The 113,078-nt window shown below is 72.3% G+C and carries 100 protein-coding genes and 8 pseudogenes (2 of these 108 running past the window's edge); 61 read left to right on the top strand and 47 right to left on the bottom strand.

Annotated elements, in window-relative coordinates:
* From BKA00_RS13085 to BKA00_RS13055, 7 genes are all read right to left on the bottom strand, one after another.
* On the bottom strand, positions 1-1,091 hold the 5' portion of the coding sequence (locus BKA00_RS13085) for an aldehyde dehydrogenase family protein (protein ID WP_185025155.1). It extends 346 nt beyond the left edge of the window; the window shows 1,091 of its 1,437 coding nt (coding positions 1-1,091); it begins with the start codon at positions 1,089-1,091; its stop codon lies off the left edge, out of view.
* Positions 1,088-2,164 (bottom strand): zinc-binding dehydrogenase, encoded by a 1,077-nt coding sequence (locus tag BKA00_RS13080; RefSeq protein WP_185025154.1) that lies wholly within the window; start codon positions 2,162-2,164, stop codon positions 1,088-1,090. The genes BKA00_RS13085 and BKA00_RS13080 overlap by 4 nt, the downstream gene beginning before the upstream one ends.
* 132 nt (positions 2,165-2,296) lie before the next feature.
* Entirely contained in the window at positions 2,297-3,835 is a 1,539-nt protein-coding gene (locus BKA00_RS13075; protein WP_185025153.1) for an AMP-binding protein, read from the bottom strand.
* Between the two features lie 18 nt (positions 3,836-3,853).
* Entirely contained in the window at positions 3,854-4,981 is a 1,128-nt protein-coding gene (locus BKA00_RS13070) for a thiolase C-terminal domain-containing protein (protein WP_185025152.1), read from the bottom strand.
* A complete protein-coding gene (locus BKA00_RS13065; protein ID WP_185025151.1) occupies positions 4,981-5,400 on the bottom strand; it encodes a Zn-ribbon domain-containing OB-fold protein in 420 nt (139 codons plus the stop codon). Before BKA00_RS13065 ends, BKA00_RS13070 begins: the two co-directional genes overlap by 1 nt.
* On the bottom strand, positions 5,397-6,257 hold the full coding sequence (locus tag BKA00_RS13060; protein WP_185025150.1) for a MaoC family dehydratase: 861 nt from the start codon (positions 6,255-6,257) through the stop codon (positions 5,397-5,399). The genes BKA00_RS13065 and BKA00_RS13060 overlap by 4 nt, the downstream gene beginning before the upstream one ends.
* A gap of 4 nt (positions 6,258-6,261) precedes the next feature.
* The gene (locus tag BKA00_RS13055; protein ID WP_185025149.1) at positions 6,262-7,179 is read right to left on the bottom strand and encodes an SDR family NAD(P)-dependent oxidoreductase; all 918 of its coding nucleotides are present in this window, start codon (positions 7,177-7,179) and stop codon (positions 6,262-6,264) included.
* On the opposite strand from BKA00_RS13055, the pseudogene BKA00_RS13050 reads away from it, so the two are divergent.
* Positions 7,109-8,089, top strand: a pseudogene (locus tag BKA00_RS13050) (LysR family transcriptional regulator); the annotation flags it as partial. The gene BKA00_RS13055 and the pseudogene BKA00_RS13050 overlap by 71 nt on opposite strands.
* Here the strand turns inward: BKA00_RS13050 and BKA00_RS38880 are convergent.
* The 4 genes from BKA00_RS38880 to BKA00_RS13030 all read right to left on the bottom strand — a co-directional run bounded on the left by BKA00_RS38880 (position 8,055) and on the right by BKA00_RS13030 (position 12,046).
* Positions 8,055-9,038, bottom strand: coding sequence for a LysR family transcriptional regulator (locus BKA00_RS38880; RefSeq protein ID WP_244994172.1), 984 nt, complete (start codon positions 9,036-9,038; stop codon positions 8,055-8,057). The pseudogene BKA00_RS13050 and the gene BKA00_RS38880 sit on opposite strands and share 35 nt — an antisense overlap.
* A gap of 21 nt (positions 9,039-9,059) precedes the next feature.
* A complete protein-coding gene (locus tag BKA00_RS13040; RefSeq protein WP_185025147.1) occupies positions 9,060-10,205 on the bottom strand; it encodes an acyl-CoA dehydrogenase family protein in 1,146 nt (381 codons plus the stop codon).
* A 29-nt stretch (positions 10,206-10,234) separates the two neighbouring features.
* A complete protein-coding gene (locus tag BKA00_RS13035) occupies positions 10,235-11,029 on the bottom strand; it encodes an enoyl-CoA hydratase/isomerase family protein (RefSeq protein ID WP_185025146.1) in 795 nt (264 codons plus the stop codon).
* Between the two features lie 69 nt (positions 11,030-11,098).
* Positions 11,099-12,046: an LLM class flavin-dependent oxidoreductase gene (locus BKA00_RS13030; protein WP_185025145.1), complete on the bottom strand. Its 948-nt coding sequence runs from the start codon at positions 12,044-12,046 to the stop codon at positions 11,099-11,101.
* A 125-nt stretch (positions 12,047-12,171) separates the two neighbouring features.
* Between BKA00_RS13030 and BKA00_RS13025 the strand changes: the two genes are divergently transcribed.
* The 7 genes from BKA00_RS13025 (at position 12,172) to BKA00_RS12995 (ending at position 19,752) form a co-directional block, all read left to right on the top strand.
* On the top strand, positions 12,172-13,005 hold the full coding sequence (locus BKA00_RS13025; protein ID WP_185025144.1) for an ABC transporter ATP-binding protein: 834 nt from the start codon (positions 12,172-12,174) through the stop codon (positions 13,003-13,005).
* Complete coding sequence (locus BKA00_RS40410) at positions 13,002-13,874, top strand: ABC transporter permease (protein ID WP_185025143.1); 873 nt, start codon at positions 13,002-13,004, stop codon at positions 13,872-13,874. Before BKA00_RS13025 ends, BKA00_RS40410 begins: the two co-directional genes overlap by 4 nt.
* 114 nt (positions 13,875-13,988) lie before the next feature.
* Positions 13,989-15,224, top strand: coding sequence for an acyl-CoA dehydrogenase family protein (locus BKA00_RS13015; RefSeq protein ID WP_185025142.1), 1,236 nt, complete (start codon positions 13,989-13,991; stop codon positions 15,222-15,224).
* 3 nt (positions 15,225-15,227) lie between these two features.
* Entirely contained in the window at positions 15,228-16,415 is a 1,188-nt protein-coding gene (locus BKA00_RS13010; RefSeq protein WP_185025141.1) for a thiolase family protein, read from the top strand.
* 31 nt (positions 16,416-16,446) lie between these two features.
* Positions 16,447-17,226: an SDR family NAD(P)-dependent oxidoreductase gene (locus tag BKA00_RS13005; protein ID WP_185025140.1), complete on the top strand. Its 780-nt coding sequence runs from the start codon at positions 16,447-16,449 to the stop codon at positions 17,224-17,226.
* Positions 17,227-17,270: 44 nt separating this feature from the next.
* A complete protein-coding gene (locus BKA00_RS13000) occupies positions 17,271-18,581 on the top strand; it encodes an acyl-CoA dehydrogenase family protein (RefSeq protein WP_221493137.1) in 1,311 nt (436 codons plus the stop codon).
* Position 18,582: 1 nt separating this feature from the next.
* Positions 18,583-19,752 carry an acyl-CoA dehydrogenase family protein gene (locus BKA00_RS12995; RefSeq protein WP_230299016.1) on the top strand — a complete coding sequence of 390 codons (1,170 nt, stop codon included), beginning with the start codon at positions 18,583-18,585 and terminating at the stop codon, positions 19,750-19,752.
* A gap of 92 nt (positions 19,753-19,844) precedes the next feature.
* Here BKA00_RS12995 and BKA00_RS12990 read toward each other — a convergent pair whose 3' ends face one another.
* The 5 genes from BKA00_RS12990 to BKA00_RS12970 form a co-directional block, all read right to left on the bottom strand.
* On the bottom strand, positions 19,845-20,594 hold the full coding sequence (locus BKA00_RS12990) for an IclR family transcriptional regulator (RefSeq protein ID WP_185025139.1): 750 nt from the start codon (positions 20,592-20,594) through the stop codon (positions 19,845-19,847).
* A 77-nt stretch (positions 20,595-20,671) separates the two neighbouring features.
* Positions 20,672-21,697, bottom strand: coding sequence for an acyl-CoA dehydrogenase family protein (locus BKA00_RS12985; RefSeq protein WP_185025138.1), 1,026 nt, complete (start codon positions 21,695-21,697; stop codon positions 20,672-20,674).
* Between the two features lie 11 nt (positions 21,698-21,708).
* Positions 21,709-22,923, bottom strand: a complete 1,215-nt coding sequence (locus BKA00_RS12980; protein ID WP_185025137.1) for an acyl-CoA dehydrogenase family protein — start codon at positions 22,921-22,923, stop codon at positions 21,709-21,711.
* Positions 22,920-24,872, bottom strand: coding sequence for an acetate--CoA ligase family protein (locus BKA00_RS12975; RefSeq protein ID WP_185025136.1), 1,953 nt, complete (start codon positions 24,870-24,872; stop codon positions 22,920-22,922). The genes BKA00_RS12980 and BKA00_RS12975 overlap by 4 nt, the downstream gene beginning before the upstream one ends.
* Before the next feature lie 8 nt (positions 24,873-24,880).
* Positions 24,881-25,687: an enoyl-CoA hydratase/isomerase family protein gene (locus tag BKA00_RS12970; protein WP_185025135.1), complete on the bottom strand. Its 807-nt coding sequence runs from the start codon at positions 25,685-25,687 to the stop codon at positions 24,881-24,883.
* 142 nt (positions 25,688-25,829) lie between these two features.
* On the opposite strand from BKA00_RS12970, the gene BKA00_RS12965 reads away from it, so the two are divergent.
* On the top strand, positions 25,830-26,714 hold the full coding sequence (locus BKA00_RS12965; protein ID WP_185025134.1) for a LysR family transcriptional regulator: 885 nt from the start codon (positions 25,830-25,832) through the stop codon (positions 26,712-26,714).
* Here BKA00_RS12965 and BKA00_RS12960 read toward each other — a convergent pair.
* Positions 26,649-27,533, bottom strand: coding sequence for a LysR family transcriptional regulator (locus BKA00_RS12960; protein WP_185025133.1), 885 nt, complete (start codon positions 27,531-27,533; stop codon positions 26,649-26,651). The two genes, BKA00_RS12965 and BKA00_RS12960, sit on opposite strands and share 66 nt — an antisense overlap.
* Positions 27,534-27,555: 22 nt before the next feature.
* A complete protein-coding gene (locus BKA00_RS12955) occupies positions 27,556-28,371 on the bottom strand; it encodes a crotonase/enoyl-CoA hydratase family protein (protein WP_185025132.1) in 816 nt (271 codons plus the stop codon).
* Positions 28,372-28,532: 161 nt separating this feature from the next.
* On the opposite strand from BKA00_RS12955, the gene BKA00_RS12950 reads away from it, so the two are divergent.
* From BKA00_RS12950 to BKA00_RS12940, 3 genes are all read left to right on the top strand, one after another.
* On the top strand, positions 28,533-29,606 hold the full coding sequence (locus tag BKA00_RS12950; protein ID WP_185025131.1) for an ABC transporter substrate-binding protein: 1,074 nt from the start codon (positions 28,533-28,535) through the stop codon (positions 29,604-29,606).
* Between the two features lie 240 nt (positions 29,607-29,846).
* Positions 29,847-30,236, top strand: coding sequence for a CoA transferase (locus BKA00_RS12945; protein ID WP_185025130.1), 390 nt, complete (start codon positions 29,847-29,849; stop codon positions 30,234-30,236).
* A 2-nt stretch (positions 30,237-30,238) separates the two neighbouring features.
* Positions 30,239-30,823 carry an LLM class flavin-dependent oxidoreductase gene (locus BKA00_RS12940; protein WP_185025129.1) on the top strand — a complete coding sequence of 195 codons (585 nt, stop codon included), beginning with the start codon at positions 30,239-30,241 and terminating at the stop codon, positions 30,821-30,823.
* A 95-nt stretch (positions 30,824-30,918) separates the two neighbouring features.
* Here the strand turns inward: BKA00_RS12940 and BKA00_RS12935 are convergent, their stop codons facing one another.
* The gene (locus tag BKA00_RS12935) at positions 30,919-31,161 is read right to left on the bottom strand and encodes a tyrosine-type recombinase/integrase (protein ID WP_185025128.1); all 243 of its coding nucleotides are present in this window, start codon (positions 31,159-31,161) and stop codon (positions 30,919-30,921) included.
* A 37-nt stretch (positions 31,162-31,198) separates the two neighbouring features.
* Here BKA00_RS12935 and BKA00_RS12930 point away from each other — a divergent pair.
* Together BKA00_RS12930 and BKA00_RS12925 are read left to right on the top strand one after the other, a co-directional pair.
* Positions 31,199-31,369: pseudogene (locus tag BKA00_RS12930) on the top strand (IS481 family transposase); the annotation flags it as partial.
* A 348-nt stretch (positions 31,370-31,717) separates the two neighbouring features.
* On the top strand, positions 31,718-33,784 hold the full coding sequence (locus BKA00_RS12925) for a SpoIIE family protein phosphatase (RefSeq protein ID WP_185025127.1): 2,067 nt from the start codon (positions 31,718-31,720) through the stop codon (positions 33,782-33,784).
* A 253-nt stretch (positions 33,785-34,037) separates the two neighbouring features.
* On the opposite strand, the gene BKA00_RS38870 is transcribed toward BKA00_RS12925, so the two are convergent.
* Positions 34,038-34,418 carry a hypothetical protein gene (locus BKA00_RS38870; protein WP_230299015.1) on the bottom strand — a complete coding sequence of 127 codons (381 nt, stop codon included), beginning with the start codon at positions 34,416-34,418 and terminating at the stop codon, positions 34,038-34,040.
* Here BKA00_RS38870 and BKA00_RS12915 point away from each other — a divergent pair.
* Complete coding sequence (locus tag BKA00_RS12915) at positions 34,411-35,199, top strand: hypothetical protein (RefSeq protein WP_230299014.1); 789 nt, start codon at positions 34,411-34,413, stop codon at positions 35,197-35,199. The genes BKA00_RS38870 and BKA00_RS12915 overlap by 8 nt on opposite strands.
* 52 nt (positions 35,200-35,251) lie before the next feature.
* Here BKA00_RS12915 and BKA00_RS12910 read toward each other — a convergent pair whose 3' ends face one another.
* The 4 genes and pseudogenes from BKA00_RS12910 to BKA00_RS12895 all read right to left on the bottom strand — a co-directional run bounded on the left by BKA00_RS12910 (position 35,252) and on the right by BKA00_RS12895 (position 38,695).
* The gene (locus tag BKA00_RS12910) at positions 35,252-35,563 is read right to left on the bottom strand and encodes a HAMP domain-containing histidine kinase (RefSeq protein WP_185025125.1); all 312 of its coding nucleotides are present in this window, start codon (positions 35,561-35,563) and stop codon (positions 35,252-35,254) included.
* A gap of 41 nt (positions 35,564-35,604) precedes the next feature.
* Positions 35,605-36,237 carry a TetR/AcrR family transcriptional regulator gene (locus tag BKA00_RS12905; protein ID WP_185025124.1) on the bottom strand — a complete coding sequence of 211 codons (633 nt, stop codon included), beginning with the start codon at positions 36,235-36,237 and terminating at the stop codon, positions 35,605-35,607.
* 168 nt (positions 36,238-36,405) lie between these two features.
* Positions 36,406-36,996 (bottom strand): annotated as a pseudogene (locus BKA00_RS12900) (transposase); the annotation flags it as partial.
* A gap of 175 nt (positions 36,997-37,171) precedes the next feature.
* Complete coding sequence (locus BKA00_RS12895) at positions 37,172-38,695, bottom strand: MFS transporter (protein ID WP_185025123.1); 1,524 nt, start codon at positions 38,693-38,695, stop codon at positions 37,172-37,174.
* Between the two features lie 112 nt (positions 38,696-38,807).
* On the opposite strand from BKA00_RS12895, the gene BKA00_RS12890 reads away from it, so the two are divergent.
* Together BKA00_RS12890 and BKA00_RS12885 are read left to right on the top strand one after the other, a co-directional pair.
* Positions 38,808-39,593 (top strand): TetR/AcrR family transcriptional regulator, encoded by a 786-nt coding sequence (locus BKA00_RS12890; protein ID WP_185025122.1) that lies wholly within the window; start codon positions 38,808-38,810, stop codon positions 39,591-39,593.
* Between the two features lie 984 nt (positions 39,594-40,577).
* Positions 40,578-41,174, top strand: a complete 597-nt coding sequence (locus BKA00_RS12885; RefSeq protein WP_221493135.1) for a muconolactone Delta-isomerase family protein — start codon at positions 40,578-40,580, stop codon at positions 41,172-41,174.
* Positions 41,175-41,642: 468 nt separating this feature from the next.
* On the opposite strand, the gene BKA00_RS12880 is transcribed toward BKA00_RS12885, so the two are convergent.
* Positions 41,643-42,485, bottom strand: a complete 843-nt coding sequence (locus BKA00_RS12880) for an enoyl-CoA hydratase/isomerase family protein (protein WP_185025121.1) — start codon at positions 42,483-42,485, stop codon at positions 41,643-41,645.
* A gap of 290 nt (positions 42,486-42,775) precedes the next feature.
* On the opposite strand from BKA00_RS12880, the gene BKA00_RS12875 reads away from it, so the two are divergent.
* Both BKA00_RS12875 and BKA00_RS12870 read left to right on the top strand, forming a co-directional pair.
* Positions 42,776-43,006 (top strand): hypothetical protein, encoded by a 231-nt coding sequence (locus BKA00_RS12875; protein ID WP_185025120.1) that lies wholly within the window; start codon positions 42,776-42,778, stop codon positions 43,004-43,006.
* Between the two features lie 27 nt (positions 43,007-43,033).
* Entirely contained in the window at positions 43,034-43,795 is a 762-nt protein-coding gene (locus BKA00_RS12870; RefSeq protein ID WP_185025119.1) for an SDR family oxidoreductase, read from the top strand.
* Positions 43,796-43,992: 197 nt separating this feature from the next.
* Here BKA00_RS12870 and BKA00_RS40820 read toward each other — a convergent pair.
* Positions 43,993-44,112: pseudogene (locus BKA00_RS40820) on the bottom strand (IS3 family transposase); the annotation flags it as partial.
* On the opposite strand from BKA00_RS40820, the gene BKA00_RS12860 reads away from it, so the two are divergent.
* Positions 44,056-44,556, top strand: coding sequence for a MerR family transcriptional regulator (locus tag BKA00_RS12860; protein WP_185034123.1), 501 nt, complete (start codon positions 44,056-44,058; stop codon positions 44,554-44,556). The pseudogene BKA00_RS40820 and the gene BKA00_RS12860 sit on opposite strands and share 57 nt — an antisense overlap.
* Here BKA00_RS12860 and BKA00_RS12855 read toward each other — a convergent pair.
* Both BKA00_RS12855 and BKA00_RS12850 read right to left on the bottom strand, forming a co-directional pair.
* On the bottom strand, positions 44,514-45,125 hold the full coding sequence (locus tag BKA00_RS12855; RefSeq protein ID WP_221493134.1) for a VOC family protein: 612 nt from the start codon (positions 45,123-45,125) through the stop codon (positions 44,514-44,516). The genes BKA00_RS12860 and BKA00_RS12855 overlap by 43 nt on opposite strands.
* A gap of 324 nt (positions 45,126-45,449) precedes the next feature.
* The gene (locus BKA00_RS12850) at positions 45,450-46,610 is read right to left on the bottom strand and encodes a pyridoxal phosphate-dependent aminotransferase (protein WP_185025117.1); all 1,161 of its coding nucleotides are present in this window, start codon (positions 46,608-46,610) and stop codon (positions 45,450-45,452) included.
* 57 nt (positions 46,611-46,667) lie between these two features.
* On the opposite strand from BKA00_RS12850, the gene BKA00_RS12845 reads away from it, so the two are divergent.
* From BKA00_RS12845 to BKA00_RS12800, 10 genes are all read left to right on the top strand, one after another.
* On the top strand, positions 46,668-47,213 hold the full coding sequence (locus BKA00_RS12845; RefSeq protein ID WP_185025116.1) for a helix-turn-helix domain-containing protein: 546 nt from the start codon (positions 46,668-46,670) through the stop codon (positions 47,211-47,213).
* A 62-nt stretch (positions 47,214-47,275) separates the two neighbouring features.
* On the top strand, positions 47,276-47,881 hold the full coding sequence (locus tag BKA00_RS12840; RefSeq protein ID WP_221493133.1) for an HD domain-containing protein: 606 nt from the start codon (positions 47,276-47,278) through the stop codon (positions 47,879-47,881).
* Between the two features lie 810 nt (positions 47,882-48,691).
* Complete coding sequence (locus BKA00_RS12835) at positions 48,692-49,513, top strand: alpha/beta fold hydrolase (RefSeq protein ID WP_185025115.1); 822 nt, start codon at positions 48,692-48,694, stop codon at positions 49,511-49,513.
* Between the two features lie 121 nt (positions 49,514-49,634).
* The gene (locus BKA00_RS12830) at positions 49,635-50,477 is read left to right on the top strand and encodes an alpha/beta hydrolase (protein WP_185025114.1); all 843 of its coding nucleotides are present in this window, start codon (positions 49,635-49,637) and stop codon (positions 50,475-50,477) included.
* Between the two features lie 136 nt (positions 50,478-50,613).
* Entirely contained in the window at positions 50,614-50,901 is a 288-nt protein-coding gene (locus BKA00_RS12825; RefSeq protein WP_185025113.1) for a hypothetical protein, read from the top strand.
* Positions 50,891-51,166 (top strand): anti-sigma factor antagonist, encoded by a 276-nt coding sequence (locus BKA00_RS12820; RefSeq protein ID WP_185034118.1) that lies wholly within the window; start codon positions 50,891-50,893, stop codon positions 51,164-51,166. The genes BKA00_RS12825 and BKA00_RS12820 overlap by 11 nt, the downstream gene beginning before the upstream one ends.
* Positions 51,167-51,507: 341 nt before the next feature.
* On the top strand, positions 51,508-52,251 hold the full coding sequence (locus tag BKA00_RS12815) for a DUF2382 domain-containing protein (RefSeq protein ID WP_230298994.1): 744 nt from the start codon (positions 51,508-51,510) through the stop codon (positions 52,249-52,251).
* An 864-nt stretch (positions 52,252-53,115) separates the two neighbouring features.
* Positions 53,116-54,108, top strand: coding sequence for a PI-PLC domain-containing protein (locus BKA00_RS12810; protein ID WP_185025111.1), 993 nt, complete (start codon positions 53,116-53,118; stop codon positions 54,106-54,108).
* Positions 54,105-54,542, top strand: coding sequence for a hypothetical protein (locus tag BKA00_RS12805; RefSeq protein WP_185025110.1), 438 nt, complete (start codon positions 54,105-54,107; stop codon positions 54,540-54,542). The genes BKA00_RS12810 and BKA00_RS12805 overlap by 4 nt, the downstream gene beginning before the upstream one ends.
* Positions 54,543-54,777: 235 nt before the next feature.
* Positions 54,778-55,302, top strand: a complete 525-nt coding sequence (locus BKA00_RS12800) for a hypothetical protein (protein ID WP_185025109.1) — start codon at positions 54,778-54,780, stop codon at positions 55,300-55,302.
* Positions 55,303-55,751: 449 nt separating this feature from the next.
* Here BKA00_RS12800 and BKA00_RS12795 read toward each other — a convergent pair whose 3' ends face one another.
* Together BKA00_RS12795 and BKA00_RS12790 are read right to left on the bottom strand one after the other, a co-directional pair.
* Complete coding sequence (locus BKA00_RS12795; protein WP_185025108.1) at positions 55,752-56,303, bottom strand: carboxymuconolactone decarboxylase family protein; 552 nt, start codon at positions 56,301-56,303, stop codon at positions 55,752-55,754.
* A complete protein-coding gene (locus tag BKA00_RS12790) occupies positions 56,300-57,082 on the bottom strand; it encodes an IclR family transcriptional regulator (protein WP_185025107.1) in 783 nt (260 codons plus the stop codon). Before BKA00_RS12790 ends, BKA00_RS12795 begins: the two co-directional genes overlap by 4 nt.
* 114 nt (positions 57,083-57,196) lie before the next feature.
* Between BKA00_RS12790 and BKA00_RS12785 the strand changes: the two genes are divergently transcribed.
* The 10 genes from BKA00_RS12785 (at position 57,197) to BKA00_RS12740 (ending at position 66,044) form a co-directional block, all read left to right on the top strand.
* The gene (locus tag BKA00_RS12785) at positions 57,197-57,985 is read left to right on the top strand and encodes an SDR family NAD(P)-dependent oxidoreductase (RefSeq protein WP_221493132.1); all 789 of its coding nucleotides are present in this window, start codon (positions 57,197-57,199) and stop codon (positions 57,983-57,985) included.
* An 18-nt stretch (positions 57,986-58,003) separates the two neighbouring features.
* Complete coding sequence (locus tag BKA00_RS12780) at positions 58,004-58,786, top strand: SDR family NAD(P)-dependent oxidoreductase (RefSeq protein WP_185025106.1); 783 nt, start codon at positions 58,004-58,006, stop codon at positions 58,784-58,786.
* A 31-nt stretch (positions 58,787-58,817) separates the two neighbouring features.
* A complete protein-coding gene (locus BKA00_RS12775) occupies positions 58,818-59,627 on the top strand; it encodes an ABC transporter ATP-binding protein (RefSeq protein WP_185025105.1) in 810 nt (269 codons plus the stop codon).
* Positions 59,624-60,382 carry an ABC transporter permease gene (locus tag BKA00_RS38865; protein ID WP_185025104.1) on the top strand — a complete coding sequence of 253 codons (759 nt, stop codon included), beginning with the start codon at positions 59,624-59,626 and terminating at the stop codon, positions 60,380-60,382. The genes BKA00_RS12775 and BKA00_RS38865 overlap by 4 nt, the downstream gene beginning before the upstream one ends.
* A complete protein-coding gene (locus BKA00_RS12765) occupies positions 60,379-61,359 on the top strand; it encodes an ABC transporter substrate-binding protein (protein ID WP_185025103.1) in 981 nt (326 codons plus the stop codon). Before BKA00_RS38865 ends, BKA00_RS12765 begins: the two co-directional genes overlap by 4 nt.
* Position 61,360: 1 nt before the next feature.
* Positions 61,361-62,179 (top strand): ABC transporter permease, encoded by an 819-nt coding sequence (locus tag BKA00_RS12760; RefSeq protein ID WP_185025102.1) that lies wholly within the window; start codon positions 61,361-61,363, stop codon positions 62,177-62,179.
* A 36-nt stretch (positions 62,180-62,215) separates the two neighbouring features.
* The gene (locus BKA00_RS12755) at positions 62,216-63,085 is read left to right on the top strand and encodes a fumarylacetoacetate hydrolase family protein (RefSeq protein WP_185025101.1); all 870 of its coding nucleotides are present in this window, start codon (positions 62,216-62,218) and stop codon (positions 63,083-63,085) included.
* On the top strand, positions 63,082-63,948 hold the full coding sequence (locus BKA00_RS12750) for a fumarylacetoacetate hydrolase family protein (protein WP_185025100.1): 867 nt from the start codon (positions 63,082-63,084) through the stop codon (positions 63,946-63,948). Before BKA00_RS12755 ends, BKA00_RS12750 begins: the two co-directional genes overlap by 4 nt.
* A complete protein-coding gene (locus tag BKA00_RS12745; RefSeq protein ID WP_221493131.1) occupies positions 63,945-64,724 on the top strand; it encodes an alpha/beta hydrolase in 780 nt (259 codons plus the stop codon). Before BKA00_RS12750 ends, BKA00_RS12745 begins: the two co-directional genes overlap by 4 nt.
* A 69-nt stretch (positions 64,725-64,793) precedes the next feature.
* Positions 64,794-66,044 carry an amidohydrolase family protein gene (locus BKA00_RS12740; RefSeq protein ID WP_185025099.1) on the top strand — a complete coding sequence of 417 codons (1,251 nt, stop codon included), beginning with the start codon at positions 64,794-64,796 and terminating at the stop codon, positions 66,042-66,044.
* Between the two features lie 7 nt (positions 66,045-66,051).
* On the opposite strand, the gene BKA00_RS40405 is transcribed toward BKA00_RS12740, so the two are convergent.
* From BKA00_RS40405 to BKA00_RS12720, 5 genes are all read right to left on the bottom strand, one after another.
* Complete coding sequence (locus BKA00_RS40405) at positions 66,052-66,867, bottom strand: IclR family transcriptional regulator (RefSeq protein ID WP_221493130.1); 816 nt, start codon at positions 66,865-66,867, stop codon at positions 66,052-66,054.
* A 43-nt stretch (positions 66,868-66,910) separates the two neighbouring features.
* Complete coding sequence (locus BKA00_RS39810; protein WP_268248234.1) at positions 66,911-67,036, bottom strand: hypothetical protein; 126 nt, start codon at positions 67,034-67,036, stop codon at positions 66,911-66,913.
* An 899-nt stretch (positions 67,037-67,935) separates the two neighbouring features.
* A complete protein-coding gene (locus BKA00_RS12730; protein WP_185025098.1) occupies positions 67,936-68,226 on the bottom strand; it encodes a hypothetical protein in 291 nt (96 codons plus the stop codon).
* Between the two features lie 390 nt (positions 68,227-68,616).
* Entirely contained in the window at positions 68,617-70,041 is a 1,425-nt protein-coding gene (locus BKA00_RS12725; protein ID WP_185025097.1) for a NucA/NucB deoxyribonuclease domain-containing protein, read from the bottom strand.
* Between the two features lie 81 nt (positions 70,042-70,122).
* Complete coding sequence (locus BKA00_RS12720) at positions 70,123-70,974, bottom strand: hypothetical protein (RefSeq protein WP_185025096.1); 852 nt, start codon at positions 70,972-70,974, stop codon at positions 70,123-70,125.
* A gap of 436 nt (positions 70,975-71,410) precedes the next feature.
* Here BKA00_RS12720 and BKA00_RS12715 point away from each other — a divergent pair, with 436 nt between their 5' ends.
* The gene (locus tag BKA00_RS12715; protein ID WP_185025095.1) at positions 71,411-71,779 is read left to right on the top strand and encodes a hypothetical protein; all 369 of its coding nucleotides are present in this window, start codon (positions 71,411-71,413) and stop codon (positions 71,777-71,779) included.
* 161 nt (positions 71,780-71,940) lie between these two features.
* On the opposite strand, the pseudogene BKA00_RS12710 reads toward BKA00_RS12715, so the two are convergent.
* Positions 71,941-72,388 (bottom strand): annotated as a pseudogene (locus BKA00_RS12710) (leucine zipper domain-containing protein); the annotation flags it as partial.
* Between the two features lie 274 nt (positions 72,389-72,662).
* A complete protein-coding gene (locus tag BKA00_RS12705; protein WP_185025093.1) occupies positions 72,663-74,102 on the bottom strand; it encodes an MFS transporter in 1,440 nt (479 codons plus the stop codon).
* Between the two features lie 117 nt (positions 74,103-74,219).
* Between BKA00_RS12705 and BKA00_RS12700 the strand changes: the two genes are divergently transcribed.
* Complete coding sequence (locus tag BKA00_RS12700; RefSeq protein ID WP_221493129.1) at positions 74,220-74,831, top strand: TetR/AcrR family transcriptional regulator; 612 nt, start codon at positions 74,220-74,222, stop codon at positions 74,829-74,831.
* Between the two features lie 145 nt (positions 74,832-74,976).
* Here the strand turns inward: BKA00_RS12700 and BKA00_RS38860 are convergent.
* A pseudogene (locus BKA00_RS38860) lies at positions 74,977-75,182 on the bottom strand (peptide chain release factor 3); the annotation flags it as partial.
* A gap of 474 nt (positions 75,183-75,656) precedes the next feature.
* Here BKA00_RS38860 and BKA00_RS12695 point away from each other — a divergent pair.
* Positions 75,657-76,373 carry a spermidine synthase family protein gene (locus BKA00_RS12695; protein WP_185025092.1) on the top strand — a complete coding sequence of 239 codons (717 nt, stop codon included), beginning with the start codon at positions 75,657-75,659 and terminating at the stop codon, positions 76,371-76,373.
* A 59-nt stretch (positions 76,374-76,432) separates the two neighbouring features.
* Positions 76,433-76,666, top strand: a pseudogene (locus BKA00_RS38855) (hypothetical protein); the annotation flags it as partial.
* Here BKA00_RS38855 and BKA00_RS12690 read toward each other — a convergent pair.
* Entirely contained in the window at positions 76,566-77,867 is a 1,302-nt protein-coding gene (locus BKA00_RS12690; RefSeq protein WP_185025091.1) for an HD-GYP domain-containing protein, read from the bottom strand. The pseudogene BKA00_RS38855 and the gene BKA00_RS12690 sit on opposite strands and share 101 nt — an antisense overlap.
* 332 nt (positions 77,868-78,199) lie before the next feature.
* Here BKA00_RS12690 and BKA00_RS12685 point away from each other — a divergent pair, with 332 nt between their 5' ends.
* Together BKA00_RS12685 and BKA00_RS12680 are read left to right on the top strand one after the other, a co-directional pair.
* On the top strand, positions 78,200-78,598 hold the full coding sequence (locus tag BKA00_RS12685; protein ID WP_185025090.1) for a MerR family transcriptional regulator: 399 nt from the start codon (positions 78,200-78,202) through the stop codon (positions 78,596-78,598).
* A 626-nt stretch (positions 78,599-79,224) separates the two neighbouring features.
* Positions 79,225-79,596 carry a DUF1622 domain-containing protein gene (locus tag BKA00_RS12680; RefSeq protein WP_185025089.1) on the top strand — a complete coding sequence of 124 codons (372 nt, stop codon included), beginning with the start codon at positions 79,225-79,227 and terminating at the stop codon, positions 79,594-79,596.
* A 685-nt stretch (positions 79,597-80,281) separates the two neighbouring features.
* On the opposite strand, the gene BKA00_RS12675 is transcribed toward BKA00_RS12680, so the two are convergent.
* Complete coding sequence (locus BKA00_RS12675; RefSeq protein ID WP_185025088.1) at positions 80,282-80,476, bottom strand: hypothetical protein; 195 nt, start codon at positions 80,474-80,476, stop codon at positions 80,282-80,284.
* Positions 80,477-80,753: 277 nt separating this feature from the next.
* Complete coding sequence (locus tag BKA00_RS12670; RefSeq protein ID WP_230298996.1) at positions 80,754-81,566, bottom strand: transporter substrate-binding domain-containing protein; 813 nt, start codon at positions 81,564-81,566, stop codon at positions 80,754-80,756.
* Positions 81,567-81,744: 178 nt separating this feature from the next.
* On the opposite strand from BKA00_RS12670, the gene BKA00_RS12665 reads away from it, so the two are divergent.
* On the top strand, positions 81,745-82,020 hold the full coding sequence (locus tag BKA00_RS12665) for a hypothetical protein (RefSeq protein ID WP_185025086.1): 276 nt from the start codon (positions 81,745-81,747) through the stop codon (positions 82,018-82,020).
* A gap of 3 nt (positions 82,021-82,023) precedes the next feature.
* Here the strand turns inward: BKA00_RS12665 and BKA00_RS12660 are convergent, their stop codons facing one another.
* A complete protein-coding gene (locus BKA00_RS12660) occupies positions 82,024-82,287 on the bottom strand; it encodes a hypothetical protein (RefSeq protein ID WP_185025085.1) in 264 nt (87 codons plus the stop codon).
* Between the two features lie 114 nt (positions 82,288-82,401).
* The gene (locus tag BKA00_RS12655) at positions 82,402-82,983 is read right to left on the bottom strand and encodes a TetR/AcrR family transcriptional regulator (RefSeq protein ID WP_221493128.1); all 582 of its coding nucleotides are present in this window, start codon (positions 82,981-82,983) and stop codon (positions 82,402-82,404) included.
* Positions 82,984-83,149: 166 nt separating this feature from the next.
* Between BKA00_RS12655 and BKA00_RS12650 the strand changes: the two genes are divergently transcribed.
* Positions 83,150-84,076 (top strand): NADP-dependent oxidoreductase, encoded by a 927-nt coding sequence (locus BKA00_RS12650; protein ID WP_185034107.1) that lies wholly within the window; start codon positions 83,150-83,152, stop codon positions 84,074-84,076.
* Between the two features lie 189 nt (positions 84,077-84,265).
* Here BKA00_RS12650 and BKA00_RS38265 read toward each other — a convergent pair whose 3' ends face one another.
* Positions 84,266-84,721 (bottom strand): hypothetical protein, encoded by a 456-nt coding sequence (locus BKA00_RS38265; protein WP_221493127.1) that lies wholly within the window; start codon positions 84,719-84,721, stop codon positions 84,266-84,268.
* A gap of 67 nt (positions 84,722-84,788) precedes the next feature.
* Between BKA00_RS38265 and BKA00_RS12640 the strand changes: the two genes are divergently transcribed.
* From BKA00_RS12640 to BKA00_RS12580, 13 genes and pseudogenes are all read left to right on the top strand, one after another.
* Entirely contained in the window at positions 84,789-85,415 is a 627-nt protein-coding gene (locus tag BKA00_RS12640; protein ID WP_185025084.1) for a hypothetical protein, read from the top strand.
* 156 nt (positions 85,416-85,571) lie between these two features.
* Positions 85,572-86,102 carry a Fic family protein gene (locus BKA00_RS12635; RefSeq protein WP_185025083.1) on the top strand — a complete coding sequence of 177 codons (531 nt, stop codon included), beginning with the start codon at positions 85,572-85,574 and terminating at the stop codon, positions 86,100-86,102.
* A gap of 105 nt (positions 86,103-86,207) precedes the next feature.
* Positions 86,208-86,356 (top strand): annotated as a pseudogene (locus BKA00_RS38850) (IS30 family transposase); the annotation flags it as partial.
* An 82-nt stretch (positions 86,357-86,438) separates the two neighbouring features.
* On the top strand, positions 86,439-87,566 hold the full coding sequence (locus tag BKA00_RS12625; RefSeq protein ID WP_185025082.1) for a hypothetical protein: 1,128 nt from the start codon (positions 86,439-86,441) through the stop codon (positions 87,564-87,566).
* Between the two features lie 434 nt (positions 87,567-88,000).
* The gene (locus tag BKA00_RS12620; protein WP_230298997.1) at positions 88,001-88,345 is read left to right on the top strand and encodes a PadR family transcriptional regulator; all 345 of its coding nucleotides are present in this window, start codon (positions 88,001-88,003) and stop codon (positions 88,343-88,345) included.
* Positions 88,342-89,217 carry a hypothetical protein gene (locus BKA00_RS12615; protein ID WP_185025081.1) on the top strand — a complete coding sequence of 292 codons (876 nt, stop codon included), beginning with the start codon at positions 88,342-88,344 and terminating at the stop codon, positions 89,215-89,217. The genes BKA00_RS12620 and BKA00_RS12615 overlap by 4 nt, the downstream gene beginning before the upstream one ends.
* A 931-nt stretch (positions 89,218-90,148) precedes the next feature.
* A complete protein-coding gene (locus BKA00_RS12610) occupies positions 90,149-92,464 on the top strand; it encodes a hypothetical protein (protein ID WP_185025080.1) in 2,316 nt (771 codons plus the stop codon).
* Positions 92,461-101,856, top strand: a complete 9,396-nt coding sequence (locus tag BKA00_RS12605) for a DUF6603 domain-containing protein (protein ID WP_185025079.1) — start codon at positions 92,461-92,463, stop codon at positions 101,854-101,856. The genes BKA00_RS12610 and BKA00_RS12605 overlap by 4 nt, the downstream gene beginning before the upstream one ends.
* The gene (locus tag BKA00_RS12600) at positions 101,853-103,064 is read left to right on the top strand and encodes a hypothetical protein (protein WP_185025078.1); all 1,212 of its coding nucleotides are present in this window, start codon (positions 101,853-101,855) and stop codon (positions 103,062-103,064) included. The genes BKA00_RS12605 and BKA00_RS12600 overlap by 4 nt, the downstream gene beginning before the upstream one ends.
* Positions 103,061-103,825, top strand: coding sequence for a hypothetical protein (locus BKA00_RS12595; RefSeq protein WP_185025077.1), 765 nt, complete (start codon positions 103,061-103,063; stop codon positions 103,823-103,825). The genes BKA00_RS12600 and BKA00_RS12595 overlap by 4 nt, the downstream gene beginning before the upstream one ends.
* Positions 103,822-109,086, top strand: coding sequence for an RICIN domain-containing protein (locus BKA00_RS12590; RefSeq protein WP_185025076.1), 5,265 nt, complete (start codon positions 103,822-103,824; stop codon positions 109,084-109,086). The genes BKA00_RS12595 and BKA00_RS12590 overlap by 4 nt, the downstream gene beginning before the upstream one ends.
* The gene (locus BKA00_RS12585) at positions 109,083-109,736 is read left to right on the top strand and encodes a hypothetical protein (RefSeq protein WP_185025075.1); all 654 of its coding nucleotides are present in this window, start codon (positions 109,083-109,085) and stop codon (positions 109,734-109,736) included. The genes BKA00_RS12590 and BKA00_RS12585 overlap by 4 nt, the downstream gene beginning before the upstream one ends.
* Positions 109,733-110,617, top strand: a complete 885-nt coding sequence (locus BKA00_RS12580; RefSeq protein WP_185025074.1) for an ATP-grasp domain-containing protein — start codon at positions 109,733-109,735, stop codon at positions 110,615-110,617. The genes BKA00_RS12585 and BKA00_RS12580 overlap by 4 nt, the downstream gene beginning before the upstream one ends.
* A gap of 392 nt (positions 110,618-111,009) precedes the next feature.
* Here the strand turns inward: BKA00_RS12580 and hydA are convergent, their stop codons facing one another.
* The 3 genes in view from hydA to BKA00_RS12565 are tightly spaced (at most 10 nt apart) and all read right to left on the bottom strand, a layout consistent with a single transcriptional unit that may run on beyond the window.
* A complete protein-coding gene (gene hydA / locus BKA00_RS12575; protein WP_185025073.1) occupies positions 111,010-112,380 on the bottom strand; it encodes a dihydropyrimidinase in 1,371 nt (456 codons plus the stop codon).
* Positions 112,377-112,760, bottom strand: coding sequence for an allophanate hydrolase-related protein (locus tag BKA00_RS12570; RefSeq protein WP_185025072.1), 384 nt, complete (start codon positions 112,758-112,760; stop codon positions 112,377-112,379). The genes hydA and BKA00_RS12570 overlap by 4 nt, the downstream gene beginning before the upstream one ends.
* 10 nt (positions 112,761-112,770) lie before the next feature.
* A protein-coding gene (locus tag BKA00_RS12565) for an ATP-binding cassette domain-containing protein (protein WP_185025071.1) crosses the window boundary here: on the bottom strand, positions 112,771-113,078 show its final stretch. The gene runs 478 nt beyond the window's last position; only the last 308 of its 786 coding nucleotides appear in the window; its start codon lies beyond the right edge, outside the window — the gene reads right to left on this strand; it ends in the stop codon at positions 112,771-112,773.

Raw genomic sequence — 113,078 nt, 5'->3', positions numbered from 1 at the left:
TGGAAGTAGCCGTGGGCTGGGACGTTCGCGGCGGTGTGCGCCGTTCCGCCTTCGGCGCGGGCACTGGCCACCAGCGCGGCGACGCGGTCGCGCTGCGCCGCGCTGATCAGGGGCACGGTGGTCGTCGCGGGGTCTCGCGGGTCGCCGTGCACGAGGCCGTCCAGCGCGGTGCACAGGCGGCCGACCAGCTCGTCGTGCACCGCGGCGTCGGCGATGACGCGGGCGGGCGTCACGCAGATCTGCCCGGAGTGGACCGTCCATGCCCGGGTCGCGCCGGCGACGACGGCGTCGAGGTCCGCATCGGCGCGGACGACGAGGGCGCCCTTGCCGCCGAGTTCGAGGAGGAGCCGCTTCATGCCCGGTGCCGCCGACCGGTAGATCTCGGTGCCGACGACCGTGCTGCCGGTGAAGCTGATCGCGCCGACCTCGGGGTGGCCGACCAGTGCGGCGCCGGGCTCGGCGCCCGCGCCCGTCACCAGGTTGACCGCGCCCGCCGGTGCGCCCTCCGCCCGCAGGGCCTCGTTGAGCGCCTCGGTGAGCGCGATGACGAGCAGCGGGTCCTGCGGGGCGGGCTTCATCACCACGGTGTTGCCCGCGAACAGGGCGGGGGCGATCTTCCCCACCATCGCGAGCAGCGGGAAGTTGTAGGGGCTGATGCAGCCGACCACGCCGACCGGGGTGCGCGTGACCGTTCCGGCGAGGCCCGACGCCACGGGTTCCGCCGGGACGGTGAGCAGGTCGGCGGGCAGGGTCGACCAGTGCCGGAGCCGGGCCAGCGCCGCGTCCACCTGGGTCTGCTCGGCGACGGCGCGGCGGGCGCCCGTGTCGGCGATGGCCAGGTCGACGAGTTCGGCGCGGCGGGCTTCGAGCAGTTCGCCGGCGCGGCCGAGCACGCGGCGGCGGGTCTCGACCGGGGTCGCCGCCCAGGCGTCGCGCGCGTCGGCGGCGGCGGCCACGGCGGCGTCGGCCGTGGTGCGGTCGCCGTCGGCGACCTCGGCGATGACCTGCTCGGTGTAGGGGTCGGTGATCTCGTACGTCGCCGGGGTGCTCAGCTCGTCGCCGGCGATGAGGTGGTGGGCGGTCGTGGTCACGAGGTGCTCCTGAAGCGGAGGAAGCCGCGGTCGATGCGGCCGTTGCGGAGGTCGTCGACGAGTTGTTCCGCGTCCTCCAGGGGCACGACCGCCGAGACGAGCGGGGTCAGGTCGAGTTCACCACGCAGGACGCGCTCGGCGAGCTCGGGCAGTTTCCGGTGCGGGTCGACCGAGCCCAGGCGGCAACCGAGCAGGGACTTGTCGTGGAACAGTTCGCGCACCACGAGGTCGATGGACGCGCCGGTCGGCGGCAGCCCGAGGATGACGGCCCGTCCGCCCCAGGCGAGGGCCTTGACGGAGGCTTCGAGGAGTCCGGTGTGGCCGGCGCACTCGAACGCGGCGTCCACGCCGCCGGGCACCAGCGCCTGGACGGCCGGGACGATCTGGGCCGGATCACTCGGGACGATGAAGTCGGTGGCCCCGCAGGTGCGGGCGATCTGCTCCTTCGCCGGGTTGCGGTCGACGACCACGATGCGGTCCGCGCCGGCCGCCCTGGCGGCGAGGACGGCGTTCAGCCCGATCCCGCCGGCGCCGGTCACGAGCACGGTCTCGCCGGCGCGGAGCCGGGCGCGGTCCTCCACTGCGCCGAACGCGGTGACCGTGGCGCATCCGAGCATGGCGGCGACCGGGTCGGAGATCTCGGAGGGGATCGGGATGACCTGCTCCTGAGCCACCACGATCCGCTCGGCGAAGGCGCCGAGCTTGACGAACTGGTGCACGATGTCGCCGCCGCGGGAGAACGGGCTGTCGACGATCTGGCCGGATGCGGGGCACAGGGTCGGACGGCCTTCGCGGCAGTGGCGGCACTCGCCGCATCGGCGCAGGACGGTGAGCACGACCCGCTGCCCCACGGGCACGTCGGTGCCGGGGCCCGCCGCGGTGACCGCGCCGACGGCCTCGTGGCCGAGGACGGCGGGCGTGGGCTGGGGGATGCGGCCTTCCATCGGGCTGATGTCGCTGTGGCACAGGCCGGCCATGGCGATGTCGACGGCGACTTCGCCCGGGCCCGGCGGGCGGACGTCGATCGTCGAGTCGACGTGGAGACCTGTTCCGTCCCAGACCAGCGCGCGCACCGGCACCCTCCCTCTCTTGGTTCTATTCATTCCAATCTGCTTTTGCTGAATGGAATCTATCGTCGTGCAACGGATGGCCACAAGGCGGGCCCCGGTGTCGCGTCCCAGGTGGGTTCGTCTGCGTCCGGCCGGTCACCGCGCCGGAGCCGCGACGCTTTCCCTTACCTCGCGGCGCAGCAGCTTCCCCGCCGCCGACCGCGGCAGTTCCTCCGCGAACGCCCAGCTGCGCGGGATCTTGTAGCCGGCGATGCGGGCGCGGAGTTCGGCGTCCAGCGCCGCCGCGACCTCCTCGTCCGTCCCTGGACGGTCGACGACCACGACCGCGTGCACGCTCTCGCCCCATTTCTCGTCCGGCCGGCCGACGACGCAGGCGTCGGTCACGCCTGGGAGTTCCAGCAGCGCGTGCTCGATCTCCGCGGGATAGATGTTCACGCCCCCGCTGATGATCAGGTCGGCGGACCGGTCCGAGAGGTAGAGGTAGCCGTCCTCGTCGAGGCGGCCGAGGTCGCCGAGCGTGACGTGCCCGTCCTGGCGGGACGCGGCCGTCTTCTCGGGGTCGCCGAGGTAGACGAACGACAGCTCCTCGTTCTTGAAGTACACGGTGCCGACCTGGCCGACCGGCACCTCGTTGCGGTCGTCGTCCAGGATCCGCAGGCTGACGTGGGGCAGCGCGCGCCCGACGCTGCCGACGCGGGTGAGCCACTCCTCCGACCTGATCATCGTGGCCGACCCCTCGGTGCCGCCGTACAGCTCGACCAGCACCGGACCGAGCCAGTCGATCATGGCCTGCTTGACGTGCGGGGGGCACGGTGCGGCGGTGTGCACGATGGACCGGATGCTTCCCACCCGCAGCGCGGCGCGCTCGTCCTCGGGCGGGGCGAGGAGCTCCCGCATCATCAGCGGGACGAGGTAGAGCCACGTCACGCCGTGCTCGGCGATCGCTTCGAGCGCCCGCTCGCGGTTCCACCGTTCGAGCAGTACCACCCGGTGGCCGACGTCGAGCGCCTGGTCGGCGTAGGCGAGCGGCGAGGCATGGTACATCGGGGCCAGCCCGAGGAACACGCCGTCCTCGTGGTCCGCGCCGTAGCGGCGGGCCCGGGCCAGGGCCGCACCGGCGGCCTCTTCCGGGCTGATGCCGCGTAGCGGGCGCCGGACGCCCTTGGGGCGGCCGGTGGTGCCGGAGGTGTAGAGCATGCGGTTGCCGGCCCCCCGGTCGCGGGGGATCGCCGCGGACGCGGCGGCGACGGGGCCGGTCAGGCGAGCCGCGCCGCCATCCGGTGCGACCGCGAGGACGACGACCGCCCCGCCCGGCAGCCCGGCCCCGGCGGCGGCGTCCTCGGCCAGCTCGACGAACGGATCGGCGGCGAACAGGACCTTCGCTCCGGAGTCGCGCAGGATGTAGGCGATCTCCGGCGCTGTCAGGTGCCAGTTGACGGGGGTGAGGTAGAGCGGCAGCTGCGTCGCGCCGCGGACCAACGCCATCAGCTGGTAGGAGTTCGGCAGGAGGGAGGCGACGACGTCCCCGGAAGCGAGTCCGCGGTTCCAGAGGAAGTTGCTGATCCGGTTGGCGTCGTCGCGCATCTCGCCGTAGGTGATCTGCCGGCCGTCGGTGTGGATCACGGCGACCCGGGCCGGGTCCTTGTCGGCGTACTCGAAGAAGCTGCGCACCATGGGGCTCCCGTCGTGGTTTCAATTGCGGGCGAGGACGAGGACGGACGAGGCCGTGAACATCCCGCCGTACCCGAGCACGGCGCTCGTGCTCACGCCGGGTACCTGGGCCGCGGCCTCATGGCGCAGCTGCCGGACGGCTTCCTGGATGGCGAACATGCCGTACATCCCAGTATGGGTGTAGGCGAGGCCGCCCCCGTTGGTGTTGAGCGGGAGAGACCCGCCCGGAGAGGTCTCACCGGCGGCGACCATCTCGGCCGCCCCGCCCGCCGGGGCCAGCCCGAGGCACTCCAGCCCGATCAGCGGCAGGTGCGCGAAGGCGTCGTACACCATGACGTGGCCGATCTCGGACCGTCCGATCCGCGCCTGCGCGAAGGCGTCGTCGGCGGCGCGCCGGGCCGCGGAGTCGCCGGCCGGGTCGGGCACCTGGGCCACCAGGAGGGGGTCGGAGTTCTCGCCGGTGCCGAGCACCCTCACCGACCGCCGGAGCTGCTCGGTCGTGGCGTGCCCGGACGCGGTGACGACCAGCCCGCCGCCTCCATCGGTCAGCATGCAGATCATCGGGACGGTGAAGGGCCACGCGAGGACCGGCGCCGCCAGTACTTCGCCGAGGGTCATCAGGTCCCGCCGCCCGGCCCGCGGCACCCGGGACGACCAGCGGCGCTGCGCGACGACGACCTGCGCCAGGGCGGTCTCGTCAAGCCCGTTGCCGTGGAGGTGGCGCAGCGCGGGGAGGGTGAAACGGGTGTACGGCGCCCTGGCCCCGTACGGTTCCTCGAACTGCCCGGTCCACGACTGCGGGTCCCGGGGCCGCGGCACGGTGCCGGTCCGCGACCGGCCGGACTCGCCGTGGGTGACCAGCACCCGGGCGGCGTGCCCCGCCGCGATCGCCGCCGCGGCGTGCCGCACGTGCATCAGGAAGGAGCAGCCGCCGACGTTGGTGGAGTCGACCCAGCGAGGCGTGATGCCGAGCGCGTGGGCGACGCCGTGGGGTGAACAGGCGCCCGCGACACCGTCGATCTGGCCGGGCTCCAGTCCGGCGTCGGCGAGCGCCCGCAGGCCGCCTTCGACGTTCAGCCCCAGTACGGACTGGCCGGGGTTGCGGCCGAGCACGTCGGTCTCCGCCGCGCCGATGATGATCGCGTCCATCACGCTCCCTCCGGCCCGGCCGGTGCGAACACCGGGAGGTTCACGTCGCCGCGCTCGATCCAGCGCAGCTCGACGTCCATGTCGAGGGGGAGTGCCGACGGGTCGGCGGGCACGTCCACGATGCGGGTGGTCAACCGGACGCCTTCCTCAAGCTCCACGATGGCCAGCACAAAGGGGGCCTCGTCGGCGAAGACCGGCTCGGGACGGTGCACCACTACGTATGAGTACAGCCGACCACGTCCGGTGCAGGAGGTCCACGTCAGGTCCGTCGAACCGCAGGCGCAGACCGCTCGCGGGTGCTGCGAACCGGCACCGCAGCCGTCGCAGCGGTGATGGACCAGTTCACGTCGTCGCGTCGCCTCCCAGTAGGGCAGCGTCTCGGGCGTCGGCCGGGGAACCGGCTTGAGCTCGCCGGTCATCCGGACGCCTCCGGACGCAGCACCAGCTCACCGCGATCGACGACGACCCGCTCGCCGACCGACGTCGTGTGCGCCCAGGCGTCCGGCCCGGTCTGCCAGACGCGGAGGGTGAGCTTGTCGCCCGGGACTACCGGTGCCCGGAACCGCCCGGAATACGACGCCACCCGCCCCAGCGGATCGGCCTGCCCGCCCGCGCCCAGCTCCTTGAGCAGGACCCGGGCGGTGATGCCCCAGGTGCACAAACCGTGCAGGATCGGCTGCTCGAATCCGGCGCGCTTCGCGAAGGCGGGGTCGCTGTGCAGGGGGTTGCGGTCGCCGCATAGGCGGTAGAGGAGTGCCTGGCCCCGGTCCGTCGGCGTCTCGACGACGAAGTCGGGTAGGCGGTCCGGCACCGGGTCGGTCTGTGTGCCGCGCTCCGGCTCGCCCCATCCCTGGCCGCGCAGAAAGAGCGACGTCAGTGCGGAGAACGCCTCGGCGCCCGTGGCGCGGTCCGTGCCGGTGGCCTCGATCTCCAGCAGCGCCCCCGAGCCCTTGTCGGCGATGCGCGCCACGGTCGAGACGACCTCGACTTCGCCGCCGACGGGCAGCGGACCAGGGAGGGTGACCCGCTGCGCGCCGTGGACGGTGGCGTGGGCGGGCCAGCCGCCGAGTCGATCGCGCAGCGGTCCGCTGCCGCCCGCGAGCAGGGCGGCGTACGTCGGCAGCATCCGCTGGGCCACGCCCTCGGAGTTCTCGGTGACGAGGTCGAGCTGGTCCGGGGCGGCACCCAGCGCCAGCGAGTACAGGAGCGCGTCGTCCGACGTCCACGCCCGGACGTGCGGCGCCGAGCGGGCGCCCACCGAAGTGCGGTCGAGCATCGGCTCAGCCCCGCATGGAGGCGTTGGGACGGGCCGCCGCCAGCAGGCCGCGCAGCGTCGCGTCGAGTTCGGTGAGGTCCTCGCTCGGCGCGGAGGGGGTGCCGTGCTCCCAGCCCTCGGCCACCGACACGCGCTTGCCGGACGTCAGGAACACCCGGCCGGTCACCCCGTCGGAACGCTTCGACGCGAGCCACTCGACCACCGCGGCGGGGAAGCCGGGGGAGCGGGACGGCTCGTCGGGGTCGCCGCCGAGCCCGGCGGTCATCCGGGTCGCGGCGCCCGGCGAGACGCAGTTCGCGGTGACTCCGTACCGGCCCAGTTCGAGGGACGCGGTGATCGTCATGGCGGCGATGCCGGCCTTGGCGGCCGAGTAGTTGGCCTGGCCCGCGTTGCCGAAGAGGCCGGACACGGAGGTCGTGTTGATGAGGCGGCCCCCGCGCTCGGGATGCTCGCGGTGGCGCTCGCGCCAGTGGTTCGCGGCGTGATGGGTGGCGGCGAAGGTGCCCTTGAGGTGCACCTGGATCACCGAGTCCCACTCGGCCTCCGTCATGCGGACGATCGTCCGGTCGCGCAGCACCCCGGCGTTGTTGACGAGGATGTCGAGGCCGCCGAAGGTGTCGACGGCCAGCCCGACGAGCTGCCCGGCCTCCTTCCAGGACGAGACGTCGTGGCCGCTGGCGACGGCCCGCCCGCCCGCTGCGCGGATCTCGGCGACCACCGCATTGGCGGGCGCCGTGCCGTCGGTCTCGCCGTCGAGGCCGACCCCCAGGTCGTTCACGACGACGGCGGCGCCGGCTCGGGCTAGGCGGCGGGCGTACTCGGCGCCGAGGCCGCGACCGGCGCCGGTCACGATGGCGACCCGGCCGGAGCAGGATCGCCCGGCGGAGGGCGGGGTGTTCTTCAGGTCGTGGTCGGCGCTCATGGCCGCACTCTGTCTCCCGGTGGCGGCCGGTGGCAAAGACCTGATCCCGGTCGTCGCGATCGCCGGAGCCTATGGGTGCTCCGCGGATGCGGCCGGGCGTCTGTACTACCGTGCGGGCGTGGACCTGCGGCTTCTCCGGTTCTTCGTGGCGATCATCGACCACGGCGGTGTCACCCGCGCCGCTGAGGCGCTGTACGTCGCGCAGCCGTCGGTCTCGCAGGCGCTGCGGACGCTTGAGCAGCGCCTCGGGGTCGGCCTCTTCGAGCGCGCCGGGCGGGGCCTGCGGCTCACCGACGCCGGCCGCGATCTGGAGATCCGGGCCCGGTCCGTCCTGGCCGAGGTGGAGGAGGCGCGGACCCGGGTCGAGCGGGTGGCGCGGCTCGATGCCGGACGGCTCACCGTCGTGGCGGCCTCGACCTTGGCGATCCATCCGCTCGGCCCCTGGGTCAGGCGCCTGCTGGACGCCCATCCGGGGCTGCGGGTGCACGTCTCCGAGCCCGGGTCGGTCCCGGCCGTGCTGGCCGAGATCACGGAGGGCGCGGCGGAGATCGGGCTGGTCGAGCTGCCCGTCCACAAAGCGTCCCTGGAGACCGTCGAGCTGGCGCAGGACGAGCTGGTCATCGCGGCTGGCGCCGGCCTGGCCGCAACTCTTCCCGACCCGCTGCCGCGCGCGCTCGTCCGGGACCTGCCGTCGGGTGCGCTCGCGCGGGTGCCCGGCGGCCGGACGGCCAGCGAGCGGACCATGGCCGAGGTGCTGGGGGAGCCGCGGGTGCGCAGTGCGCAGCGCCGGCTGCTGTGGGATCTGGTGGGCCAGGGCGTCCTGGTCACCTTCGTGTCGCGGGCCGTCGCCGAGCGGCTCCTCCCGGACGCCGAACTCAGGTCCCTGGATCCGCCGGTGTTCCGCCGGGTCGGGCTGGTCCGCCGCCCGGAGGCGCCGACCCCGGCGGCGCGGGCGCTGCTGGAGATCGCGTTGCCTCCGCGTACGCGGAGGCCGCGAAGAGCCGCGCCACCGGCGACGCCGTCCGGGGATCCCACGCCAGACCGACCGTGAGACCGGTGACGCCGCGCAACGGGGCAAGTCGCGCTCCGTGCCGTTCCGCCTCCGCCGCCCGCCGCGAACCGAGCAGCGTCGCCGCGATGCCCTCCAGCATCCAGGCGGTGCGCGTCTCCTGCTGCCCGACGACCGCCCGCCCTACGAGGTGGGGGCCGCTCTCCTCGATCACCGCCGCCATGCCGGCGGACAGGGTCGGACGCGGCGGCATCAGGACGAGCGGCACGTCGCGCAGCTCGGTGACACCGATCGGCGGCCCGTGGCCGGCGCCGGCCGGTCCCGCCCCGGGCGGATGGGCGACGTAGACGTCGTACGTCCCGAGCGGCAGCGTCGCGAGCCGGTCGCCGGCGTGTCCGATGTCGAGCGGGAGGCGGGTCGCGACGATCTCCGCCGTGCCGGAGGCGAGCACGTCGACGGCCTCCTGCTCCGAGCCGAGCTCGTGGACGTGCACGACCGTCTCGGGGTTCGCCCGTAGGAACGCAGCCACGACCTCGGCCAGCGGGCCGTTGAGCGCAGGCGGCAGCGCCGCGATGTCCAGCCGCGGCGCGCTGCGGCGCGGTCCGGCGGAGACCGCGGCCTCGGCCTGCCGGGTCTCGCGCAGGATCCGGCGCGCGGGACCGAGCAGGCCGTGACCGGCCGAGGTCAGCGTCATGCCCCGCCCGGTGCGGTGGAACAGGACGGCGCCGAGCTCCTTCTCCAGCGCGTGCACCGCATGGGAGATGGTCGACTGGGTGACGTCGAGGGCCGTCCCCGCGCCGCTGATGCTCTGCGCCTCGGCGACCGCGACGAAGTAGCGGAGCTGCTGCAGCTCGATGACCGGCCTCCGCTCCTACAGTCCCAGCGACTTGGCGATGATGACGCGCTGGACCTCGTTGGTGCCACCGTAGATCCGGGAGATGCGCGAGTCGGTGTACATGCGGGCGATCTCGTACTCCCGCATGAACCCGTACCCGCCGTGCAGTTGCAGGCACCGGTCGATCACCCGGTTCTGCGTCTCGGTGCAGTAGACCTTGACCGTGGAAGCCTCGGCGGCGGTGAGCTCACCGATCTCATGGGCGCGCATGGCCTGGTCGAGCAGGGCGCGCCCGGCGGTCACCTCCACGTGGCAGGACGCGAGCTCGAACTTCGTGTTCTGGAAGGACGACACGGGGCGGCCGAACGCCGTGCGGTCCTTGACGTAGGAGACCGTGATCCGCAGTGCCTTCTCGGCCGAGACCTGGGAGCCGAGGGCGATGCCGAGCCGCTCCTGCACGAGGTTGTGCGCGAGGTAGCGGAAGGCCTGGCCCTCCTCGCCGAGGAGGTGGTCCGCGGGGACGGCGACGTCGTCGAAGAACAGCTCGGCCGTGTCGGTGGCCTTGAGCCCGATCTTCTCCAGGTTGCGCCCCCGGCCGAAGCCCTCGCTGTCGGCGTTGACGACGAGGAGGGAGAGGCCTACCCGCCGGTCGGCGTGCTCGCTGGTGCGGGCCACGACGACCACCAGGTCAGCGTTGATGCCGCCGGTGATGAACGTCTTGCCGCCGGACAGTACCCAATGGCCGCCTTCGAGCCGCGCCGTCGTACGGATGCCGGCCAGGTCGGAGCCGGTGCCCGGCTCGGTCATCGCGATGGCGCCCATCCGGCGTCCCGCGGCCATGTCGGGCAGCCAGCGTCGCTTCTGCTCCTCGGTCCCCTGCCGCAGGATGTAGGGGATGACGAGGTTCATGTGGGTCGCCGCGCCGCCGAGCGAGACGCCCGCCCGGCTGCACTCCTCCGACCACACCGACGAGTAGAGGAAGCCGTCCTCGCCGCCGCCTCCGTACTCCACCGGGACGCGGAGGCCGAGCATGCCGAGGTCCCCCAGCTTCTGGTAGACCTCGTGCGGGACGCACCCGGCCGCCTCCCAGTCGGGGAAGTGGGGGACGACCTCCTTCGCGAGGAAGGCCCGCACCGACTTCCGGAACGCCTCGTGCTCCGCGTGGTAGATCGACGTCTGCATCGCATGTCTCCTTCGTTGCTCGGGACGGGTCAACCGCGCCAGCGGCCGGTGAAGACGGGACGTTCGCCCCGGGCGTGCGCCTCCCGCGCGGTCGGGGAGTCGGTCCCGATGTTGACCACCTGGGCGACGTTCTCGGCCGCGACGGCCTCCCGGAACGACCGCTCGTGGGAGCGGCCGAGCAGTTCCTTGTCGAGCCGGACGGCGACGGGCGGGGCCGCGGCGAGGCGCAGCGCCAGGTCGTCGGTGAACGCGTCGGCCTCGCCGGGCGGGACGAGCCAGGTCACCAGGCCGAGCCGGCGGGCCTCCTCCGCGTCGAGCGTCTCGGCCAGGTAGGCCAGCCGCTTGGCCGCCTGCAGGCCGACGACCCGGGGCAGCAGCCACGACGACCCGGTGTCGAGCGACAGCCCGCGGCGCGCGAAGGCCGTCCCGAACCGGGACCGGGTCGTGGCCACGACGAGGTCGGCCGTCAGCGCGAGGCTCAGGCCGGCGCCCACGGCGGGGCCGTCGACCTTCGCCACGACCGGGAGCGGCAGTTCTTGCAGGGCGACCAGTGGCGCGGTGACGTGGCCGAGGCGGTCCAGGGGGTGCAGGTCGGCGCGCCGCCGCGCCGAGGTGTCGGCGCCCGCGCAGAAGTGGCCGCCCGCTCCGGTGAGCACCAGCACGCGCGCGTCCGACCGGGCGACCGCCTCCATGTGGTCGGCCAGGACGGTCCAGGCGTTCCGGTCCATCGCGTTGCGGACGGCCGGACGGTCGATCGTGATGGTGGCCACGGGCCCCTCGAAGGCGAGTCGGACCTCGTCGCCGGGACTGCTCTCCTGTTTCACGCCGTCATTCAAGGGCGGTGCGGTGCTCGCCGACCAAGACCTGCCGCCGAACCCCGGGGGCGTCCGCGCCTATGCGAGCATCGCGCCGATCCGGTCGATCTGGGGTAGGGCGTCCTCGAAGAGCAGCGACAGGTAGACGCCGTCGACGTGCGCCGAGAGCTCCTCCAGCCGGGCCCGGCACTCGTCCGCACGCCCCACGACGGCGAAGCGGCCGAGCAGGTAGTCCTCGATGTCGGGCCGGTCCGCGAACATCGTCGCGTTCGAGGTCGCGCCGGAGCGGCCGTGCGAGCCGTAGTCGTAGGCCGCGTAGCGCTCGGCCAGCACGCCGGCGTACTCCGCGGGCACGTTCTTGCCCTCGAAGGTCGACGCGAAGGCGAAGTGCGAGGCGCTCACCGCGCGCGGGACGAGGCGCCGCCGCAGTTCGCGCACCTCGTCGTCGTCCCGTCCGATCGCGATCCGCATCGAGGCCCAGATCTCCAGCGGAGCGGCGGCCGCGTCGCGGGACTCCTGCGCGCGCTCGCGGATCGTGCCGAGCGCGGCGGGGTCCCCGCCGACGCCGGCGATGACGCCGTCGGCGACGCGCCCGGCGCTGCGCGCGGTCGCGGGGCCGCTCGCCGCGACGAGCAGGAAGGGGGCGACGCCGGCCGCGCGCGCGGACTCGGCCACCGAGCGTCCGAAGTCTTCGAGGCCGGCCAGGGACGCGGGCCTCAGGCCGAAGGTGCGGACGGCCGAGTCGCCCCGGCCGAACCCCAGTCGGAACCGTCCGGGGTGGGCGGCGGCCAGGGTCCGCACGGCGCTGGCGTGCACCGACCAGTGCCGGGTCACGGGGTTGGTCACGCTGGTGCTGACGACCAGGGAGGACGTCGCGCCGAGCGCGTCTGTGCAGGCGGAGTACAGCTCCCCGTAGTTGGGGGAGTCGCCGATCCCGATGCCCCACAGGCCGGCCGCCTCGCACCGGGCGGCCACCTCCCGGGTCATGCCGGGGGACAGCGGGAGCCAGTTGGCGCACAGGCGCATGGTCGTTCCTCTCCGTCGGGTCGTCGGCCCTTGACATAACCTCGGATCACCCAGATGATTCATACCAGGGTAATCAGATTTCGTTCAATCGAATTCATAGCCGTGACGATGCTGGGAGGGGCCCAATGACTGAGGCCGTGCGCTCCGAGTCGCCCCCGCCGGGCGGCGTCGCGCCGAACGCCGACAAGATCCGCATCGAGGGGCTGTCCTACCGATACCGTCGTCGCGGCAGGGAGGACGTCGCCGCCCTCGACGACGTCGACCTGACCGTCGGCCGCGGCGAGTTCCTCTCGGTCGCCGGACCGTCGGGGTGCGGGAAGTCGACGCTGCTGCGGGTGCTCGCGGGGCTGCAGAAGCCCACCGGCGGAGTCGTCCGGGTCCGCCGTGAACACCAGGACCGCCCGCTCTGCGCCCCGGTGTTCCAGGAGTACTCGATCTTTCCGTGGCGCTCGGTCGAGGCGAACGTGCGCCTGGGGCTCGACGCCGCCGGTGTGGACCGCGCCGAGGCGCGCCGCCGCTCCCAGGAGTGGATCGAGCGGGTCGGCCTCGCCGGGTTCGAGAAGGCGCTTCCGGGCAACCTGTCCGGAGGCATGAAGCAGCGCGTCGCCCTGGCCCGCGCGTTCGTCGTCGAGCCCGAGATCCTGCTGATGGACGAGCCCTTCGCGGCGCTCGACGCGCAACTGCGCAAGGTGCTCCAGGAGGAACTGCTCGCCATCGTCCGCGAGCACAGCCACACGGTCTTCTTCGTCACCCACAACCTCGACGAGGCGATCCTCCTCTCCGACCGGATCGCCCTGATGTCGGCCCGGCCGGGACGTGTCCGCCGCATCGTCGACGTCCCGTTCGCGCGCCCGCGGTCGGCGGCGCTGAGGAAGGACCCGCAGTTCGCTCGGCTGGAGGAGGATCTCTGGGCCGACCTGAAGGACGACGTCGAGGCGACCGAGGGGGCCGTCCAGTGACCGTGCAGACGGACCGGGGCGCCTCGCGGAACGAGGACGGCTGGGTCGAGCGCCGGCCCGATCCCAAGCAGCGGTCGGCGGCCGACCAGGCGCGGCGCGACGGTGCCCTGCGCCTCCTGCTCGGCCTCGTGCTCCCGGTCGGCGTGCTCCTCGCCTGGGAGATCTCGGCCCGATCGGGCTGGATCGACTCCCGCTTCTTCAGCCAGCCGAGCGCGGTGGGGTCGAAGGCGGGGGAGGACCTGCGGAGCGGGCTGCTCTGGTCCGAGCTCAGGATCACCATCGTCCGGCTGGTGACCGGCTACGTCATCGGATCGCTGGCCGGCATCCTCATCGGCCTGCTGATGAGCCAGGTGAAGGTCCTGCGCTGGATGCTGGAGCCCCTGATCCGCGCGCTCTACGTCATCCCCAAGCTGGCGCTGCTGCCGCTGTTCCTGCTCCTGTTCGGGCTCGGCGAGGTGCCGAAGCTGGTCTTCATCTCCCTCGGCACCTTCTACATCGTCGCCTTCACGACGCTGTCGGCCGCGATGATGATCCCCACCGCGTTCCACGAGGTCGCGCGATCCTACGGCCTGTCGCCCGGCCAGCGCTTCCGCTGGATGATCGTCCCGGCGATCACGCCGCAGATCGTCTCCAGCCTCAAGCTCGCCTCGGGCATCTCCATGCTGCTCGTCATCGCCGTCGAGTTCGTCAACGCCCACGAGGGCCTCGGCTACTACACCTGGCACGCCTGGCAGGTCTTCGTCCCCGACCGGATGTACGTCGGCGTCGTGACCATCTCGATCGTCGGCGTCCTGTTCAGCGGACTGGTCGGGCTGCTCGGCTCCCGCCTGTCGCGCTGGGCGGACAGCGAGTACGCCCAGAGCCGCTGACCCGGCCCGCCACCGCAACGCACACATCCCATCCATCACGCAGGACCTGCCCGCGCTCCACGACGAGCGCCGGGACGGTCCCGCACTCCCGCAGACGGGGAAGCAGCACAGCGCATGACCACGACATCCGACCCGCGGCCGGCCGACCCGGCCCCCGCCGGCCAGCAGACCGACCTGTCCGAGCTGCGCGAGATCGCCCGCCAGGTCGCGGAGAAGCGGTACGCCCCCCGCGTCGAGCAGTGGGACCGCGACCGGACCGTCATCACCCATGACGAGCGGCGCTACCTGGGGTCCCTCGGGTGGTTGGGCATCGCCCTGCCCGAGGAGTACGGAGGCGCCGGAGGAACGTTCGCCGAAGCCCTGGCCGTGGTCGAGGAGCTGGCCAAGGTATGGCCGCCGGCGGCCTTCCAGGTCTTCGAGGCCAACGTCGGACCGGCGCAGCACCTGGTGCGGCTCGGCACCGAGGAGCAGAAGCGGCGCTTCCTGCCCGGCGTGATCAGCGGCGACAACGCGATGGCCATCGGCATCTCCGAGCCGGACGCCGGATCGGCCGCCACCGACATGGTCACCCGCGCGGAGATCAAGGGCGACACCGTCGTGGTACGCGGCCTGAAGCGCTGGATCTCCAACGGCGGTGACGCCGACCGCTACCTCGTCTACTGCCGGATGAACGACCTCCCGGGCGCCAAGGGCATCGGGGCCGTGATCGTCGAGGCCGACCGCAAGGGCGTCTCGTTCGGAGCGCGCGAGCGGCTGATGGGCTTCCGGGGCCTGCCGTCCGCGGACGTGATCCTCGACGACGTGGAGGTCCCGGTCGAGAACATCGTCGCCCGGCCCCCCGACGGCTTCCGCGACCTGTTCTCGATGTTCTCCATCGAACGGCTGGGCAACACCACGATGAGCCTCGCGCTGGGGCAGGCCGCCCTGGACAAGACCATCGCCTACGTTCAGGAGCGCGAGCAGTTCGGCCGGCCCATCGCGGAGTTCCAGGCGGTCCAGGTCACCCTCGCGGACATGCTCCTGGAGGTCGAGTCGGTGCGCATGCTCCGCGACCGCGCCGTGGCCGGGCTCGACGCCGGCACCCCGAGCACCCTGCACGTCTCGCTCGCCAAGTGCGCCGCCAACGAGATGGCCAAGCGCGTCACCGACATGGCGATGATGCTGCACGGCGCGAACGGCTACACCGAGGAGTACGGCCTGGAGCGCTTGCACCGGGACGCGCACGGCTGGGCGCTCGCCGGCGGCACCCCCAACATCCAGCGCACCCGTATCGCCGCCGAGCTGCTCGGCCGCTCCTTCGACCAGCGTCCGGCGCGGCGCAAGGCCGCCGCCGGCGGAAGGGAGGCTTGAGCCATGGCCGAGCTTCGTGACGTCGTCATCGTCGACGGGTGCCGCACCCCCATGGGCAAGGGCAAGCCGGGGGGCGCGCTGAGCGGCCTCCACTCCGTCGAGCTGCTCGCCCAGACCCTCGCCCACCTCGTCTCGCGGACGTCCATCGACCCGGGCATCGTCGGCGACGTCATCGTGGGGTGCGTCAGCCAGGCCGGGGAGCAGTCCGCGACACCCGGCCGGATGGCGTGGCTCTCGGCGGGCTTCCCCGTCCACGTCCCGTCCACCACGGTCGAGCGCAAGTGCGGCTCGGGGCAGCAGGCGATCGAGTTCGCCGCGCAGGGCATCGCGACGGGCATGCACGACGTCGTCATCGCCGCGGGGGTCGAGTCGATGAGCCGCGTCCCGATGGGCATCGCCCGCATCGAGCAGGACCCGTGGGGTCCCGGCGTCGCCGGGCGCTTCCGCCTGGTCCCGCAGGGCGTCGCCGCCGAGCGGGTCGCCGAGACCTGGGGCATCACCCGCGAGGAGCAGGACCGGTTCTCCGCCGACTCCCACCGGCGGGCGCAGGCCACCGCCGTGTCCGGCGGCTTCGACGAAGAGATCGTCCCGATCACCCTTCCGGACGGCACCGAGGTGACCGCCGACGAGACCATCCGCCCGACCACCACGGTCGAACGGCTCGCCGGGCTCAAGGCCGTCTTCGAGTCCGAGGACTACGCCGGCCTCCTGCCGGGCCGCACCTGGTCGGTCACCGCCGGGAACAGCTCCCAGCTCACCGACGGAGCGGCGGCCGTGCTGCTGATGAGCGCGGAGAAGGCCGAGCGGCTCGGCCTCACCCCCCGCGCGCGGATCACCGGCTCGTCCGTCGTCGGCGACGACCCCGAGATGATGCTGACCGGCCCCATCCCGGCGACCCGGCGGATCCTGGAGCGCACCGGCCTCCGGCTCGACGACTTCGACGCCTTCGAGGTCAACGAGGCCTTCGCGTCCGTCCCGCTCGCCTGGGCCAAGGAACTCGGGGTCGACCACGCCCGGCTGAACCCGCGCGGCGGCGCGATCGCGCTCGGCCACCCGCTCGGCGCGAGCGGATGCCGCCTCTTCGTCACCCTGCTCAACCACCTGGAGCAGACCGGCGGCACCCGCGGTCTCCAGACCATGTGCGAGGCCGGCGGCCTCGCGAACGCGACCGTCCTCGAACGGATCTCCTGACGGCGCACCGACGACACGAAGGGCACAACGAATGGACATCCGGGGCAAGGCGGCACTCGTCACCGGGGCGGCGTCCGGCCTCGGCCGGGCGACCGCGCGGGAGCTGGTCGCCGCCGGGGCGCACGTCGTCCTCCTCGACCTGGAGAGCAGCGACGGCCGGTGCGTCGCCGAGGAGGTCGGCGCGGGCGCCGCGGGCCGGGTGCGGTTCGCCGCCGCCGACGTGACCGACTCCGACCAGGTCGCCGCGGCCGTCAAGGCCGCGACCGAGCTCGGCGAGCTGCGCGCGCTCGTGCACTGCGCCGGACGGGGCGGGCCCGTCCGGGTGGTCGAGAAGGACGGCACGCCGGGCTCCATGGAACGGTTCCAGGGCGTGGTCCAGACCAACCTGATCGGGACGTTCAACGTGCTGCGCCACGCGGCCGCCGCGATGGTCGCCCTTGACGACCTGCCCGACGGCGAGCGTGGCGCGTGCGTGCTCACCGCCTCGGTCGCGGCGTGGGAGGGGCAGATCGGCCAGCTGCCGTACGCCGCGTCCAAGGCCGGTGTGGTCGGCATGACGCTCGTCGCCGCCCGTGATCTGGCCCGGAACCACGTCCGCGTCAACACGATCGCGCCGGGCCTGTTCGACACCCCGATCCTCTCCCGCGTGCCGGAGCAGGTCCGCGACCGCCTGGCCGCCTCGATCCCGCACCCGGCTCGCCTGGGCGATCCCGAGGACTTCGCGTCCCTGGCCGCCCACATCCTCGCCAACCCCATGCTCAACGGCGAAACGATCCGGCTCGACGGCGCCATCCGGATGGCCCCGCGATGACGTCGGCCGAGCCCTCGCTCCCTCCCTCTGAAAGGCAACCCTCCATGAGCGTCGACACCACGACTCCCGCAGGCGGACCCTCGGCGGGGGACGGCCCGGCAGGGCGGGAGCCGATGTTCGATACGGTCCGCGACGTCTGGGACCCGGCCTTGCTCGACCCGGAGCCGACGTACGACGGCATGTGGGCAGAGCTCACGCCGCACCAGCGCGAGATCCGGGAACGGGCCCGCGAGGTGGCCGTCCGCGAGCTGCGCCCGAGGGCCGCCCACTGGGACGAGACCGAGGAGTTCCCGCGCAGGACGTTCGAAGCCGTCCTTGAAGCCGGGCTCGTCGGCCTCACGATCCCGAAGCGCTACGGCGGCCAGGGCGAGAGCCTGCTCGAAGGATGCATCGTGGTGGAGGAGCTGGCGCGCGCCTGCCTGAGCACCGCGATGTCCGTCCAGCCGTTCCTGAACGGGCCTTGGCGCGCGATCCACGTGCTCGGTACCGAGGAGATGAAGAACCGGCTGCTCCCCGGGGTCGCCGCCGGCACGAACCACTTCGCGATCGCCATGAGCGAGCCGGCCGCCGGCAGCGCCGGCACCGACCTGCGGGCCACCCTGACCCCGGACGGCGACGGATTCCGGCTGACCGGCACCAAGTGCTGGATCACCGGCGGCCACGTCGCGGACACCATCATCGTGTTCGCCCGCCTGGCCGGCACCTCCGGCCCCTACGGCATCGGCGCCGTGGTGCTCACCGGGCGGCCCGACGGGGTGGGCGAGTTCCACATCGACCCGAAGATGGGGATCCGGGGCGTCGCCGAGTGCCTGGTGCACTTCGACGACGTGCGCGTCGACCCGGAGGACGTCCTGGTCATGCCCGAGAAGCACTCCAAGAACGGCACCGGCATCCTGGTCAACCAGTTCAACCCCGAGCGCTGCGGCAACGCCGCCATGTGCACGGGGCTCGGCCAGGCCGCCCTGGACGCGAGCGTCGGCCACCTCAACGCCCGCCGCCAGTTCGACCGCCCGCTCGCGGAGTTCCAGGGCCTCCAGTGGAAGATCGCCGACATGGCGCTGGACGTGCACGTGTCGCGCATGCTGCTGTGGCGGGCCGCCCGCAGCGGGGACGGGGGCTTCCCCGACCAGACGGCGACCCTCATGGCCAAGCTGCACAGCAGCGAGATGGTGCAGCGGGTCACCAACACGGCCATCGGCGTCCACGGCGCGCGCGGCTACTCGCGCCGCTGGCCGGTGGAGCGCTACTTCCGCGACGGGCGCGGCCTCGCCATGGGCGGCGGGACGCCCGAAGTGATGCGCAACGTGCTCGGCGCCCAGGTGCTCGGCGTCAGCGGCAGCCAGCGGAGGAGGTGACGTGGCTCTGCGACCCCAACTGGACCGGACGGTCTACGGTGCCGAGCACCGGGACTTCGCCGACATGGTCGGAGCCTTCCTGCGCGACCAGGTGGCGCCGCGCGTCGCCGAGTTCGAGGCCGCGGGGATGGTGCACCGGGACCTCTACCGGGCCGCCGGGAAGCTCGGCCTGGCCGGCCTCCAGATCCCGGAGGAGTACGGCGGCGGCGGACAGGACGGCTTCCTCTTCAACTGCGTCGTGACCGAGCAGGTCGCCTACGAGCGGGTGACACTCGGCTCCCTGCGCGTGCACACCGACGTCGTCACCCCGTACGTTCTGTCCCTCGCGACCGACGAGCAGAAGCGCCGCTGGCTCCCGGGGATGGCGAGCGGCGAGCTGATGACGTCGATCGCCATGACGGAGCCGGGCACGGGCTCCGACCTGGCCGGCATGCGCGCCACGCTGCGCCGGGACGGAGCCGACTGGATCCTCAACGGGACGAAGACCTTCATCACCGGCGGCGCGCAGTCGGACCTGGTCCTCGTGGTCGCCCGCTCCTCGTCGTCCGGTGACGACCGCCGCGCCGGGCTGACCATCGTCGCGGTCGAGGCGGACATGCCGGGCTTCACCCGCGGCGCCGAACTCGACAAGCTCGGCCTCAGGGCGCAGGACACGACCGAGCTCTTCTTCGACGACGTGCGCATACCCGCGACCAACGTGCTCGGTGAGGAGGGCCAGGCGTTCCGCTACCTGTCCTCCCATCTGGCACAGGAGCGGCTGTCCATCGCGGTCAACTCGCAGGCCCAGGCCGTCGCGGCGCTGGACCTGACCTGCGAGTACGTGCGCGAGCGGGAGGTGTTCGGGCAGCGGCTCGGCGGGTTCCAGAACACCAGGTTCGTCCTCGCCGAGCAGGCGACGCAGATCGCGGCCGGTCAGGCGCTGGTCGACCAGGCCATGGCCCGGCACGAGCGCCGTGAGCTGGCGCCGCCGGCGGCGGCCCAGGCCAAGCTGTTCTGCACCGAGCTGCACGGCCGGGTGGCCGATGCCTGCCTGCAACTGCACGGCGGTTACGGCTACGTCTGGGAGCAGGACATCTGCCGGATGTACGCCGACGCGCGGGTCGCCCGCATCTACGGCGGGACCAGCGAGGTGATGAAGGGCATCATCGCCCGGACGCTCCAGCTGACCTGACCCGGCGAGGACGCCCACGTGAAAGGCCCCTACCGCACCATCCTCAGGGTGCGGCAGGGGTTTCGTGCGTTGCCCGTTCGTATGTCGCCCGGTCAGGCTTCCCGGACGACGGCCGGACGGCCGAGGCGGGTGCTCATGGCCTCCGCCTCCCGCAGCACGCCGGCGACGACCCGGTCGCGGATCTCCTCCGCGCGCGCGGTCGGGATGGACATGCCGAGGGCGCCCACGACGTCTCCGGTGGCGTCGAAGACGGGCGCGGCGCACCCCCACAGGTCGGGCCAGCGCACACCGGGGCCGACCGCGTAGCCGCGCCGCCGGATCTCAGCCAGCATGGCCGCGACCTGCTCGGGGTCGCGTGGATCGCCGTTCTCGGCCTGCTCGGCGAGGGCCCGTTCGACGGACGGCTCGTCGAGCTGTGCCAGCACGGCCTGGCCGGTGGTGACGGCGAGGAGCCGGTATCGCTGGCCGAGGCGCACGTGCGCGCGGACCGGCTTGACCGGCTCGGAGTGGGCCGCGTAGGTCACCGCGCCCTGCTCGTAGACGGCGTAGACCGACGTCTCGTCCAGTTCGGCGGTCAGCCGGTCGGTGTGCTCGCGGGAGATGGCCGAAAGGCCGACCGAGGTGTTGACCGCGCAGCCGAGCCGCCAGACCAGCATCGTCCCGCGCCAGGTCCGGTCGGCCTGCTGCACGACGTAGCCTTCGTCCGCCATCAGGCGCAGGATCCGCAGCAGCGTCGGCGGCGCCAGTTCGGTGCGCTCGCTGAGCACCTTGAGAGTCTCCGGACCGTGGTCGCAGACCGCCTCGAGCACTCGCAGCGTCCGTGCGATCGAACCCTCGGCCACCGCTCGGCCTCCTGTATCCGCGGGACAGTTCTCCAGGAGCCTAGCGCAAATTCTACTCAGTAGAATCGAATTGCAGGTCAGGCGGTGAGTGCGGCCGCGATCTGTGCGCGGTGGTGGCCGGCCGTGCCCAGCAGCAGGGTGCCGACGGTGCAGCGCTTGAAGTAGTGGTGCAGGTCGTGCTCCCAGGTGAAGCCGATGCCGCCGTGCAACTGCAGGGCACCGCCGGCGACCTCCTCGGCGGCCTCCGTCGTCCAGGCCATCGCGGTCGCGGCGACGAGGGCGCGATCGCCTGCGCCCGACTCGAGCGCATCGGCCAGTTCGAGCACCATCGAGCGGATGGACTCGACCTGGATCAGCATGCCCGCGCACCGGTGCTTGACGGCCTGCCGGGCGGCGATCGGCATTCCGAACTGGACCCGCTGGTCGGCGTACTCGACGGTGGTATCGAGCAGCCAGGCCGCCAGTCCCAGCAGCGTCGCGCCGTGCAGGGCCAGCGCGAGCAGCCGCGCCTCCTCGACAACGGACGCCAGGGCGTCGCCACCGGCCGGCAGCAGGGTGGCGGGGGAGCCGTCGCAGACCACCCGGACCAGCGGCTGGGTCCCGTCGAGGTTCTCCAGCGGCTCGACGGTGGCGTCACTCGTCCGCACCAGCGCGAGCCGACGGCCGTCCGGCGCCCGCACGGCCGCCACGACGACGTCGGCGACGTCCCCGTCCGGCACGAAGGGGAGGGTGCCGTGGACCAGGCCGTCACGGATATCGAGCGCGGGCGCGGACCAGGTGCCGTCCTCGGCCAGCAGCCCGTACGTCGCCAGCCCGGTGACCTCGCCGCCGGCCGGCCCGATCAGGGCGCCCGCAACCGAAGCGGCCAGGAACGGCAGGGGGGCGGCGGCCCGGCCCAGCGCCTCGGCGACCAGGCACGCGGTGACCACGTCACCCGCCTCCGCCGGTTCGAGCAGCCCGTTGGCCACCAGCTCGGCCCAGAGCCCCGCGTCGAACTTCCGGGGCCCCGGCGCGTGTCGCATCTGCTCCAGTGGGTCGCGCTTGCGGAGCAGGGCGCTGACGCTCTCGGCGAAGTCGGTCTGCTCGGTGGACGCCAGTCTCATGCGTTCCCTCCTTAGGAGCCGGTGAACTCGCGCCAGGAGACGGTCTTGCTCGGGTCCGCTCCGCGGGGCATGCCAAGGGCACGCTCGGCGATCTGGTCGCGGAGCACCTCTGAGGTGCCGCCGGCGATGGTCTTCGGTTGCACGCGCAGGAAGGCCCACGCGTCGTAGGCGCGGGCGCGGTCGCCGGGGGCGTGCGCGACCGCGCCGAGGCCTGCGCCGCCGAGGATGCCCCGCTGCAGGCGCTTGGTGTGCTCGGCCTGCAGGACCTTGTTGTACGGCGTGCCGTTCGCCACCGGCGGCAGGCCTCCCGCTCGATGCAGGGCGTTGCGCCGGTTGTTCAGCGCGATCGCCTGGGACTCGACGTACAGGCGCACGATCGCGTCGGCCTCCACGGCACCGGCTCCCGGGAGGCGTTCGGTGACGAGCTCGTCCACGGTGCGGCCGACGACGGAGCCGGGGGTGGCGGCGCCCGCCCCCGAGCCGGCCGCGCGCTCCAGCTGGAGCACCGCGCGCACGACCTCCCAGCCCTGGCCGGTCGCACCGAGGCGGTAGCGGTCGGGCACCACGACGTCGTCGAGGACGACCTCGAAGAACTCGGCGTCGCCGGTCATCTGCAGGATCGGCCGGACCTGGACGCCGGGCGTCGAGAGATCCACGAGGAAGCAGGTCAGCCCGGCGTGCTTGGGGACGTCGATGTCGGTGCGGGCGACCGCGAGGCCCCAGCCGGCCCGGTCGGCGCGGCTGGTCCAGATCTTGCGGCCGGTGAGGTGCCACCGGTCCCCGTCGCGGCGGGCGCGGGTGCGGACCGAGGCCAGGTCGGAACCGGCCTCCGGCTCGCTGAAGAGCTGGCACCAGAGAACCTCGTTGCGGGCGATCGGGGGGAGCAGCTCGGCGGCGACGTCGCCGTCCGCGAACTTCAGGATCGCGGGTCCGACCCAGCCGGTGCCGATGGCGCTCTCCACCGTGCCCACCCGCCAGCGGGCGAGGGTGCGGCGGACATCGACCGCCTCGTCGGCGGACAGCGCGCGTCCGCCCAGGTGAACCGGCCACTCCGGGACGAGCCAGCCGTCGGCCGCGACCGTGCGGACGAGAGCGGCGGTCAGGTCGGCGCCGAGCTTGGCAAGGTGGTCGGCCAGGCCGTTCCTGTCGCCGGCGTCGACCAGCTCGGTCCAGCGCGCGGGCAGCACCCGCCGCAGCAGCTCCTCAAGCCGCAGCGCGGCGCTCATCGCACGACCCTGGCGTCGAGGGCGACGATCCGGCTGCCGACCACGCCGAGCGGGTTGCACTCGACGAGCGCGGCACCGGTGCGGTCGGCGAGGTCGGCGAGGGCGAACGCCGCCGCGGCGAGCGCCGCCGCCAGCCCGTCGTACCGTCCCGGCACGCGGTCGAACAGCTCGGCCGCGAGCCGCCGGGCGAGGTGCTCGGCGCCGAGGGCCGCCGGCATGGCGACCGTCCGGTCCAGCAGCTCGACGTGGACGCCCCCGAGGCCCGCCGAGACGACCAGCCCCCACTGGGGGTCGCGCCGGACGCCGGCGAAAAGCTCCATCGACGAGCGGAGCTGGCGGGCCACGATGAGCGGGACGCCGCTCGCGAGGAGCTCGGCGGCGGCTTCGCCGGCGGTGGCCGCCGTGACGTCGAGCCGGACCCCGCCCGCGCGCGCCTTGTGGACGCCGGCGGCGACGTCGGACTTGAGGACGACCGGCCAGCCGAGATCCTCGCCGCGGGCCAGCACCTCGGCGACCGTGGTCGCGGCGCTCCAGTCGGCCACGTCCACCCCGGCGCCGGCGACGAGCCGGAGGCTTTCGGACGCGGTCGGGTCGGAGCCGACGAGGGAACCGGGGCCGTCAGCGGCCGGCCGGAGGGCGGCGACTCCGCTCAATCTGGGCGGCGCGCAGGACGCGAGGACGCGGCACGCCGAGTCGAGATCGGGGAGCACGACCTCGCCGGCCTCGATGCGCGGCCGGACGGTGGCCGGTTCCCGGTCGAGGGTGGCGAGGACCGAAGGCGGTACGGCGCCCGCGTGGGCGCCCGCGGCGGCGGCCTGGTTCTCGCGGCCGATCACGACGACGAGATCGACCTCGCCGCTTTCGCGCAGCGTCGCGCAGACCTTTTCGAGCGTCGCGTCGTCGCCGATCGTCTGCGCGGTCACGTCGATGGGGTTGCGCGGGGAGGCGATTCCCGGCAGGTGCGCCATCAAGCGCTCCTGCAGCCCGGTGCTGAGGACCGGGACGTCGAGGCCGACGCCGCTGAGCAGGTCGGCGGCCACGACGCCGGCCCCGCCGGAGCCCGTCACGATGCCGGTACGCCGTCCGGCCGCACGGCCCATCAGGGACAGGCCCAGCCCGGCGAGCACCAACTCCCGGTCGGAGCCGACGAGCACGGCGCCGTACGCCTCGAACAGCTCGCGGGTCACCGCGGTGTCCGTGCTCACCGCCGCGGTGTGTGAGGCGGCCGCGGTGGACCCGGCCTCGGAGAGGCCGCCGAGCAGGCACACGACCGGCACGCCGCGGGCCGCCGCGTCGGCCAGCAGGGCCTGGAGCGTTCCAGCGTCGCGGACGCCCTCCAGGTAGAGCATCAGGACCCGGGGTGCGGCCGCGGCGAGCACGCCACGGGCCAGTGTGCAGGCGTCCAGATGGGTCTCGTTGCCGCTGCCGATGAAGCCGTCGAGGTGGAAGCCGTACCGGGCGGCGGCCGTGACGACGCGGGCACCGAAGGCGCCGCTCTGGGAGACGAGGAAGGCGCCGCTCCCGCCCCGGCAGTCGACGAGGCTGTCGAAGGCCTGGGCGAAGGTCAGCACCGCGCGGCCAGGCGCGTGGTAGAGCCCGACGGTGTTCGGGCCCAGGACGATGGTGCCCCGGGCGGTGGTCAGCGAGCCGCCGCCGGTCTCCTCGAAGCCGGAGGCGAACACGACGGCGAACTTCGCGCGCCCGTCGATCCGGTCGAGGACCTCCTGTGCGGCCGCGGCCGGCACGCAGAGCAGCGCGACGTCCACGTTCCGTTCGAGGCCGTCCCGGGGGTCGGGCGTCAGCACCTCGCCGCCGAACCGCGCCTGGCGCAGGTGCCGCAGGGTGCGGGCGCCGAGGCCCGTCTCCTTCGACGTCCCGCCGATGACGGCGACGGTGGCGGGCGAGAGCAGGGGACGCAGGTCGGGCACCTGGAGATCGGGTTTGTTCACGTCCGCCCTCACCGCAGCTCGGCCGGGATGCGGGTGTGCTTGGTGGTGCCCCACTCGGGCGCGCGCCTCTCCTTGAACGCCGCGATGCCGCGCAGGGTCTCGCCGCAGGTGCGGATCCAGGTCAGGACGCGGCGCTCGCGGTTGTACGCCGCGACCCGGTCGGTCGACTCCAGGAACTCGTACATGAGCCGCTTGGTCGCGGTCATCGAAACCGGCGCGCAGCGCTCGGCCATGTCGGTCGCGAGGTCCACGGCGACCTTGAGCACGTCCTGCGGCGCGGCGATGTGGGTCGCCAGGCCGCGGCGCTCGAACTCGGTGCCGTCGATCGTCCGGCCGGTCAGCAGCAGGTCCATCGCGACGCCGAAGCCCGCCAGCCGGGGCAGGAGCCAGGTCGAGCCGCGGTCGGGCATGATGCCGACCCGGTTGAACGAGAACGCCAGCCGGGCCGAGGCGGCCACCACGCGGATGTCGGCCTGCATGGCCCAGGTGAGGCTCACGCCGATGGCGTCACCGTTGATGGCCGCGATGATCGGCGTGCTCAGGTTCCACGGCGCCTTCTCCGGCTCGGTCAGGGTCTCGACGCCGTGGGTCTTCTCGTCGCGCCAGTTCATGTCGAGGTCCGCGCCGACGCCGAAATGCTCGCCGCGCCCGCTCACCACGACCACCGCCACCTCCGGGTCGGCGTCGAAGGCGACCAGCGCCTCCTGGAGTTGGAAGGCCATCAGCGGGGTGTAGGAGTTGCGGCGGTCCGGGCGGTCCAGGAAGACCAGGCCGACGCGGCCCTGCCGCTCGACGGTGATATGGCGTTCGGTCATGGATTCTCCGGTGTTCTGCAAGGTCATGGCGCTGTAGGGGTGTCTCGGCTCCTACTGTCGCGCCTCAAAAGGCATATGCGCAAAGACCTGTTGTTCGCAGGTCCCATCGATCCGTCCTATGGCCCGGCTAGGGTGGGCGGCCATGGACCTCCGGACGCTGCGCTACTTCGTCGCGGTTGTCGACGAGGGCGGCATCACCCAGGCGGCACGCGTCTTGTTCGTCAGCCAGCCGTCGCTCTCCCTGGCGATGCGTCGGCTCGAGGACGAGCTCGGCGTCCGGCTCTTCGACCGGTCCGGGCGGCGCGCCCGTCCCACCGCCGACGGCGCGCGGCTGCTCGGCCTGGCGCGCCAGGTGATCACCGAGGCCGACGGAGCCAGGGAACGGGTCCGGCAGGTGGCCGGCCTCGAGGTCGGCCGGCTGGTCGTCGCGACGTCGACGACGCTCGCGGTGCACCCGCTGACCCCGCTCGTCGCGGCGCTCCGCGGGCGGCACCCCGGGCTCGAGATCCACGTCCGGGACGCGGGCACCGCGGCCGGAACCTTCGATCTGGTGCGTTCGGGCGAGGCCGAACTGGGCGTGGGCGACGTCATGCCCCCGGATGCGGGATGGGGCCGGTGCGGTCTCGGGGCCGAGGAGATCGTGCTGGCCGCCAGCCCGGAATTCGCCCCCGGGCTGGCGGAGCCGGTCGCGCGCGCACGGGTCGCGAACCTCGACCTCGGGGTGGTCCCCTCGGACCTCGACTCAGCGAGCGCCACCGCGACGGCCGTGGCGTCGATGGCGGGCCGGGTCCGGGCACAGTGCGCCCACCGGGCGATGCTGTGGGAGCTGGTCAGGGACGGCACGGTCGCGACGTTCGTCGGCCGGGAAACGGCGGAGGCCGTCATGCCCTGGGCGTCGCTCCGCTCGCTCGACCCGCCGCTGTGGCGGGACGGCCACCTGGTCTGGCGCGAGCAGGCGCTGTCACCCGCCGGCGCCGCCCTCGTCGAACTCGCCCGCGGCCGCGACGAACCCCCGGGCGACCGGTGAGAGGCGGGACGGGTCGAAGACCAGCCCGACCGACTGGGTGAACGGCGGGTCCAGCGGCCGCACGTGCGCGCCGGCGGCGGCCGCGTCCACGGCGAGCCGCGGGCCGACGATCGTCGCGCCCACCCCGGCCAGCATCAGCGAGGTGCGGGCCTCGCGCTGGTCGGCGACCGCGGCGGCCGACAGGGGAGTCCGGGCCGTGGCCCGCTCAAGGGCGGAGTTGCGGCCCGCCGCGACGAGCACCGTCGGCACGGCGGACAGCTCCCGCATCGTGACCGCGCCTTCCGGGACGGCTTCGGCGCGCGGCGGGAAGGCGACCTGCCACCCCCACGAGCCGATCGGCAGCACCGTCAGCGCGCGATCCACCGGCGGGGACAGGGGCAGCCGGGTGCAGACGATCTCCGCGGTGCCCCCGGTCAGGACCTGGGCCACCGCGTCCTCGCGGTTGAGGTCTTGCACCCGGACCGCTCGTCCCGGCGCGGCGGCGAGCCACGCCGAGACGAGAGCCGAGAACGGGCCGCTGACCACGGTCGACAGGGCCGCTAGCTCCAGCCGGCCGCCCCGGTCGGCCGCGGCCAGGGTCTCCCCGGCCTGCCCGCAGTCGCGGAGGATCCGGCGCGCCGGCCCGACCAGGGCGTGGCCCGCCGGCGTCGGTGACATCCCGCGACCGACGCGGTGGAACAGCTGCGCCGCGAGTTCCTGCTCCAGAGCGCGGATCGCGGCCGACACCGTCGACTGCCGCACGCCGAGCCGCGCGGCGGCGGCCGTCGCGCTGCCGGTGTCGCGGACGCTCAGGAAGGCCCGCAGCTGGTGGAGCTCCACGGCGGCAGCCTAGTACCGGGGCTCAGCTGCCGGTCCAGTCGGCGGGCCGCTTGTCGGCGAAGGCGCGGGCGCCCTCCTGCGCGTCGTCGGAGGCGAACACCTCGTCGACGTACGGCTGCTGGCGGGCGAAGCGCTCCTCGTGCGGCCAGGCACGGGACTCGACGATGATCCGTTTGCTCGCGGCGACCGCCATCGGCCCGTTACCGGCGATCGTCCGGGCGAGCGCGAGGGCGGCGTCCAGCGCTCCTCCCTCGTCCGCCAGCGTGCCGACCAGGCCGAGGTCGTGCAGCCGCTCGGCGCCCACCGGGTCACCGGTCAGCGCCAGCTGCATGGCGACGACCTCGGGCAGCCGGTCCGGCAGGCGGTGCAGGCCCCCCGCCGCGGCGACTAGGCCGCGCTTCACCTCGGGGATGCCGAACCGCGCGGTCGACGCCGCGACGACCAGGTCGCAGGCGAGCACGAGCTCGAAGCCGCCGGCCAGCGCCCAACCCTCCACCGCGGCGATGAGCGGCTTGCGTGGCGGTGCCGCCGTCACTCCGCCGAAGCCGCGCCCCGGGATGCTCGGCCGCTCGCCGCGCAGGAAGCCCTTGAGGTCCATGCCCGCGCAGAAGCTGCCCCCGCCGCCGGTGATCACAGCGAGGCGCAGGGCCGGGTCGTCGTCGAGCCGGTCGAGGGCGGCCGTGATGAGCCGGGCCATGTTCTGGGTCATCGCGTTCTTCGCCTGCGGCCGGTTGAGGGTGATGACCAGCACGCCCTCCCGGTCCTCGACGAGCACCTCGGGTGCTTCACATTCCTCGGTCCTCGCGGCAGAGGGCGCGGTGTCGCGGGCGTCGCTCACGGGTGTCTCCTCCGAAGTGAGTGCGGCCGAATGTCGGCACGGGCCTTGACAGACCAGTGATCGCGGTCACAGGATTGCACACAGTGGAATAAAGTTCCACTGAAGGAAATGATCGATGAGCAAGGAGATGGGCCACGATGCGTCGAGTTCCTGCGCGTTCGGTGACCACTGCCGCTGCCACGGTGCTGGCGATATCGGGTGCCTTGGCCGCGTGCGGCAACCCCCAGAGCGGCGACGGCGGGGCGGAGAAGAAGTCGGCGGCGCAGATCTGCCCGACCGCCGACACCAAGGGCACGATCAAGATCGGTATGAGCTCCCCGCTCGCCGTGTTCGCGCCGCTCCTGCTCGGCATCCAGACCAAGGCGTTCGAGCAGGCCGGCATCGACGTCGAGATCGAGAAGATCCCGAGCGCCGAATCGCTGCCGCTGGTCGCCCGCGGCCAACTCGACGCGCAGATGACCTCGCTGAGTTCGTCCCACTTCAACACGCTGAACGACGGCGTCAACGTCCGCTGGATCGTTCCGATGGACAAGCAGCAGGAGATTCCGGCCGGCACCCCGGTGCCCGGCTACTGGTCCCGCAAGGACATCGTCGGCAGCGCCGCCTCCCCCGATCTCTCCAAGCTCAAGGGCGCCAACGTCAGCACGCCCACCGGCGGCACCGGCGTGAGCGGCCTGATCCTCGACAACGCCCTGCGCAAGGTGGGACTGGGCGTCAACGACGTCAAGCTCTCCCAGCCGCTGGTCGGCCCCGACGCGCTCAACGCACTCGCGAACGGTGCGGTCAAGGCCGCCTGGATCTCCGCTCCCCTCGAGGTCGAGGCCGCCAAGAACCCCGACCTCGTTCCGATCGCGGGGTACCCGCCGGGCGTGACCGGTACCTCGATCATGGCAGGTCGGACGCTCCTCGACCGTCCCGAGGTCGCCGTCAAGTTCATCCAGGTGCTGAGCAAGGTCACCAAGAAGTACCTCGACGGCGACTACCGCAAGAACGCCGAGACGGTGGACCTGCTCTCGGCCGCCGAGGAGGTCGACAAGGCCACGATCAAGAAGTCGGCCCTCCTGGCCTTCGACCCGTCGTTCTCGATGACGGGAACGGAGAAGTTCGCGGCCGACCTGCAGGCGTTCGCCCTCAAGCGCGGCGAGCTGGAGTACAAGAAGCCGCTCGACTCCGCGGACCTCATCGACACCCGGTTCACCGAAGCCGCGGCGAGCTGCGGCTCCGTCGTCAATTGAGCGAAGGCGTCCCAAGCCTCCTGGACGGTGTCCGTGTCGTCGAGCTGGGCGGCATCGGCCCCGTCCCGCACGCCGGTATGCTGCTCGCCTCCTCGGCGCGGACGTCGTACGGGTCGAGCGATCCGGTGAGCCGGACGCACGGCCTGGGACGCCACCCGCCGGGGGAGGACGGTCATATCCGCCGACCTCAAGTCGCCGGAGGACGTTCGACGGGTCCGCGAGCTGATTGCGGCCGCGGACGTGCTGGTCGAGGGTTTCCGGCCGGGGGTGGCCGACACGGCGATCGTCGACGGAACCAGCAGCCTGATGCAGCTGATCTGGTCACTCCGGGCCGACGGCCGTTGGCAGGAGCAGCGCGCCGCGAACCTGCTCGACGGAGGCACGCCGTACTACCGGACCTACCGCTGTGCCGACGGCGGCTGGATGGCCGTCAGTGCCCTCGAACCGGCCTTCTATCGCGCCATGCTCAAGGGGCTCGGGCTTACGGGTCCGGACGTCCCGAGCTGCGCCGACCCGGCCCAGTGGCCGGCGCTGGAGGCGCTTCTCGCGAGCACCTTCGCGAGCCGTCCGCGCCGCCACTGGGAAGCGGTGTTCGAGGGAAAACCGACGCCTGTGTCACGCCGGTCCTGACGATGGCCGAGACCTCGGCCCACCCCCATATGGCCGCGCGTTCGGTGCTGCGGAACGACCCCGACGGTGTTCTCGCCGCGGCTGTCCCGCGGGAGGTCGGTGCTGAGAGCGGCGGCAGCGGCCTCGGCAAGTCGCTCAAGCTCGTCAACGCCCCGGTGCGACCGCGCATCCCGATGGCCCTTGCGGCCCTGGGACCGAAGAACATCGCCCTGGCCGCAGAGCTGTTCGAGGCGTGGCAGCCGATCTTCTACCACCCCGAGTCCGCGGACGAGGTCTTCGGCGACCCGCTTGCGGAGGGCCGCGCCAAGCGCGACCCACGCCTGCCCGACCTCCGGATCATCGCGGACGCCAAGTTCTCCATTGGCGACGACGAGCACGAACTCGAGACGGCCCGTGCCGAGGTCCGCGCCGCTCTCCCCCTCTACATCGGCGGAATGGGCGCCCGCGGGAAGAACTTCTACCACCACCTGGTCACCGGCCTCGGCTTCGGCGCCGCCGCGAAGGACCTCCGGATGAAAAGCCCTAATATTCTGTCGCCCTCGCGCACGCCTATAGCTTTCGTCGGCTCGCCAAAGCGAAGTGGGTAACTTGTTGTTCGCGGCCGACTTTCGAAATCTACAATAAAGAAAGCCGTCGATCCGAAGTGGGAGCCACTCCAGGGAGCATCCCGTGGTTCCCAGACTTACGCGGACCTGCCCTGACCGAAGACCGTGCTCATGGTCTCGGCGCCCTTGGTGATGACCGGCCTCAGCTGGTGCCGGTAGACCTTCTCGGTCACGGCCGTCCCGGCGTGCCCGACCAGGGCGGCGATCGTCTCCAGCGGCACCCCGCTGTCACTCATGATCGAGACGAACGAGTGGCGGAGCTCGCGAGGAGTCCACTCCTCACCGATCCCGGCCCGCGAGGTGATCAGCCGGAAGCTCAATCCGGGCCAAGAAGACCGGCGCTACCGCCCATAGGCCAACGGCAAGGCCGAACGACTCCACCGCACCCTGGCCGACGGCTGGGCACTGGGCCGCTTCTACAACTCCGAACAAGTCCGCCGCAAAGCCCTCCCAGAATGGCTGCACTTCTACAATCACCACGGGCCAGTTTCACCCGTGACCGCAGCGGACCCACTTGCGACAGGCTAGGGGCGGTAGCGGTTCATCACGCTGAGGCGATGCCCGTCACCGGCCCGAACGCGGCTTCGACGGTGTTATCTGGGCATCGTCCTTGGTGCTCGCGCTCGTCCTCGCCGGCGTCGGCGAGCCGACAGATCTACTCGCGCGGTCCCGCCGGGGGAGGGGTGGGGCAGGCGCCGTCGCCCTTGCCGGGAACGCGACCAGGGCCACGGCCACACACGCCTCACCGCAGAGGAGATCGCGTCCGCGACGTGCCGGCGAGGGTGGCCGGGGCGCGTCGGGGACGGCCACTTCAGGTCGAGGTGGCTACGCTTCAAAACATGCGCTCACAGTAGGTGATGGCCCGGGGGGTGAGAGATGGGCGGTGCGGGCGGGCACGGGATGGGATGGCTCGCGTTGGAGGCCTTCGATCCGGCGCCGGTCGCGGTGGCGTTGACGGTCGGACCGGAACATCGCCTGGTGTACACCAACCTCGCCTACCGGGCGTTCGTGGGGGACCGCCCGCTTGGTGAGCCGATCGGGGATGCGTTCGGCGTCGCGGCCAAGCAGGACTACGGCGGTCTGTTCGATCGTGTCCTGGCCACCGGCGAGCCGATGAGCCTGGTCGAGGCGCCGGTGCGGCCGGCCGCGGCGGGAGCCGGCGAACAGGAGCGGTACTTCTCCTTCAGCCTCTCTCGGTTCACCCATGAGCGGCCGGGGGTTCTGGTGGTCGCGGTCGAGGTCACCGAGCAGGTCGCCGCTGTTCGACGGGCAGACCGGGCGACCGAGGAGCAGAAGCGGTCGCGCCGCCGGTTCGAGAGCCTGGTGTGGATTAACGCGCAGGTCGTATGGGTGACGGACGCCTTCGGCCAGGTGATCGAATCGAGCGGCGGTTGGGAACGGATCACCGGGCAGAGCCGGGAGGAGTTCCTCGGCGAGGGCTGGACGCAGATGCTGCACCCCGACGACCGCGAGCCGACGTTGCGGTCGTGGGACCAGACGCGCCGCCAGGGCCGCCCTTGGCGCCACGTCTACCGGGTCCTTACGCGCGAGGGCGAGTACCGGCATTTCGACGTGCGCTCGGCGCCGGTGGTCGAGGACGGCGTCGTGGTCGAATGGATCGGCACCTGCTTCGACATCGAGCGGGAGTGGCGGGAGCGGCAGCGCCGTGAACTGCTCGACCGTGCCGCGGCGGTGGCCGCGGAGCAGACCGCGCTGGCCGAGATGTTCGCCGCGCTCGCCGAAGTGCTGGTTCCGGCGTTCGCCGACGGATGCGGCGTGTATCTGCTGCCCGATCTTGGTAGCCGTCCCGCCGGCGCCCTGATCATCGCCCAACGCGTCGCCACCGCCGCGGCCGGCGGCCTACGACGCCAACTGCCCGGGGGCGAGGAGCGGTTCGCTGCCGATAGCGGGTTCGCCCGTGCGCTGCAGCGGCGCATTCCCTTGCAGCGCACCTTCCCGCCGGGCCGGCCGCCGGCCGACCTGCTGCCTGCCAGCACCACCGACTGGCTGACCGCGGCCGGCGCCACCAGCGTCGTACTGCTGCCGGTCGTCGTCGACGGCGCCGTCGCGGCTGCGGTCACCGCCGCCCGACGCGGCGACCGCGGTCCGATGAGCCCCGACGACATGGCCCTCATGCGGCAGATCTTCGAGCACACCCATGACGCGCTGAGCGGCGCCGTCCGGTTCCACCGGACCCAGCAGGTCGCGCTGGCCCTGCAGCACGGCCTGCTCGCCGAGCCTCCGCAGCTCGACGACCTGCAGATCGTCGCCCGGTACGTGGCCATTCCCGCTGCGGCCGAGGTGGGAGGCGACTGGTACGACTCGTTCGTGCTTCCCGACGGCGCGACCGCGGTGGCCATCGGCGACGTCGCCGGCCACGATCTGGCGGCCGCCGTCGGCATGAGTCAGCTCCGCAACATGCTGCGTGTGCTGACCGCCGATCGTCTAGCGCCGCCTGGGGAGATCCTGCGCCGGCTGAACGACGCCATGGAGACGCTGGCGCCCGAAGTGACGGCGACGTGTGCCCTGGCCCGCGTCGAGGAGGCCGGGCCCGGCCGGTGGCGGTTCAACTACGCGGTGGCCGGGCACCCGCCGCCGCTCCTGATGACCCCCGGCAGCAGCCGCTTTCTGCGCGGCGGGGCCAACCCTTTGCTGGGCTTGCCCTGGGAGCAGCCCTACCGCAGCTCGACCGCACCGCTCCCACCCGGCTCCACCCTGCTGCTGTACACCGACGGCCTCGTCGAACACCCCGGTGAGCACCTGGACATGGGTTTGGACCGGCTCCGCCGTCGAGCCTCCGCACTCGCACGCCGATCCCTGGACCAGGTGTGCGACGGCCTTCTGGCCGACCTGCCCATCACCGGCACCGATGACATCGCCATGATCGCCGTCCGGACATCCGACGCCCACTCGCGGCGGCGGCCAGCGACGCACCAGCCGTGACCAGCCCGGCGAGTTGGTCGACGCCCGCCGCCCGGATCGGTGGCGATCTACACGCTGCCGATCCGCGCGCTCACGATGATCTGCCCTCAGGACCGGCAGGCGGGGTCACCGTCACCACGGGCCACCTGGAGGCGGCTCTCAGCCCCACCGACGCGCGCGAGTTGGCCGGGGAACTGCTGGGCCGGTCCCGCGGCAACGCCGCTGCGGGGCTTGACCGGTTCGCGGCGGGCTTGAGCACGCGGGCGGCCCGTGGTCATTCGATGTCCAGGCCCTGGGGCACGTCACGCGCGGCCAAGTCCGAGCGCAGGCGCAGGTACTGGACGGCGTGGCGCCAGCGGCCGTGTTCCACTGCGGCGTCCACAGCGGTCTCGGCGGCCAGCTCCGGAAGCACCCGCGTGTACCAGATGGGCTCCTGGGCGCCGGTCAGCCCACCGGCCCAGCCGGCAGGCAGCGGCTGGGGCCAAGGGTGCTCGTCACCGGCGGGCGCCAACAGGCCGGGCCAGCTCGCGCCGCGCCGGAGCGGGCAACGGGTCGAGCGCGCGACGACGCGCAATCGGCGGCGGCGATGCTCGTACCGTCCGAGGATCAAGGTCCGCGGCGCCTGCACGGATCCGGGGACACCACCGATGATCATTCGGTGGTGGTGCGGTGCTTCACCTTCGTTTGCCCTCGCGGTAGCGGCCGGCGGCAGCTTCACCCCTGCGGCTCGGCGGGAAGTGCTGGAAGCGCTCGGCGTCTCTCTCGCGCTGCCGCCTGCTGCGGCGGCGCGTTGCCTGGCCGAGGCCGGGATCTGCTACCTGTTCGCACCCAATGTCCACGCCGGGCTGAGGCACGCCAGTCCCGTCCGCCGCGCCCTGGGCGTCCCCACCGTGATCAACTACATCGCGCCGCTGGTCAACCCGGCCCGGCCCCGGGCCGCCTGCGTCGGATGCTCCAATGCCGATGTCGCGCCCGTGCTCGCCCAAGTGCTCGCCGACCGCGGCTGCTCAGCGCTGGTGGTGCGCGGCCACGACGGTCTCGACGAGATCTCCACCGCCGCACCGACCCACGTGTGGGTCGTGACCGGCAACACCGTCACGCCCACCACCATTGACGCGGCCGAATTCGGCCTTCCCCGATCCGTCCCAGGCGACCTGCGGGGTGGTGACGCCTCCCACAACGCCGTTGTCGCGCGCAGGATCGTCGAAGGCGACACTGGTCCGGTCAGGGATGCCGTACTGATCAACGCGGCCGCCGCGATCGCCGCCTACCGCGGGCTGGACGGCGATGTGCGCGCCCGCATGGCCGCCGGCCTCAGGGAGGCGGCAGCGGCCATCGACTCCGGCGCCGCCAAGAAGACGCTGGACCGGTGGGCTCAGGCAGCCGCCCAGCAGAACGGCCTCACATCTCAGTCCGTTGACCGGGCCATCCCCTGACCGACCCGCCATGCCGGTGCCGGCGGCGGTAGCACTCGCCCGCCGCTGCAGCCTAAGGGCACTCCGACGCGTCCCTTTGGAGCGACCAGAGCAGGGCGATGACCGTCTTCTCCAAGCGCTCGACGCTCTGCAACGCTTCCTTCAACGCCGCGAAAGGGTCGGCGACATCCCTGTTGGTCAGGGCTTCTTCCAACTCCAGTCGTAGCGCGGCAAGCGGTGTGCGCATCTCGTGCGAGGCCTGGACGACGAATCGGCGCTGCCTCTCGGCCGGCGCCTCGCCGTTGAACCGGGCGAGCCGGTCGGCGTCGAAGCTTTTGCGTACCTCGGTCGTGCCGGCCGAAATGAACTCGATGTCCTGGCGCATTTGCGGGTCCTTTCGCTGGTGCGGCGGGCGTACGCCGCGGCCTATGGAGGGCCGGGGGAGTAACCGGGGGTGAAGACGCCGCCGAGGGCGGCGGCGTGCGCGGCCGCGGCGGCTCTCTCGGCGACCTCGTCGTCCACCGGCCCGCGGGCGACGAGCAGGCGGTAGTAGAGGGGGGCGCCGACGGCGCTGATGATCGCGATGCCGTCGGCCCCCGGCGGCAGTTCGCCGCGTCCCACGGCCCGATCGACGATCCGGGACGCGAGGCGGTTGCGCTCGGCGATCACCGTCGCCCAGGCGGTGGACGCCTCGGGGGACCGGACGGCGGCGGCCACGACGCCCTCGACGAGCGCCCGAGCCCTGGGCTGCCGGTACAGGGCGGCGATCTCCAGCGCGAGCGCCCGGAGGTCGTCCCTGAACGAGCCGGTGTCCGGGATCGGGATCTCGGTCTTGCCCAGTTCGCCCAGCAGGTCGACGACGAGTCCCTCGACCGTCCGCCACCGCCGGTACAGCGTGGCCAGATGCACGCCCGAACGCTCGGCCACCTTCTCCAGGGTGAGCCCGGCGTACCCGCCGGCCTCCAGTTCGTCCCGGGCCGCGGCCAACACCGCCGCACGGGTGCGCGCCGTCCGGCCGCCGGGCCGCACGGCCCCCGTCGCGCGCGGCTTCCCGTCCATGCGACGCCCCTCTCTATGGGTTGTGTCACAGGGTAACGCGAAATGCTTCGCATTAACAGTCAGGCGTCAGGTGAGCTGGAGGTGCGCCCGCCTGGTGGCCCTGCTCGGCTGAGTGCCGGGCAGTATCGCCTCGGCGCAAGACGCCGACCCGCCGCCAGATCAACCGGCCCGCCTACTAGGGAGGGTGGTGCGGCCTTGGTCCCGGCGTCGCTCGACGTAGGCGCGGGTTTTCGGGTCGTGGGTCATGCGGCTGAGGACGGCGATGTGCAGGGCTCGGTTCAGACGCCTGTCACCGCCGCGGTTGAGGCGGTGGCGGACGGTGTTCCCAGAGGACGCGGGGATGGGGTTCACCCCGGCCAGGGCGGCGAACGCGGCCTCGGAACGCACCCGGCCGTGATGCGACCAGGCCGTCAGGCAGATGGCGGCGGTCACGGGCCCGATGCCGGTCTTGTCGAGCAACGGCGCGGCCTGGCTGGCCTGGACGAGCCGGGTCATGCGGGCGTTGTTGACGGCGACCTGCTCGTCGAGTTCGAGCACGCGCTTGGCCAGCCGTATGGCCTCGGCGCGGGCGGTGGCAGCGCCCAACTTCTCATCACGAGCACGCCAACGGGCAACCGTGGCGATCTGCGCGCCGGTCACTGCCTTGCGGGCATCGATACCCAGGTCGACGACGCGCAGGAGCGCGATCAGCGCGTTGAGGGTCGCGGTGCGTTCGGCCGTCATGTGGTCGCGGGCGGTGACCAGGACCCGCAGCGACGCGGCCTGGGTCACGCTCTACTGGCTGCGGAACCGGCGGCGTTTTGTCCGGGTGACCGTCGTCGGCGACAGCCCGCGCCGCATCCGCGTTCACCGAGTCAGCGGGCGGGCCACCGCGCCCCGCCGCGTGCGGGACGCCTGGCCTGTGCCGACGAGACACCCACTCCAACGGCCTTGTTCAGTGGGCGGTGGGCTGACCGTCCACGTCGGGGACGGCTTCGGGCAGCGCGGCCTCCGCACTGTGCGAGGGCGGGCGCAGCACTACGAAGGCCAGGACCGCGGCGGCCAGGCCGCCGAACACTCCGGCGATCGAGGTGAACGACATCGCGTCGACGAAGGCGTCCTTCGCGGCGCTGGCCAGGGCGAGGTCCCCCCGGGCGGCGGCGATGGCCAGCGCGTTGCCGATGGAGTCGCGCGCCGGGCCCGTGACGTTCTCAGGCATCGCGTCGGTGTAGGCGGCGGTGAGGACGCTGCCGAGGATGGCCACGCTGAGCGCCTGGCCGACCTGCTGGACGGTGTCGTTGACGGCCGAGCCAACGCCGGCCCGCTCGGGCGGGAGGGCGCCCAGCAGCGTGCCGTAGGCGGCGGGGCCGGCGGTCCCGCTGCCCATGCCCATCACGACAAGCGCGATGACGAGGCGGGGATAACCGTCACCCGGCGACATCATCGCGAGCAGGCCGAACCCTCCGGCCAGGAGCACGAGGCCGGCGGCGAGGGCGACCCGGGCGCCGAGCCTCTTGTCCACCACCACCCCGATGCCGTTGAAGGCCATCACGGCGACGAGCAGCGGGATGAACGCGAGGCCCGTCTTCATCGGGCTGTATCCGAGCACGAACTGCAGGTACTGGGTGAGCGCCAGCATCAGGCCGCCGGAGGAGAACGACAGGAGCACGATCGACAGACTTGCGCCGCTGAAGTTGCGGTCGCGGAACAGCTTCACCGGCAGCATGGGCTCGCTGACGCGCCGCTCCCAGAGGGCGAAGCCCACCAGCGCCAGGACCGAGACCGCGAACCCGATGTGCACCTGCGGAGCGGACCAGCCGTCCCGCGGGATGAAGATGACGCTCCAGACCAGGGCCGTCATGCCGACGGTCGACAGGAGGGCGCCGACGAGGTCGGGCCGGCCGGCCGGGCCGCGCGACTCGGGGATGATCAGCACGGTCGCGATGACGGCGAGAGCGGCGATCGGGATGTTGATCAGGAACACCGATCCCCACCAGAAGTGCTCCAGCAGCAGGCCGCCGACGACGGGGCCGCCGAGCGCCCCGAGCATGAGGACCGAGCTCCAGATGGCGATCGCCTTCTTGCGCTCCTTCTCGTCGAAGACGTTGGTGAGGATCGACAGCGTTCCCGGCATGAGGAACGCGCCGCCCACCCCCATCAGCGCGCGGGCGGCGATGAGCTGGCCGGGCGAGTCGGCGAAGGCGGCGGGCACCGAGGCGCCGCCGAACACCACCAGCCCGATGATCAGGCCGCGGCGGCGGCCGAACCGGTCCGACAGCGCGCCCGCCGTCAGCAGCAGACCCGCGAACACCACGATGTAGGCGTCGAGGATCCACTGGATGTCGGAGTTGCTCGCATGCAGGTCGCGGATCAGCGACGGGATCGCGACGTTGAGGACGGTGTTGTCGACGACGACGACGAGGAGGCTCAGGCAGAGGACGCCGAGGATCCACCACCGGCGGGGATGCGGGGAAGACATGGCTCTCCGTTAGTACAGCGCACGATTTTTCGCACACTGTACTAATAATCGAACGGCGTACGCAAACCGGTACGCTGAACCTCGACGACTCCGCCGCCCCGAAGGACTGCGCATGCCCCGCGACACTGACCCGATCACCGACTCTGTCTGGATGCGTCCGGTCAGGGCCCGGCGGGGCAGGCCGCAGCTGAGCCGCGAGGAGATCGTGACGGCGGCGGTCGAGCTGCTCGACGCCGAGGGCCTGGACGGGCTGAGCATGCGCAGGCTCGGTGCGACGATCGGCGCCGGCGCGACGTCCCTGTACTTCTACGTCGCCAACAAGGACGAGCTGCTCGAGCTCGCCATCGACGAGATCATGGGCGAGGTCGTAGGCCCCGACGCCGCCGAGGTCGGCTGGCGCGTCGCGGCCGGCAGCTACGCTCGCGGGATGCGGTCGATGATCCTCCGCCACCCGTGGGCGATCGGCATCTTCGGCGTCAAGCCCAATATCGGCCCCAACGCGATGAGGGTGAGCGACGGAACGATCGGGGTGCTAACGGCTGCCGGGTTCACGGGTCAGGAGATCTCCTGGGCCAGCTCGCTGCTGATGTCGCACGCCATCGGCACGGCCGTGACCGGGGCGGCCACGCGGACGATGACCGCCGAGACCGGGCAGAACGCGAACTACATGATCGACAAGATGGAGCCCTACATCCAGCGCATCGCCGCCGACCATCCGAACCTCAGCGCCTGGTGGCTGGAGAACAAGGACGTGGATCTCGAGAAAAGCCAGGAAGACGGGTTCGACTTCGGGTTGGAGCGCCTTCTGGACGGCCTGGAGGCGTGGCTCGCCAGGAGGTCAACCCACACTCAAAGATCGATTTCAGCCGAACACCAAGATCTACCGGACACGCCCTAGCGGCTCACGGGCTTCTGAGCGGTGTTGCTGGGCACCGCCGAGCAGCTCGCCGTCCACGCTGCGAATTGGTCGCCTTCGTCGCCGAGCTCCGCGCCCTGGACGAGGGTGCAGTTTCGTGGAGACCGTCGGCGGCGCCGTGCACGTGGTTGCCCCACTGAAATGATGATCTCGCTCCGCGGCCGATTCCGGGCAGCGTCCACGGGCGATGTCCCCCGCAGTTGGATGCCGGGTATGTCGATTGCGGGTGCGTGGTACAGCTCAAGCACCCCACCAGGGTGCATTTCGGTGGACTTGTCCGTCCTTGAGGCGGAGCGGCCGGCGCCACCTGGCCCACCTCGGTGTCCTGATCATTAGATTGCCCGACCGTCAGGTCGTGGCCCGTCACAGTGCTGCCCCGAAGTGACTTCCCCCAGAACGCTTGCGCGGGAGGCGGCTGCGCGGGGGACCAGTGGTCTTCGGGCATGATGCGCAAGTGGCCGGCCGCTTCAGCGACGCCGACCAGCTGATGCGACCACACCACCGCCGTCGGCCTCCTCGCCCCCATCAGGCGCCACGTCAACGATGCCGACGTCGCCGAAGCCCTCGGTGACGCGGCCACCGCCCGATCGCACACGACGAAACTGCGCCGGGCCTAAGCGTCCGAAAGCGTGGATGTGTCGGCGTGGTGGCCAGGTAACGGCGGCCAAGGTGGCCGCGGGCATGATCGAAGACCCACTCCATGGCCTGGCGAGGGCTGGTGGACAGATCCGGCGGCAGGCTACCGACAAAATGCGTCCGCGACCGGCACCACGAAGAGTTCGAGCTTCATGTCCATGACCTGCGCCTCCTGCGCTCGTCAGTGGTGCGACACCGGGGAGTCGCGCGGCCGGCCGCCGGGTCGCGCCAGGGAGTCTCACCGGTCCCCGGGGGCCAGTGAGGGCCACGGTCGCCGGCGGACACCCACGGGCATGATGCTGAATACGCCGACGTCCAAGGAGGCAGATCATGATGCATGAGTACCTGGTCACCATGACCACCCGTGTCCCGGACGGAACCCCGGCGCGCGAGGTGGACGACATCCGGGCGCGCGAAGCCGCCAACACCCGCGTCCTGGCCGCCCAGGGACGGGTGCTGCGCCTGTGGCGGCCGCCGCTGGGGCCGGAAGAGTGGCGCACGATCGGGCTGTTCACCGCCGACGGCCCAGATGACCTCGAGCGGACGCTCGCCGCGATGCCGCTGCGCGTCTGGCGCACCGACCAGGTCACCGCGCTGGACTCCCACCCCAACGACCCGGGGCGCGGCAAGGTCCCGCTCGCAGCGGACGGGGGCGAGTACCTGGTCACGTTCACCGTCGAGGTGCCGGACGCGACGACCCCGCAGGCCCGCGACGAGATGTTCGCCCGCGAGGCCGCCCGCGCGCGTGAACTGGCCGCCGAAGGCCGCCTCCTCCGTCTGTGGAGCCTGCCCGGCGAGGGCCGCAACCTCGGCCTCTTTCAGGCCGCCGACGCCAAGCTGATGCAGGAAATCCTGCGCTCGCTCCCGCTGGCCGCCTGGCTCACCACAGAGACGGTGCCCCTGGCGCGCCACCCCAGCGACCCGTGAGCACCCCGGGCCAGGGCCTTCCCAGGAATGCCGGGTTCCCGCCAGTTTGCGGTCTTGCCTGGCGGCACTCGTTGTTTGCGGCTGGGCCGCGGAGATCTTTTCGTCGACCGTACGGAGCGAGCGCGAGGCCGAGGCCGAACAGCTCCCGGCCGGGACGACCTAGAGCAGCGGAATGCCTACGGCGCTGTTGGGAAGGCAGCCCACGTCCATGCGGCCGTGACCGCGGAGCGGGGTACAGAGGGCTCAGAGGCGCCCGGGCGCGGCGCCCACGCCGCACTCGGGCGACCCACCGAATCGGTCCGTCGTACCCGGCCCCCGTCTGCGGCCGATCTCGTCCGTGAGACATGCCTACGGCCGGGACCGCGATGACGGAGCCGGCCGCGGTACGCGCGGATTCAACGATCGGGACGGCAGCCGATGGCTCATAACGCCCTTCAGGGCGCTGCGCTGGGCGTTCGCGCTCCGGCGTCATGGTCGATCGAGGTTCTGGCGGAGCGTCCCAATCGTCGTACCGAGGTCGGTCTCGATGCCGCCGGGTTGCTGGAGCCCGTTGTCGAACAGTAGTTGGACGAACGGCCGGTTCTCCGGGCGGCCCGCGGTGGCGAAGTACGCTTGCAGGCCGCGCGCCAACTCCTCGTTCGCCGGCAGGGTGGCCGCATCGACCAGTCCTTTGATGCCGGCGACGGCCACCCTGTCGAAGCCCGCGATACGGCGCGCGAACGCGTCGGTGAAAGCCTCGATGTCGGCGTCCGGGACAACTCGATTCACGTAGCCGTACTCGGCCGCCACACCGGCCGGCATGTCATCGCCGCCGAGCAGGATCTCCAGTGCGCGCCCGCGGCCGACCAGGCGCCCCAGCCGCGCCATGGCGCCGCCTCCCGGAACGCTGCCCACGCCGACCTCGAACTGGCCCAGGACAGCGTTCTCGGATGCGAAGCGGATGTCCGTTGAGAGCACGAATTCGCTGCCCGCGCCGCGGGTGCGTCCGCGGATCTCCGAGATGGTGGCCACGGGCAGCTTGCTCAACCGGACGAAGTTGTCCAGGTACGGGTGGAGGCCCGTTGGTCCGGGCGGCATCCCGGCCACACGGGCGGAGTCGGACATGAGGTCCCAGTGCGCGATGAAGTAACCCGGCTTGTCACTGCGGAAGACCACGACCGTGAGTTCCGGCTCATCCTCGATACGCCCGATGAGCTCGCCAAGCTGCTCGATGGTGTCCGGATCCATCAGGTTCACCGGTCCATTGTCGAAAGTCACCCGCCAGTAGGATCGGGTCACCTCACTTACATGGAACTGTTCTGCGGTACTCATGAAACGCTCCTTGTCGATCTCCCGCAGCGGCGGTCGGTCGGCGTCCGGATCGCCGAATGAGGCGCGAGAACGGTCGGTACGGCGCTGGGCTCCCTGGCCTCGACCGGTCATGCGGCATGGTCGTCTGCGGATCGCCTGAGGCCGTTCGCCGGCGCCCCCGTACTCCGGCCGGTCGGAGGGTTCGCCGGAGATGCCCTCGGTGTCGACGCCGAAACACCGGCACAACGGGCATGGTCGAGCGCGATTGTGGACCTGCATCGAGCTACGCCCTACTGCGAGGAGCCCGGCCGATGACCAAACGCATGAGGATCCTGTCGTCCCGCCCGCGCCGATCTCCGACTGCTGGCTTGGGACGAGTCGCCGGCGGGTCCGCCATCAGCGACACGTTCGTCCTTCTCGCCGTCGAGCAGGACGGACTGGCCGCGCAGCGGCGGTCGAAGGGCGGGGGCATCCTGCAGGACCCGCCGAATTCGGGAACGAAGAGAAGGAACGCTGCATGGTCCGGCCGGACCGAGAACTGACCGCATGATCAGCGAACGGGAGGAAACATGACCACCGCAACGTCCGACGCCGCCCAGCGTCCGCCCGAGCTCACCGGGCAGACCGTCGTCGTGATCGGAGGCAGCGGCGGCATCGGGCTCGAGACCGCCCGCCGCGCCCGTGCCGAGGGCGCGGCGGTCATCGTGACCGGTCGCGACCCCGACCGCCTCAAGCGGGCGGCGGCCGACGTGGGCGCGCTGGACAGCGCGGCCTTCGACGCGACCGATCCGGACGCCCTCGCGCGGTTCTTCGGAGCCCTGCCAGAGACGATCGACCACGTGATGGTCACGGCCGGCGGCCCCTACTACGCGCCCCTGGCCGACCTCGACCGCGAGCGGGCGCATCGCGATTTCGACGGACACGTGTGGCTGGCCGTCGCCGTCGCCCAGCATGCCGTCGGCCGGGTGCGCCCCGGCGGCACCCTGCTCTTCATGGGCGGCACCGGCGGCCGAAGCCGAGGGCCCGGCCTGTCGCTCATCGCCGCGGGCACCGCCGCGCTGCCCGCCCTGATCGCCAACCTGGCGGTCGAGGTCGCGCCGATCAGGGTCAACCTCATCGCCGCCGGTTTCGTCGACACCCCGCTGTCCTCCGAGCTGCTCGGCGACGACCTCGAAGCGCGCCGCGACCAGCTCCGCGCGACGCTCCCGATCGAGCGTGTCGTCGGGCCCGCCGACGTCGCCGCCCTCGCCGTGCACCTCATGGCCAACACCGCGCTCACCGGCGCTACGTACGACATCGACGGCGGCCAGCAGCTCATCCACCGAACCTGATCAAGCCAATCACGCCGGTCCCGAAGTTCCCTGCCTCTCCCGGGCGGCCTGCCGGGAGAGTCGGGGGCGTCGGATATCCGGAGAAGCGCAGAAGGCGCAGGTGGTGGGCATGGACCACGCCGCCCAGGTCGCCGACCCGCTCGTGCCTGTCGTCGGCACGGTGGTGCGGACGCGGCCGCCCGCGCGCCCTGGCGTTCCAGCTCGCGCATCAGCTGCCCCACCGTGCAGTGGGCAACCCGGTGGCCGTCGCGGCCCAACTGATGCCAGACCTTGCGGGCCCCGTAGATGCCGTAGTCGGCGGCGTGGAGGCGAGTGATCTCGGCCCTGAGCCACTCGGGGTGGCGCGTCGGCCGGGCGTGGCGCCTTCCACGCTACGAACCTGGGATCGCCGGTACGGCGTGGGCCCAACGGGCGGCGGCCCTGGCGGGCATCGCCGCTATACCCAGGCCGACGTTGTCCGGCTGGAGACCATGCAGCAGATGATCTCCGCAGGAGCGCCCCCGGCGGCCAGCAGTTGGCAATCACCACGGCAGCACGACTCGCCGCGTTGTCCTGGCCGCCGAGGAAACCGGTGCCGCCGCGGTCGCCGACCCGCCACACCGGGGCGATGCCCTCGCCGACGGCTTCGATCACACCGACGATCGGTGCCTCCCACTCGCGTTCGACCAGCTCGAACCGGTCCGGCCACTGACGGTCACGGCACGGTAGGTGGAGGCGGTCACGACGGCAGTTCCGCCCCGGCCTGCTCACGCACCATGTAGTCGGCGTACCAGTCGGGCCAGTCCGGGTCCTCGGCGCCGATGAGCGCCTCGTGCTCACCGTGAGCGGCGGCGGCGCGGCGTAGCGCGGCCGCCAGGTCCGCGGTCGAGGAGTACGCGGTGACCGCCGGGTCCAGCCGGCCCGGGAGCCGGCTGGTGATCTCCTGCAGGACCCAGCCGTTGCCCTCCGGGTCGCTGAACGACAGGAACGACGCGTAGCTGCCGCGCTGCGGGTCCGGACCGGGCACCCGGGCGTCGGTCCCGGCGTGATGGAACACACCGCCCGCGTCGTGGAACACCTCACTCGGCTCGGCCCCCAGCCGCTTGAGCTCACCGTGCGCGGCGGTGATGTCGTCGACGATCAGATGCAGACCCTGCGCCGAGCCTGGCGCCTGAGAGCTGACCGATGTGCCGAAGATGACCGACGCCGGCGACCCGGGCGGCGTCACCTGCACCACCCGAAAGTCCGTCCCGGTGGCGGCATCGGCGTCCAACCGCCACCCCAGCCCCGTATAGAAGTCCTTGGCCCGGTCCACATCCGAGACCGGAACCACCACGACTTCGAGCTTCATGTCCACGATCTACGCCTCCTGCACTCGTCGGGGGATCCCCGCTGCGCGGCCAGCCGCCAGGACGCGATGGGCAGACTCCCTGCGTGTCCCCCGGGTACCCGGGAAATACCCTCCCCAAAATCGGCGCAGAGGCGTCTCCGCTGGTCGCGGGCAAGGCGGGCGCTCGGCACCAGGCGTCACAGCAGCCTGGCCGCCGCACCCGCTGCACCGTCCACCCCGATTCGGCGCTCGCGACCTGGCGGGCCCAGTCCGGGCACTTCTGGATCTGTCTTTGAACTCGTTTGGTCGGGCAGATGGTGGAGCCACCTGGTCGCGGCGGCCCCTTCATCGGACGGCCTGGTCGAAGCGCTCCTTGAGATCGGTGAGGCGTTCGAGGGGTTCGTTGGCGAACACGAGCCGCAGGTAGTGCGTTCCGCCGGGGCCCCAGCCGTCCATGGGGGTGGCGGCGACCTTCGCCCGGTGGAAGAGGCGCCAGGACAGCTCGGCGGCGGTCAGCCCGAGGGGCCTGGTGTCGATGAGGAGCGACCAGCCGCCGTGCGGTCGGATGACCGGGTAACCGGCGAGCCGGTCCAGGACCCTCTCGCAGCGCCTCTGCCATTCGGCGGTGGCGGCGGCGACGTCGGCCTCGGCGTCGGGCGCGTCCAGCGCGGCGGCCACGGCGTTCTGGGCGAGGCCGACCTGGCAGACGACGTTGGTCAGGCCGACGAGGCGGATGTCGGCGACGATGGGGGCAGGGCCCACCACCCAGCCGACGCGCCAGCCGATGAGCCGCAGCTCCTTGGAGGCCGAACCGACGGTGATGGTGCGCGCCGCCAGGCCGTCGTGTGCCGCAGGGTGACTGGGAGGGCGGCCGTCGAAGCGGATGCGTTCCATGGCCGCGTCGTAGACCAGCCAGGCGTCGTGGCGTTCGCAGGCGCCGGCCAGGGCGGACCAGTGGCGGTCGTCCAGGACGAGGCCGGTCGGCATCGTCGGGCCCATCGTCAGGACCGCCGCCGTGTCGGGTCCGACGGCACCGGCGAGTCGTTCGGCGTCGATGGTCCAGCCCTCCGCGGTGGGCGCTGCGGGAACGAACCGGGGGACACCGCCCGCGAGCCGCACCCGGTTGACCAGCCCGGCATAGACGGGGTCGCACAACACGACCTCCTGCCCGGGCTCCACCGTCGCCAGCAGCGTGTTGAGGATGCCGTTGAGACCGCCGGCCACGCTGACGCATTCGGCGTCGGGGTCATAGCGCCGTCCCGCGATGCGTCCCACGTGCGCCGCGGCGGCCTCGCGAAGGGACCGGTGCCCCTGGAACGGCAGGTAGCTGTTGGCCGCGTCGTCGCCGACGGCCGCACGCGTGGCGGTGAGGGCGACGGCGGGCGGCCGGACGTCGGTGTCGAGGTTCTCCAGACGCAGGAACTCCGGGTCGTTCGCGGCGTCGGCCGCGTCGCCGACGGCGTCCACACCGATACCCGGGATGTCGCGCAACCGCGTCACCGTCATTCCGCCTCCACCGTGAATCCGTTTTACTGGTACAGGCATACCACTATGCTGATACGCATGGATTCTGCGCAAGTGGTGGGGCGCAACGTGCACCGGCTGCGGACGGCGGCGGGGATATCGCTGGCCGACCTGGCGTCCGCCAGCGGCATCAGCAAGACCACGCTGCACGGCATCGAACAGGGTCAGGGCAACCCGACCCTGAGCACCCTGTGGGCCATGGCCACGGCACTTGAAGCGTCCCTTGGCGAACTGCTGGAAACGCCGCCCTCGACCGTGGAGGTGGTCCGCGCCGGTGACAGGCGGCCGCGCGTCGAGGGCGAGGCGGTCAGCGCTCGTCTCCTCCACCGCATCAAGCTGCGCGGCACCGTGGAGGTCTACGACATCGCCATCGGCGAGGGCGCCCAGCACTCCGACGCCCACCTGCCCGGCGTGGAGGAATGCCTCATACTCACCGAGGGAAGCGCCACCACGGGCCCGGCGACGTCCCCCATCGATCTGGGTGAAGGCGATTCCATCCGGTTCGACGCCGCTCACCCGCACCTGTACCGAGGTCACACCGCGGACAACCGCGCCGTCCTCCTGATGATCCACCCCGAGAACTGACGCACGGCCCCGGCGGCAAGGCCCCCGCACCAGTGGCCGCGGTCGGAGAATGGAGGAATACGATGAGTTCTGTGGGATTCGACGACCTGCTGATCCCCGATAGCCCGGCCTGCCGCGGCGCTCTCGAAGTCGTGGCCGCGTACGAGACGCCCTCCCTGCTCAACCACTCCGTCCGCTCCTACCTCTGGGCGGCGGCACACGCACAGCGCAACGGCATCGCGTTCGACGCCGAACTGCTCTACGTGTCGGCCCTCCTGCACGACATCGGCCTGGTGGCGCAGTTCGACAGCCACACGGTGCCGTTCGAGGAGGCGGGTGGCCACGTGGCCTGGGTCTTCGGCGCCGGCGCGGGCTGGCCCCCGGAGCGGCGGGTACGGGCGTCGGAGATCATCGTGCGGCACATGTGGCCCGAGGTGCCCGTCGAGGAGGATCCCGAGGGCCACCTGCTGGAGCTGGCCACCGGCATCGACATCTCCGGTCGCGGTCTCGACGGGGTCCCGGTCGGGCTGCGCGGCGAGGTACTGGAGCGCTACCCGCGCCTGGACCTGGCCGAGGAGTTCACGGCCTGCTTCCGCGACCAGGCGGCGCGCAAGCCAGGCAGTTCCGCCGCGCTGTCCGTGTCCGCCGGGGTCGCCGACCGCATCCGGCGCAACCCGCTCGACGCCTGACTGGCCCCTACCCCGCCCAAAGGAGCGGTTCACCCCCGGGTACGTTCTGACGCCCCGCCAGGCGGCCGTCCGGGCGCCGTGGCCGGGCGCACCGCCCGCACCGGCGGCCCGCCCCTTGGAGTCGTCCGCGCGGTTCCAGGGCCCGGGGGTGTCATCGGCAGGGCAGTCATCCACAGAACGCGCCTACCTCGCGGTGGCCACGTCCGGTGAGCCCGCCGTCGAGGGCATGACAACGACGAACATAAAGACGACCACTGGAACGACGAAGGCGCGCCGACCGGAGAGCGCTGAACTGGCACGCTTTGCAAGCAGTCGGCGGCCGAGGGGCCCAGCGTCCACCAGCGTCCACCCTCGCCGCCGACCTGGCCGCGCTAGTGCGGATCTGCGCGCTCGCCTTGAGCGAGGGGCCGCAGCGGGTCCCCCACCCAGGCTAAGGCGTCCCGGGCAACCGGCTACTTAGGTTGAAAGCTGCGCGCCTGGGGTCCCTGCCCTGGCCTTCGGTCGAGGAGGCATGCTCAGTCACTCCGCGCTAATGAAGCAGCGGCAGCAAGCCGACCCATCATGCCGTCTGGTTGGAGTTACGCGCCGCTTTGATACAGGAAGCATCAGGTAAAGCGAAAATTCACCATCTTACTGCCAGGCTTTTCGCACCCTGAAGTTAGGAGCTCATCCTTCGGGGGGACTGGGAAGCCATGCCCAGCATGGGAAGTCGCGGGCCATGGACGGGACCGAGCGTTCCACGGGCTCGACGAGACCGGTGGGGTCGACGGTGTTCCGTATCGACCTCGCCTTCCAAAGGGGGCCGGTGCCATGAGCACGATCACTACGCATGACGGTACGGAGATCTATTACAAGGATTGGGGCGAGGGCCCGGCCGTGACGTTCTCTCACGGCTGGCCGTTGAGCTCCGACGCGTGGGATGGCCAGATGCTGTTCCTCGTCCAGCACGGCTATCGGGTGGTCGCGCACGATCGGCGCGGTCACGGCCGATCCAGCCAGACCTCGATGAGAAATGACATGGACGGCTACGCCGACGATCTCGCCGCGGTGATCGAGGCGCTCGACCTCAAGGATGCCACGCTGGTGGGCCACTCCACCGGCGGCGGGGAGGTCGCGCGCTACATCGGCAGGCACGGCACGAGCCGGGTGGCCAAGGCGGTCCTGATCGCGGCGGTCCCTCCGATCATGGTGAAGACCGAAGCCAACCCCGAAGGCCTCCCGATCGAGGTATTCGACGAAATGCGCGAGGCCCTCTTCAACGACCGTTCGCAGTTCTACCAGGATCTGGCCATCCAGTTCTACGGCGCCAACCGGCCCGGCGCCAGCATCTCCCAGGGAGTGCTGGATCAGTTCTGGCTGTGGAGCATGCAATCGGGTCTCCTCAACGCCTACGAGAGCATCAAGGCCTTTTCCGAAACCGACTTTCACGACGACCTCGCCAAATTCGATGTGCCGACGCTGGTGCTGCACGGCGAGGACGACCAGATCGTCCCGGTCAAGGACTCGGCGATCAAATCCGCCCGGCTGATCAAGGGCGCCAGGGACGTCTACTACCCCGGCGCTCCGCACGGCATCACAGCCACCCACCAAGACCAGCTCAACGCCGAACTGCTGGCCTTCATCCGAAGCTGACCGGCACACCCGGCTCCGGGACTTCCACCGACCGCCGACCGGTCGCCAGCGGCACTTCGTCAATCACTCAATGGAGCAAAGACGGACAATTGTACTTTTACACGATCGAAGGAGGGTTGGCATGCCGTCAATTTCTGAGCGGGAGCACCGGGAGATCGAGGCGGCCAACGCCTCTCACAACACCCCGGTCGTCCTCATCCACGGGCTCTGGCTGCTGCCGAGCAGCTGGGCCAACTGGGTGGACTTCTTCAAGCAGGCGGGCTACGCACCGCTGACACCGGATTGGCCGGACGATCCGGAAACGGTGGAAGCGGCGCGGGCGAACCCGGGCGTCCTCGCCAAAAAGACCCTGAAGCAGATCGCCGACCACATCACCGAGATCGTCAACGCCCTGGACAAGCGGCCAGTGCTGATTGGGCACTCGACCGGGGGTCTTCTGGCGGAAATGCTGGCGGGCCAGGGCCTTTCGGCGGCCACGGTGGCCATCGACCCTGGGATCTTCCGGGGCGTTCTGCCGCTGCCGGCCTCCGTGCTCAAGGTGGTGGGCCCATTCCTGGTCAACCCGCTGACGCGCGATCGCGCGATCACTCTCACGTTCGACCAGTTCGCCTACGGATGGGCGAATGCGCTGGACGACAAGGAGGCGCGGAAACTCTATGACAACTTCCACGTCGCCGGCTCTGGGCTCGCTCTCATGCAGATGGGCAACGCGAATCTCAATCCGTGGACCGAGGCGAAGGTGGACACGAAGAGCCCCGGGCGCGGTCCCCTGCTGATCATCGACGGTGAAAAGGACCACACGGTGCCCTGGGCGCTCGCGAACGCCGCCTACAAACGGCAGAAGCGCAACCCTGCCGTCACGGAGATCGTGAAGATGCCGGACCGAGGCCACTCCCTCACTATCGACCACGCATGGCAAGAGGTCGCCGAGACCGCACTCGACTTCGTCCAACGGTCCGCCTAACGTGTACGGCGGATCTTGCCGGTGCGGTGGTCGATAGAGTCCGCGTTGTCGGCCAGCCGCTCCATGAGTCCGTCTGGGTAATTCAGGTCCTGCCGTAGCGGTTTCCCCGTGCCGGGTGCCGGGCCGCTGCTGGAACGTGAAACAGGGTGACCTCTCATCACTGTTCGCGTTCGGTGCAGTCCTGGGGGCCGTCGACGCATGCCTCGGCGGCCTGCTCGGTCGGATGTTCCTCGCCGAGAAAGCCTCCAGGGACGGCATGAACCGCGGCTTCTTAGTGGTCGCCGTCACCGTCATCTTCGTCAGCCTCCTTCCGATGTTCGACGAGCAGATCGGCGGCGGTCTCGTCGGTTACAGAAGCTTGATCGTCGGCGCGCTCTGCGCAACACGCGGCGTCGGTCGCTGCCCCAGTCGAGCTGCGCGGTGAGCTCGACCTGTTCACCGCCCCGGCGCTGGCGGATCGCGTCGAAGCGCTGATCCGCCAGCCGTCCTCGCCGCGGATCGCACTCCAGGTCTCACGGGTGGGCTTTTGTGACTCTGCGGGGATCAACGCCTTCGTGCGGCTGTGGAAGCGCGCCGGCGCCGCCGGCAGGGAACTGGTGCTCCTGAGGCCGCATCCGCGCGTGGCCCAGGTGCTGGCCATGACCGCCCTGGACCACTACCTCCCGATGCACGACACCCTCCCCGCCTGACCCGTCTGGACCGCGCCCGGCCTCGGCCACGCGGCGAAGACCTGGGTGAGCACCGCCCTGCGCCAGCTCCGCGGCCGTGTCGCCGACGTGGGTGTCGGGAGAAGGTGCTCGGTGCTCTTGCGGGTGCATCCGCGGCGTTCACCGAACTGCAGCAGATTCCAGACCAGCCCACCCTGGCCCCACGAGATCGGACACCACGTGCGCTGTCTCGCAAGCCACTACTGAGCAAATCGGTCTTTGAGGGACATTTGCCTCCAAGGAGGGGTTCCCCGGGTTCTCAGCGGTAGGGGTTCCATGACAGAGGAAGGAAAAAGATGATTACAGAGCAACAGATTCCCAGAGTGCTGGACCACCCGCTTTACGATGAGCGCGGCAGCAAGGTCGGCGACGTCAAGCACGTCTTCCTGGACGACCGGACCGGCCGCCCCGAGTGGCTGGGTGTCAAGACCGGGATGCTGGGCGCCAAGGAGACCTACGTGCCCGCCCAACGGGCCGAGTGGGTCTCCGACCATGTCGAGGCGGGATACGAGAAGGACTTCATCAAGCAGGCACCCGACGTCGACCTCGAAGCCGGGGGCCAGCACATTCCCTCGGCCGAGGTGCAGCAGCTGTACCGCTACTACGGCATCGGCTCAGGCGGCCCGGAGCCGGCCGGCGCTCCCACGCAGGAGGCGCCTGAGCGGGCACACGAGCCCGACGACGCGATGACCCGCTCCGAAGAGAAGCTGCACGTCGGCACGGAGACCCGGGAGTCGGGCCGGGCCCGACTGCGCAAGTACGTGGTCACCGAGGAGCAGCAGGTGACCGTCCCGGTCAGCCACGAAGAGGTCCGGGTCGAACGCGAGCCGATCACCGATGAGAACCGGGATGCGGCGATGCGCGGGGAGGAGATCACCGAGGCCGAGCACGAGGTCGTCCTGCACGAGGAGCGGCCGGTGGTGTCCAAGGAGACCACCCCGGTGGAACGGGTGCGGGCCTCCAAGGAGACCGTGACCGAGCAGGAGACCGTCGGTGGCCAGGTCCGCAAGGAGCGCATCGAAATGGAGGAGGACGACACCAGCCAGCGGGGCCGCCGCAAGCGGTAACCGCCGCCTCGACATGGCCGTCCCACCGATCACCGGGCCCCAGATGATCGGACGCCCGGACTCACGGGCTGATCGACGACCTGGCGGGCGGCCCTGGTAGCCGAAGATGTCGCCCTCGTGGCCCCAGAGCCGGGTTCCGTCGGCCAGGAGCTTGGTTCGCAGGCCGAGGCCGTAATCGTAGTCTGCCGGTGGTCCAGGCGGTGCGCATCTGGGCGAGTTGGGCGGGGCGGAGCAGCCGGCCGGTGAGCAGCGTCTGCCGTGTTCGGGTTGATGGCCAGTTTCGCCGCCACGTCCCGCACGGTCGGCAGCTGATCGCCGACCGACAGCAGACGGCGACCCACACCCTCTATGGCCGGATGGCGTGCACTCCGGCGTACATGGCTCCCGGCAGTGGCGCGGGGATCCGGTGGACGACCGCACGGATCTGTACGCCTTCGGAGGGATCCTGTACGTGATGATCGGGAACCCGGTCTTCCGGCCCCCTCGGTTCCTCGGAGGGTGTTCGCGGGCGCACGTGCGAAGCCTCCGGTGCCGGAGTCGTTGGACCCGCGAACTCAGGGCCCGGCTCCCAGGCACTGGGGCCGGGCTCTCGGGCGGGTGGGAGGTTGGGCCGGTGGGCCCTGGACGCCGGGAGCGAGCGGTCTCATCCTCAGAAGCATGATCTCTCGGGATTCTGGGGCGTCGGCGATCGAGTACGGCGCGCTTCTTCTGGTTGCCGCCGTGGTCGTCACCGGCCTTGTCGAAACGGTAGGCGAGAGGCCTGCCCGGGCATGCCAGGCGGCGCTGTGCCGGATGTTCGGCGGGGACTGCGGAAGGGCGCGGACCGTGAGCGGGAACGCCGGTGGAGCGTCCCCGCGTCCCTTGATGGCGCCCCGTGCTCCGAGGGCCGGGGCGGCGCGGGGTGCGGTGCCGGGGGTGCCGCTGACGGCCAAGGCTCCGATCCCGCCGCGGGTGTGCGCGCCGAACCCTGGCGCGAAGTGGGTCGACGGGCTCAACGCGCACAACGACTACCAGAACCGCCGGCCGCTCAAGAACGCGCTGAGCAACGGGGCCACGAGTGTGGAGGTGGATCTGGCGTTCGATCCCTCCGGCCGCCTCATGGTGACCCATGAGGCGATCGGCGACCCCGAGGGGAGGGAGTTCCGCGCCACGTACGTCAAGCCCCTCATCGACCGGGCGAAGAAGAACGGCGGGCAGATCTATCCGGGGCAGAACGGGAAGTTCCAGCTCTTCGTGGAGGTCAAGTCCAAGGACGGCGTGAAGCAGCGCAAAGAAGCCTACGAGAAGATCGTCAAGGCGGTGAAGGACCTTCCCGACAGCGTGGAGGTCGTCCTTCCGGTGAGTCTCATCGTGGGCCTTCCCGGCCAGAACCCGGTGGAGAATCCGCCGCCGCACATCACGTTCTCGCAGGGGTTCACGGCCTGCACGTCGACCGCCGAGCGGGGCTGTGAGAACGGCGAGAGGTGCAAGGTCCCGGACCAACTCGACCCCGCGACTCCCAAGGATCCCCACCTCACCGCGTACGCGGAGCACGTCACCGTCCTCAACGGCAGTTTCAGCGACTGCGTCTCCTCGAACGGCTCCCTTACCGAGGACGAGAAGCGCAAGTACCAGGAACTGGTTGATCGTGCGCATGCCGCGGGCCTCAAGGTGCGCCTCTATGAGGGCCCGGACGGTTCGAAGCGCGGGCTGTCGTCGGGAAAGTTCTTCCAGTGCGCCATCGTGGCCTGCAACAACGATCAGCGGCACGACTGGTGGAACCTGCAGATAGCGGCCGGTGCCGACTACCTGGTGACCAACCACCTCGGGACCGGTGCCGACTGGCTGACGCACTGCGGATCTCCGAAGAAGAAGTGATCCGGAAGAGACGACCTCCGTCCAGAAAGATCCTTTCGGCGCTGGAATCCGACCACGGGATCCACCGGGTCACCGGGAAGTTCAGCAACCCGGTCCCGGTCACCGCCCGCGTCGCCACCCTCTTCGGACGGCATCTGGAGACCGCCCTCGTGCACGCCGTCGCGGACGGCCGGTGGACCTTCGTCGCGTGGCGGCGGCCCCACCTCGCCGTCGCCGGTTCCCCCGCCATGTGGCCGGGATGGCGGGTGTACCGCGTCCCGCCGTCGGCCACACCGGAGTCACGGCTGATCGGCGGCGAGGGACCGCCCAGGGCCGGTCTCGTCGCCGGGCCGGTGCCCCTCGGGCGGACGCCGGCGGCGGCGCGGGAGCTCCTGGAACGGGCCGGCGTCGACCCCGCCGACCTTCCGCGGCTGCTTCTCGACCACGGACCATGATTGGCTTCGGCTCGCTCAGCCTGCGGATAGGGGTCACCGGGGGCCCCGACCCCGGGAGGTGGCGGCCGCCCGGTGTGCCCAGCGCGGACGGTCGGCGCCGAACAGTGTACGGATCCTAAAGCAGTGTGCACTCACCAGATAGATGTCCTATGGCGCCTCATCCAAAATTCAAAGGACGAACTCGCTATCCCAGAGTGGCGCGACACGCGCGCTCATCGCGAACCAGGAGGGCCACATGATCATGCGAGCGGCGCGAATGCCGAAGAGAAGGTTCGCCGCGGTCACCGTCGCGGCATCGGCGATGTTGCTGTCGACGATCGCCGTCGCGCCGAGCGCGTCCGCCGACCCCTACATCGGCCCCGGGGGAGAGCCGAAGGTCGACGGCATCGAGGGTCCTTGGAGGTGGATGGACCGGCCGCGCGGCGAAGAGTCGAAGGACTACCTGCCCTCATGCGCCAAGTTCTACGTCTGCCTGTACGTGCTCTCGAACCAGACGAGGACGAGAAACTACTGGTACGTCTTCCGGCTGTACGACGAGAAGTCCTACGGCGTCCACAACTTCAACTACGACAGCAACTACCAGTGGATCATCAACAACCAGTCGGGCGGCGTGGACGCGCTGACGTTCGACGGGGGTGCGGTCGGGAGCATTATCGCGTGTTATCCGGGCCCCGCCTCGGCGCCCGACCTCTCGCGGAATTTCAAATCCGCCAACTGGCGCCCCGTCTGGTCCGTGGATACGAGCTACAAGTATTGCTAGCTCTTGAGCAGGTCAGGGCACGAGCTGCGCTTTCTCGGTCACGGATCGCCGCCGTCCCCTATCGCACTCGACAGGTCATGACGGTGCGGCCGAGCGGGGCCGTCAGAGCGAAGGGTCTGACGGCCCTCGGCCCTTCTCTGCGGCCCTCTGGCGGAACTGGCGAGGGAGAGCCCGTAGACGGCACGGAAGGCCGGGCTGAAGTGGGCCGGACTGGTGAAGCCCCGGCGGGCTGCGACGGCACCGATCGGGGCGCCCAGCAGCGGGTCGCTCAGGTCGCGGCGGGCCGGCGATCCGATCACGGCGCGGCCCGCGCCGTCGGCGGCCGGTGAAGGTCCGTGCGGAAAGGCTTATCGCCCTGCGGGGCATCTGGCCTGGCTCGCGGTCAGGGGATCGTTCCGCGCATCGCCCGTCCCGGCATCGAGTCCGGTGAACGCCTCGGCCGAACCGCGTCAGCCGCGGAAGACGCGCATCTGGAGGGCGAGGGTGGCGTAGTAGCCGACGAGGGTGGTCAGCTCGAAGACGGTCTCGCGGTCCAGCGGGGGCACGCAGGCCGCCCAGGTGGCGTCGTTCACGTCGCCGGTGACGAGCGCCCGGGTGAGGCGGAGCACGGCGGCCTCGTCCGGGTCGTCGAGGTCCAGCGGCGCGCCGGCGGCGATCGCGGCGAGCTCCGCGTCGGTGAGTCCGGCGGCCCGTCCGACGGCCTCGTGGGCGGTCCGCTCGAAGGCGCTGTCCCAGTGGGCGGCGACGACGAGGATGGCCATCTCGCGGGCCCGGCCGCCGAGCGAGCCCGCGTAGCGGACGGCCGCGCCGACCCGCTGGAGGGCGTCGCCGAGCGCCGGGCGCAGCAGGAACTCGTTGAACGGCCCGAGCAGCACGCCGTCGTCGGAGACCAGGTCGAACAGGCGGGGGCCCTGCGCGCGGGGGCCCTCGGTGATGGAGCGGTAGAGGGCGAGCCGGTCGCCGTCGAGGTCGGCGGGCCGGAACGGGTGCTTGCGGGTCATCGGGTCCTCAGTCTCGTGGTGATGTCGGCGGCGGTGGCGCGGAGCCGGTCGAGGATCTCGCCGTGCAGGTCGGCGAGGGGGCGGCGCAGGGCGGACACGGCGACGTTCACCGCGGCGGCCGGGGCGCCGTCCGGGCCGAGCACGGGGACCGACACCGACCGCAGACCCTGGGCGAGTTCCTGGTCCTGGACGGCGTACCCCTCGCTGCGGATCTCCTCCAGCTGGGCGAGGAGCGCGGCGCGGTCGGGCACCGCGTTCGGCCCGGCGCCGGGGGCGAACGACGCGTCGGTGAGGCGGCGGTCCAGCTCGTCCGGCGGGAGGTGGGCGAGCAGTAGCTTGCCCATGGACGTGTAGGTGGCGGGCAGGGTCGAGCCCACGTGCACGTTGGCGGTGACGAGGTCGGCGTTGCGGAGCCGCGCGAGGTACAGGACGCGGTCCTCGACGAGGACGCCGAGGTTGACGGTCTCGCCGGTGGCGTCGGCGAGCAGCCGCAGCGGCCGGTCGCTGAGCTGCACGAGGCCGGAGCCGCGCATCGCGGCGGAGCCGAGGGTGAGGACCTTGACGCCGGGCTGGACGGTCCCGTCGTGCCGGCGTTCCAGGTAGCCGAGGTTTTCGAGGGTTGCGACGATCCGGAATGCGGTGGGCATCGGGATGCCGGTCAGGGCGGCGATGTCGCTGGTGCGCAGGGACAGCGTCGCGCCGTCGAACAGGCTCAGGACCTGCAGGCCCTTGGCGAGGGCGGCGATGTGGTAGCGCGAGGGGTCCGGCTTGCCGGTCACGGCCCGCCCCCAGGTGCGCGCCTTGACGCCATGACCGGCGTCACACCATACTCATGCCTTGTGAAAGTGGGTTTCATAGAATGAAAGCTAACTGGGGAAGGCGAGGGACCGCAAGTGGCTGACGGGACGACTCAGGCGCTGCCCGGCACGGGAACCGCGTGGCTGTGCCTGGACGGCGCCCGGGTGCTGGTGCTCGGCGCGGGCGGGATCGGCGCGGAGTGCGCCCGCGGCTACCTCGGCGCTGGCGCGGCCGTCACCGCGGTCGACCGGGACCAGGACCGGCTGGACGCGCTGGAGCCCGGCCCGGACGCGACGCGGCTGCACACCATCGCCGCCGACCTCACCGAGCAGGGCGCCGGCGCCGCCGTCGTCGCGCGCGCCATCGAGGCGATGGGCGGCCTGGACGTGCTGCTGCACTGCGTCGGGATCAACGACCGGCGCCCGGTGCTGGAGTTCACCGAGGCCGAATGGGACCGGGTGCTGCGCACCAACCTGCTCACCGCGTTCGGCGCGGCCCAGGCCGCCGGACGGCACATGGTGGACGCGGGCGGCGGGCGGATCATCTTCCTGTCCTCGGTGTCGGGGCATCTGGCGCACAGCAAGCACGGGCCGTACGCCGCGTCCAAGGGCGGACTGAACCAGATGATGCGGGTCATGGCGGCCGAATGGGCCCGCCGGGGCGTCACCGTGAACGCCGTCGCTCCCGGCTACGTGGAGACCCCGCTGACCGCCGCCTATCTGGAGCAGCCGGGCGTCCGCGAGGACCTTGTGCGCCTCGTCCCGGCGGGCCGGCTCGGCACGCCCGCCGAGGTCGTGGGCCCGATCCTGTTCCTGTCCTCGCCGCACGCGGCGTTCGTGACCGGGCACGTCATGTACGTCGACGGCGGCCGCACGCTCGTCTGAAACGACTGGGAGAACCACATGACTCAGAAGATCTTCCCGCGGTTCGAAGGGAAGACGGTGCTGGTGACGGGGGCGGGCACCGGTTTCGGCGCCGAGATCGCCGTCCGGGCCGCGCAGGAGGGCGCCCGCGTCGGGGTGCACTACAACTCCTCCAAGCAGGGCGCCGAGCGCACCGCGGAGCGGGTCCGGGAGGCGGGCGCCGAGGCGTTCGTCGTGCAGGCCGACATCGGCTCGTGGGATGCGATCCGCGCCCTCGCCGACGAGGTGTTCGAGATTGCCGGTGAGCTGGACGTGCTGGTCAACAATGTCGGCGACGTGGCGACCGAGCAGATGTCGTGGCGGGAGCTGACGCAGGAGTCCCTCGACCGGGTCATCGACGTGGACGTCAAGGGCACGCTGCTGATGACGCACGAGTTCGGCGCACGGATGCTGGAGCAGGGCCACGGCGCGATCGTGAACATCGGCTCGACCGTGGTGGTGCGCGGTAGCGCGCGGGCCCCGCAGTACGCCGCCGCCAAGTACGGGCTTCTGGGCATCACCAAGTCGTACGCGGCGGCGTTCGCGCCGGCCGTCCGGGTCAACACGTTCGCGCCCGGTTTCATGGAGACGGGCGCGACGCTGGAGCGCGAGGACTGGAAGTCGGGCCGCCGCGAGAAGCTGATCTCGCAGACGCCGCTGGGCCAGATCCCGCCGCCCGAGGTCGTCGCGGGCACCGCGCTGTTCCTGGCGACGGAGGACGCCTCGCACATCACCGGCGCCTACATGCTCGCCGACGGCGGGTTCAACATGGTCGGGGCGTAGCGCGATGGCGGGGCAGCGCGAGGAGCGCGCCATGGCCGGGGGCGTACGGGAGGCCGCGGGGGTTCAGGAGGCGCAGCGGACGAGGGTCGCCGCCCGCGACCTCACCCTCGCCTACGGCGACACGACGGCGGCGACGGACCTGACGTTCGACGTGCGGCCGGGCGAGTTCGTCAGCCTGATCGGGCCGTCCGGGTGCGGGAAGAGCTCGGCGCTGCGCGCGGTGGGCGGCCTGCTCGCGCCGGTGTCCGGGGAACTGCTGGTCGACGGGACGCCGGTGGACGGCCCCCGCCCCCGGGACGTGGCGTTCGTGTTCCAGGACCTCGCGCTGTACCCCTGGCGCAGCGCCGTGCGCAACGTGGAGATCGCGCTGCAGTTCGCCGGGGTCGGCCGCGCCGAGCGGCGGGCGCGCGCGCTGGACGCGCTCCGCGCGGTCGGGCTCGGCGACGTCCCGCACCGGTTCCCGCACCAGCTGTCGGGCGGGATGCGGCAGCGGGTCGCGATCGCGCGGGCGCTGGTGTCGGACGCGTCGATCCTGCTGCTGGACGAGCCGTTCGCGGCGCTGGACGAGCTGTCCCGGCTGAAGATCGGCGAGCAGCTCGTCACACTGCTGGAGGAGCACGGCAAGACGGTGCTGTTCGTCACGCACAGCCTGTCGGAGGCGGCGTACCTGTCGGACCGGATCATCGTGATGACGCCGCGCCCGGCGACGATCAAGGAGGTCATCGAGGTCCCGCTGCCGCGCCCGCGCGAGCCGCAGGTGCTGCGCACGCCGGAGTTCCACGCGCTCACCGACCGCCTGTCGGCGCTGCTGCTGGAGGACGACCCTGGGGACGTGCGGTGATCGCGCCGCGCCGCGCCCTGGTCTACGCCGGGACGGTCGCCGCCGTCCTCGCGGTGTGGGCGCTGCTCGCCGGGACCGGGGCGGTCGCGCCGCTGCTGCTGCCGCCGATCGGCGACGTGTGGCGGGCGCTCTCGGACCTGGCCGCGGAGCCGTCGAAGCTGCTGGAGCCGGTCGGCACCACGCTGGAGGAGACCGCGATCGCGTTCGGGGTCGCGACGGCGATCGCGCTCCCGGCGGGGGTGCTCGTGGGCTCGTCGCGGCTGCTGCGCCGCGCCTACGAACCCGTCCTGACCGGCCTGAACGCGCTGCCGCTGGTGATCCTCTACCCGGTGCTGGCGGCGACGCTCGGGGTCGGCTCGCACTCCAAGATCGCGCTCGGGCTGCTGTACGCGTTCTTTCCCATCGCGATCGCGGCGGCCCGCGCGACCGCGGGCGTCGACGGCCGGCTGATCACCGCCGCCCGGACGATGGGCGCCATCCGCGCGCAGTGGCTGGCCGGGGTGGTCCTGCCGGCGGTGCTCGGGCCGGTGCTCGCCGCGATGCGGGTGTCGCTCGGCCTGACGCTCGTCACTGTCATCGCGTCCGAGTTCATCGCGGGCGCCGCCGGGATCGGCTACCAGCTCGGTACCGCCAGCCAGAGCCTCGACAGCCCCGGCCTGTTCGCCTGGATCGTGATCGCCTGCCTGGTCACGGTCGCCGTCAACCTCCTGTTCTCGCTCACCACCCACGTCCTGCAGAAAGGCATTGCCCGATGAAGGTCACCGCAAGGATCGCCGCGGTCGTGGCGCTGTGCGCCGCCGCGCTCACCGCGTGCGGTGGCGGCGGGTCGTCCGGTCCGTCCACCTCGATCACGCTCGGACTCGTCCAGGCGCAGGACTTCGTGCACGCGATGCCCGCGCGGGTCGCCATCCAGCAGGGCTTCTTCAAGGACGCCGGGCTGGACGTCAAGGTCGTCGACTTCAGCGCCGGGTCCGACCTCACCAAGGCGATGACCGGCGGGTCCGTCGACGTCGGCGCCGCGACCGGGCTGGACGCGGTGTCGGGCGCCGCGAAGAAGCTCGACACCCAGGCGTTCTTCGGCGTGATGGGGCAGAGCCCGATGGCGCTGATCGTCCCGGAGAAGTCCGGCATCACCGGCTTCTCCGGGATCGCGGGCAAGAAGCTCGGCATCTCCAAGGCCGGCTCGCTCACCGACTACATCACCCGCGCGACCGCGGAAGCGTCCGGCGTGGACTTCGAGAAGGTCAAGGAGGTCCCGCTCGGCGACCCGGCCGCCACGATGTCGGCGATGAAGCGCGGCGACGTCGACGGCTTCGTCCTGCCGGTGAACTTCGGGTTCCTGCTCCAGGCCAAGCACGAGGGCAGGATCGCGCAGAAGGCGTCGGACGTCCTCGGCCCGAACTCGCAGTTCGCGGTGCTGATGGCCAAGAAGTCCACGATCTCGGACAACAAGGCGAACCTGCAGAAGCTCGCCGGGGCCTACACCAAGGCGCTGACCTGGATGAAGGCCAACAAGCAGCCGACCGTGGACCTCGCCGTCGCCAAGCTCAGCATGCCGAAGCCGATCGCCGAGCAGACCTACGACGCGCTGATCGGCGGCTTCACCCCCGACGGCGGCATCAGCGCCGCGGGCATGGCCGGGTACGCCAAGGCGCTGCCGAAGCTAGGCATCGCGACGTCGTCGCCGGCGCAGGACGCCTACCTCAGCACCCAGATCGTCTCGGCGAAGTGACATGACGGCCATCACCGGAGCCGCTCCCGCGGCCGCGCGGCGCACGGCGCGGCCGCGGGAGGCGGCGGCGGTCCACCTCGTCCGCTGGGGCACCGTGGCCGCGCTGGTCGCGGTGTGGGAGGCGCTGACCCGGCTGTCGGGCGCGGGCGGCGACTACCTCACCTCGCCCAGCCGGATCGTCGCCGACGGCCTGCCGGCGGTGCTGGAGGGCCGGTCCCTCACGCTCGTCGGGTACACCACGTACCGGTTCCTGGCCGCGTTCGCGATCACTGCCGTGGCCGGGCCCGCGATCGGGCTGCTGCTCGGACGCCTCAACAAGCACGTCTACCTCGGCGGCCGCGACATCATGTCCGTGCTGTACGCGCTGCCGATGGCGCCGCTGTACCCGCTGTTCGTGCTCTGGCTCGGGCTCGGCGACGGCTCGGAGATCGCGTTCGGCGTCATCCACGGGATCGTCCCGGTGATCCTGATGACGATGACGGCGGGCGCGGCGGTCGAGCCCGTCGTCCTCGACTCCGGCCGCGCCATGGGCGCCGGGCGGCTGCGCCGGCTGCTGCTCCTGGTGGTGCCCGCCTGCCTGCCCGACATCATCGGCGCGCTGAAGATCGGCGCGGCGCTGTCGCTGCTCGGCGTGCTGCTGGCGGAGCTGATGATCTCGGTGGACGGCGTCGGCACGTTCATCTCCACCCAGATCACCAACCACGGCGCGGCCGCGCTGGACGCCATGGTGCTGGTCGTCTGCGTCGGGGCGTTCGCCGTCAACGCGCTGCTGTCGGCGGTGGAGAAGCGCGCCTCCCGCGGCCGTCCGGACCATCACTGACCTGCTGATTCACTGGAAGAAGGAAAACGGAGCCCCATGAAGCTGATCACTTTCGACGAGGGCCGGGTCGGGCGGCTCGACGGCGACGACGTCATCGAGCTGGACGTCCCGTCCACCCGCGCGTACTTCGAGCGCGACGGGAAGGTCGGCGAGACCGGCGAACGGCTGAAGCTGGCGGACGTGCGGCTGCGCGCGCCGATCCGGCCGAAGAAGTTCTTCCACACCGCCGGCAACTTCGCCGACCACCACGAGGAGCTCCAGGCCGTCAACTGGTCGCACCCGGTCCACAAGGGAATCGTGTTCTTCCAGAACGTCGACGCGATCATCGGCCCGGATGACCCGATCGTCTATCCCGAGCACCTCACCAAGGAGCTGGACTACGAGCTGGAGCTGGCCGTCATCATCGGCAAGCCCGGCAAGTTCTTCGGCCCGGACGAGGCCCTGGAGCACATCGCCGGGTTCACCGTCTTCAACGACATCACCGCGCGCGACATCCAGCGCCGCGAGATGGAGTCGGGCGTGTTCTCCTTCAGCAAGGCGATCGACACGTTCTGTCCGATCGGCCCCTGGATCGTCACCGCCGACGAGATCGAGGACATGCAGAACCTCGCCATGGAGCTGCGGGTGAACGGCGACGTGCGGCAGACCGGGCACACCAAGCAGATGCGGGTGTCGATCCCGCACCTGGTGGCCTACCACTCACCGCAGATCTTCAGCGCCGGGGACATCATCACCACCGGCACCGTCTCGGGCGTCGCGGCCGTCCAGCCGAACCCGTTCGACTTCTACCTGCGTCCCGGAGACGTCGTCGAGGCCGAGATCGAGGGCGTCGGGACGCTGCGCAACCCCGTGGTGTCCTGGCAGGACGCCCACGGCGAGCCCGCCCCGGAGAAGGTCGACTGGTGAGGACCGCCAACCTCAAGGGCCGCCTCGTCGTGGTCGTGAGCGACACCGCTGGGGGCGACACGGCCGTGGACGTCGCGGAGGCGAGCGGCGGCCGGTTCGCCGCCGACCCGCAGGAGGTCTTCGCCGAGTGGGACGCGTTCCGCGACTGGGCCGCGGGCCTCGACGCCGCGCAGGGCGCGCCGTTCGCGGTCGAGGACCTCGGGCCGCCCGTCCCGCGCCCGTCGCAGGTGTTCGCGATCGGGATCAACTACGCCGAGCACGCCGCCGAAGCCGGATACCCACCGGAGTCGGCGCCCGTGACGTTCACGAAGTTCCCGAGCTGCCTCGCCGGGCCGGTCAGCGACGTCGAGCTGCCGTCCGAGACTGTCGACTGGGAGGTCGAGGCGGTCGTCGCGATCTCCCGGGACGCCTACCGGGTGCGGCGCGAGGACGCCTGGGACCACGTCGCCGGGATCACCCTCGGCCAGGACCTGTCCGAGCGGACCGCGCAGCTCGCGGGCGCGAAACCGCAGTTCAGCCTGGCCAAGTCGCATGCGAACTTCGGACCGACGGGGCCGTGGCTGGTCACCCCCGACGCGTTCGGCGACCCCTCCGACCTGGCGATCTCGTGCAGCCTGGCGGGCGAGACGGTGCAGAGCGCGCGCACCTCGGCGATGATCTACGACGTGCCGGAGCTGGTCGTCCGGCTGTCGCGGGTCTGCCGGCTGTTCCCCGGCGACCTGGTCTTCACCGGGACGCCGCCGGGCGTCGGAAACGCGCGCACCCCGAAGCGGTTCGTCCGGCCGGGCGAGGTCCTGGTCAGCGAGCTGGAGGGGGTCGGGAGCATCACGCAGCGGTTCGTCGCCGCGGGCGGCGCGCCGTGAGCGTGCGGGTCGTGGAGGGCGTCGAGTACGCCGCCGAGGCCGGGTTCCGGCCGCTGCTCCTCGACCTGTACCTGCCGTCCGCGTCGCCGGGCGTGGCGTCGCCGGTCGTGCTGTTCGTGCACGGCGGCGGCTGGCGGCGCGGGACGCGGCGCGACTTCGGGCACGAGTTCGCGGGCTGGCGGCCGTCGCCGTTCGAGCGGATCGCCGAGGCCGGGTTCGCCGTCGCGTCCGTGGACTACCGGCTGTCGGGCGAGGCGCGGTATCCGGCCCAGCTCCACGACGTGCGGGCCGCGGTCGCGTGGCTGGGCGGCCACGGCGGTGAGCACGGGTTCGACGGGTCCCGGATCGTGGCGTGGGGCGAGTCGGCCGGGGCGCACCTGGCCGCGCTCGCCGCGCTCACCGGTCCGGGGATCGGGACCGTGGTCGGCTGGTACGGCGTGTACGACCTGGCCGCGATGCCGGATCCGGACGACCCGGGGTCGCGGGAGTCGCGGCTGCTCGGCGCGCCGGTCGGCGACGTCCCGGACCTCGCAGCCGAGGCCAGCCCGATCGCGCACGTCCATGCCGGTGCGCCGCCGTTCCAGCTCTGGCACGGGACGGCGGACCGGTTCGTGCCGATGGCGCAGAGCGAGCGGATGGCGGCGGCGCTGGACGCGGCGGGCGTCCCGGTGGAGTTGCGGCGGGTCGAGGGCGCTGACCACGTCTGGCGGGGCGTGCCGGACGTCGCCGCCGTGTTCGCGGCGTCGCTGGACTTCGCCCGTGGCGCTCTGATGTGACCTGGATTACGTTCTGACTACCACTTTGGAAAAGTTGCTTTCATTCACTGAAAATTGAGGAGCTCCGCGATGGGCGAGATCGTCTTCACCGGCGGATCGGTGTTCGACGGGACCGGCCGGGAGCCGTTCCCCGGCGAGGTCGTCGTGCGCGGCGACCGGATCGCCGCCGTCCGTCCGGGCCGCGCCCCCGCGCCGGAGGGCGCCACCATCGTGGACTGCGCCGGCGCCACCGTCATGCCGGGCCTGATCGAGGGGCACGCGCACCTGACGTTCCCGTCGGCCGTCGGCCACCTCGAACCCGGCTTCAACCCGCCGGTCGACGTGTCGTTCTTCGGCCGCCCGCCGACGGCGGACGAGCACCTGGCGCTCGCCGAGCGCAACGCCCGGATCCTCCTCGACGCGGGCTTCACCAGCGCCTACTCGGCGGGCTCGCTGACGCCGGGCAACGTCGAGGTCCAGCTCCGCGACCGGATCGCCGCCGGCGAGACGCCCGGCCCGCGGCTGCGCGCCGCCAGCTTCGAGCGCGACAACAACCCCGTCCGGCACGGCGCCGAGAACACCACCCCGACCGGCGTCGCCCGCTTCATCGCCGAGCAGGCCGCGCTCGGGTTCGACTCGGTGAAGCTGCTGCTCAGCAACGACGACGTCTTCGTCCCCGGCGGCTCGATGCAGACCCAGTACACCGCCGAGCAGGCCGCGGCGGCGGGCGCCGCCGCCCGGGAGGCGGACGTATGGCTGAATTGCCACGCGCAGAACCCCGAGTCGATCAAGCTGGCGGTCCGCAACGGGTTCCGGTCGGTGTACCACTGCTCGTACGCCGACGAGGAGGCCCTCGACCTGCTCGAAGAGCACAGGGACGAGCTGTTCGCCGCCCCGGCCGTCGGGATCATGTGGGCGAACGTCCACGAGGCCGGGGAGTTCGGGATCGACCGAGCCATGGCCGAGCGCATGGGGTCGGTCGCGCAGTTGGAGGCGCAGACCGCGCTCTACCCGGAGATGCGGCGGCGCGGCATCCGCGTCCTGCCCGGCGGCGACTACGGCTTCCCGCAGAACCCCATCGGCCGCAACGCCCGCGACCTGCAGCTCTTCGTCGACCTGTTCGGCTACACCCCGGCCGAGGCGCTCGTCGCCGCGACGAAGTGGGGCGGCGAGGTCATGGGCATGGCGGACGAGCTCGGCGTCCTTGCCCCCGGCTACCTGGCCGACCTGCTGGTCGTCCAGGGCGACCCGGCGCGCGACGTCGCCCTCCTCCAGGACTCGTCCAACCTCAACGTGATCATGCAGTCCGGTCGCTTCCACAAGCTCGCGGACGAGGGCTGAGGGAGGGTCAGCGGCCGCCGAGGAGCATCGTGATCTCGGCGCAGGTCCGCTCGACCAGCGGCCAGATCTCCTCCAGCAGCCGCGCCGTCGAGAACTCGGTGGCGGGCACCGCGACGTTCACCGCGGCGACCACCACGCCGGACGCGTCCCGGACGGGCCCCGCCACCGACCGCAGCCCGTAGGCTAGCTCCTCGTCCTGCAGGGCCCAGCCGCGCTCGCGGATCTCGGCCAGCGCGGGACGCAGCTCGGCCGGGGAGGCCAGGGCGTTCGGGCCCCCCGTCCCGGCGAACGACTCGCCGGTCAGCACGCGCTCCGGCGCGTCGTCCAGGAACGCGAGCAGCAGCTTCCCCATGGACGTGCGGACGGCCGGGAGCCGCGACCCCACCTGGATGTTCGCCGTCACCAGGTCGTTGTTGTGCAGCCTGACCAGGTACAGCACGTGGTCGCCGGACAGCACGCCGAGATTCGTCGTCTGCCCCGTCGCCCCGGCGAGCCGGCGCAGCGGCCCCTCGGCGAGCTGCACGAGGTCGAGGCTTCGCAGCGCGGAGAAGCCGAGCGTGAGCACCTTCGGCGCGGGCCGGTACGCGCCGTCCGGCAGCTGTTCGAGGAACCCCTCGGCGGCGAGCGTGGCCGCCATCCGGAACGCGGTCGGCATCGGCAGGCCCGTCTCGCCGACGATGTCGGTCAGCTTCATCGCGGGACGCTGCTCGGAGAACAGCCCGAGGATGCGCAGCCCCTTCGCGAGCGCCTCGACGCGGTAGGCGCCCTTTGGACGGGCCGCGCCGCCGTCCCGGCGGGGCGTCGTCTGGTCACGCGGCGGCACTCGGACTCGCTTTCTGCGCGCTGGCACTGCCGCATCATCGTAGTCAGGACACGGGCGGCAGGTAGCTCGCGAGGAGCTCGCGGCAGGGGGTGAGGGCGCAGAGCAGGAGGCCGACCATCTGGTACCGGGCCGGCCCGTCCGTCCCGCACGTCAGAAGATGAGCTCGCATGATCTCCATGAACATGATGACGACTCCCGGCTGGCGGGGCAGGCTCTGATGCGGTCTTGGAGTGACTTGCTGATAGGCGAGCCGGCCATGACACCAACCTCATGACCCAGGACAACTAGCGGCGCGCGGACGTCCGGGTCGGGACCGGTCCCCAGGCCGCACGCCCGGCCCGGACGGGCCGGACGCCGCGGCGGTAGAGGTCACCAGATGCACATGGTCGAGGTCCAACCGGTCCTGCCACCTGGTAGGGGGAGCGGGCGCCAATGGTCGTTGACAGTCCCGGACGTGCCGCAGTACCCGTCGGGGAAGGCCGCGCCTTTCTCCCATCCCGGACGTACCTCGTAGTCATAGCCCGCGACGATGCCGCCGACCACTTGACTGTCGAGTCGACGTTCGGCGTACAGCGGCACGGAGTAGTGGGCCCGCGCCCGCGGATAGAAAATGCCGACCGGGGAGGCTTGCCCTACGGCGGACGCCAAGGTGGGGCTGGCCGGAGCGGCCTGCGCGGTCTGAGGCGCAGCGGTCCCCAGCGTGCAGCTGGTTGCTACGGCGAGCGCCCCTATGCCGAGACGCGTAGGTGCGTTCATGGTCGTTCTCCTTGACGGGGGATTCCGGTTCGTGGACATTCCCGTGTGAGGCGGTATCCGCCTGACATGCCCACGCTCCCCCTCTGCGCTATCAGCCCGGTCACTTCCCAGTCACGCCACCCCTGTCCAACCAACGATCATCGGTGAGATGGCGCGGCGCGCTCATCTGAGACATGGGCCGGCCAGGCCGCCCGGCTCCGCTGGCGGATTGTCGTAGACGGTGGTCATTGGGCCGCCGCGCTGTGGGCTGGCTGGCGCGTGGAAGGCCGCTGGACGGACGGTGGCCCCGGGGCACGGCAAAGACGTGCGCTCCTACCGCGCCCCGGGCCCCGCGCGGGCGCGTAGCCCCTGGGCCGGCGCGGGGAGGGGGAGGTGGTTTTGGGCGGTGGTGTCGAGGCCGATCTGGGAGCGGGCCTCGTTCGGCTCGACCTGGGTGATGAAGTTGGACAGGTCGCAGCGGGCGAAGGCGTACAGCAGCCGGGTCTCGCGGGTGAGGTTGACCGCCGACTTGGCGGGGTTGATGTTGCCGCAGGTGTCGGTGCCCGAGGGGCGTGGGCGGACGAAGATCTGGCCCTGGAAGTCCTGCTGGGGCCAGAAGCACATGCCTTCGCGGACCCTGGAACTGGTCCAGTGCCTCGCGGCACGCGGTCACGGCGGGCTGGGTGCGCGGCAGGATGGTGACCGTGATGGGCCCGGGTCAGGTCGCCCAGGGTGATGGAGCCGACCCCAACAGTCGACGGAACGCAGCCGAGAGCTACCGCGCCGAGCGATGCATCAGTTCCGCTCGGCCGCACACCGGCTGAACCCGTGCCGCCCATACCGGAGGGCCAGCCGCTTCTCATCGGTGTCCTCGTCCCCGGTGATCGGCTTCCCGAAGCTCGACAACAGGACAGCGGAAGCCCGCAGGGACCCGGTCGGCGACCTAATGGACCAGTACTCACCAGCGGCTACCAGGCACCGAGTCTGCCCGATCAGCAACCCCGGCAACTCCCGTTAGGGGGTGATGATGATGTAGAAGGGGTCGCCGTCCAGGACGTGGTCGTTGTTTCTGAACTGTTCGATGAATTCTCCGGCGGCGCGGTTGTGTTCGGCGTTCAGGGCGCGGACGGCGTAGTCCCAGACGGTGTTGTTGTCGACTCGGGCGGCGTTCTCGTAGGTGCTGGCAAGGGGGTATTCGTCGCATTGGCGTTTTTGGCCGTTGGGGCTTTTGGTGTAGTTGAGTCCCCAGTTGTGCTGGCAGACCCGCCGGATCTTGCGGCGGGAGGCGTCCTTGGTGCGGCCCTTGTCGTAGCGGGCGATGAGGCGGGTGAGCGGCTTCTCTCCGACCTTGCCGGGGACCTTCTTACCGGGGATGCCGGGCTTGGTGAGGGTGATGTCGGTTTGGGCGTCGCGGATGAACTGGGCGGACTCGGCGAAGCGCGTGTCGGTGGCGCGCATGCGGATCTCGGAGGAGACGTGGTGGAACACGCAGCGCGGTGTGGTGGCGACATAGTCGGCGACGTCGCAGCGGAAGTACTCGGGCGTGAAGTGGTCGGAAGTGCCGCCGAGGGGTCCGGTGAGGGTGAGTTCGACGGTGAAGGTGAAGTAGCCGCGCTTCTCGTCTTCGTACCCGTCGTCGGGCACACGAGAGGTGGTACCGGTGCGGTGCGACCACAGCGGGGCACCGCCGCGGTCCTGCCATTGCTGGATGGTCAGTTCGGTGCCGCCGGCGGGTTCCTGGGGGTCGCGGTCGCAGACGCTGTGGCGGGTTGTGTCGTGGTTGGCGCAGACCAGGTTGATCCGGAGCCGGTCGGTCTTGCGGGTCAGGTTGTGGTCGGCGAGGTGGCGTAGCCGGACACCGAAGTTGATCTGAGTCTGGCGGGGCTGGGCGATGCCGATGAACTCGATCGCCACCAGTGAGCGTCCCTGCTCGTAGACGACGCCTTGCGGGTTGCGGGCCAGGTAGACGATGGGGCGTTGTTCCCGGTAGCACATGCTGAACCGGCTTTTGAACCAGTAGTGGTCGTTGCCGCCGTGGTTGGCGCACTCGTCGAAGGTGACCGGATCGTCGGCGGGGCCGCGCAGGCGGCGGCCGGTGCGGGGGATGGTGGTGACGGCACGGTATCGGCCGTCGTGGGCCAGCCGGTGCAGCCGCGCCCCGGTGGGCCCGGACGCCAGGCCGCGCCGCAACTCCCGCGCGCGGCGGTGCGGCGGCGCGATGCGGCCGGCGGTGCCCAGCGCAGGGCTGGCCGCGTGGTGGCCGGACCCTGGCGGCCCGGCGAGTTCCGCGGAAGGCCCGGCAGTGGGGCCGGCGGAGGGCCGTCCGGGGGAGGGCTGGTGGGCCGGGTGCTGCGCCGCGTCCGCTGGGAGGACGGGGATCAGTGTCAGGCACAGTCCCAGCACGATCACACCGGCGCGCCAGGTGGGGACATCGCGCATGAGCTCTCCAAAGGCCGAAGACGACGGGCAGAAGGCGGACGCAGGGGAGGGGGCGCGGGTGGGCGTGGAGCCCCGCCGGGGTCAGGTGATCATGTCGAAGGTGTTCCAGCCCCAGCCGATCGTGACCGGGGGCCGCAGGGTGGCGGCGCCGTCCAGGCGGCGGGTGTTGAGATAGGCCCACAGTTCCCCGTTGACCTGGCGGCTCAGCACGTCCTCGTAGCCGTCGCCGTCGGCGTCGGCGAGCAGCAGGTAGTCGACCTTGTCGTAGGTGAACCACTGGCCGCCGCTGACCTGGATCGGTGGAGCGCTGGACCAGGTGTTCTCGCGGGCGAAGGCGCGGTTGTGGGGGGACAGGAACAAGGTTCCGAGCTCGAAGTTGTGGTGCAGCAGGTCCGGGCCGTCGTCACCGGACCATTCGGTGGCCATCAGCCAGCTGTCCAGGGCATGCTCACCGGCGCGCTCGCGCTCACCCCAGGTGCCCACCCCTTGGAAGGTACGGCTGTGGACGTAGACGTAGGTGCTGTCGTCGCCGTCGCGGCCCCACCGCACCACCAGGTCGTGGAAACCGTCCAGCGTGACATCCTGGACCACGATGGTGCGTAGCCCGCCCCACCCGTGCCCGACCACCACCGGGTCGCCCCACGTCTGGTCCCCCCGGAAGACGCCGGTGTGCGGATACACCAGCAGAACCCCGTCGTCGGCGCGGCGCGCGATCACATCGACCCAGTCGTCCCCGGTCACCTCGCCCAGCCCGATCCAGTCCATGATCTGCCACCCGTGCCCGGCCACCACCGGGGTCGGCCAGCTCCCGGCCCCCTCCCACCGGCCCACATGCGGGTAGACCAGCAGCTCTCCGGTCCCCGCCTGCCGCGCCACCAGATCGGGCCAGTCGTCCCCGGTCACGTCCTGGGCACGCGACCCCGTGTTCTGCACGTGTGCCACCACCCGGCCGCTCGGCCCTGGCCCAGCTGGCGCGCCCAGCCCCGGAGGCGCCGCTGTTCGTGCGGCGGCTTCCGTCGGCGCGGCCGCCGCCACCGAGCCCAGCACGCAGCAGAACAGCCCAGCGGCAACCCACGACCTCAATCGACGCATGGCAACACTCACCCGTCCTCGCCGAACGCGTGGCTCCAACCACAGTTCGTGACTAAGAGTTGATCTCTCATGGCCCTAAGTGTTCACATCCCGCAGGGGTAGCCGAGGCGGCATGCGCAGTGCTCCTTGAACAGGCGGGGCGGTACTGACACCGCACACTGTTCGCCCATCCGCTATCGCCCCGGTCCCCTCTCGGTCACGCGGCCGGCATCCTTAACGGACGCTGGTGTGACCAGGAAGTGACCAGGGCGAGAGCGCGTAGCAGAACCATGGGTGTATGACTCGTAACACTTTGCAGCGACGAGCTGCGGTCACGGGAACAGCGGTCCTCACGCTGTTCAGCGCGACCTCCCTTTACACCGCACCGGCTCACGCGGCCTCGGCCGCCAAGGACCAATGCACGGGCAAGGAACTGCAGACCGCCAACGAACACGTCGGTCTCCTCCAGGGGCCCAGCGCGGTCAGCGGGATCGTGACCTTGCTCGACCCCAAGACCCATGTCGTCGCGGAAGGCTGTGCCATCGAGGGCGAGCGATATGGGCCCATGTGCGGTCAGGTGGCCAGCGCCAATGTCTGGACGCCGATAAGAGTGGGCGACATCTCCGGTTGGGTCCAGGATGTCTGCCTCTTCCTCCGGACAAAATGACATCCGAGCAGCGGGCCATCGTCTCGTCGGTCTGGGTGTAGCCGGTCACCGCACTGAAACCCATGCCGCCAGCAGCGCCACGGCGGCGCGCTCGCGGCGGCTTCCGGACGGTCTGGACGGTGTGGGCCGGCTCCCCTCAGGCGGGCTGATGTGTGCGGGTAAGGCGTTTCGGCGAGTTTCCTGACGTCCACGTGCAGCATCCCGCTGGGCCGGTCGTGTTCGTAGCGCCGGATCGGGCCGCCGGTGGCGCGATCGATGTGCGAGAGCCGGTTGAGGCGGCAACGGGTCAGCACGGCGTGAACAGCTCAGGCCGGCATTCCCGGCCCGTCCGGCGATCTGTACCGGGCCCAGCCGCTGTTTCCACCGCAGGTGCACGATCTTGCGGACCGTCGGCTGCGGGATGCGGGACGGGCTGTGACGCGGCGGACAGGACCGGTCGACCATGCCGGCCGCGTCCTCGGCCCGGTACCTGTCGGCCCAGCGTTTGGCGGTCGGCCAGGACACCTCGTAGCGTTCGGCGCTCGCGCGATGGGCCAGCCGCCCTCGACGATCAGACGCGCCAGCCGAAGACGCCCGCGAGGGGGTCAGGGCAGCGGTAGTGGGGGACATGAAGGCCCCTGTTGGCGGAGCGGTTTCTAGAGAGCTCCACTCCACAACCGGAGGCTTTCGCCCTTCACGCACATTCCCGCCGTGTCGTCACACAACCTCGACCAACGTGGCCGGCAGAACCCTAGCGGTGTATCCGCCGATAGATGCCGCGTGGGAACATCTCCCGCCTTCGTGGAGTGCCGGTCGGGGCTGACCCAGCTTTCCGATGGTGCATGCCAGAGCCGAACGGGAGCGGGGCGGCGCTCAATGAGCGGGTGCCGAGGGCGGGTCTCCGCTACCCTGCTCGGGCCGACACGGCCGCGTCCCTTCTGGCGGGGAGGGTGAGGGAGGCGGCGGCGATGGCCGCCGCCATCACCGCCATGATCAGGAAGGCGTCGCCGTAGGCTTCGGCGAGCGCGGGCGAGGTGGTGGCGCGGCCCGCGAGGGCGGCGGTGAGGGCGGCCAGTCCGAGGGCGCCACCGACCTGCTTGGCGGTGTTCATCAGCCCCGAGGCCGCACCGGCGTCCCGTCCGGCGACGCCCGAGGTGACGGTGGTGGTCAGGGGAGTGTTCAGCAGGCCGCCACCGAGGGAGATCGGGATTGCGGGGCCGAGCACGCCGGAGAGGTAGTCGCTCCCAGCGCCGATGCGGCTCTGCCAGAGGAAGCCGGCCGCTGCGACGAGGGCGCCGGCGATGATGAGGGTTCGGTCGTCGGCGCGCTTCATGAGCCGCGGCGTGATCCGCAGGCCGATGACCATGGTGAGCAGAGTGTGCGGGAGGAACCCGAGGCCGGTCTCCAGGGCGGTGTAGTGCAGGACGTCCTGCATGTAGAGGGTCAGGAAGTACCACATCGGGACCTGGAAGCAGGCGCCGGCCAGCAGCATGATCGTGTTCCCGGCGGAGACGGCCCGCAGGCGGAACAGTCGCAGGGGGATCAGCGGATCGCGGGCCAGGCGCGTCTCGATGAGGACGAATCCGGCCAGCAGGACGGCCGCGGCCGCGAGCGCGACGGCCGTCACCGGATCGCCCCAGCCGCGGGGTCCGACCCGCATGATGCCGTAGGCGAGCAGGGCCAGACCGGCGGTGACCGACGCGGCACCGGGGAGGTCGAGCCGGGCGGCGGTGCCGTTCCGGTGGTGGCGGGCGGGTACGCGGACCGCCGCGCAGAGGGCGGCGGCGCCGATCGGCACGTTGATCAGCAGGATCCAGCGCCAGGACAGCGTCTGGGTGAGGACGCCGCCGATGAGGTTGCCGGTCGCGCCGCCGGCCAGGCTCACCGCCGTCCAGACGGCGAGCGCACGGGTGCGCCGGGGTCCCTCGGGGAACGTCGTGGTGAGGAGGGTCAGGGTCGCCGGGGCGAGGACGGCGGCGCCGAGTCCCTGTGCCGCACGAGCCGCGACCAGCACGGCGGGAGCGGTCGCCAGCCCGCCGACCAGGCTGGGCATGGAGAACAGGAGGAGCCCGGCGACGAGGACCCGCCTTGTCCCGTAGAGGTCGGCCAGGCGGCCGCCCAGAAGCAGGAATCCGGCGAAGGCGAGGGTGTAGGCACCCGCGACCCAGGGCAGGTCGGCGGCCGCGAAGTCCAGGGAGGTCTGGATCGAGGGCAGCGCGACGTTCACCACCGAGACGTCCAGCACGACCATGAACTGGGCGACGCAGGCGAGAACGAGCACGAGGCCCGGCGGCGATGAGCGTGGGACGGTTCTGGGAGCGTCGGCGGCTTCGGTCCGCGTCATCATCCTCCGCCACGCTTAAATCAGTGTGCCCACATTGGTTTACTGCGTGCCACCATAAGGTCCGCTATGCTCGACAGTCAATTCAATGTGTCCACATTGAGAAACTGAGGGTTGTTGATGCGGCAGCGCACTCGCGGGGTGGGAGCCCGGCATGAGGAGCGGCGGCGGGAGATCGCCGACGCTGTGCTCGCGGTCGTCGCCGAGCGCGGGCTCCCGGCCGTGTCGCTGACCGAGGTCGCGGCGCAGGCGGGAGTGTCGGCGGGACGCGTCCAGCACTACTTCCCCACCAAGCAGAAGCTCATCGAGGCCGCCTTCGACCGCGGTAACGAGCTGAGCAGCGCCCGCATCAGGTCCCTGGTGGGCCAGGACCTCGACTGCGCCGAGCCGCGCGCGGTGCTCACCGCCGCGCTGACCGAGCTCATCGCCCACGACGCCGAGACCAGGGCGCACCTGCGCGTCCGCCAGTCCTTCACCGCCCTGGCCCTCACCGACGAGGTCATCGCGCGGCGGATGCGGGCGGACTACACCCGCTTTCACCGGCAGATCGCCGACCTTGTGGCCAAGGACCAGGACGCAGGCCTGATCGGCACCGGCACCGATCCCGGGCGCGCCGCCCTCGACTTGGTCGCGCACGCTGAGGGCCTGGCCTACTACGTCCTGATCGGGCTCACCGGATCCGAGACGGCACGCGACCGCATCATCACGAAGATCGCGGAACTCTACCTCTGACAGTCCGCCGAGGCCTTCGCCGCGAGGCGTGGGCGGACGCACCAGGGTGACGAGTATTCCGATCAGCGCAGGGCGGTTGTGGAGGTCAACAGCGTGGGCGTGTAGGAGTCGACCAGGTCCCGTCGAGGGTGCGGGTGAGCGCCTCGACGCCGCGGCGGAACTGCTTGGCCCGGCTGTTGTCCTTGACCCGCGCCACATGAAGTGCTCGGGCGCGAACTCCGGGATCGGCGGGAACGTCACGGGCGTCTTGGTGTACAGGGTGTCGCCCACGGTCAGGCCCGAGGCGTTGGGCAGACCGATCACGTCCCCGGGGTAGGCGGCGTCCAGGGTGGAGCGGTCGCGGCCGAAGACGGTGAACACCTGCCCGGAGAACGGCGTGGTGATTGTCGACGCTCCGCGCTCGCCCACATCGGCGACTCCCGCGCTATCTGCTGCGCTCGCGCAGACTCCACCAGCTCACCGCCGATCACACGATCGTCCATGGGCTGGTAGAGGAAGGCTGTATTACCCGGAGCAAGGGGAACGCCATTCGCGGCGGTCCGGGCTGACCAGGGCGCTCGACGCCGTCAACTCCGCGCCGCCGCCGGACGCCGGACCTATCCGTGCGCCAGGAGATGCAACTTGCAGACCGGCCCAAGGCGTCACCTGCCATGACGATGGTTCACGCTACTCTTACCGTACGAGAGGGTATCTCGGGTCGCTGCTGCCTGAGGTGGCTCACTGCGATTGTCAGCGCCCTGGACGGCCGCGCCGAATGCGGGGCGGGTGCCGCTCCCCGAAGACGCCGGCCATTGCTGGGCCCAGTCGAAGAGGAAGTGAACTGCCATGGGCGCACTGTTCGAGGAGCTCGACTGGCGTCCCACCCCCATGGGCGCCATCAGCCTCCGGCGGCGCCGGGACCCCGCACTCGGCGTCGACGTCTATGAGATCAAGCTGGATGACGACTTCCTGATGTCGAGCCTGTGGACGGCGGGGGAAGTCGAACTCACCCGGCTCGGCCTGGCCGCAGCGCAGGGGCAGTCCCTTGATGTCCTCGTCGGAGGGCTCGGGCTCGGCTACACCGCGCACGCCGCTCTGGAAGATCCCCGGGTGCGTTCGCTCGTCGTGGTGGAGACGCTCGGCGAGGTCATCGAATGGCATCGGGCGCACCTGGTGCCGCTCGGGGAGCGGCTGGCGACCGATGACCGGTGCCGGCTCGTCCAGGGCGACTTCTTTGCCCTGGCCTCATCTCGGGACGGGGTGGACCCGGAAAGCCCGGGAAGCCGATTCCACGCGGTCCTGCTCGACATCGATCATTCGCCGCGCCATGTCCTCGACCCGCGTCATGCCTCCTTCTACGGCCCCGGGCCGTTGAGCCGGCTGGCCGCGCGCCTGCATCCCGGCGGTGTCTTCGCACTCTGGTCGAACGAGGCCCCCGACAACGGCTTCACCGCCGTGCTCGGCGAGGCGTTCGACGAGGTGACAGCGCATGTCGTGGAGTTCCCCAACCCGATACAGGGTGGCACTGCCGCCAACACCGTCTACGTTGCACGCACCCGCTAGATCCAAAACCGCCGGAGGTTGTTGACACCTGGGGTCTCCGATCACTGTCGCAGAACGCTCGGCTGATCTGCGTGCCGGCCGGCCTCGCCAAGGGCCTGGAGTTCGACGCCGTGGCCGTGGTGGAACCGGCGTCAATCGCCGAGGCCGAGTCCCGCGGACTGCCGCGGCTCTACGTCGTCCTCACCAGGGCGGTCACGTTGCTGCACTTTCTGCGCTCCCAGCCCCTGCCCGCCGCTCTGTCCCCGGCCCCCAGCCGTCCGACTCCAGCGCCCGCAGGAACGCCTCGACCATGACAGGATCGAATTGGCTGCCCGAACAGCGCCGCAGCTCCCGCACGGCCGCCTCGATCGGCCGGGCCTTGCGGTAGGGGCGCGTGGAGGTCATCACGTCGAAGGCGTCCGCCACCCCTATCACCCGCGCGAACTCCGGGATCTCGTCCCCGGCCAGGCCCAGCGGGTAGCCGCCGCCGTCCATCCGCTCGTGATGATGCATGATCCCGGCGAGCGCCTCGTCCAGGAAACCGATCTCTCGGACGATCTCCAGGCCCCGCATCGGATGCAGTTGGACGGCCGCGTACTCCTCGTCTGTGAGCGGGCCGTCCTTGGTGAGGATTCGGGTCGGCACGCCGATCTTGCCTACATCGTGCAGCATCCCTGTGGACCGCAGGGCCTCCACCCGCGCGGGCCGCATCCCGAGCTGCCGGGCGATCATCACCGCCGCGCGTGACACTCGCCCGCAGTGCCCGCGCGTAAACGGATCTTTGGTCTCCACCGCCTGGCACAGCGCCGCCAGCGTCGCGCTTTGGGCCCGCTGCTGTGCGAACGCCTGCTCCAGCGCCCACCGCGCCACCAGCAGCGGCAACAGCACCAGCACCCCCACCAGCGGCCCAAGGCGGCCCCACAACCCGGCGATCAGGAGCCCGAACATCCCGTACCCGAGACACCCGCCGGCGACAGGGCCGCTCACGTGGATCAGCTCGCGCGCAGCCGCTCGTTCGCTCAGCAGCAAGATCCCCGCCGTCAGCGCGAGGTTGGCGGCCACGAAGGTGGCGAGCGCGGCTGTGAACGGGGCGATGACATGCCCGACCCAGCCGGGCCGGCCCGGCTCGAACCCGTCGCCCCCGACCAGCCGGAACACGATTCCGGCCGCGACCCCGCTCAGCGCGAACTGGGCTCCGTTGAACAGCCGTTTGACCGGCGAGACCCGCCGCTGCCCGGTGGCCACGGCACTCGCCCCGACCAGCGCCGCCCCGGCAGGCCCGAGCAGCACCACCGACGCCAGGCTCACCGCGAACCCCAGCGAAACCCGCGCCCCCTGGATGTTCAGCCGCGCCGTCACGGAGTCGCAGACCAGGAACAGCACCACCAGCGCGACCATCGTCCGCCGATCCACAACGGCGAAGGAACCGCCGAGGGACGCGGACGCCACCGAGAATCCGGCGGAGGTCACGACGGCGCAGAGATAGAGCCCGGCTAAACGAGGAAGCCCGAACATACGCCCTCCAGGGCCGCCAAAACGAGACCAAATAGAAGAGACTGCCGGATCAGGAGATCGCCGCCAAGGCGAGGAGCGGGGAAGTGGGAACTACACGCCATGGCGGCGACAAGTCAAGGCACCCGCCCACCCTAACCTTTCGTAAGGTTAAGGATCAGGTGAAGCGGATTCGCCAGCCGTTCCGGTGTTCCGAGCCGACCGTACCTCCGGCCGGAATCGACCCGGCCGCATGGCCTCGGCCCCGCGCCACAGGACGGAAGATGGCAAGCTTGACCCACGATATGGATCATCCGTCCCCGGCGAGGTGGGCCGGTGGCGTGAGGAGGAACCCGATGGATGGCAGGCACATGCAGATCGGCGAGGTCGCGGACCGGACCGGACTCAGCCTGCGCACCATCCGCCACTACGAGGAGGTCGGCCTCGCCCTCCCGACGGCGCGGTCCCAGGGCGGGTTCCGTCTCTACACCGACGACGACGTCGCGCGCCTGCTGGTCATCAAGCGGATGAAGCCGCTCGACTTCACCCTCGAAGAAATGCGCGACCTGCTGACCATACTGGACCAGCTCCAATCCGCCGGCACAGACGAGGCCACGCGCACCGACCTCACCAAACGCCTGACGGTTTACCGCTCGCTGGTAGAGGAACGTTGCCGGAAGATCCGCGCCCGGCTCTCAGACGCCGAGCAGTTCTCCGCAGAACTGGCGACCGAACTGCGCAAGCACCGTCACTAGTGCCGTACCAGGCAACGTTCGCCCTGCCGGCCGACTCGGGAGATGCCGAAGGCATGGGCGCGGGGCTCAGGACTCGGTGGGGGCACGGCCATGGTCTGCCGCGTACGCGGCGAACACCTCCGCGGGCCGGCCTTCCTCTCGGAGTATGGCCATGATGAACGCGGCTCCGAGTAGTGAGACCAACCACTGCATCGATCTCTCCCTCGACCCGCTTCTGGCGGAAGGCCTCAACGTCCTCTTCGCGATGTTCGACGCCTAAGGTTGCCAACAGTCGGTACCGGCGTCCGAACAGGTCACCGAGCGGCGCATCTGTGAGGAGTCACGGGCCCCGGCGCGAACGGGCTGTTTATCGCGTCGTGGCTGAGACCCTGAGCATGCATCCGTGGCGCGGCGATGTTATGACGGGCTCGATGGCGGCAATGACTCCCTTGCCGGCGTGGGATCCAGGCGAGTGTCGAGCGGGGGCGTCATGAGTCCGAAGATCGGTCATAGCGGTGCCTGTCGTCATTGCGGTGATCGGTCCGACCGCCGCGGTGGTTCACGTGCGGCGCGGTCGCCGAGACGGGTGGCCCGCAGGACGGGGCGGCCCCCGACCCCGGTGAAACCGCGCCGGCGCTGATCCGGCCGTGGACTTCGACGAGATCGTTGACGATGTCGGCCGGGCGGTGGATCTGGCCGGTGTCGCGATCATCGTCTGTGGTGCAGTGGCCGCCACCGCCGTCTTCGTGTCACGGCTCCTTGGGCGCCGGCAGGCACTCCCGGACCTCTACCGGCTCTACCGGCAGAACCTCGGTCGGACGATCCTGCTTGGCTTGGAGGTGCTGGTCGCCGGCGACATCATCCGCACCGTCGCGGCCTCGCCGACGCTCGGCAGCGTCGCCGTCCTCGCCGCGATCGTCGGTGTCCGGACGTTCCTGAGCCTCTCGCTGGAGATCGAACTGGAGGGCCGCTGGCCGTGGCGGAAGGCCGCGGCCGGCGTGGACCGCGATCGCGTGTAGCCAGGTCGCCATCGGCGCGTGCGCCGGCCGGGGTTCCTGCTCGGCGACCCGACGGCCGCGGCCTGGCCGGCGCGCACCGCACTGGCCGCAGGCGACCACATGCTGGCCGGGGCCGCCGAACACGCCGCGCAGCGTCTGGCGGACACCCACCCCGATCACCCGGCTCTGACAGTACGCCGCAGCACACGGCCGGGGCGTCGCACACCGCGACCCGGGCTGCCTGGCAGAGACCACCGCACGACACTCCAGTCCATGGGACACGGACTCAGCGGCGGAGGACTCCGGCTACGCGAGCTCGGCATTCGCCACCCACTGGACGTCCCGCCCGGGCTGGCTTCTGACCCGTTCCAGGGCAGCCTTGCACCGCGAGCGGCGCGCAGGAACTCTGGGTGATGGATGTGATGAGGAGCCGAGGGAGCCAGTCTTGGGAGCCACCGCAGTCAGGCTCCCATCGACTCAAGTCGACGTGGTCAGGGCGTTCGCGCAGGTGAGAGGCTCCCCGTTCGACTCAGATCGACCTAGATCGACTTTCCTGCTTTGCTTCACACCGAAGAGGCCACCGGTTCGAACCCCGTATCGCCCACCCCGTTGTAGCAGGTCAGACCGGGTCTCGGAGATCATTCCGAGGTCTTTTTCGATCTTGAGGCCCCTTCGGGAGCCAAACGGGGAGCGACCGCTCCCAGACTTACGCGAACCCCGTCTCGTCGGACTCTCTCATCGAGAACAGCGGGCGCCGACGCAGGAAGGTGGGCGGGAACTCCCGCTCGCGCTTCTCGCTGCGGGGCCACCCCGCCGACGTCGCCGCCGGCGTCCAGCGGCTCGCCGAGGCGATCCAGGCGCAGCTGCCCGACATCGACCCGGACCTCATCGGCCGCGTCATGCCAACCGCCTTCGGCGCCATCGCCGCTATCGCTCACGAAGCGGGAGAGTTCCCCGGGCCCACGCCCGCGACGACGGCCCCGCAGACCACCGATCCGCCTCCGGAGACGCCGGAGCCCACCCCCGCTGGAGGAGCTCGACGAGAGCCGGCGGCCCCGCGAGCGCCGCCGGGAGGACGTCGCCTACCTGCAGAACAAGATCGCCACCCGCACCCGGGAGGGCGGGAGCTCGGGCGGGCGCGCCGAGGAACTGCACCTGATCCTCGACCGAATGTCCCTCTAGACGCACCCCTCGAACTGCGGCACCTCGATCATCGACAGGTCCAGCCCGGTGCCGCCGAACCACCGGCGCATCAACTTCGCCGCCGTCCCGTCCTGGTACATGCGGGTGATCGCCCGGTTCAGCGCCTCGCACCCCTCGACGTCGCCGCGGCGGAGCCCGATGCCGGTGTTCTGCTCGCTGATCCGCGCGTTGACGAGCCGGTACCCGCGGCCCTCCCGCCGGACGAGGCCGGCCAGGATGACGTCGTTCGTCGTGATCGCGTCCACCGTCCGACCCTTGATCATTCTCATGCACTGGTCATAGCTCTTGGCGGGGACGGTCCTGGCGGTCATCCCGTGCACCGCCAGCAGCCGCTGGATGGGGTCGGCCCCCTCGACGGCGCAGAACCGGCGCCCCGTCAGGTCCCGGACGCCCTTGACGCCGCGCTCGTCCGCCCGGACCAGCACGTCCTGGTAGGACATGTAGTACGGCCCGGCGAACGCGATCTGCGTCTTGCGTTCGGGCGTGACCGACAGGGTCGCGAGGACCAGGTCGGCGCGCCCCGACGTCAGCGCCGTGATCCGCTCGGACGCCAGCACCTGGACGAACCGCACCTTCTTCCCGAGCCGGTCCGCCACGTACCGCGCGACATCGATGTCGAACCCCTCGAACCGGCCGTCCGGTCGCCGCAGCCCCAGCCCCGGCAGGTCCGGCCGCACCCCCACCACCAGGGTCGGCTCGTCCAGCAACGACTCGGAGCCACCCTGCCCGCACGCTGTCAGCATCCCACCCGCCAGCACGACCGCCCCCAGAACCCGCCCTACCGCCACCCGGACCTCCCGCACGTTTCCGACGGAATGACCATAGACCGGCTGAAGACGCTGAAGGCGGACGCCGGACTCATTCGCCGCGCGGGCCGAACTCCACGCAGCAGTGACCGGGAGTGGGGGGCGAGCGTGGCCTCGATGCTGGACGCGCCCACCCCGTCCATCTGCCGGACAGGGAGGCGTGATTCACGCCGCACACCAGGCCGGGATCGTCCTCGGCCATCAGGTGGAACGGGCGGCTGCGCAGCCGCAGCCGGTCCGCGCTCTCCCGGTCGGGCTCGAACCCGTGCCGATCCACGATCTCGGCCGCGCGGGTCAGCGCGCGCTCGGTGCGGAGCCGCCCGCCCCTGACGGGACGGCCCTCCGACTCGCCGAGCGCCCGCCCGCGCTCCTCCGCGGCCCGCGGCGCCGCGTCCGTGCCGCTCTCCCCGGCGACCTGCCCGCGGACCGCGTCTGAGGCTCACCGTTCGTGGCCCACCCAGGCGTTGCGGAAAGTAGGTGACGCTACTCGTGCGATGGTCTGGCGGTCCCCCCGGGCGGAAGGAGCCCCGGTGAAGCCATGTTCGTTCCGCCCTGGTGCTGGCTCTTGCTCGCGCAGCGCGCGGCTCTCCCGGTCGGTGATCGGGTTGATCTCCTCGTGCAGTGCGCCCCGCGCGGCCTGTGTGTGGGCCTGTTCGGCCTCCTGGCGCCCGGTGGTGTTGCTGGTGCGCAGGAAGTCCAGCACGGAGTGCTGTTCGTGTTCGGCCGCGTGATGGCGGCGTTGAGTTCGTTGGCCCGAGATTGCATGGCCAGGATGTCGGTGTCAGTGAGCCCGAAGAGCAGCTCGAACACCGGCGGCTCAGCGGCCTCGGTCGGGCCCGGTGTCTGGTGGGTCGGCAAGGGCGTGCACACCTGCGCGAATGCGTTCGGTCTCCATGTGTCGATGCTCGCGCAGGTAATCGATGACGTCGGCGCGCAGGGCTGTGAAGACGGCGTAGGCGAGATATTCGGCGTCGGCGCTGGGGCGTGCGGCATGGATCCGGGCGGCGAGCTCGTCGATCCAGAACTGGCTGGCGGGGTTGGCGTAATAGGCGTACGGCCCGTAGTGCTCCAGTGCGCGGATGAGCATGCGGTTCTCGAAGACGAAGTCCAGCAGCGCATCGAGATAGGCGTGCAGGCGCGCGACGGCGTCGCCTCCGGGTCCGAGCGGGGGCGCTCCTGATCGCACGCGTTCCTGCAGGGCGGTGACGCGCGGCGCGATGAGCGCGTCGACCAGGCCCAGCAGGTCGCCGAAGCGGCGCATGACCGTGGCCTTGCCGACACCTGCGGCCTGGGCGATGCGGGCCAGGCTGACATGGTCGAGGTCTTCGCGCTCGAACAGCGCCTCCGCGGCGGCCAGCACGGCGGCGCGGTTGCGGGCGGCATCGGCGCGTTCGGTCACGGCCAGCACCTCCTTGCATAACCGGACCAATGGACCGTATCGTACCGGACCGGCGGACCGTATCGCGTTCTCGCGACCGCGTGGGCAGGGCCGGCGCGGTGATCCTCGCAGCCACGACCTGCTGCCCGGACGTCATCCACGGGCCACCGCATCGAGAGAGGGAACCATGAAACGGATCTGCCGGGCTGTCATGTTCTTCCAGTACGGTGGTGCCGACGTCTTGCGTGCGGCCGAACACGAAGTGCCCGATCCGGGCGCGGGGCAGGTCCGGATCGCCGTCCGCGCCGCCGGCGTCAACCCGGTCGACTGGAAGATCCGCAGCGGGGCCATGGCCGAGCTGATGCCCGTCGGGTTTCCCGCCGTTCCCGGTGTCGACATGGCCGGCGTCGTGGAGTGCGTCGGGCCGGACGTGACCGATTTCGCCATCGGTGACGAGGTCTTCGGCAAGGCGGCCGCCGGAAGTTACACCGAACTCGCGCTGGCGAACCTCGATGCCATCGCCGCCAAGCCCGAAGCGGTGTCCTGGGAGGTGGCGGCCGCCCTGCCCGTCGTCGGCACCACGGCTTACCACGTCTTGTCCCGACTCGGCTTGAAACAGGGCGAGACGATCCTGATCGACGGTGCGGCCGGTGGCGTGGGAACCGTCGCCGTCCAGCTCGCCCGGCATCGCGGACTTGCCGTCATCGGCACGGCCGGGCACCGCAACCACGACTATCTGCGCTCCCTCGGCGCCATCCCCGTGACCTACGGCGAGGGGCTGCCCGACCGGGTCCGGGCCGTCGCCACGCGCGGTGTCGACGCCGCAGTGGCCGCCGCGGGGCACGGGTCCCTCCCCGCCCTGATCGAGCTGACCGGCGGCCCCGACCGCGTCATCACCATCGCCGATCCCTCGGCAGAGTCACTGGGCGTGCGGTTCGCCCACGGCGAGCCCGACGACATGCCCGGCATCCTGGGAGAACTGGCCACGCTGGTGGCGACCGGCACGATCACGGTGCCCATCGCCCGCACCTACCCCCTGGCCGACGCGGCCGACGCCCACCGTGAGAGCCAGACGGGCCACGTCCGCGGCAAACTCGTCCTGGCACCGATCTGACCGCCGCGCCGGAAACGGTGGCTCAGGCCTGGACGTCGGCCAGGCGGCGGTAGCAGCGCTCGTCGACGGGGTGGACCAGTTGGTCGGGTACGCCTTCATCGAGCTTGGATGCCCAAGGGGCGCCGGGCGTAAGGGGCGCCGGGCGCCTCCGGGGGGCAGGGCGGGGGGCTTTCCGTGCTTGGCGGGGGTTCAGCAGGTGCTGTTGGCGGCGGCGGTCGAGCCGCCACTCCAGCCGGTCGGCCGACTCCTGCGGAAAGCGAACGCCGCCGGGTACTCCACCAAGGTCGTCGAGCGCCGCGAGGAACCGGGCCGGCGGCGACGCGGGGCGAAGCCGCTGCATCCGCTCTTGGCCGAGCCGCCTGCCGCCCGCTGCAGCGCGCATCGCTCGGCGCGATCAGGCCGGTGACGTTGCCCCAGGCCACCGACCGCCTGCCAAGCACGCTGAGCGGCACCAGCGGCGCGGGAACCTTGCGTTCGACGGCGTAGAAGACCAGCAGCAGCACCACGTCCGCCGTCAGCGACAGCAGAGCGTTCGCCGAGCCCCAGCCCTTCTCCCGCATGTGTGAGCCCGAAGATGACGGCCAGCAGGCCGAGCGTGACGCTGATGGCGCCGGGCACGTCCAGCTTGGGGCGGTCGTCGGGCACGTTGATGAAGAACGACCAACGCCAGCCGGGCCTTGCTCATTGAGGCCGCGACGCGAACACTGTGGGAGTGATCAGCAACTCCACCCCCCATCCCTGGGATCTCACATGGGGCGATGTCGATCCTGCCCGCCACCCGTTCGCCGTACAGCGCGTCGCCGGCGTTATCTCTGGGGCATCATCGGACTCGGCGGAGGGGGTCACGCAGGCCTTGGTCGGCCGGTTCGGGCGTTGGGCTTGCGGCTGGAGTTGGACCCGGGGCTTTGGCGGTGGGCCGGTGACGGTCTGGTGCTGCCCTTCCCACCTGCCCAAAGGGAAGACCCGCGCGGACTTGATCGAGTCCGCTCTGGTCGAGTGGCGGACCTGGCTGGAGACTCTTGCCGCCCGGTTCGACGGACTGGGACTTCCGGCTGGTCCTCCCAGTGAGCGCTTGGCGGCGTGGGAGCGCGCGGTCACCGTCCTGGTGACCGACGTTGTCACGCAGACCCAGACCACCGAAGCCTGGTATGTGCACTGCGAGCAGGTGCTCGCGTGGTTCCTCACACACCAGGGCGTCCCAAGGGACCGGCGCGCATCCCTCCTCGGCAAGGCGATAGGCGGCCGTTTCTCGAGCTGGACCGAACCCGGTCCTGAACTCGTCACCGACCTTGGTCGGCGCATCGCGGCTGCGGCGCAGCAGGCAACCCGGCATGCATGAGGACGACCTCCTTGAGTGGTGGGCGGTCCGCGAGTCCATCCCGTGGGCCTCTGCGGCAAAGGATCCCGGCGGCCCGGTCATGGGGAACGTGACGGCGTTCTCTCGTTCGTCGCCGCTTCTGCTCGGCGCCGAGACCCCGACCGGGCCGCCCGCCTCATGGCAGCGCTCGCGCGGGTTCGCGACGATGCCCGCAGAGGGCTTGATCCATCGTTCGAGCGCCTCGCCGCATGGCAGGCTGTCGTCCTCGGTCACGGCCCCGTTGAGTTCCGAACGGGTCCGGCACGGGCCAAGGCGGGCCGCGAACGCTACGGCCTGGACCACCGGACTCAGCCGCGTTTCCGTGCGTGCCTGGCCCAGTCCACCGATCCGTCAGTGCCGCTGCCCGCACGTGTCGCACGCGCTTACTTGGACGTTCTGTTCTTCCATCCTTTCGACGACGGCAACGGCCGCGCGGCCATGCTGATGCTCTACTTCCTGCTGTTGCGCGACAGCGTCGTGATCGACCAGGCGGCACCGATGCTCGTGGTCAGCCGGAGGGCTGACGACCGCGCGGGCGCACTCGCCCTGGCGCGGCTGGCGGAGGTCGCCATCAATGCGACCAGGCACCGAATCAGTGATCGGACCACCTGCTCCGGCGAGAGGAAGGGGCCACCAGGACTTGAGTGCGGGTTCGAGAAGTTGATCTAGACCGGTGTGGTGGCGTGACGTTGTGTGCTGGTCTGCCTCGTCGCGCTCCCCGACGGCATCAATGGCCACCAAGTCCGGCCGCATCTCACCCGCGCCGCCCTCCAGCTGCGACGAAAGCTGACCTGGGACCGCGGTCGCGAGATGGCCGAACACGCCCGCTTCACCGCCGACACCGCCATGCCCGTCTACTTCTACAAACGTCGCAGCCCTGGCAGAGAGGAACCAACGAAAACACCAACGACCTCCTGCGCCGGGAGCACAGTGCCAAGATGAGGCGCAACGACCGCGCGGCCATGGATCTGAGGCCTGGTCCGGCCTTGCCTAGAATGCTGCGACGTGACCGAATTCGCGCAGATTCTCGAGCGCTGGAGCGAAGCCGCTGACGTCGTAGTCGCGGACGAGTCGACGGCTCGGCGAATCGCGGAGGTCTTTATTGAGCGGGGCTATACCCAGGTCTTGCTCACCCCTTGCACCTACCGCGGCCGCTGGGGTGACGAACCAGGCTGGCGTGTCCTGGCGTGGGACGACGGGCCATATCCCGACGACGACATCGAGTGGTGGACAGCCGAGGAGCACCGGTTCGTTGCGCGGCTGAAGGACGCCTACGGTGTCCGCCATCCGAGTCCGCCAGAACTCGGCTCCCTCGACGGGCTGCTCGTCGACCGGACGACAGAGGACGTGCGGGAGTTCCGTATGGCGTCCTTCGCTCACACCCGGCCCCGAGCCCAGAGCGCCGTGGTCCCGCGGCTGCTGGACCACGGACCCCTATCGCTGTCAGGCGGAGGAGAACCGATCACGCTCACCGGACTCGACGACGTCGACTGGTCCACCCTTGGCCACGCCTATGGCTCTGCAGACGACACACCCGACATCCTTCGAGCTCTTGCTGCTAACGATGAGGGCTGGTCAGACGCCGTGCATGAGTACTTCAGCGCCATCGTGCACCAGGACACCGTGTATTCGGCAACGGAGCGCACCATCCCGTTCCTTGTGCAAATCGCGCTCTCGCCGAGCATCCTCCCCGAACGCCGTCTCGAACTCCTCCGGCACCTGCTCTACATCGCCTCCCAGAACGCCTGGGCGCTCTCCGAGCCCGATGGCGACAGCCCGGGGGCCCTGACGGCCCAGGCCGTTGCCGAGGCCGTCCCCGACCTGCTGGCCTTGTGGCAGCTATCGCCGCAGGCCCACAAAGCCCAGCTACTCCTTCTGGGCGCGCTCAACCCGTCGGCAGCCACCACGCACCTCAAGCAGTTCACCGATTTCCGAGCCAGCTTGGACGGGCCAAGTCCCACTCTGGACCTCGCCCTAGCGCTCATCACCGAGGACGAGCCCCGCGCTCAAGACATCGCCCTCCAGACCACCACCTGGGATGTCCGAACCCCGGACTACCTCGCCGAGAATCTCCCCCTCAACGCCCGCCTGATCAACGTCCTACTCCACCTCGCGGGAGACGAGCTGAGCTGAGCGGAACCACCTCAAGATCAATTTCTGCGTCAAGGGTCGCCGAACGGGCGCGCCGGATCGAGCTGATCATCTTCCGCCGATGGGCGGCAGGTGCCGACTGTCTCCTCGGTCGACCACCTCTCCGCAGAAGCCGGGGTCAGAGGCTGTTTGGGGTCAAGAGCGGCGGTCTAGTGGCGGAACTGTTGGCTACCTGCAGCGACCTGTTCCGGCCGACTCCTGGTCATCTGTCGGTCATCCGCAAGAGCTGATACGACGGCGCCTCGGCGGGCGGGATGACCTGCCAGGCGCGGGGCTTCTTGCAGCGCTGCTGTGTTGATGGGATCGGACAGCGCGGTTTGACTGGGGTGGCCCGTTGCCCCCTTCCTCTCGCGGTGGCCGACCTGAGCTGACAGACTCGCTCGCAATACTTCGTCAGCTGATATATCGTCTCCCGTATGGTCAAAAGAACCGCGGTGATGAGCGAGCCCACGTACTTCGTGCTGGCCGCGCTGCTGGACGGGCCCGTACACGGCTACGGGATCATCAAGAGGACGCAGGAGCAGTCGGGCGGGAGAATCCGGCTGGCCGTCGGTACCCTCTACGGAGCCCTGGACCGGCTGGCGAGCGACGGGCTGATCGTCGTGGATCGCGAAGAGACCGTCCAGGGCCGTCCGCGTCGTTACTACCGGCTGACCGAGGACGGCCGCGTGGCCGTCACCCGTGAGGCTCTTCGGCTGGAGCAGGCCGCCCGGGTCGTCACAGGCCGCACCATCCCGGCGACGGGAGACGCCGGAACATGAGCGGAGCATTCACCGAACGCTGGTACCGGCTGTTCTTGCGAGCGTTCCCGCCCGGTCACCGCGCCGAGTACGGCGCCGAGGTCATCGGCACACTGCTGAACGGCACCCCACGCCGTGCTCCCTCGCTGCGGGAGACGGCCGGGCTCCTCACCGCGGGCTTCGCCGCTCGGGCCCGTGCGGCCACCGCCGCGCCGTGGTGGGCCGATGGGCTGCAACTCGGCTTGCTGACGCTGGCACTGGCGAACATGGCCTACGGCATCGCCGACCATTCGTCCCCCTGGTGGCTGGCCGTTTCGGCGGCGCTGGTGGCGGCGTTGCTGCGCGGCTGGGCAATGGCGACCCTGCCCCTCGCCCTGCTCGTAGCGCTCTCGACCGGCCGAGCCATGCTGCTGGGGACTCAGGCGACATCCTCACCGTCGCAGATCCTCGGGCCGGCTAACCACGACTGGGTCTCACTGGCCCCCTACGGCGTGCTGACGATCGGGGCCGTAGCGCTTGCGGCCAGCCGACCGGCCGGGCCGCGGCGTCTGCGTGCGCGGCCGTTGTGGTGGCTCTTCATCCCGGCGGCCTCGTTCGCGCTCACCTACATGCCCGGGAATCACGAGTACGGCGAGACCTGGCAACTGGTCAGGGCAGGCACAGAGGGCGCCCTTCTGCTCGCCGGGGTGCTGGCCACCGCGATAGCCCGCAGCCCACGCTGGGCGCTGGCCGCGGCCATCTACGTCCTGCCGGGCGCGGCCTCCCCGCTGACCAACCCGCCCTCGAACGGGCAGGACACCGGCTACTGGCTGACCCTCGTCGGGCTCCTGCTCGCCATGGTCGCGACAGCATGGCGACCCCAGCCCCTCCCCGAACGCCGTCAACCGCGATAGCCGAACCGCCGAACGCAGACTCATCCTCCGCAAACGCCACGAACACCACGCGCGACTGCGGGTAGCCCGATGCGCCCGCCGCCCACGCAGGGGCCCGCGCCGCGCCGCAGGCTTGTCTCCCCAGATTCAAACACCGGCGCGCCGCCCTCACAGATCGCGCCCGATCCGCCACGCACCGGTGGCCCGCGCCCGGACCGGTACGAAGTCCTTAGATTCCATCTTTGCCCGAGGAGCCTATGGGGGGTGCGTGGGCCTCACGCACCTCGCGGGGCCGCGCGGGCCGGTGATGAGCAGGCGGCCCCGCGGCCATCGTCGTCGAATACGAGCTGACCGGGACCGTCCTGACGATTGGCGTTCGGGCGGCGGTGACCTGCATCGCCGACCGGGACGTAGTGATAACGCACTGGCCCGGATTGCAAGGCTCTCCCGCGATCGCCGGGGCCTGGCGACCCGAGAATCCTCTCCCGCCGAATAAGCGGCCGCCGAAGAGTGATTGTTCCCCGGGCATTCCCCGGAGTGGGAATGCCCGGGGAACGGCGGAAAGTAAAATCCGTCCCACCGCCCTGCGGTGCGCCTCAGACGGTCCTGGTGAGGCGTCCCGGACCAGGTGTCCCAGACGTTCTGGGGCCGGTGTCCCGACTGTCCTGGATAAATTCCAGGGGCCGGGACAAGATTGGCCGTACCTGGCCGAAGAGTGACGTGTCAATGCGGGTCCCGGCTGCTCTTGATGCCGGTCCCGGGATGTTCCTGAATCGGGACATCTAAGGACTGGTTGTACAAAGCGGAAAGCTATGTTTTGATCAACCCGCTCGGCCCGCCGATGGGATCACGGGGGCCTTCGGTCAGCCATGTGGGGGAAACACGTGATCGGACATGCTCCGCGTCAGCCTGCCCTGAATCGCTCCGTGCGCACCTTCGCGCGGGAGGCGGCGTGACTGCCGCGGCCGCCGCGAAGCCGGCCCTGAGCAGTGTGAAGAAGGCCGTGGCGGCCAAGCCGCCGGCCCCGCCCGCGCCGCCGCCTCCGCCCAGCAAGGTGGAGTCCAACGTGACGCTGTGGAGTGTCACCCAGCCCGACGGCGGAAAGCTCGCCGAGGCCGCGTGGCCCGCGGTGGTCAACGGCACGCTGGCGGCGACCACCGGCGACCCGGCGGCGGAGGCCGCCGGGCCCCGCCGGCTGTCGGCCTTCCTCGGCCTGGGCGCCGACCTGCGCGGGCTCGCGGCGGTGATCGAGCCGATCATCAACAAGGGTGCGCTGGACCCCGAGGACGCGCCCAAGGACGCCCCCGACCTCAAGCTCACCCAGAACGAGCTGGAGAAGGCCCTGGCGGTCTATCTCGGCCTGAACATCCCCCCGCTCCGCCCGACCGAGTGGAAGGTCGGCCGCCGGGTGATCCTGCCGATCGAGGTGGAGATCGTCCCGCCCGCGGCCCCGACCTGGAAGGTCGGGCGCGCGCAGATGCGCGAATGGGCCCGGCTGATCAGGCCCGAGGAGGAGGAGGCGGGGCTCCAGGTGACGGTGCGGCTGCCCGTCGAGCCGCTGCCGGCGACGACCGATGCCGGCCACCGCCCGCTGGAGCTCAAGGCCGAGGTGGCGACGCGGCTGGGCACGCTGACCAAGCCGGTCGCCGAGCCCGAGGAGGTCGCCGCGCTCGGTGCCGAGGTCCGTGCCGGAGTGCTCGTCAACCCGTTCGAGGGGATCTTCTACCAGATCGAGTTGATGCGGCAGCTCCGCCGCGACCGGCCCGAGCTCGAACTGGCCGTGACCCTGGCCGTCCTGTCCGGCTTCTCCGAGCACCAGGCCGCGGTCACCGGCTGGACGATGGGCGGCAACGCGCTGTTCCGCCGCCTCTGGGACGCGCTGCGCCGCAAGGGCGACGGCGTTCCGGCGGCCGACAAGCCCGCGGTGGCCGGCGCGCGCGCCCTGCTCGCCGGAGCGCTCGGCCTGGCCGCCAATGGGACGGCCGCCTGGTACTCGCCGACCGAGCGCGGCCCGTCGGTGCCCCCGGTGGACCTGTTCCTCGCGCCCGCCCAGCTTCTGCGCAAGAGCCCGAACGGCAAGGACGTCTACCTCACCGTGGTCTACGGCCGTCTCATGGCGGCCGGCGTCCGCGATAACACCGGGAAGTACTACGGCCCGGCGGCGCTGGGCGGCATGGACCTGGCGGACTTCGTCGGGGACGCTCCCGCGTTCCTCGGCCCGGCCCCCACCTCCACGCTGCTGCAGTGCTGGGACCTGGTCAAGAAGATCGCCCCCAACGAGGGGAAGCTGGACGGCCTGCGGCTGGCCGACGGGGGCATCGTGTCGATCGGCGTCCAGCAGTGGACGATCGCCGCCGACGACGAGCTGACCGTCGTGCTGTACCAGTTCATGCGGATGGCGCCGGACCACTTCGACCTGTTCTTCGGCATCCGCGGGATGCAGCTGCGGGTGTGGGGCCTCGCCGACACCACCGAGCCGACACCCGACAAGATCGACGAGGCCAACCCCTACCTGCGCCCGCGGTCCCGGCCCGACACCCCCGAGACCTGGCGCAGCGCGTACGCCTCGAGGCCGGCCGGCGACTGGGGCGACGCCGGCACCGGGCCCCCCGATGACGGCGTCCCGAGCCGGGTCAAGCTGGTGTGGCTCAAGTACAGCGCCCCTGGCGGCCCAGTCGAGACGCCCCAGCCGATCAGGTCGGGCACCGCGCACCGCTGGGCGCTGTTCGGCGGCGTGGAGAACGCGGCCAAGCAGGTGATCTTCGACCCGCTGTGGGGCGGCATCTCCCGCCTCGCCTCCCAGACCTCGCGGGAGCTGTGCACCGCGCAGCTCCAGACCGCCGTTTTCCGGTTCCAGCGCCTGTGGAACCAGGTGAACGGCATGTATCCGACCACCGATGCCCCCGGCGGCAAGCAGTACCCGTTCCGCCGGCTCGTCTCCTCGCAGTTCTTCGCGGCCGCCGTGATCGACGCGCACATCAACGTCCCCGGACTGGTGGCCGCCGACCTCGACACGGCGTTCCGCAACACCTACGCCCGCAAGCCGTACACGCTGGTCGGCACCGAGGCCGACGACCACTTCCTGATGCGGATGGCGGTCAACTTCCTGCTCGCCCGGCGGGTGTACAAGAAGAACAAGGACTCCCGGGACCACAACATCGTCGCTCTTCACGACAAGCCCGTGATCCCGGCGACCAGCGACAAACCGGCCAGGGATCCCGGCCTGAACGCCACTCCCGGCAGCTTCACGGGGTGGCCCGCGCCATGATCCCCGACACCATGACGGCCGAGGTCAGCGCCCTCGGCCGGGCCATCGGCCTGTTCGACGGCCCCTCCGGCGACCTGTCCCTCAACACCGCGTTCTTCGCCTCGCCCGCCGAGCACGTCGCGCGGGTGCTGGCCGACCCCGACCAGCGCGACGCCGCGCTGGAGGCCCTCGATCTCCTGCTGCCGCACGCCGCGCTGGAGGAGGAGACCCGGCTGCACCCGCTGGTGGAACCCACCGACATCGGCGGCCTCTACCTCGGCGTGACCCGCACCGGCACCGGCGCCGCCGCGCAGATCCTGCTGGACCTGCGGGCCGTCGCCCAGCCCGGTCCCACCGCGCCCCGCGTCACCGCGACCGTGCCGCTCGTGGCCGTCCGCGACGGCGTGCTCGCGGTCGTGACCGGCGAGGCCGCCCACCCGGTCGAGCTGACCGCCACCGTGCGGCTGCCCGGCGATGGCGCCCGGCTGACCGCGTCGCTGTCGATGGCCGGGACCGGTCCCGGCGGCGCCGCGGCCCGGTTCCGGGTCCGGTACCGACCCGGGCCCGCCTCGACCCTGCCGCCGCTGGAACTGGATCCGATCGCCGTGCCGGTGGGCCTGGCGCAGCTCGCCGCCGCCCTGGTCGACGCGCTGCTGTCGGCGGCCGAACAGCCGGCGCAGGTGCGCGCCCTGGCCGGCCACCTGACCGGGCTGCTCGGCCTGTCCGACGGGCTGCCGGCGCTGCCGCTGGCCGGCCTGGTCCACGACCCGGCCGCGATGCGCGGCTGGCTGGCCGGGCTGGCCGGCTCGACCCAGGCCGACGGCCGGTCGGCGCTGGTGGCCTGGCTGCGGCACATCGCGGGGCTGCTGGGCGACCTGCCGATGTCCGCGCCCGCCGCGGGCGCTCCCACCGAGGAGGAGCCCGCTGTGCTGCGGCTGACACCGCCGGGCCCCGGCCCGGCGGTGTCAGCCCGGGTGTGGCTGCGGCCCGCGCCCGACAGCGGCACCCCGGTGCTGGTCGTCGCGCTGGCCGCCGAGTTCGCCGTCGCGGCGGCCGGCGCGGTCGTCTCCGGCGAGGGCATCCTGCTGGCGCTGCCGCTCCACGGCACCGGCCCCGCCGTGCTCGCCGAGCGCGCCGAGGTGACCGTCCGCCGCGCAGTGACAGAAGGCCCGCTCATCCCCGCCGGCCCCGCGACCCACGGGTTCGGGGTGGGCTCGTTGCGGGCCGGGCTGCGCTACGACGCCTCCGGGCTCGGCCCCGTGCTGGAGTTGCGAGACGTCGTCACCCCCGACCACGTGTTCCCCCGCCTGGACCTGACCGACGCGTCCTCGCTCGGCAGCACCGCGGCCGCCGCGCTGGAGGACGCGGTGGAGGAGGGCCTCGGCGCCGCCGGGCCGTTCGCCGGCGCGGTCCGGACGCTGCTGGGCCTGGCCATGACCCCCGGCACCGACATCGGCGGCCTGGCCACCGCGCCGACCCGCGCGCTGGCCGCCTACTACCGGGAGCTGCGGCAGACCGCCGACGGCTGGCGCCGCCTGCTCGCCGCGATCGGCGGGCTGCTCGGCTCGGGCCGCCCCGGCGATCTGGCACCGGTGAGCGGCGCCGGCACCGCCGCCGACCCCTGGGTCCTGCCGCTCGGCTGGTGGCCCGGCAACACCGCCGCGACCGGCGGCTTCGCCCTCGCCCTGTGGGACGAGGGGACCGCCGGCGCGCCCCGCCTGCACCTGGGGCTGCGGCTGCGCGTCGCGTCCGCCGCGCAGGCCGACACCGCCTGGGCGGTGTCGGCGCAGGCCGCGCTGCTGGCCGCCGACCTGGCGCCCGGGGGCGGTGGCGTCCGCTGGCTGGGCGGCGTCCGCGCCGACCTGGCCGTCACCCCGCCCGGCGAGGAGCTGGACGGCGACCTCGGCCTGGCCACCGGCGACCTGCGCGCCTTCGCCGCCTGGGCGCCAGGCAGGCCGCTCACCGCGCAGGTGACCCTGGAGGACGTGCGGCTGACCGTCGCGGGCGAGCAGCTCGCCCTGGGCACGCTGCGGCTGCCGGCCGGCGCCGACGCCTCCAGCGGCACGTTCGGCCTGGCCATCAGCCCCGCCCAGGCGGTGGACGTGCTGCGCGCCGTCGTCGCCCGCGCGGCCGCCTCCTGGGGCGGCCCGGGCGCAGGGCTGCTGCCGTCGATCCTGGGCATGGGCCGCTCGGCGCGGCTGCCTGAGGGCGCCCCCGCGATCGAGCCGCCCGACCCCGGCGATGCCGGCTCCCTGCTGGAGCGGCCGCTGGAAGCGCTGCGCTCCTGGGCCGCCGCCCTGGTCTCCGCGCAGGCGGGCGTCACCACCGCGGGCCTGCCCTACCTGTCCGAGGCTCGGTGGCCGTTGCAGGCTTTCCTCACCGACCGGGTGGGCCTGTTCGAGGACATCGGCGCGGCGGGCCCCGCCCCGGCGGGCCACGGCACCGCCGCCGCCCCCTGGACCGTGCCACTCCAGCCGCACGACCGGCCCGCCGCCGAACTGCTCACCTGGACGCTGCCCGGCGGACCGCCCCCGGAATGGGCCGAGGCGGTGACCGCGCGACTGGAGAGCGAGACGCTCGACACCACCGACCTGGACTACGTGGCCGACCTCGCCGCCGACCTCGGGCCGTTCGTCGGCGAGGCCACCGCGGCGCTCGGCTCGGGTACCGACGCCCTCGGGTCGCTGCGGCTGCTGCGGGACCTGTTCGCCGAGGGCGACGGCGTCGTCCCGGCGGACGCGGCCGGGCGCGGCCCCGGTTCCGCCGAGGTGGCGACGCCCGTCACCGCGGCGCACCACATGCTGCCCCGGTCCCGCGACGCCGTCCGGGCCGCGCTCGGCACGGTGCGCTCGCTGACCGCCGGCCTGGGCACCGTGCCCTGGTCGGTCGTGCTGGTCGCCCCCTCGTTCGCCGGAGACGACTGCTGGTCCGGCCTGGTCGCCGCGGCCACCGCGCCCGGCGGGCCGCTGCCCGCGTCCGCCGCGGTCGCGACCGTCGACCTGCGCGGCGCCCCCGATCCGCTGCACGCCGACCTGAGCACCATCGGCGCGGCGCCGGTCTACGTCGTGCGGCTGGGGGAGAAGGCGGAGCACACCGCCGTCCACCAGGCCGCGCAGCTGCGCCGCGTCCTGGACCGGATCGCCGTCGCGCGGCCCGGCGGGCGCACGGTGCTGGTCGCCCACTCGGTCGCGGGCGTGGCCGCCCGCAGACTGGTCGCCGACCTGGCCGCCGAGCCGGCGACCTCGGTACTCGGGCTGGTCACGCTCGGCACGCCGCTGAAGCCGGTGGACGTCAGCGCGCTGACCGGCCCCGGCGTGCGCAACGCCGCCCGGCTCGTCCGCGGGGTCGCGCCGTACGGCCTGGGCGCCGACGGCGCGGACGACATGCTCGTGTTCCTGGCGCCCACGCAGGACGACCTCGATCCGTACGGGCGGGAACTGCCCGCCACGACCGCCGCGGTGGAGGGGCCAGGGCTGCTGCCCGCCGCCCGGTTCGCCGCGGTTCCGGCGACACCGCCGGACGTGCGCGGCATCCCCGTCCTGGCCATCACCGGTGAGCTGCCCGGCGGCACGCTGGCGACGCGGCTGGCCGCCCTGGTCGCGGGCGCCGCGGCCGCCGGCGCCCCCGGTGAGCAGGTCACCCACCTGGCCCACGGGGTGCGGATCGGGCTGCCCAAGCCCGCCGGGCCGGCCGGCGCGGTCTCCGTCGAGACCGACGTGCGGCTGGACCTGGGCCGAGTCCCGGTCGTGGTCGGCGCGCCCGAGCCGCCGGCGCCGCGGGCCGGCTTGGTCGCCCGGGTCCGGCTGGTCCGCGTCGGCGGGCCGCTGCTGGACACCGAGACCGGCGCCGTCCCCGAGACGGGGGCGCGGATCGGGACCCTGGAGGCCACCGTCACGGTGCCCGGCGACTTCGGCGCGCCGGTTCTGGACGTCGTGCTCCGCGACGCCGCCCTCGGCGGCCGCTGGTCGCACGCCGCGGGCCTGGACGACCCGCGCGCCGCGCCGCTGCTGGCCCGCCTCATCGACGCGCTCGGCCGGGAGGACCCGGCCGGCGGCGAGCTGGCCGCGTTCCTGAACCTGCTCACCGACTTGGGCCTGACCGGCACCGACGGGTCGGGCAAGGTCTGGATCGCCGACGCGTTCGCCGCGCTGGCCGCCGACCCCGGCGCCTACCTGGGGCCCCGGCTGGTCCCGCTGCTGGACCGCGGTACCGGCCTGTACGGCCTGGTCCGCGACGCCGGCGCGGCGGCCGGGGCCGGGCCGTGGCGCTGGCGCTCCCCGGACCTGCCGGTCGAGCTGGTCGTCGCCCCGGACCCGTGGCGGGTAGCGGTCCGCACCACCGGCGCCGGGCAGACCACCGCGGCCGGTGGCCGGTTCCGCGGCGACGGCGAGGTCGAGCTCGGCGGCGCGGCGACCGCGGACTGCGCGCTGTCCCTGGCCGGCCTCGGGCTGGACCGGGGGCCGACCGGCGCGCCCCGGCTGCACGCGCCGTGGCTGGACGCGCCGCTGCCGCTGGACGCCGGGCCCGCCGAGCTGCGCGCCGCGCTGGCCCCGGTGGTGCCGCGCCTGATCGCCGACGTCTGCCTGACCGGCCTGCTCGAACGGGTCATCGGCGGGTTCGGCCCGGCCGCCGCGCTGTCGCGGCTGCTGCACGACCCGGCGGGCTGGCTGCTGGACAACCTGCTGGGCGGCGCCGGAGCGGGAACGCCCGACCCGGCGGCGCTGAACAGGGTCCTGGCCGATCTCGCCGACGCCGCCGGCCTGACCCGCGACGCGGCCCGGCCGCTGGTGCTGCCCGGCAACCTGATCGTGCGGGCCGACGCGGCCCCGGCAGGCGGGACCAGGCTCTCCCTGGCCACCAACTCACCCGTCGCGATCAGTGGGATCACCCTGGCGCTGTCGGCGGCGGTCACCCTCGCCGGCCGGCACGCCGCCGTCGGCGGCACCCTGGAGGTGGACCTGCCGCTGCCGGGCAGCTGGGGGAGCGTCCGCGTCATCGCCGGGCAGGGCCCCGACGGCCCGGTGCTGGCCTTCACCCTCTCCGGGGCGGAGACCACCGTCCACCTTCTGCCCGCCGTCAAGGGGGTCGCGGAGCTCGTCGCGGCGCAGGCCGCGCGCCTGCTGCCCGAGGTGCTGGACGGCCTGACCGCCGCGGCGGCGTCGCCCGCGCCCTCCCCACTGCTGTCGGACGCCCTCGCCGTCGCCGCGGCACTGGGCGTCTACGACCCCGCCGCGGGGCCCGGCCACGGCTTCGCCGCCCGGGGCGACCGGCTCGCCCGGCTGGTCCGGGCGGCGCCGGGTTCCCCGGACGGCATCACCGCCGCCGGGGTGAGCGCCACCGCCACACTGCTGGGCCGGCTGCTCGGAGGCATCGTCTCCTCGCCCGCGCCCGGCGCGCTGCGGGTGTCCACCCCGGTCCGGGGCGGGAACCTCGTCCTCGACGCCGTCGCCGTCCCCGCCTCGGCCCGGCCCGCCCTGCTGGTCGGGCTGACCGGCCTGAACCTCCAGACACCCGCCGGCGGGCAGGTCGGCGCCGGGGTCACCGCCGACGTGACGGTCGGCCGCTCCGGCACGGCCTTCACCGCCGCCGCCCGGCTCGCGACCCGCCTGGACACCGGCGCCGGGATCGTGCTGACGCCCCGGCTGGACCTGTCGGCGGGCTCGGACGGACGGCTGCGCGTCACCCTGCGCCCGCTCGGCGACGACCAGGTCGTCGTCGCGCTCGCCCCCGTCCCGGCGGCGATCACCGCCGCCGACGCGGCCCGGCTCGCCCAGGCGTGGGTCGTCCCGCTGGCGACCCGGCTGATGATGCGGGCGGCCGACACCTGGCTGTCGCGCCCCCTGTGGGGCGGCCCCACCGGCAAGAACACCCGGGACCTGCTGCGCGCGGCCAAGGTCGTGGACGACCAGGACCGGCTGCTGCCGCTGCCCGGCCCCGCGGCCGCGCTGCGGGACCTGCTCGGCGTGTTGGACGGCGTCGCCGTCCCGCTGCCGGGCGGCCTGGGACTGGGGCTGGCCCGCTCCGGCACCCTGCTGGGCCTGCGCCTCACCGGCCAGGCCGAGATCACCGCCGGGGATTACCGGGTCGGACTGCACGCGGGCCTGCCCGCCGGAACGGGCATCGCCTGGCCGGCCGCCGAGAACGGCGTGACGCTCCTGCTGCTGGACACCGCCGGGACGGCGCCGGGCCTGGCTCCCGCACTGCGGCTCGGCGGCGTCGGCGCGACCGTGCGGCGCCGCGACGGCGCCGCCGTCATCGACGCCGGCGGCGTCCGCCTCGGCCACGCGTCCGGCTTCGTCCGCGCCGAGGTCGCGCTGCCGGTCGGCGGGACCCCGCGCCGCTCCACCACACCGGGCTCGCTGGGGGCGGCGGCCGTGCTCGGCGGGCTGGGCCTGCCGCTGCTGGCCGCGCCGGGCCCCGCGAGCGACCCGGTCGCGGGCGGGATCCTGGCGCCCGGCAGTGGCGACGGCACCCCGGCCAACCCGCCGATCGACGTGGTGGTCGCCACCGGCCCGGCCGGGCCGCAGGTCGCGCTGAACGGCACCGACGCCGCCGAGCCGCGCTGGCTGCCGGTGCAGAAGTCGTTCGGCCCGCTGCACCTGGACCAGCTCGGCCTCGCGCACCGCAAGCTCACCGGCCCCGAGCACGCCGCCCACCCCGACGCCGTCGCGCTGTTCTTCGACGGCAGCCTCGCCCTGGCCGGCATGTCGATCAGACCGGACGGGCTGCGGCTGCTGGTCCCCCTGGACGACCTGGCCGAGCCCGGTGAGTGGGAGATCGGCTTGGACGGCCTGGCGGTCTCGCTGGACCTGCCCTCGGTGCGGGTCGCCGGCGGGCTCACCCGGACCGTGGCCGACGGCGTCGCCGAGTACACCGGCGAGCTGTCGGTGGACGTGGCGGGCCGCGGCTTCACCGCGATCGGCGGCTACTCCAAGGGCGCCGACGGCGCCACCTCGCTGTTCGTGTTCGTCGCGCTGCCGTTCGCGCTGGGTGGCCCGCCCTACCTGTTCGTGGAGGGCCTGGCGGGCGGCGTCGGCTACAACCGGGCGCTGGTGGTCCCCACCGACCCGATCGCCGCCGCGTCCTTCCCGCTGGTGCAGGCGGTCCAGGAGGGCGGCGTCGGGCAGCCCCGCGACCCCGACTCGCAGCTCGCCGCGCTGCGCAAGGTCGCCCCGGCCCGCCGGGGCAGCCACTGGGTCGCGGCGGGGGTGCGGTTCTCCAGCTTCGAGCTGGTGCACACCAGCGCGGTCGCCTACGCCGCCCTCGACCGCGGCTTCCAGGTCGGCCTGCTCGGCGTCTCGCGCATGGTGCTGCCGATGGCCGGGCCGGCCATCGCCAACGTCGAGCTCGCGGTCAACGCCCGGTTCGACTCCACCGAGAGCCTCCTGTCCATCCGCGCCCAGCTCACCGACAACTCCTGGCTGCTGTCGCGCGACTGCCAGCTCACCGGCGGCTTCGCGTTCGTCATCTGGTTCCGCGAACGCCGGTTCGTGCTGACCATCGGCGGCTACTCGCCGTGGTTCGACCCCGAGGGCTTCCCGGTGGTGCCGCGCGTCGGCATCCGCTGGGCGGTCTCCAAGCAGGTCTCGGTCAAGGGCGAGGCGTACTTCGCCGTCGTGCCCGGGTTCATGATGTTCGGCGGCCGGATCGAGGCCGCCTACGACACCGACATCGTCCGGCTGTGGTTCACCGCGTGGCTGGACGTCCTGCTCGGCTGGGATCCGTTCTACTACCGCGTCGACATGGGCGTGGAGGTCGGCGCGACGTTCCGGCTGCGGGTGTGCTTCATCGCCTGTGTGACGATCCGGGTCAGTGTCAGCCTGGGCGTGTCGCTCCAGGTCGAGGGGCCGCCGCTGCACGGCCGCGCCCGGGTCGACCTGGCGGTCGCCTCGGTGACGGTGCACATCGGCGACCCGGCGCCGCCCCCGCCGGCGTACCTGACCTGGCTGGCGTTCAGCCGCCGCTACCTGGCCGGGCCCACCGGCCCGGCGGTGGTGGCGGTCTCGGCGGGCGCCGCGGCCGACACCGGCCCGGCCGCGACCGGCGCGAACCCGGCCGACGGGTCGCAGGCCGACCCGTGGCCGATCCAGGCGGCGGCGCGGCTGCGCACCGAGAGCCGCATTCCGGCGACGCGCGCCAAGGTCGGCGAGACCCCGGTCCCGCTCACCGGCATCACCGTCGGCGGGCCCGCCCCGCTGCACCCGACACCGTGCGGGAACAAGGTCCTGCCGTACTTCCGCGTCACCCACCAGGTCGCGGTCACCGGATCGACCGGCGCCCAGCCGAACTCGATGGTGGTGACGCCGCGGCAGGGCGGCTTCCAGGCCGCGCTGTGGCAGCCCGCCCCCGCGCCCGGTGACCAGCCGCAGCACGTGGACGGCCTGCCCGCGCTCGGCGGCGTCGACCTGGACTTCATCACCGCCGCCACCGGCGCCCCGGTGACGGTCCGGCCCGAGATCACCGCCGTCAGCACCCCGCTGCCGTTCGGGGCGCCCGCCGGGCGTGCCCGCGCGGCCACGGCCCTGGCCGCCGAACCGGCGCCGCCCGCCCGGACCCGCCGGACGCCGGCCGCTACGGGGCCGAGGCTGATCGGGGTGGTGCACCCCGGCGGACGCCGGGTGTCCAGGCCCGCACCGGCCCCCTCGGCCGCGCTCGCCGCGACCGGCGACGCCGTGACGCTGGCCCCCGAGGCGGGGTACGTGTGGCGCGTCTCCGCTGGGGAGAGCGCGGGGCTGGCCGTCGAGCACGGCCAGGCGCGGGTGGTGTGCGTGTCCGGGTCCGGGCACGTGCTGGCCGACCGTGTCGTGGACGCCGCGGCCGAGGCCTTCACCCCGCCGGAGGGCACCTCGCACGTCATGGTCGGCGACGTGGCGGGCCTGCCCGCCGGGGCCCCGGGCTGGCACGTCGGGACGCCCGTCGTCCAGGTGCTGCCGGGTGTGGCGCTCGCCGGGCGGGCCACGCTGCTGCCGGACGGCCCGGTGCCGATGCCCGCCGCCCCCGACCAGGTCGTCCTGCTCAGCGCCGGAGACCTGCTGCGGAACCGGGGCGGCTGCCGGACGCTGCTGCCGGCGGCCACCACGGTCGTGCAGGTCCTGGTGGAGCGCGCCGACGGCACCGCCGGGGCCGCCGCCGACCTGGACGGCGCCGTCACCATCGACGGCCGCACCGTCCGCGGCGAGGCCCTGCGCACCGCCTCGGGGATGGGCCTGCTGCTCCAGGTGCCGTCCCGCGAGGACGGCGCCGACCCGCCGGTGCAGGTGGATCTGGAACTGCCAGGCGGCTGGTCCGCGGTCGCGGTGCACGCGGTCGCGCAACGCGAGGACGAGGCGGCAGGGCAGGCGCTCGCCGCGGCCGGGACGGGGCCCGCCGTGGCGCGCTGGGCCGCCGCCGACAACGACGGGGGACGGAAATGACCGAACTGGAACCCGGGCGGATCGACTTCTACGACGGAGTCGCCCCCGGACTGCGCGACGACACCTACCGGGTCCGGGTGACCACCACCGTCGAGCACAGCGCCACCGCCGACCACGCGGGCGCGCAGTCGCTGGAGGTGTTCACCGAGGACCGGTGGGTCAAGGTGGCCGGGGCGAAGTACCGGCTGGACCCCAGCGAGGTCCTTTCGGTGTACCCGCCGCCCGACTCGGCGGGGGCCTACACCACCACACTGGGGCACGTGGTGCTGCGCCGACGCACCCTGCCCTGGGAGAAGGCGGTGGCCCCCTCCACCAGCACCCCGTGGCTGGCACTGCTGCTACTGGACGTCAACGAGGCCACCATCACTCGCAACGTGGCCGCCCCGGACGGCACCCGCTACACCACGGTGTCGATGAGCGCGGACGTGGCTCGGGCCGCGCTGCCCCTGCGGGCCGAGGTGCCGCTGCTGTGCCACGCCCGCCAGGTCGCCCCCGGCGGCCCGGACACCGCCCGCGACGACGACGGATGGGTCGCGGTCGTGATGACCGGCCGCCTCCCGGTCGCCAACCATGCCTACAACATGTGCCTGGTCTCGCTGGCCGACCACGGTGCCGTCCTGGACCGCGGCAGCGTCCCGGTGACCGTCACTCTGCCGGTGCTGCACGACTGGACGTTCAAGTCCGGGAGTTCGGGCACCTTCCAGAAGGTCGCGGCGGGCGTCGCGCAGAACGCGGCCGCGTTCGGCCTGTCGGCCGGGCACCCCACCCGCCTGGACCACATCCGCCGGGACGGGACGCCGGGCGTCGCCCTGTACCGGGGCCCGATCGTGGGCGTCGCCGACGAGCCGGCCGCGGCGGCCGAGGGTGAGACGGACGTGAGCCTGTCCACCGCCCGCACGCTCGGCCGGCTGCTGGCCGCCGCCGACCGGTCCCTGGTCCGCGAGCTCAGCGAGTGGCGCCGCCGCGACCTGATGTCGGGCCTGGGCCCGCCCGCGTTCGCGGCCGGATCCACCCCGGGCGACGTCGCGGCCGAGACGGTGGCGCGCCTGTCGGGCGCGACCACCGACCCGTGGGGCGTCCCCGACGGTGTCCGCCGCCTGCACGGCCGGCGCGAGGGGACTCCGCCAGAGGCACCCGGCGCCAACGGTGCCCCATCCAACGGCGCGATCCCGCGGGACGCCGGAACCAAGGCGGAGGGACGGTCATGAGCGAGGCAGGGCGCGCGGCGCTCCAGCGGGGCATGGCGGCGGCCGAGGGGCCGAGCGCCAGCGAGCCGCCGCAGGCCGTCACCGAGGCCATCGACCGCTACCACCGGTTGATGGGCATCCCGTTCGACCACATCGTCCCAGATCCGGCCCTTCTGCCCGAGGAGTCGGTCCGCTTCTTCATCGTGGACGGCGAATGGCTGGAGGCGCTGACCGAGGGCGTGCTGAGCGTCGGCGGGACGGGCAGCCGGGCGAGCGCGCTCGCCGCCCGGCACACCGAGCTCTACCGGCGCAGGATGCGCACCGCCGCCGCCTCGGGGCCCGCGGCGGGCATGCTGCTGCGCTCCACCCTGGTGGCGCGGTGGCCGACCACGCAGATCCTGGCGTTCGCCGATCCGGTGCCGCCGCGCGACGCCAAGCCCGCGGGGCTCGACCCGATCGTGCCGCTGCGGTTCGAGGCGCTGGCGCCCACGCTGCTGCTGGTGCTGTGGCCGCAGGTGCCGTCCGCGGTCTGGATCGAGGAACCGCACCGCGAACTGGGCCACGGCTTCCACGTCGACCCCCAGACCGGGGGGCTGGTCGTCCCGCCGGCGCCGAACACGACCGGGGCGAACGTCCCGGTCCAGATGCGCGCGCCCCAGACCGTCGACATCGTCAAGCTGGCCGCCGATGTGGCCAGGCAGCCGGGCCGAGGCGGCAGGGCCGGCCCGGGACCGCTCGCCGCCGCGCTGCTGAGCCGCCCGTACCGGCAGGTCTTCGAATGAGCGGCAACGCAGGACGCCGCACCCCGGGGGAGAACGTGGACGAATCACAGCCGGTCCTCACCACGGCCGCCGCGCCCGACGCCGCCTCATGGCTGCTGGTCCCGGTCGCGCTGGACGTGCTGGCCCTGCGCGCCGGCGACGGCCCGGCGCAGTGGGCCGACACCGCCATGCGCGAGCCCGTCCCCGGCGGCGACGCGGTCCAGATGCTCCAGGCCGACCCGTTCACCGACCGGGCGGCGCCCCGCGCCACCGGCGCCTACCTGCACTGGGCGGTCCCCGACGCGCTCACCCACGCCGAGCAGGCGCCGCCCACCGGCGGCGAGCCGGGGCCGGTGGTCTTCCCCGCCCTGCCCGAGCGGTGGCTGGTGGCCAGGCTGTCGGCCAAGGCGGGCCCGAGGCCCCGCGCCGTCCGCGCCTGGATCCTGGACGCCGCCGGGGCCGCGCCCGGCACCCCGCCTACGGTGACTCCGCTGGAGCAGTGGACCGCGCCCGCGCCCGGCGCGGTGCCCGGCAAGCCGCTCACCGCGCTCGGCCACGGCGACTTCGGCTGGGCGGCGTACTACGACAACGTCGAGGGCAGGCTCGGTTTCCACGACCCCCTCACCGACGCCGAGGGGCCCGTCGCCTACCTGGTCTGCGGCTGGTACGCCCACCCCGAACTCGACCCCCTGCGCCGCGCCGGCCCCGCGGGCTGGAAGGCGTTCACCGACCACCTCGCCGACCAGCGCTGGCGGCTGCCGGGCGACCAGTACAACGGGCTGGCGCCCACGCCCAGCGGCCTCATGCTGCACGGCAGCGCCGTGTCGATCGGCTGGCCCGGCACCGGCTGGAACGGCGACCTGGGCGGCGTCCTGTCCGCCGAGACCGACTACCGGCCCGACCCGGAGGCGATCCGGCTGGCGCTGGCCGAGTCCCTGGTGGACGCCCTGGCCGCGCTGTCGGCCGAGGACGGCGACGGGGCCGCCCGGCTGACCGCCGTCCGCGCGTTCCTCGCCCAAGCCGACGGCGAGGCCGCCGGCGCCACCGGCGGCGGCGCCAGCCCCGACGGGGAGTCGCGGCTGACCGCCGCGCTGCACGCGATGCGGTTCGGCGCCGCCCCGGACGTCCCGCACCAGGAGACCATCTGGCAGGCGGCCGACCCGCGGCCGGCAACCGAAACCGCCGCGGCGGGCACCACCGTGGCCGGGCGGTTCGTCGGCGTCGAGCGGGCCAGGCCCCGACTGTTCGAGGCGGCCGACCCGGTGCTGGTCGTCCAAGGCGGCGGCCGCAGTTTCAAGCACGGCGGCGACGGCCGGTTCGAGGGCGACGCCCGGCTCACCGTCCGGCTCGGCGGCCAGACGGTCGCCAGCCTCGGCGCCGCCGCCGACGGCAGCGGCGGCGCGCCCGCCGGGCGGCTGGACGGGAGCGTCCTGCGCACCGGCGTCCCCGTGCTGTGCCAGGACCTGCTGGTCGAGCTGGCCGCGCTGGACCCCGGCTCGGCCCCGCTGCCCGTCGGCGGCGAGCGGTCCCCGGCCCTGGCCCGCACCGACTGGTGGGCGACCTGGGACCCCTCGGTGCCCCCGGCGGCCAACGGCGGCGCGCTGCCCTCACCGGTCGCGGTCACTCCGCCCGCGCGCCCGTGGAACCCGCTGCACGCCGACTGGGAGCTGCGCTACCAGCCGCTCGCCGCGACCGGCTGGCGGCTCGGCGACACCGACCTGGAAGGCGCGCCCCCGCCCGCGGTGGCCGAGCCCGCCCGGACGTTCCAGGGCCGCGCGCCGCTGGCCGCCGGCCCCGCGTCCGTGCTGGCCGGCGCGACCCTGCGCGCCCAGCGCAAGGCCGTCGCCACCGGCCTGGCCGGCCCCGCCGCCGCGCCCGCCGACGTCGAGCTGCTCGACCTGCTCGGCGGCCGCCTGGACGGCCTGATGAGCATGCTGCGCGGCGAGCGGCAGGGCGACCTGGTCGGCGGCGACACCCGCCCGCCGCTGCTCACCCCGCCTCCACCGCTGCGCGCGGGCCGGACGAAGCTGACCCGGCTGCGGCTGGTGGACACCTACGGCCAGGTCGTCGAGATGCCCTCGGGCGCCCGCTCCGCCGGACCGCCGACGCTCGTCCCGTCGTCGGCCGCAGCCGACGACGACCCGGGCACCCTCGTCCTGGCGCCGCGCTTCACCGCCCCTGCCCGGGTGACCCTGCGCTACGTCGCGGCCGACGGCCGCACCGACGCCGCCGGCTCCACCGTCGAGGCCGACGACGCCATCAGCCCCGTCGCCGGGTTCCTCATGCCCGACTTCGTGGACGGCTCGGCGGAGTTCTTCGATCCCGCCGGAGGCGGCCTTGGCCGGCTGCGCGCCGACGGCACCGGCGCGACCGTCTGGGAGGACGACCCCGCCCGGCCCGGCCGCCCCGGCCGGCTGGGCGCCGACCCGGCCGACGCGATCGGGCACCCGGCCCTGGCCGGGCTGGCCTCCGGCGTCGTCGAGGCCGACCGCCGCGGCGGCCCCTACGACCCGACGGCGCTGTCGTCGCTGCTCAAGGTCATCGACACGACCTGGTGGACGATCGACTTCACCGGCGAGGCCGGCGAGGAGCACCTCGCCATGCTGCTGGGCCACCCCGTCGCGGTGCTGCGCGCCGAGCTGCTGGTCGAGGTCGACGACCCGGCCGCAGACCCCGCCCTGGGCGGCATCCCGATCGAGGTGGCGCTGGGCGCCCTGGACCGGTTCGAGGACGGACTGGTCGGCTACCTGGCCGGCGACGACCCCGGCACCCTGCGGGTCATCGACCCGGCCGTGCTGCAGGCCGCCCGCGAGTCCGGCGACCCGCTGGCCGAACGGTACGTCACCGGCGACCCGCTGATCGTGCGGCCCGGCGTCCCGGTGCCGCTGACGCTGCTGGTGGCGCCCAACTGCCAGGTCCACGTGCGGACCGGCCTGCTGCCCGCCAAGGCCGTCGGCATGCGCCGCTCCTGGGTGGCCGAGCCGCTGGCGAAGATGACGCCGACGTTCCGGCACGGTCCGGTCCTGGCCGACGCCGAGCACCGCCGGCTGCCGCTGCCCGCCGACGTGCACGGCACCTGGACGTGGCTGCACCGCGCCGACCCCTACACCTGGGCCGCGGACGAGGTGACGGTGCTGCCGCCCGGCGGCGCCGGCGCCGCCGAGGGCAGCCCGCCGGTCCGGGCGCCCCGCGTCGAGGAGGGCTGGCTGCGGCTCGGCCTGGTCGACGCGAGCTGGGAGCAGTACGCCGTCCGCGTGGACGTCGAGGCGGTCAGCCAGGTGCCCCGCATCGTGCCGGGCAGCCCGATCAGGCGCATCGGCGGCTCCAACGGCGGCCGGCCCTGGTCGCTGAGCGCCCAGAACACCATGGAGCTGATCCGCAGCGGCCGGTTCGACTTCTGGATGCAGCCCCGCCTCAACGGCCACCCGGCCGGCATGCCGCAGGGCGACGCCCGCCAGATCCGCGTCGTCACCGACGCCGAGGGCCGCCCCGCCCTGACCACCACCACCGCGGGCGACCTCGGCGACCCGCTGCTGACCCTCCCCGAGACGGGCATCCCGGACATCAAGATCTTCGACCCGTCCAACCCCAGCACCTACGAGCCCAAGGACGGGTACCGGCGCTACACCTTGGCCGCCCGGCACAGCGGCCAGTGCCTCGACGTCACCGGCGGCGCCCACGTCGTCGACCCCTACGTCCCGGTCATCACCTGGCCGCTGCACGGCGGCACCAACCAGCAGTGGGCGTTCCGGTGGCACGACCACGCCTACTTCACCATCGCCGCCTGGAACAGCGGGCTGCTGCTGACCGCCGGCGCCCTGGAGAAGCCCGACCTGTCCGCGGTGTTCCAGGCCCCGCCGCAGCCGGGCGCGCCCGCCGCCACCCAGCTCTGGCAGCCGGTCTCCACCGGCGACGGCCACGTGGTCATCTACCTCAAGGGCACCACCCGGTGCCTGAGCGTCGACGGCGGGCCAGAATGGATGGAGAACGGCATGCGGACGGTGGTCACCGAGTACCAGGGGCTCCCCAACCAGCAGTGGAAGATCCGCGCGGTCGACATCGACACCCCGCTCTCCGACGCCACCGCGATGTCGATCAGCGTGCCGCAGACCATGTACACCTCCCAGGTGGAGACCCTGGCGGTGCGGGTCCGCAACACCGGCAACAGCGCGTGGCGGCCCGAGGCCGGGCACGCCCTGCTACCGGGGGGCGGGTTCGTCCAGCTCGTCTACATCAAGGCGAACCACAGCACCGAGCGCCTGACGGCCATCCCCGTGCCCTCGGTGGTTCAGCCCGGCCAGGAGGTGACGATCACCTTCCCGGCGGCCGGGGGGACCAGCCCCGCCACGCTCACCGGCTCGTTCCGGATGGGCAAGGTGACCATGGTCGGCGGCATCCCGGGCGGCGTCACCGAGACCTGGGGCCAGCCGACCCCGGACCGCACGATCACGGTCGCGCAGGTCACCGCCACCCAGCTGTCGGCCACGGTCGCGGCGTCCATGCCGCCCGGCACGATCGTCGCCGGGGACAGCCCGTACGTATGGTTCACCATCCAGAACACCGGTACCGCCCCCTGGTACTGGGAGATGAACCACCGGATGATCAACCTGCACGGCGCGTCGGGCGACCCGCTGAGCCCGACCGACATGTCCCTGGGCACCAACCCGGTGCGGCCGGGGGAGACCACCAGCGCCGGGGCGCAGCTCCACCCCGACGCCCCGGGCACCTACCAGCTGCGGATGCAGATGGCGCAGACAACGCCCTTCGGCGCCATGTCGCCGTCCTACTCGGTGCTCGTCGCGGGCATGGTCGACGTGACCCAGGGCAACGGCGCGGCCTTCCCGACCACCTGGGTCCAGGGGTACGCGGCGTCCATCCGGGCCGTGCTGAACGCCGCGGCGCCGCGCGCGGTGCCGGTCACCGTCCGGCTGGGCGACGGCACCGTGTGGGGCACGACCTCCGTCCCCAAGGGCTCCACCGTCTCGCCGGGCGTCTCGCTGAACCTTCCGGTCGGCCGGCACACGATCCTCGTGCTCTGCGCGACCCAGGCGATCACCAAGGAGGTCCGCGTGCTGGACCCCAAGGAGACGGAGAAGCCCGAGATCGAGAAGATCGACCCGGACAAGGTCGCCTTCAAGGAGAAGGACCGCGAGTTCCCGCTGACCGAGGACGCCGGATCCGGCGCTCCCGCCGACGGGCCCGGCGCCACCCCGTGGATCTCCGCCGACGACCGTCCCGACGTCGGCGGCCACCTCTACGACGACGGGCCCGAGAGCGGTTGATCGTCATCGTCTCCGGGAGCGGCCGCCGCCCGGCCCGGCCCCTGCTGCGGGGGCTGGGCGGGGCGCGGCTCCTGACCCCCCGCGCTCTCGCCGGCCCCGGCACCCGCTGCGACCCCGCCGACCTGCCCGCCGCCACCCTCGGCACCCGCTGGGGGACGCTGGCGGCCGGCGACGTCACCGCCGTGCTGGCGTGCCTGCCCGCGGTCACCCCGTGGGACCTTCCGCACATCGCCGGCCCCGAACGGAGCTTCGTCGCGGCCGAGCTGACTGCTCTGCTGGCGCTCTGGCTCCAGGCCCCGGCGCTCGTCGTCAACCGTCCGGTGCCCGGTTCGCTGTGCGGCCGCGGCCTGGACCCGGGCGACGTCCGCTGGGCCGCGGTGGAGGCGGGCCTGCCCGTCGCGGCCCGCTCCAGGGCTGAGACCCGCCTCACCCTGGTCGGCGACCGGATCCTGCCCGGCGGCGCCGACCCGGCCGCCGCAGAACTGGTTCGCACCCTCGCCAAGGCCCTGGACGCCACGGTCCTGTGTGTGCGCCTGGCCCGTGAACCCGACCACGGCTGGTCCGTCCACGGCGTTGAGCCCTGGTGGCAGGCCGCGGACCGCCAGGTCACCGCCGCCCTCGACGCCCTGATCGCGGAAGGGGCACGATGATCCTGCTGTGGGGACATCCGGAAGAACGCCCCTTCGCCCGGGTCCTGAGGGCCCTGCACGCACGCGGCGCCGACCCCCTCGTCCTGGATCAGCGCCGCCCGATGACCGTGGCGTCCGGCACCGTGCGCACCGCGGGCGCCTCGTGGAACCTCGCCGGCGTGACGGCGGCGTACCTGCGCCCCTACGACGCGGCCCGGCTGCCCGCCGTCACCAGATCCCCGGCGCGTACGGCCCTGACCCGGCACGCCCGCCGCGCCGCACCCGCCCTGTGCGCCTGGGCCGACCACGCGCCCGCCCTGGTGGTCAACCGCCCGTCGGCGTCGGCGACCAACGCGGCCAAGGCATGCCAGGGCCTGCTGGTCGAGGCGGCCGGTTTCGCGGTGCCGCCCAGCCTGGTCACCGACGACGCCCAGGCCCTCGCCGAGTTCGTCGGCGAGCACGGGGCGGTCGTGGTGAAGCCCGGCAGCGGCATCCGCGCCCGCGTCGCGCTCGCCGACGTCCACGACCCCGGCAGGATGGCCCGCCTGGCCACCTGCCCCACGTTCTTCCAGCGCCACATCCCGGGCGAAGACGTACGCGTCCACGTCGTCGGCGACCGGACCTTCGCGGTCCGGCTCACCTCCGACGCCGTCGACTACCGAGTTCGCGACGCGGCTCTGAAGCAGAGCACGGTCGAGTTGCCCGGCGACCTCCCCGAACGCTGCGTGGCCCTGGCCCGCGCCCTGGGACTGGTCGTCGCAGGCATCGACCTGCGCATGACCCCGGAAGGCGACTGGTTCTGCTTCGAGGCCAATCCGGCTCCCGCCTTCACCTTCTTCGCAGGAGCCGACCAGGTCGCCGAAGCCGTGGCCGACCTCCTCCACGCTCACCGCCCGAGTTAGCAGACCCCGCGCCGTGGAGTCGGCTGTGATGCCGAGGACGTGGTGCAGGCGCCGTCAGTGGCCCACGGGATGCCTCGTGCACCGAGGAGCGTGATGACGGCCATGCGGGCGAGCAACCCGGCAAGCGTTGACGGGTTGGTCGGGCGTTGGGGGGCTGGAGCCGCCCACCCGGCGACCGGCCTGGTCGTCATCATGATCGGCGCGATCGTCGCCCACGCCCGCCGCAAGGAGCACCAGAGCCATCGCTTTCTTGGCCAGCGAACGCTTCGGGGGACGAGAACAAGCTGGCCTCTGTCGAGCCCGGGAAACTCAGCGGACTGGTCACCGAGGCCTAGCGGCTCACGGTCCCAAAGCGCATGGCGGCCGGTTGCGCGCCTGAGCTCCCGATCCTGTCACGTGAGGGTGGCCTTGAGGTGGCGGCCTTGGGGAGTCGGATCGGTGAGGGTCCCGTTGTCGATGACGATCCGGCCTCTGACCATGACCGTTGTCGGGCGGCCTGTAAGGTGCATGCCCTCGTAGGGGGTGTAGTCGGTGGCCATGTGGAGCGCTGTGGCGGTGACCCGCCAGTGGGCGGACGGGTCCCAGATGGTGATGTCGGCGTCCGCGCCGGGCAGCAGGGTGCCCTTGCGGGGGTAGAGGCCGTTCGTGCGGGCCGGGTTCGCGGCGGTCAGTTCGACGAAGCGCGTCACCGGGAGGCCTCGGCGGACCACGTACTCGGAGAAGATGACCGGGAGGCGGGTCTCGACACCGGGGAGGCCGTTGGGCATGGCGCGGACGTCGGCGCTGCGCGACTCCTTCTGCGCGGTGTCGTAGCAGCAGTGGTCGCTGCCGATGGTGGTGACCTCGCCGGTGAACAGGTGCTGTCCGAGTGCCCTCACCTGGTCGGCGGGGCGCAGGGGCGGGCAGCACACGAAGCGTTCGGGGTGGTCGCCCCGGTAGGCGGAGTCGTCCAGGACGAGGTGATGCGCGACCGTCTCGCTGTAGGCGCGGACGCCGCGGCGGCGGGCGGCGGCGACGAGTTCGACGGCCTCCGCGGTGGACTGGTGGACGAAGTAGACGGGCGCGTCCACCGACTCGGCGATCGCGAGGATCTCGGCAACGGAGGCGGTCTCGGCAAGGCCGGGGCGGGTGGCGGCCATGTGGGGGGCGCCGATCCGGCCGGCGTCGGCGCCGCGCTGCTGGGCGTCGCCGATGATGTGGTCGGCCTCGCAGTGAATGACGACCATGCCGCCGAGGGCGGCGAGGGTCTTCATGGTGCGCAGGACGGTGTCCTCGTCGGCCATGGTCTCGCCGCTGTAGGTGGTGAACATCTTGACGGTGGGGACGCCGTCCGCGACGAGGCCGGCGAGTTGCTCAGGGACGGTGTCGTCCCACTGGACGACGCAGGCGTGCAGGGCGCTGTCGCACAGGCCCTCGGCGGCCTTCGCGCGCTGGACATAGGCGACGTCGGCGGGGTTCTCGCCAGGGCGCGGGATCGCGAAGTCGACGATGGTGGTGGTGCCGCCGTGCACGGCGGCGGTGGTGCAGGCGCGGTAGTCGTCCAGCGAGGTGAAGTCGCCGGAGGTGAAGCCGACGTGGCAGTGCGGGTCGACGCCGCCGGGCATGACGAGGCGCCCGGTCGCGTCGACCACGGTCGGAGCGGGGGGCGCCGTGCCGGGGGCGGCGAGCGCGGCGACGCGGCCGCCGGCGATGACCACGTCGGCCGGTCCCGACCAGCCCGCCTCGACGACGGTGCCGCCGCGGACCACCACGTCGGGCCTCACCGGGCGGCCAGGTGGGCTCGCCAGCCGCCGGCGTCGCTGATGTCCACCACGCCGGGCAGGGTCAGGGATTCGGCGCGCATCCGCATGCACAGGGAGCCGGAGCCGTCGGCGAGCTCGATCGCTCCGAGTTCCAGTTCGGGCGGCTCGCCGGGGAGCAGGTGGTCGCGCATGATCTCGTAGGTGACGGCGTACAGCTCGCCGGGCACCGTCCGGCCGCCGGACGGGACGGGGTGGAGGCCGGGGAACTCGTCGCGCACGGAGTAGAAGCGGTAGTGGGGCGCGGTCTCGGCGGGGCCGAGGAAGCGGGCGCCCTCCAGTGCCGCGTTGAGCGAGCCGCCGGACATGGCCTGTCCGTTGACGAACATCCGCAGGGTTTCCATGGTGCCTTCCTCAGGTGGTCTGGCGGGCGCGTTCGGCGGCCGGGTCCGGGACGGGCACGGCGTCCAGCAGCGAACGGGTGTAGGGGTGCCGGGGGCTGCGGTAGATCTCCTCGCGGGTGCCGGTCTCCACCAGGACGCCCTGGTCGAGCACGGCGACGCGGTCGCACAGGTAGTGCACGACGGCGAGGTCGTGGGCGATGAAGAGGATCGACAGGTCGAGCCGCTCCCTCAGGTCCCGGAAGAGGTTGAGCACCTGCGCCTGGACGGACACGTCGAGGGAGGAGACGACCTCGTCGCAGATCAGCACCTTCGGCTCGA

Source organism: Actinomadura coerulea, assembly GCF_014208105.1.
Taxonomy (GTDB): domain Bacteria; phylum Actinomycetota; class Actinomycetes; order Streptosporangiales; family Streptosporangiaceae; genus Spirillospora; species Spirillospora coerulea.
This window is presented reverse-complemented; position numbering and strand designations above follow the sequence as displayed.

What these genes read in the sequence shown, in the direction of transcription:
- BKA00_RS13075 (WP_185025153.1), bottom strand. Translation starts at nt 3,835, where the DNA reads ATGGTGCGCAGCTTCTTCGAGTACGCCGACAAGGACCCGGCCCGGGTC.
- BKA00_RS13070 (WP_185025152.1), bottom strand. Translation starts at nt 4,981, where the DNA reads ATGGACGCGATCATCATCGGCGCGGCGGAGACCGACGTGCTCGGCCGC.
- BKA00_RS13065 (WP_185025151.1), bottom strand. Translation starts at nt 5,400, where the DNA reads ATGACCGGCGAGCTCAAGCCGGTTCCCCGGCCGACGCCCGAGACGCTG.
- BKA00_RS13060 (WP_185025150.1), bottom strand. Translation starts at nt 6,257, where the DNA reads ATGCTCGACCGCACTTCGGTGGGCGCCCGCTCGGCGCCGCACGTCCGG.
- BKA00_RS13055 (WP_185025149.1), bottom strand. Translation starts at nt 7,179, where the DNA reads ATGAGCGCCGACCACGACCTGAAGAACACCCCGCCCTCCGCCGGGCGA.
- BKA00_RS13040 (WP_185025147.1), bottom strand. Translation starts at nt 10,205, where the DNA reads ATGCAGACGTCGATCTACCACGCGGAGCACGAGGCGTTCCGGAAGTCG.
- BKA00_RS13030 (WP_185025145.1), bottom strand. Translation starts at nt 12,046, where the DNA reads ATGCGCCTGTGCGCCAACTGGCTCCCGCTGTCCCCCGGCATGACCCGG.
- BKA00_RS13025 (WP_185025144.1), top strand. Translation starts at nt 12,172, where the DNA reads ATGACTGAGGCCGTGCGCTCCGAGTCGCCCCCGCCGGGCGGCGTCGCG.
- BKA00_RS13015 (WP_185025142.1), top strand. Translation starts at nt 13,989, where the DNA reads ATGACCACGACATCCGACCCGCGGCCGGCCGACCCGGCCCCCGCCGGC.
- BKA00_RS13010 (WP_185025141.1), top strand. Translation starts at nt 15,228, where the DNA reads ATGGCCGAGCTTCGTGACGTCGTCATCGTCGACGGGTGCCGCACCCCC.
- BKA00_RS13005 (WP_185025140.1), top strand. Translation starts at nt 16,447, where the DNA reads ATGGACATCCGGGGCAAGGCGGCACTCGTCACCGGGGCGGCGTCCGGC.
- BKA00_RS13000 (WP_221493137.1), top strand. Translation starts at nt 17,271, where the DNA reads ATGAGCGTCGACACCACGACTCCCGCAGGCGGACCCTCGGCGGGGGAC.
- BKA00_RS12985 (WP_185025138.1), bottom strand. Translation starts at nt 21,697, where the DNA reads ATGAGACTGGCGTCCACCGAGCAGACCGACTTCGCCGAGAGCGTCAGC.
- BKA00_RS12980 (WP_185025137.1), bottom strand. Translation starts at nt 22,923, where the DNA reads ATGAGCGCCGCGCTGCGGCTTGAGGAGCTGCTGCGGCGGGTGCTGCCC.
- BKA00_RS12970 (WP_185025135.1), bottom strand. Translation starts at nt 25,687, where the DNA reads ATGACCGAACGCCATATCACCGTCGAGCGGCAGGGCCGCGTCGGCCTG.
- BKA00_RS12965 (WP_185025134.1), top strand. Translation starts at nt 25,830, where the DNA reads ATGGACCTCCGGACGCTGCGCTACTTCGTCGCGGTTGTCGACGAGGGC.
- BKA00_RS12940 (WP_185025129.1), top strand. Translation starts at nt 30,239, where the DNA reads ATGGCCGAGACCTCGGCCCACCCCCATATGGCCGCGCGTTCGGTGCTG.
- BKA00_RS12925 (WP_185025127.1), top strand. Translation starts at nt 31,718, where the DNA reads ATGGGCGGTGCGGGCGGGCACGGGATGGGATGGCTCGCGTTGGAGGCC.
- BKA00_RS12915 (WP_230299014.1), top strand. Translation starts at nt 34,411, where the DNA reads ATGATCATTCGGTGGTGGTGCGGTGCTTCACCTTCGTTTGCCCTCGCG.
- BKA00_RS38870 (WP_230299015.1), bottom strand. Translation starts at nt 34,418, where the DNA reads ATGATCATCGGTGGTGTCCCCGGATCCGTGCAGGCGCCGCGGACCTTG.
- BKA00_RS12910 (WP_185025125.1), bottom strand. Translation starts at nt 35,563, where the DNA reads ATGCGCCAGGACATCGAGTTCATTTCGGCCGGCACGACCGAGGTACGC.
- BKA00_RS12905 (WP_185025124.1), bottom strand. Translation starts at nt 36,237, where the DNA reads ATGGACGGGAAGCCGCGCGCGACGGGGGCCGTGCGGCCCGGCGGCCGG.
- BKA00_RS12895 (WP_185025123.1), bottom strand. Translation starts at nt 38,695, where the DNA reads ATGTCTTCCCCGCATCCCCGCCGGTGGTGGATCCTCGGCGTCCTCTGC.
- BKA00_RS12890 (WP_185025122.1), top strand. Translation starts at nt 38,808, where the DNA reads ATGCCCCGCGACACTGACCCGATCACCGACTCTGTCTGGATGCGTCCG.
- BKA00_RS12885 (WP_221493135.1), top strand. Translation starts at nt 40,578, where the DNA reads ATGATGCATGAGTACCTGGTCACCATGACCACCCGTGTCCCGGACGGA.
- BKA00_RS12880 (WP_185025121.1), bottom strand. Translation starts at nt 42,485, where the DNA reads ATGAGTACCGCAGAACAGTTCCATGTAAGTGAGGTGACCCGATCCTAC.
- BKA00_RS12875 (WP_185025120.1), top strand. Translation starts at nt 42,776, where the DNA reads ATGACCAAACGCATGAGGATCCTGTCGTCCCGCCCGCGCCGATCTCCG.
- BKA00_RS12870 (WP_185025119.1), top strand. Translation starts at nt 43,034, where the DNA reads ATGACCACCGCAACGTCCGACGCCGCCCAGCGTCCGCCCGAGCTCACC.
- BKA00_RS12860 (WP_185034123.1), top strand. Translation starts at nt 44,056, where the DNA reads ATGCCAGACCTTGCGGGCCCCGTAGATGCCGTAGTCGGCGGCGTGGAG.
- BKA00_RS12855 (WP_221493134.1), bottom strand. Translation starts at nt 45,125, where the DNA reads ATGAAGCTCGAAGTCGTGGTGGTTCCGGTCTCGGATGTGGACCGGGCC.
- BKA00_RS12850 (WP_185025117.1), bottom strand. Translation starts at nt 46,610, where the DNA reads ATGACGGTGACGCGGTTGCGCGACATCCCGGGTATCGGTGTGGACGCC.
- BKA00_RS12845 (WP_185025116.1), top strand. Translation starts at nt 46,668, where the DNA reads ATGGATTCTGCGCAAGTGGTGGGGCGCAACGTGCACCGGCTGCGGACG.
- BKA00_RS12840 (WP_221493133.1), top strand. Translation starts at nt 47,276, where the DNA reads ATGAGTTCTGTGGGATTCGACGACCTGCTGATCCCCGATAGCCCGGCC.
- BKA00_RS12835 (WP_185025115.1), top strand. Translation starts at nt 48,692, where the DNA reads ATGAGCACGATCACTACGCATGACGGTACGGAGATCTATTACAAGGAT.
- BKA00_RS12830 (WP_185025114.1), top strand. Translation starts at nt 49,635, where the DNA reads ATGCCGTCAATTTCTGAGCGGGAGCACCGGGAGATCGAGGCGGCCAAC.
- BKA00_RS12810 (WP_185025111.1), top strand. Translation starts at nt 53,116, where the DNA reads ATGGCGCCCCGTGCTCCGAGGGCCGGGGCGGCGCGGGGTGCGGTGCCG.
- BKA00_RS12800 (WP_185025109.1), top strand. Translation starts at nt 54,778, where the DNA reads ATGATCATGCGAGCGGCGCGAATGCCGAAGAGAAGGTTCGCCGCGGTC.
- BKA00_RS12795 (WP_185025108.1), bottom strand. Translation starts at nt 56,303, where the DNA reads ATGACCCGCAAGCACCCGTTCCGGCCCGCCGACCTCGACGGCGACCGG.
- BKA00_RS12780 (WP_185025106.1), top strand. Translation starts at nt 58,004, where the DNA reads ATGACTCAGAAGATCTTCCCGCGGTTCGAAGGGAAGACGGTGCTGGTG.
- BKA00_RS12775 (WP_185025105.1), top strand. Translation starts at nt 58,818, where the DNA reads ATGGCCGGGGGCGTACGGGAGGCCGCGGGGGTTCAGGAGGCGCAGCGG.
- BKA00_RS12765 (WP_185025103.1), top strand. Translation starts at nt 60,379, where the DNA reads ATGAAGGTCACCGCAAGGATCGCCGCGGTCGTGGCGCTGTGCGCCGCC.
- BKA00_RS12760 (WP_185025102.1), top strand. Translation starts at nt 61,361, where the DNA reads ATGACGGCCATCACCGGAGCCGCTCCCGCGGCCGCGCGGCGCACGGCG.
- BKA00_RS12755 (WP_185025101.1), top strand. Translation starts at nt 62,216, where the DNA reads ATGAAGCTGATCACTTTCGACGAGGGCCGGGTCGGGCGGCTCGACGGC.
- BKA00_RS12740 (WP_185025099.1), top strand. Translation starts at nt 64,794, where the DNA reads ATGGGCGAGATCGTCTTCACCGGCGGATCGGTGTTCGACGGGACCGGC.
- BKA00_RS39810 (WP_268248234.1), bottom strand. Translation starts at nt 67,036, where the DNA reads ATGCGAGCTCATCTTCTGACGTGCGGGACGGACGGGCCGGCCCGGTAC.
- BKA00_RS12730 (WP_185025098.1), bottom strand. Translation starts at nt 68,226, where the DNA reads ATGTGCTTCTGGCCCCAGCAGGACTTCCAGGGCCAGATCTTCGTCCGC.
- BKA00_RS12725 (WP_185025097.1), bottom strand. Translation starts at nt 70,041, where the DNA reads ATGCGCGATGTCCCCACCTGGCGCGCCGGTGTGATCGTGCTGGGACTG.
- BKA00_RS12715 (WP_185025095.1), top strand. Translation starts at nt 71,411, where the DNA reads ATGACTCGTAACACTTTGCAGCGACGAGCTGCGGTCACGGGAACAGCG.
- BKA00_RS12705 (WP_185025093.1), bottom strand. Translation starts at nt 74,102, where the DNA reads ATGACGCGGACCGAAGCCGCCGACGCTCCCAGAACCGTCCCACGCTCA.
- BKA00_RS12700 (WP_221493129.1), top strand. Translation starts at nt 74,220, where the DNA reads ATGCGGCAGCGCACTCGCGGGGTGGGAGCCCGGCATGAGGAGCGGCGG.
- BKA00_RS12695 (WP_185025092.1), top strand. Translation starts at nt 75,657, where the DNA reads ATGGGCGCACTGTTCGAGGAGCTCGACTGGCGTCCCACCCCCATGGGC.
- BKA00_RS12690 (WP_185025091.1), bottom strand. Translation starts at nt 77,867, where the DNA reads ATGTTCGGGCTTCCTCGTTTAGCCGGGCTCTATCTCTGCGCCGTCGTG.
- BKA00_RS12685 (WP_185025090.1), top strand. Translation starts at nt 78,200, where the DNA reads ATGGATGGCAGGCACATGCAGATCGGCGAGGTCGCGGACCGGACCGGA.
- BKA00_RS12675 (WP_185025088.1), bottom strand. Translation starts at nt 80,476, where the DNA reads ATGACGCGGCCGATGAGGTCCGGGTCGATGTCGGGCAGCTGCGCCTGG.
- BKA00_RS12650 (WP_185034107.1), top strand. Translation starts at nt 83,150, where the DNA reads ATGAAACGGATCTGCCGGGCTGTCATGTTCTTCCAGTACGGTGGTGCC.
- BKA00_RS12635 (WP_185025083.1), top strand. Translation starts at nt 85,572, where the DNA reads ATGGCAGCGCTCGCGCGGGTTCGCGACGATGCCCGCAGAGGGCTTGAT.
- BKA00_RS12620 (WP_230298997.1), top strand. Translation starts at nt 88,001, where the DNA reads ATGGTCAAAAGAACCGCGGTGATGAGCGAGCCCACGTACTTCGTGCTG.
- BKA00_RS12615 (WP_185025081.1), top strand. Translation starts at nt 88,342, where the DNA reads ATGAGCGGAGCATTCACCGAACGCTGGTACCGGCTGTTCTTGCGAGCG.
- BKA00_RS12605 (WP_185025079.1), top strand. Translation starts at nt 92,461, where the DNA reads ATGATCCCCGACACCATGACGGCCGAGGTCAGCGCCCTCGGCCGGGCC.
- BKA00_RS12600 (WP_185025078.1), top strand. Translation starts at nt 101,853, where the DNA reads ATGACCGAACTGGAACCCGGGCGGATCGACTTCTACGACGGAGTCGCC.
- BKA00_RS12595 (WP_185025077.1), top strand. Translation starts at nt 103,061, where the DNA reads ATGAGCGAGGCAGGGCGCGCGGCGCTCCAGCGGGGCATGGCGGCGGCC.
- BKA00_RS12590 (WP_185025076.1), top strand. Translation starts at nt 103,822, where the DNA reads ATGAGCGGCAACGCAGGACGCCGCACCCCGGGGGAGAACGTGGACGAA.
- BKA00_RS12580 (WP_185025074.1), top strand. Translation starts at nt 109,733, where the DNA reads ATGATCCTGCTGTGGGGACATCCGGAAGAACGCCCCTTCGCCCGGGTC.
- BKA00_RS12570 (WP_185025072.1), bottom strand. Translation starts at nt 112,760, where the DNA reads ATGGAAACCCTGCGGATGTTCGTCAACGGACAGGCCATGTCCGGCGGC.